Below are 115,343 nucleotides of genomic sequence, written 5' to 3'. Positions count from 1 at the left end.
CCGGCCTGGACCGCCGTGGCTGCGGACCCATCCGCCGATCCCCGGGTCGTTCTGAACTTCTGGGTCCCTCCGCTCAGCGTCTCAAGGGACGACCCCGACCCGGCCCGCGCCCTGTACGACTGGTGCCCCGACCCGGACTCGGTACTGGTCTACCTTGCTGCGCAGCAGGAGCCGCTGCGGGCCGCCGGATACACCCACACCGATGTTCCCGACAGCCGAGTGACCGCCTACAGCTCGCACTCCGCCGGGATCGACGTGATCTGGTCGCGCCGCAGGGCCGACAACACCGAGATCGAGCGCCTCGCAGTGCACTTCGAGGTCCGGCGTCACGACTCCGGTACCTGGCGCATCATCGCCATCGCCTCCCACCCGACCGACGTCGACCGCATCGCCGACACCTTCGTCACCGTGACCCCCTGATCCGCCTCACGCGCGGGGCCTGACGTCGGCGACATGCCCACAATGACCCGTTCACCTCGTACAGCCCCTAATCGGTGACTTCGCCCGGCGTGGCTCTCGCGAACGTGGAGGGGGTGAGTTGATAGCGGCGCTTGAGGCCAGCCTCCGCGCAACGGGAAAGCACCGAAGGAGACCGAACTGCTGCGTGTCTGCATCCGATCCGAATCGTCGCCTATGCGGCGGGCACGCCCCCTTGCCGGTTCAACGGCGGCGCGAGGTATCGCAACACCAGATGCAGCCTGCTTCACCCGCTCAGAGAACAACCGACCACCAGCAACGTTCCATCGCCACGGCTCTCGACCAGTGCGGTTCGAGGATTGTTGCTCTTGTGGGGCGGGCATGGCTTTCCAGCAGGTGACACGATGGGTCTGAGGGGGCGCCGCGGCTCGCAAGAAGTGACCGCTCAGCTTTTGCAGGCCTACCAGGACGCGAAGAAGGCCAAGGCCGCCGAGGAAAAGCGCCTGCAGCAGGAATCGTTCGAAGCGGCCCCGGGCGTGTCGGCGGCCGAACGGGGATCCGGACGTTCACATCGGGCACGCGGGGTCTTCCGTTCACGGTGCTGCAGGACACTACAGGGGGTCCGGGTACGTTCCCGTGCCGCTTCCGGAACGCGCGCGACACCCGAGAGTGGCGGACGGGCCGCAGGCCGGCTCGTGGCCGGAGACTGGCCGGTACGGTGTCACACCGGACGCCTTGGCTCTCGCCACCTGCACGAGCAACGCGTGTGGGCAGGAACAGGGCGCAGGCGGCGGTGGCTGTCCCACCGGCCCAGGAGGAGGAGCAGGCGTGAAGAGCGTCCGGCTGCGCGAGCACCAGGTCGAAGCGAACGCGCGGATCCGGCAGTGGGCGGGGTTCCCCGCACGCTCCCCCGTCCCCGACGACGGGGCGCGGGCCACGCTGGTGTCCGCCACCGGATCGGGGAAGACCATCACCGCCGCATGGGCTGCGCTGGATCTGTTCCGGGACTGCCGGATCCTGGTCATGGTGCCCACCCTCGACCTGCTCGTGCAGACCGCGCAGGCCTGGCGCCAAGTCGGGCACCGCGGGCCCATGGTCGGCATCTGCTCGCTGGAGGGTGACGAGCTGCTGGAGCAGCTGGAGGTGCGGACCACCACGAACCCCATCCAGCTGACGCTGTGGGCCGGTACCGGGCCCGTGGTCGTGCTCGCCACGTACGTCTCCCTGGTGGACCGGGACGACTCCGCACCTCATTCTGAAACGATCAGCAAGGCCCGCCCAGGCGTAGCCGGTCCGAAGCCATGCGGATCCAGCCCTCCAGGAAATGTCAAGCGCGCTTGCGTTTGCGTTATAGGTCAGGCAGGATCGTCCCATGGTGACCTCACCGCGCGTGACCCGCGTCATACTGGATCTCGAGGAAACGGACGAGCTGGACCGTCTCGCCCGCGCCGTCGAGGAGTACACCCTGGCGCTGGAGCAGGCGCGAACGGCACTGAGTGAGGCAGCGGGCAGGATCGCCGCCCGTTATGAACGCGGCGGACCGGCCGCGGTGGCCGCCCGTGTGGGCTGGTCGCGTCAGCACGTCTCCACCTTGGCTGCAGCCCACCGTCGCAACCTCAGCAGTCAAGGAAAGGACGCAGCATGAGCACCGCATCCGAACACCCGGAGCGCCGGAGCGTGCCGCAGCCTTCCTCTACGGCCGAAGAGCTGCGAGCCGCTCTCGCCCGGATCGCGCCGGAGGCGGTGCCCACCTTCGATGCCGAGCGGGCCGCGGCCATGACCCAGGCGCGGAGTGAGGTCAGCTCCGCCCCCGTGCGGCGGTTCCTCGGCCAGTGGGCGCTGCAGGTCGCCATTGAACGCCATCCGGAACAGGCCGCCCGGCTCCGGCACCTCGAAGCCCGGGCCGCCGTCGTCGAGGACCCGGACGAGGCCAGGACGGTCGCCGCCGAGATCGGGTGGATCCTCGACAAGGCCGCCACCGAGGCTGGGCTGCCCCGCAGCGGTCAGTCTTGAGCGGCTGGCGCTGGGAGTACGACCCGGACGCCGAGCATGTCGTCAACGGCCTGCCCGCGCGGGTCGTGGCCGAGGTCGAGCGCCTGGCCGGCGAACTCGTCGTCCTGGCCGATGTGGGCGTCGACGTCACCGACATCGGCGACGGCCCCCGCAAGGGCGTCCCCGGCGGACTGCGCCGCATCCCCCTCCTCGCAGACGGATGGTTCTACGCCCTGCCCCTACCCCGCCTGCAACTCATCGCCGTCGTCCGCGTCATCCCCCCGTACACGGACCAATAAAGGCAACGCGGCACGTCACATCCCCACGGCAACAGACAACAGCCGGCCCCAAAATCCATGCCGCCTGCGCAGGCCGTTGACACGCGGCCCCCGGGAACATGCCATGCGGCTCGGTTCGCCTCGTCCGCACCCGCTGCAGTTTGGCAGCGGTGTACGTGTGCCCGCGGGCTGATGTGTCATCGCCGGCGCCGGGGCCTTCCCCTACCACATCCCGGCGCCCCCGGCCGCCGTGGTGGTCGCAGCGTTAAGGGCGCTCGTCCGCGTTACGCCGCTGGGTGGTCTTCATCGGGGGCTTGCGGATGATGTCTGAATCACCCCGCTCGCGGGGTATGTAGGAAAAGCCGTTCGCCGTGTCCGGGTCGTAGTGGACGACCGTGCCTTGTTCCTCGAGCATGACTCGCCACGATTCCAAACGCTTGGCTCTGTCCTCGTCGAGTGCCAAGCCGGCCCGCCGACGGGCCTCCACCCGCAGCATGATCACCGGATACAGCTGCCAGTGCTCCTTCTTCACCGCCCACGGAATCAGCTCGTCATCACGCGCGATCCTGCGATCAAGCCCCCGCCTGTGCCGAAAATTCCCCCACATCGAGGACACCGTGTCGATGCCGTACTTCCGCCGGTACTCATCAATCATGTCCTGATAGCTCCAGCCATCCTCGAACCACCGGATGACTTCCCCCTCGTCAACAATCTTCCTCTTCGGCACGAATCCCCTCCCTGAACTGCGGCAATGCAAGATACACCGCCCCCTGCAACACGCTACCCAGCTCATCGGAACCACCCGCACGCCCGAACCACCCGGATACCCGCACCGACGAACCGCCCTCCAACCATCACACCCACCCGGGACAGAACTCGGACCTGCCGCGTGACGTTGGCAGCGCCAGGACTGCGGGCAGCTCGAGGTGAACGCGGTGATACAAGGCAGGGCTGCGACGCTCCGCGGCGCCGCGAATGACCCGCGGCCAGCATCCTGCCCGCGCGACCTCCCGCATCCGGCCTTGCCGAACAGGCGACTTGACACTGCGGCCGGCTCGACATGGCCGTGGTCGCCGGACAGGCTCTGTCCTCGCGGCCGCTCCGGCCAGGTCGTTTCAGGCGTGGCCGAGGAGTTCCTCGCGCCGGGCCAGCGCCCACGCGCGCTCTTCCTCGATGTCCGGGATGAAGTTCTGCCGCAGGAATGCCGCCCAGGGGTCCGAGCCGCGCAGGCCGAGGCGCGCTATCCGCTCGGTCTCCTCGCGCTGCAACCGCGCCAGCGCGTCCAGCACGTCGGCTGGGTCCGCGCCGTAGGCGTCGCACAGTAGCCGCAGCCGCCGCGTCAACGGCGCGCCGGCTGCGCCGTAGCCGACCCTGCGCTGACGATCGGGAAGTCGCAGGGGCACGCTGTACCAGGCCAGCTGCGCGAGGTCGTCCAGCGCCTCACCGGGGATGGCCAGGTCCCAGTCGATAACCCCCACCAGGCGGTCGTCCGCCCACACCGAGTTCCAGCTGGTGAGATCGCCGTGGCGCATGATCAGGCCAGGACGCCAGCGCGCATCCGGATCGCACCAGACAGCCTGCGACGAGGGCCGGAAATCGCGTACAGCCTCGTGGTAGTCGCGCAGCCATCGACCGAGCGCACTGACGCCCTCGTCCGCGAGAAGCGCCCGCGGCCACGGGTACAGCCCGACCTCGCCACGCAGCAGCGACACCACCTCGTGACCGTCCACAGGACCGTCACCCAGGGCGCGCGGCGCACCAGCGAAACCCACCTGCTCCAAGTGGCGCAGCAGTTCCCGCACCGCAGGAGTCCACACCCGCCAGGGCCTGAGGATGGTCTCGCCCACACGACGCACCCTCGACAGGCCCCCACGCATTGATTCACCGTCCTGGATCACGGCGGAATCCTAATTAGCGGCGGAATTCTGGGCCCGGGCGCCCTACCGTTCCGGCCAGCTGCGGGCGCGGAAACCCGGGCTGAGTCGAGTAGTTGGCCGCCCGGCAGGCCACCCAACGGCCCCGTCCCACGCTCCAGGGCGCAGGACGGGGCCCCTGCTCTACTGCTCGGAACCGCCGGCAACCGCCACGCGCCCGCGGCCCGCGAGGTGCGCTCCCGGCCCCCAGAGCTGCATCTGCTTCTGGACAGAAGCCAGCGCGCGGCCGAGCAGCCCCTGGTGCCTCCGCTACCGAGCTGAGCCCGTCCCCGGCAACGCAGCGGCCCGGCCACCCACGGGCGGCCAGGCCGCTGATCTCCGGCGGGAATGGTGCGGACCGATCCGCTGTAGGCCTCGAAGTCCTCGTCGCTCTCGCACTCGTCCCTGGTCAGGACCGCCACGGCCAGCAGTGCGTGCTCGTGTTCCCGCATGGTGAGGCGGTCGGCGAGGAGATGACGCTCAGATCCTCGTCCGCTGATACGGCGGCGATCACGTCATCGGCTGTGGCATCAACCCAGACCGGATCGTCGACGATGTGAACATGGGGCTCGTAGTCACCGTCGCCCCACGGCCTCAACGACTCCGCGCACACGGCTCGCCAGACAGTCTCGTCGCTGAAGTCGGTTCTGATGATCACCGCGGCAAACTCACTGCGGCCGGTGACAATGGGAAGCACTTCGGGTTCCGATCTGTTATGTGACACCTACGGCTTGGCTGACGAGGTGATCGGCGATCCGGCCGGGGCTGCGGAGTCCGGCGCCTCCGCGTAGTCGGGCAGCTCGATGCCGTTGATCGCGCGCCCGACCAGGTCGGTGAACCATTCGCCGGCGAAATCGGGGCGCGGCTCGGCGTCGGGCCCGGGGACGTCGCGGCTGCGGGCGTTCAATCGGCCGATCTCCTGGTTGGCCTCGACGAACGAGCGCATCCGGGCTTCGTAGCGGGTGAACCCGGTGTCGGGGTCCCACTCGGCGGCGGCCAGCTCTCCGGCCAGCAGGTAGGCGCCGACCAGTGCCAGCCCGGTGCCCTGCCCGGACATCGGCGACGAGCTGAACGCCGCGTCCCCGAGAAGCCCCACCCGTCCGCTCGACCAGCGGTCCATCACCACCTGGGCGACCTGGTCGAGGTAGAAGTCCGGGGTGTCGTCCAGGTGCGCGAGGATGTCCGGGGCCAGCCAGCCCAGGCCCGCCATCCGCTCACGCAGCAGGCGCTTTTGGGCCGCGACGTCACGGTGGTCGACGTCGAAGTCAGCCGAGGCGAGGTAGAACATGGCCATCGCCCGGGTGGCGTCCTGGATGGGGCGCAGAAGGGCTGAACGCCCGGACTTCTGGTCCTGGTACTCGAGCAGCCAGCGGTCCAGCCCGAACTCGTTGGGCACACTGTAGAAGGCCAGCACGTGCCCGAGGTGGCGGAGGAACCGCTCATGCGGCCCGAAGACCATCGCCCGCAGCTCCGAGTGCAGCCCGTCGGCCCCGACCACCAGGTCGAAGCGCCGCCGGTCCCCGCCCGCGAAGACCACGTCGACCCCATCCGCGTCCTGGGCGAGCTCGGCAATTCGGTCGCCGAAGATGTACTCGACGCCGTCGCGGGTGTCGTCGTAGAGCACCTGGGACAGGTCCCCGCGCAGGATCTCGATGTCCGCGATGAACCCGTCGCCACCGTCGTCATCCGCGCGGAAGGTCTCCAGCACCCGCCCGTCCGTGTCCACGGTGTGCGCGCCAGCGGTATCGGTGCACGCCGCGCGGACCACCGCGTCCAGCCCCATGCCCCCGATGACCTCCCTGGCGACCCCGCGCGCGTCCACCGCCTGCCCGCCGGGACGCAGCTCGCAAGCCCGCTCCACCACGGTCACCTCGGCCCCCCGCCGGCGCAGCCAGTGGGCCAGCGCGGGTCCCGCGATGCTCGCCCCCGCCACCAACACCCTGTGAACGTTCACCCGCGTCCCCTGTTCACCCGTCCGGATTGCGCGCTCCTGCTCGAAGTCGTCGACGCCCAACACTGCCTCCATGTGCTTTCTCCCGCGCTGGAACGTTCCCAGCACGGGCCCACCACTGTCGGTGGATCCAGGGCATGGACCGCGGGTCCGCACAAAACTCATCGGTACGGACGGGGTCTGTACGGCACCAAAGCGCCCGTTCCCGACTATGAGCCGCACCCTGAGCTTGGGTATCACCGGCCCCTGCGGCCTCTCTAAGGAGCCCAGTCTGCTCGTGCATGCCCAGGTGCGATCGCTCTCATCAGCGGCGTTGGCGCGGCTCGGAGAATGCTTTAGCATCATTGTCTAAAGATGGAATTTGAGTCCAGGATGGAGGCAGGCCGTGGAGCATCCCGTGGCCGTCGCTGCGGTCGAGGGCGATGAGCACCTTGTCCGCGAGGCGGAGAAGATCGCTGTGGCGTTGGGCCGCATGTTTCCCGGGCTGTGTGAGGTGGTGCTGCACGACCTGCGGGACCCCCAGCAGGCGATTCGGGTGATCGAGAACAACCTTTCCGGCCGGGAGGTCGGGGATTCGGCCACGGAGCTGGGCCTGGCGCGCATCGCGGATCCGCAGTACCCGAGCGTGATCCAGAACTACCCCAACCAGTTTCCCGACGGTCGGCCGGTGAAGAGCACGTCGATCGGCATCAAGAACGCCGCGGGCCAGTACATCGCGGCCCTGTGCCTGAACCTTGACGTGTCCGTCCTGTCGCCGGTGACGCTGGCGTTGTCGAACCTCGTGGCCACCGATGTCGAGCACCGCGAGCACCCGCTGGAGAATTTGCGGGACCGCAACGTGCGCGAGCTGCGCCGAACTGTGGAGGCGCTGGCCGCGGAGCGCGGTGCCACCCCCCGGTCGCTGAGTCGGGACGACAAGAAGGCGCTCGTGCGGCAGCTGCAGGGCGAGGGCTACTTCGAGGGGCGCGACGCCGCCCAGACCATCGCGGACCTGCTGGGCGTGTCCCGGGCCACGGTCTACAACTACGCCAAGTAAAGGGCAGTACATGACCGACACCGGACCGGCCGCACACACCGCACCTGCTTCTCCGCCCAGTTCCGGCCCGCCGTCGGACACAGGCCGTGGCCTGCTGTTCATCCCGGAGGAACAGACGGCTGCGCTCGTGGACGAGGAACTGGCTCTGGAAGCGGCACGCGCGGCCTTCGCCGCGACGGTGCAAGGCGTGGTCTTCCCTTCCCTGGCCGTGCACGGCTCCGATCCGCGCAACCGGTTCACGCTCAAGCCGTCCGCGTCCGCGACGCATGCCGGGGTGAAGATCGGCACCTACTGGCCGGACAACCTGAGACGTGGGCTCCCACGTCACCACTCCACTTTGCTGCTGCTCGACCAGAGGATCGGCCGGATCGCCGCCGCCCTGGAACTCGGTGCCGCGAACGCCTACCGGACCGCCGCGGCCGACGCGCTCGCCGTCGATCTGCTCGCCCCCACCGGCGCCGCCACCCTTGCGGTCTTCGGCACCGGCCATCAGGCTGCCTATGAGGCGCGGGCCGTCGCCCGGGTCCGGCCGATCGGCGAGATCCTGATCGTGGGACGCGACAAGGCCCGCGCAGCGACCGCGGCTGCCGCACTCACCGCGCAGGGACACACAGCACGTGCGGCCGGTGCCGAGGAAGCCTGCGCGAGCGCCGACGTGATCGTCACCGCCACCACCGCACGGGCCGAAGACCCTCCCCTGTTCGAGGCCGAGTGGGTCCGCCCCGGCACGCACCTGTCCTGCATGGGCGCCGACGCCCCCGGAAAGCGGGAGCTGCCCCCCGCCCTGTTCGCCCACGCCCGGGTCTTCTGCGACCTGCCCGAACAGGCACGCCGCATGGGCGAAAGCCAGCACGCACCCGAGGACACCGTCCTCATCCCCCTCGGCGAAGTCCTCACCCAGCGCGCCCAAGGACGCACCGACCACCGTGACATCACAGTCTTCGACAGTTCCGGGATCGGGCTGCAAGACCTCTACCTGGCTCTGGCCCTCCTGAAGAAGATGGACATCTCCCTGTGACCACCACCCCCGCCCCCGCCGCACAGACCCTGATGGATCCGGACACCCCGTTCGCCGTTGTCGACGTGCACAAGAGCCTGCGCAACATCGAACGCCTGCGGGCCAGGGCCGGCCGGCTCGGGGTCACCCTGCGCCCGCACATGAAGACAGCCAAGAGCCTCGACGTCGCCGCGCTTCTGAACGACGGCGACACGTGTCCCATCACCGTCTCCACTCTCGCCGAGGCCGAGGCGTTCGCCGACGGCGGCTACACCGACATCACCTACGCCGTCGGCATCGATCCCCACAAGCTCCCCCGCGTCATCGCTCTCCTGCGGCGCGGCGTGACCGTGCGAGTCCTGCTGGACAGCATCGAGCAGGCCGTCTTCGTCGCGGAAGCCTCCGGCCAGGCCGGCCTGCCCATCCCGGCCCAGATCGAGATCGACTGCGACGGCCACCGCGGTGGTCTCAAGCCCGACGACCCCGCCCTCACCGAGACCGGCCGCATCCTGCACGACGCGGCCTGCCTCGACGGCGTGCTCACCCACGCAGGCGAGTCGTACTTCGCCTACAGCGCCGAAGAACAGCGCCTGGCCGCACAGAACGAACATGACACCGCGGTTGCCGCAGCCGAACGTCTCCGTGCGGCCGGTATACCCGTGGCCTGCGTCAGCGTCGGCTCCACCCCCACCGCGCACGCGGCCGAGGACCTCACTGGGGTCACCGAACTACGGGCCGGTAACTACATGTTCTTCGATCTGGTGATGGCCGGCCTCGACGTCTGCCAGGTGCAGGACCTCGCCCTGTCGGTGGTCGTCACCGTCATCGGCCACCGCCCCGAGTACGGGTGGATCGTCACCGACGGCGGCTGGATGGCCATGTCCCGCGACCGCGGCACCGCCGCCCAGGCCCAGGACCAGGGCTACGGTCTGGTCACCGACATGGCCGGCCACCTCATCCCGAACCTGGTCATGACGGCCGCGAGCCAGGAACATGGCACCCTCACCGCCCGCGACGGCACCGACTTGCCCGACCTGCCGGTCGGCACCCGGCTGCGCATCCTGCCCAACCACGCCTGCGCCACCGCCGCCCAGCACCACGGCTACCACGTCGTCGACAGCAGCAAGGGCAGGGAGCCCGCCCCGGTGATCCAAGCGCGCTGGCCCCGCATCACCGGCTGGTGACCTGCCCCGGGCAAGGGGGGCGAACCATCCACGCGGTGAGGTAGGTGAAGGCGGCCCCGGGTGAGATTGCAGCGTGCGGCGATCCCGGGGATGCACCCGGGCCGGGTCGACGTGATCGGCGCCAGGGCCCTGGTACTGCTGCGGATCATGGAGCGCACGAGCGCCCGGGAGGCGTGGTCTGCGAGCACGACATCCTCGACGGCATCGCCCACAAAGCGGCAGAGGACGTCGAGCGGGATAAGCGCAAGGGCTGACCTGCGGCAACGCACAGAACAGGGCCCCGCCGGATCGGCAACCGGCGGGGGCCCTGTCGTCTGCCCCGCTCACAGTCGAACGTTCCGAGCGGGGCACGGGGCGGCTCCGGTTCGCCTTCCAGCAACGTGGGCCCGGGACGGTCAGGGTGGTCCGTCCAAAGTGCTCTGCCGGAGATGTTTCGTTTCCGATGAGAGCCCACTCTGACCCAACCGAAAGTCGCGGGGGCTCACCCCGTACGCCGTCTTGAAGACGCGACTGAAGTGGGGTGCGCTGGCGAACCCCCACCGGTGGGCGATGGCCTCGATCGTCATGAACTGATGCACTGGCGAAGCCAGTTCCCTCCTGCACTCTTCGAGGCGCTGCGTCCTAATCCATTCACCAAGGGTGATTCCCGCTCGGGACAGGGTCAGGTAGAGCCAGCGTACGGAAACGTTGTGCTCGGCTGCGATACGCTCGGCAGTCAGATCGAGGTCTGCCAAATGGAGGCGCACATATTCCTGAACACGCTCAAGAAGTGTGCTGTTCAGGAGCGTTCTGGCCAGGTCGTCCCCGTACAGGACCATGGTCACCACAGCCCTGATCAGGTCGACACTGGGCTCCGCGAACAGGGCGGTATCGGCTTTACCGGCAGCGCCCCGAAGACGAGCCAGCCGGGTGAAGAACGCTGCCGTGGCGCCCACGGCCGGTCGCTCCGAACTGAGTGGACCAGCCGTGATCTGATCGAGCAGGGACGGCCGCAGCCCCAGGATGTGCGTGGGAACGCTCACTAGAACTCCACGTACTGGGCCGTGGAACAAAACCTCATAGGGCTTCGCATTGTCGAGCACCATGAGATCCCCGGCTTTTATCAGTCCGTGCCTGCCCGCCTGATGGAACTGGGAGACCCCCGCTTCCCGGATAGAGACGAGAATCTGCGGCACCATCTCCCCGTCCACCGGAGCATCAGTGCGCCGGATGCGGGTCACGTTCCAGCCGATCTCCGAGACTTTCACCGACCCGAGCGCGCTGGTGGTCGCGTGAGCCCGCTGGCGATTCGGATCCGACGGAAAGTCCACCTCTGCGCGGCCGTTGACGACGAACCCCGAGAGTTCACGGATCGCATTCGCTCGATCACCGGGAGCCATCGACGCTACGTCAAGTTCCTCTGCCATGCGGGCTTCCTCCTGAACCCGTCGCGGAGCCTGCATTGGACGGCAGATTCCCACCGTACTGCGGCAAATGATCCGTTCTTAACGGTTTTGCTGAATTTTACGCATGTATTCCGTTAGTACTTTTGCGGACCGGGGGCGGCGTTGCAGAACGCCCCTGAGCCGAACGGCGAGGGGCCGGGCCGTAGCGTGTTGCATCGGGCCGATTGTTCGGTGCCGGGCGGCGGATGGCTGAGCCGTCAGAGCGTCGAGACCGCCCTCGACGCGCCCGACGGCATCGCCTGGAGCATCACCTGAGCAGGGTCTTTCCATCTGAGCGGGATCCGGAGGCGGTCGTGACACACCCGCCCCACGAAGTCGCCTGGCCACTGCCTACGTACCGGGTGCAACGCTCATTGAACACGTGACCGCGAACGGACGGCTGACCGGGGCTAGCCTGTACGCTTTCGCCGCTGTCGTGTCTCAGAAGCCGATGTCGTACCGCTCATGTTGAGCGTGGGTTCGACCGCTGTATCTCGGTCGGGTGATCTTCCGGCTTGCCGGGCATGAAGGCAGGGCCTCCTGCACAACTCGTGGGTGTCGAAGTCCATGAGCAACAGGAGGCCGTGGTGCCGCAGTCTTCCGCGCCGTTGACCGCCGCGTCCAACTCGCATGCCCGGTCGTGTGATTGCCTCGCGCACGCGTACGCCAACGCGGCCGATCGTCCGCAACGCGTTCCATCGGATATGACGGACGCCGAGTGGGCCGTGGTGCGGGAGTTGCTGCCGGTGCCGGGGTGGCTGGAGGGCAGGGGCGGGCAGCCGGAGGCGTACTGCCACCGGCAGATGGTCGACGCGGTCCGCTATCTGGTCCTACGTCGACGGGCCGTCCGGACTGGACATCGACCACGTCGTGCCCCTCGCGGAGGCCCGTCGAGGAGGGATCTTCACTGGTCCAGATGCCGCCGAGCGACGGGAACACAGATGACGCTTCGTAGCGGGTCAGGGAGGCCCGAGGTCGGTGCTGCATCACCCGCCCGAGCAACCCACACGACGATCGACGAAAACGTCGAAAGTCGAGCTGGAGGAACGAGAAACCCATGGTGAGCGCCTTGCACCTGCGGCAAGCGCAGCGCCGGAGGTCGCGCCGACTTCCGAGAGCCGACCCGTCGACAGCGGCTGAATTTGGACTCTGCCAAACGATCGTGTCCACGACATAATGCCGCCTGGTCTTCGAAGTGCCGGCGGGGAACGGGAGCGCCGGAGACGAATCGAGAGGGGAACGCGCATGTCAGCACGTCGGATCCTTGCAACCCTGGCCGCCGCGGTTCTGGCGGCTGGTGGACTCACTGCCATGACCACCACGCCAGCCAGCGCAGCAACCTGCCTGGGTACTGCCAAGAGCTTCAATCCCGTCGACAACGGGAACGAATACGTGTGGCCCACATCCGGATACGCCTACGCCACGTCCAACTGCAACGACATCAACGTCAAGCCGTCCATCGCAGCCGGCGGCGGGTTCGACTTCGTGCCCGTGCGCACCTGCTTCTACCCCACGAGCGGCAGCTCCTACTGCAATGCCTACCGCGACATCACAGTCGGAACCTGGAGTCTGGCAGCCACCGACGTCAAGGACGGCACCAGATTCATAGTGCAATTCGCGTGGAGCACCAAGGGATCGATCGCCTACTGACCTGACTCGTGCTGCTCTCCACGAGAGGCTCCGGCGCATCACACGCGCTGGAGCCCTTCGCCCAAGCTGCCGTCTGCACGACGTTGATACCGGCTTTTCGCCACTCGCGTCACAAGTAACCGGCGGAGGAGGCCAGCGACTTGTCCCTGGTCAAGCCGAGTCCTCCACTGACATCACGGTGGCGATCACGACTATCAACCACGACGCTGTCGCCCCGCGTGACCTCCTCCTCGACCCCGCCTGCCCGGCCGATGTCCACCAGGTCCTTCCCCGCCGCCCGGGCGGCGGGGACGAACCCGCGACGCAGGGAGTGGGAGCGCCACAAGCCTTCGACGTTGGCTGTGTCGGCTGCGGTCTCAATGACGTCGGATGCGGCGTCGGTCGTCATGCGCCCGGTCGGGTCTCCGATCTGCTGGCCCCGGCAGGTAGTAGGCGAGGCGATGCTGCCGTGCCTGTCGACGGGCTTCTCGGGCCCGGACGCACGAAAGCCCCCTCGCCGGCACATCACCCGGCAGGGGGCATCGCTACAGCGCAGTCAGTTGCCGTTACGGATCATGTCCAGTCGCTCGTTCATCGCGTCAACGTGATTCGTGCCGATCTTCAGCTCCGCCGTCATCTGGTTGATCTCATCCACATCCATCGAGACGGCGCCGTTCGTGCAGTGCGTAGCTGCCGAATTGAGATGCTCCAAGGCGAGGCCCCACGATGATGCCGCCTTCGCATCGGGCATGGGCTGACCGCCCTGGATGGTCTCGACATCTGATGTGAGTTTTGCGCACGACTCGGCAAGCTCGTCCAGGTCCGTGGCGCCCATGTGTGAGATTACGTCATCAAGGTCGTCGCTGATCGTGTCGAGATGATCCTGGCCTCCGTCGTCAAACCAGGCGTTCAGCTTCTCGGCCTTGGTGGGCGCGCTGGTGGCGGCTGAAGGGCTGGGTGCGGATGCCTCTGTCGTGGTGCTGCTACCGATGCCGCAGGCGGTGAGCGCGGCGGCAAGCAGGCAGGCGGCGATGGTTGTACCGATGTGGCGCATTGATCCCCCAAGGGCGTGTGGAGGCCCATTTGACCTGATCGTCCGGACTATCGAGGGCCGTGTTGCTGATTTGTGACGAATGCCCTGGTCTCGGGCATGGCTGTGCCCGGCCGCCATGGGGTGTGGCCGGGCATTTTTCGTCAGGCGGTGAATTGTCAATAGATGACGACGCGGCCCCGGACAGGGGCACACTCTTGTGCGCGACGCGGGCCGCTGCGCCTCGCTGCTGTACGTCCCCCGGCACGCGCCGGGCATACAGCTCCGCGGTTGACGTCGACGGCTCCTCCTCGTCCCCGCCCTCCGCAACCTCCTCCTCGTCGTACTCCTCGAGGTCGTCCTCCTCGGCCTCGGACTCGTCGCCCGGGACTCACTCCCACTGGCCCGCGCACCGTTCCGGCGCGCCTCCGCACGCAGTGCCTCGTCCGCCTGATAGCCGGCCAGGGCGCGCTCCACGTACATCTGGGCCGTCGTCCTGTCTGCAGGCCGCTCGGGCGCAGGCTCGGCAGCCCGGGCTTCGCCCTTCGCGCGGAGCCGCTCGGCGTGTATCGCCGCCGAGTCACGGACGGACGGGTCTCGGTGGTTCTTGATCGCGGGGTTGCAGCATGGTGGGTGCCTCCTGGGAGCGGTTGTCTCCGGTGTTCAGCATCCGAGGGTGTTCAGGCTGCAGTGTGGCCGTCATCTTGCTGGGGCGGCAGGGCGCGGGCGGGCGCGGTCGGCTTCCACGAGTGCGCAGGTGGGTGCGCCTACAGGTGCCAGCCGGCCTCCGCGTGGGCACGGTGGATCAGGCGGGAAGCCAGCAGGTTGCCGCGGCCGGCGGCAACCATCGCGGTGTCGTCCAGGACCAGGTGCACGACCTGGTTCACCGGCCGGTGGCCCGGGTCAGGCGGCGGTCGAGTTCGGCGTCCAGGTCGTACTGCTCGGCAGGAGTGGGGGCGTAGCCGTTCCAGGCATTCAGGACGGCCAGGGCCTGCTCGGCGCGCTCGGCCCGCTCGGCGGGGGTCAGCAGCGTGTCGGCCAGGCGGGCCAGGTAGGCCCGCAGCGACAAGCCCTCGGCCGCCGTGATCTCCGCGAGCCGTTCCCGGGCCTCGGCACCTTTTGTGATGGCGCACCCCAGCATGAGGGGTAGGGGTACGTAAAGACCACTCATCCCGTCCGGCGTCTCCGAAACCGGCTCCGGCCTCCAACGCCATAGCCGCCCCTTCACAGACACCTGAGAACCTGCCGCCACCCATCATGGCAATCACCGACCAGCAGCCAACTGCCCGATGCCGCCGCCGGGCGCGAGCAGACAGGCGAACCCAGCGACCGCCTCCGGCGACAGCTTCCGGCACCCACCCGACGGCCGACTGACGGCGACACCGCAGGTGGGCTCCGTCGCCGGTCAGCCCCACGACAGTGGGGAAATTCAGGGAGCAGGTCTGTCCCATCCCCGAGCGAAGGGAGAGGATCTTCAAGGCTCTGGCTGCAGCTTCCCTGACGATCTTGAAGACGCGCGGCATTACCGGAATGCTGACGCGTGTGGGGAGCAATGTTGCACGAAGGTGGGCGTTGGTCCAGGACGCCGTCGGGCGGGTGTTGTCACAACCCGTGTCGCGCCTGGTAGCCGACAAGCCTCGCATCCCTGTTGAGGTTGCCGATCGATGGGACATACCAGAGAGCGACCGAGTTGCCCTGCGCGAGTGGGGTTTGCCACAGATGCAAACCTTCACACCCCACTATGCCGGTACGTTCCCCACTCTCCTGCCCAACCGGGCAGGCAAGCACGAGCGCCGCCTGGTCAAGGACGGACAACAACTCTACGACCTGGGGCATTGGGGGACCGACCCGAGTAGCTGCGTGGCCGGTGTTGTTCCCGGAGAGGGCCGGGTGCTGTGTCTTCTCCCCGCGCCGATCACCGTTGACGATCTGCCGGAGGTTCTTCGGCCGTACAACCTGGGGCTTCGCAAGCCCGCGGTCTCCTTCTTCAGCTCCTCCGTCGCACAGTACGTCGAGACGGCCTGCCGGTGGCATGCGGCCCTACAGATCCTCCAGCAGATCGAGGAGCCTGAGTTCCTGACGGGAGAGGCGGAATACGTACGCCACCACGACCGTCTCTACTCGCTCGTGGAGCTTGTAGTGGATGCGGTAGGACGCATCGATCCAGCGGCGAACGCCGAACACCAAACCTCAGTCTGGATCGAACTGATCCGCCAGAACTCGGTGTGATGACGAACCGCACTCCCCCGAGTCGTGTCTTACTGGCTCGAGGCGCGGCCAACCGCCCCCGCTACGTTCTACTTCTCCTCCGGCTCCCAGGCGCGGAGCAGGTCGAGCAGCCCTGCGTCTCCGTCAACGTGCAAGGAGTCGGCCTGGATCCGGTCGTACAGGTAGAGGACCAGCTCACTGGCCGTACCGTGGACGGAGGCGCCGGCTGCGTCCGAGTCTTCGCCGGTCGCGGCGGTGGGCGCGGGAATGCAGGTGGTGCGTGCACCGTCGCCGTCGACGGTGAGGCGCCAGGAGCGGCCCTCGGCGGCGTGGAAGTCGAAGGCCGTGGGCTTGTGGGGCCAGGCACTCGGCGTTGCGCAGACGGTGAACAGGAACTCCTCCACACCGTCGAGCGCCAGCTCGACCGGCAGCGGCTGCGTGGCGCCCCCGGCGAGCTGGGCATCGTAGGTGTGCACCGCGGTCTCCTGGACCCGGTGTCGGGCAGTGCCGCCGGCGGTCTGCGGTGATTGCGACGCGGGCCACCACGTCCAGCAACCGCTCTCCGGTCCCGCCGCGCGCAAGGCGCCCAGCAGAAGCTGCGTCGACGCGTCCAGCCAGGCCAGCAGGGCCTCACGCTCCTGCGGCACTTCCAGCGCGGCGCGGGCGGCGACGGCCTCGGCCGGGGGAGCGTCGGCAGACCCCGCGTCGACGATGGCAGCCCAGAAACGGTCTCCCCCACCCAGGTGCTTCACCAGATCGAACAGCGTCCACCCGGGGCAGGTCGGCACCTGCGCGTCGAGACCGGGCGCGGCGGCGACCACGGCGCGGAAGGCGGTCGACCGTTCATCGATCAGTTGCAACAGGTCAGGGAACTCAAGATTCTTTGCCACGCCGGATGTCTATCACCGTGCTCCGGTGATCGGACAGCGATTTTCACAGTCGCCGCCGGTTGGCGATTGCGGACGTCCTCGCCTCCCACCGGACGTGTCGTACCCGGCACAGGTAGTGACAGTGCCGCCCACATCAGATCGAGCTGAGGCTGATCTCGAGCGGGAAAGGAACTGCGGTCTTCACGATGTCGGTGAAGACATCGCCGTCGCGGTAGAGCCCGGCGGCTGGATCGATCACGTAGGTATACACCAGGGGTACTCCGTTGGCTGTCTGCTCCACACGCCAGTAATCACAGCCCGATCGCTTACGAGCGAGCCTCGTCCAACTCGCCCAGGACACGCCCCCAGCCGTCCTCGCCCCCATGCTCGGCCTCCACACCAACACCCTGGTGAAGTGGCGCCGCCGCGCCGCCACCGACTGGACCCCCTACCTCGAAGCCCGTAGCACCAGCCGGGCACCGGGAGACGATACGACCGGGCCCTGATGGCCTGGCCGTTGCCCCACTCCGTTCCTTCTCCAGGTCAGGCGCCGTCTTCAAGGGGTCCGGGATTGTCCGTCGCCTCCCTCACTGGAGCACGACGGTGACGCCGTACTCGCGCAGGAGGTTCACGGTCTCCTCGAAGTAGGACGGGCCGCCGAGGTGGTGCAGGATGTGTCCGGCGAGGGCGTGGCGGGCGATGTCGGCGTGGTGCCACACGAGGGTGAACGGCGGGACGACGGAGGGCCCGCCGCACAGGTAGTCCTGCACCGAGTCCAGGTCTCTGCCGTAGTGGGCGCCAGGGCCGAGCAAGGCTTCGCCGAGTGCCAGGAGCAAGCCGGCCCTGTCGGTGACGTGCTGTCCGTCCAGGTGGTACGTCCCGCCGGAGAGGCCCTGCAGCCCGTACGGGCCGACGCGGGTGAGGTCCAGCCACTCGGACCGGCCCTCGGCGTCGAACTGTGCCCACTGGTTGGGCCGTGTGGGAACACCGTCGGACCAGATCTCCCAGACTGCGCGGGCGGCCAGGGTGGGGCGGTCGTCACCGGGGTCGGTGATGGTGACGTCGATCAGGGCTCCGCCGAGGACGGATGGGCGTGCCTCGACGGTGTCCAGGTCGAGGTGGTACCCGGTCATCGTCCGGCCGTGGTGGTCGAGGCACCAGAGCGTGATCGGGTCGCCCTCCTGCGGAAGGGGACGACACAGCAGGGCCAGAAGCGGTGCGGCGGGTTCGCAGCCGATCAGGTGCACGGGCTGGGTGGGTCGCTGCGGGCGCGGGGTGAGCAGGCCGTCAATGGAACGGCAACCGCCCGATGGGCTGTCCCCCCGGATCGAGGGGAACCACAGGTCGAACCGCGGGCTCGAAGGCAGCAGCTTGCCGCCCCAGTAGTCGTCCTCTCTGACGCCGGTGCCCACGACGATGTCCACGCGCCCGGGATCGCCCGCCGTGGGCCACTGGGCCAGGACAGCCGTGTCCTCCAGGTCCCAGTAGCGGGACGGCCCGCCGTTCGAGGGATCCACAGGCTCGATCGAGAGCATTCCGTCCCCCAGCAGCCGCACCGGTTCGGCGCTGTCCGTCACGGCTTGGACCAGCAGGCTCTCGCGCGGGCAGCCGCGCAGTGTCAGGACCTCTCGCGGCAGCGGAGGCGGGTCCATGAACAGGCCCTCGACCTCCGCGCACCGCCCCCACAGCACGCCCTCCTCCTCACCGTCGGTGTCCTCCCGCACCAGGAGATACCGGACCGGGAAGTCCCGCTCCCACCCCACATGGTCCTCAGAGCGCACGCTTCTCCCCTGCTACCAGGCTGTCTTGGCGCGCCAACCCTACGGCTCGCTGACGCCGAAGCCCTCCGAATATCGCTTGCTTGGAATGACGCTCCCCGCCAGTCGGCGCCTCACAGTGGACCGCGGCGCAGCGCCAGGCCTACGCCAACGACCTGGACGAGCCGCGGGCGCTGGTGGGGTCACCGCTCGCAGCAACAGATCCAAGTCGGACAAAGACGTTGCAGAGTGGCTGCCGCCGGCCGCAGCCGCGCGATGCCGGTACCTGCTCGACCGGGTGACCGTGAAGACCCACTGGCACCTGGCGGTCGACGACATCGAACGCGACGCCCTGGTACGCGAAGCCTCAGCGTGCCCGCGTACCCATCGTCACCACACCGACGGACACCCCACAGCCGAGCTGACCTCTACGGCGTGAGGCGGTGGCTGCGCCGGGGGCCGGCGATGGAATCCTGGGCACCGGCCGCCGCGTGCACGCCCGAAGGCAGGCCGGATACGTCCGCAGGCCCTGCCCCCGTGTGGGGCAGGGCCTGGGTTCCCAAGGCAGCGGCACAAGGGCGGACGATCATGCTCTTGCGCCAACCAGTTGGTAGGTACGTGGTCTGTGGTGGGCAATGATCCTAGTCCCGTCGCATTCGCGGGAGTTATTCCAGCGTGCGCCAGAGGTTGTCGAAGGCAGCCTGCTCGATGGCGCGTCGTTGTTGCTCCGCCTCCAGTTCCTCCAGCGCGGTACGGATGGAGGCCAGCACTGTCTGCACCGCGTAATCGGTGATTTCGGTTGATTCTTTAGCCTGGTCGTGGTCGATACCCAGGCTTTCAGCGAGAGCGAGGAGGACGGGCTCGGCATGGGCCCAGCGCGTGGTCGCCCGGTGGCGAAACGGTGAGTTGACCAGAGATCCGTGCCCCTCCCGGAAGAGACGGCCGCGCTCTCGCACGATGGTTCCCTGTGCTTCCAGTGCGACCACGTATGTCTCCGTCAGGGTCTTGCCTCTGCGCCACAGCCAATCACTTACCAGCTCGTACGGCTCGTCCATGACGAATGAGGCGGCAGCCTCGGTCAGGAGGGGATCAGCCGGTTCCCCTAGATGGCCCGGCACGATCCGATCCCCGTCCAGCCGGATAGTCGGGGCCTTGAGAAGGTCGATCAACTCGGCTCCCGCGAGCGCGAGCGACAGCCCACCTGATGCGAGCGGAGGCCCGACTTTCACGTCCAGGACGACGATCAGCAAGTCTTGCGGTGTGGTCATGAAAAGCTCACGTCCAATGGGTCGTAACCCACGACGTCAAGTGCCGCCGGGGATGTGCTCGTTGTGTTGGTTGAGCTGTTGACCTGCCGCATCCGGCCGCTGAGGGCCAGAGCTCGGCCGGGATCCGCATCGCGGGCCTCGTCCTGGCGAACCCTCACACGCAGCAGGCCGCAGAACTCGCTGATCACTTTCTTCCCGCCAGCGACGGCGTCGGAAGAACGCATAGACACCGCCCAGGATGGACAGTCGACGGGTACGGCCCGCCACTTGATGCCGTTGTCGGCGACGGTAGCGGATCGCGTCGTTCATCTGCCGGTGGCAGTATCCCTTCCGCTGCCCGCCCGATCGAAAGACGGACCGGGAAGTCACACTCGTTCTGATACTCACCGTGATCGATGGAGCAGCGGCTTCTCAGGCCGACTTGTCGCCGCCGTTCAGGATGGAGAACAGTTGCAACGCCTCCACGTAGATCCACACCAGGGTCAGTGTGAGTCCGAAGGCCGCCAGCCAGGACTCCTCGCGCGGGGCTCCGTGGGCTATGCCGTCCTCGACCTGCTTGAAGTCCAAGGCCAAAAAGCACGCGCCGAGGATGATGCCGATGACGCCGAAGAGGATGCCAAGGCCACCGCTGCGAAGGCCCAGGCCGTCACCACCGGCGAAGGCGGAAATCAGTAGGTTGGCGACGGTGAGCAGCAAGAAGCCCATCGCGGCTGCCATCGCGAAACCGTAGAAACGTCGGGTGACGCGAATCCAACGTCTCTTGTATGCGATCAGCGTGCCGGCGAGGACCGCCATCGTGCCGAGCACGGTCTGGATCACTACGGCGGGGCTGATGTAGGTGGAAGTGACGCTGGAGATGACTCCGAGGAAGATGCCTTCGAACGCTGCGTACGCCAGGATCAGTGCCGGGACCGGCTTGGCCTTCAATGTTTGGGCGAGCGACAGGCCAAAGGCCAGCAGGGCGGCTCCGATCGCGATGCCGTACGACGTGCCCAGGCTGGCCTCATCGACAGGCAGCAGCACCCACGCAAGGACGGCGGCGAGCACAACCATGCCAAGTGTCATTGCCGTCCGGGCGACGACATCGTCGATGGTCATCGCAGTGCCGCAGACCTGCTGCAGAGCAGCGGGCCCGGCGTCAGGCGCAGCGTCCGCGCTCTGCACGGTCGCGCTCCGGCTGGCCGTGCCCTGCGCGTAGGGGTTGTCCGCGGCAGAGCCATCGGCGTGCGGCTTTTGCTCGTTGAAGCCCGCGCAGGTGTTGCCGCGGTTGAACACCCCTCGCGAGAAGACAGGATTGCTGCTCTTCATCTCACTCATTCCTCTGTGGTTGCACCCCCGGTCCGGTCTCGATATGGATCTGGAGATCCGAGTACTGGTCCTGTGGGATGCCCCAAAACGGCTTTCATCGATGACATGTGTCACAGGTGCCGGCGGCTCACCGTCGCCCGCGGTCGGGTGCCTCAAATCTCCGGAGGGCGCGAGACGACCACATTGGGTTGACGTGCCCTTGTGTTCAATCTCGGCCACCAATCACCCTTCGCCACCCGCTCGAGTGGTGACGACTCATTTCGGGTGATACATCACCCCACCCAGGAGGGTCAGGTCAGATCCATTACGCACTCTTCTCAACCGCCCGGGCGAGCAGCGCGGTGGGCCGGGCGGATGATGGGCGGCGATCTGCCGGGATCTCAGTGGAGAGCCTCCGGCGGCTGATCGGGCCAGGGGCGGAGCTCCGCGGCCGCCTTCGGCCCGGGTGGTTCGTCGCGGTCTCCGGCTGCCTGCAGGGCAGCGGGCGCTCTTCGGTGCCGGAGTCGCACACTGTCGTCGCAGCGTCAGCTCGCCGACCAGATCGTGCACGGGCCGATACGGGCGACCGTGCCGGAGTCGGCCGCGCCGTCCTCCTCCACGATCGCACCTTGTGCCCGTACGGGAAGCATCAGGCCGCGAGCACGTGGAATGTGCTCGGGTCGAGCGTTTCCCGAGGCACCCGCTGAGCATCGCGCGCCGACAAACAGTGCCTTCGCCCGTGTGGTCGAGTACGGCACCCCCAAGCCCGGTCGGCTCCTCGCCGGCGAGGGCTGGTAGTCGGCGTGCAGGATGGACGCGGCGCGCGGTGTGTCCGCGTGCCCTGGGGCGGCTGAGCGATTCGGGGCCGAGTCCCTCAGCCGCCCCGGGGGGCTAGAGCCGGTGCATCAAGTAGGGCACGGCCTGCTAGCGAAGGGACCGGAAGCCCGCGCGGAGCTCGTTCACGAACAGGGCCGGCTGCTCCCAGGCAGCGAAGTGGCCGCCCTCGTCGAGCCTGTTGTAGTGGACGAGGTTCGGGTAGGCCCGCTCGGTCCAGGTCTTCGGGGGCTGGAAAAGCTCGTCGGGGAAGACGCTCACGGCGACCGGGAGCCTGACGCCCTTCGGCGCGAAGAACGGGGAGATCCGGTTCTCGGCGTAGAGACGGGAAGCGGAGATCGCGGTGTTCGTCAGCCAGTAGAGCGTGATGTTGTCCAGGACGTCGTCCCGGGACAGGCCCTCGGTCACCCCGTCGAAGGCCCGGGAGATCATCTCCAGACTGGCCGCGTCGTGGTCGAGCAGGAAGGCCGCCAGACCGACCGGAGAATCCGCCAGCCCGGTCAGCGTCTGCGGGCGGGAGGCCATCATGTAGGCGTAGTAGACGTGCTTGTAGAAGAAGTCCAGCTGCTCGACAGCACGCTTCTCCTCGTCGTTCACCAGAACCACGCCGGGCGGCAGGGGGTTGCCGGCCGACACGGCCTGCTCGATGACGGGCGGGAACACACACGCCAGATTGGTGTGGATACCGACGAGGCCCTCGGGCTCCTGCACGCCCATCATTTCGGTGATGAGCGCACCCCAGTCGCCGCCCTGCGCAACGTACTTGGTGTAGCCCAGGCGCTTCATCAGTTCGGCCCAGGCCTGGGCGATGCGCTCGGGGTCCCAGCCGGTCGAGGTCGGCTTGCCGGAGAAGCCGTAGCCGGGCATCGAGGGGATCACCAGGTGGAAGGCGTCCGAGGCGTCGCCGCCGTGGGCGGTCGGGTTCGTGAGCGGCTCGATGAGCTTCATCTGCTCGATGATCGTGCCCGGCCATCCGTGCGTGATGATCAGCGGCAGGGCGTTCTCGTGCTTCGAGCGGACGTGGATGAAGTGGATGTCCAGGCCGTCGATCTCGGTGATGAAGTGCGGCAGGGCCTTCAGCTTCGCCTCGGCCTTGCTCCAGTCGTACTCCGACGCCCAGTACCGCGCCAGCTCCTGAAGGGTGGCCAGCGGGGTGCCCTGGGACTGGTCGGCGACGGTCTCCTTCTCAGGGAAGCGCGTCGCGGTGATCCGCGCGCGCAGGTCCTCGAGCTCCGCCTCCGGGAACTCGAACGTGAACGGACGGATCGCATCCCGGTCAGGGGTGACGGACATGTTGATCTCCACGATGTCTAAAGTGATTTGCAGAAGGAGGTGGGATTTGACGTCGAGTTCGCAGACGTATCCGCACGTTGTCAATCCCGCTTGCCGGCGCTGCGGGCCGAGGCCTGCTCTGCCTTCCGGCGCACTTCCATGATGGGCCTGGGTTGCCACATCGGTAATCTGGAAAATGACCTAGATTCCGCAGTGGCGGTGATGTTTTTCCTAGGTAACGTGACGTGGTCCCGTCGGTAGGCTTCAGAGCAGTCATGTGACGGAATCCCGCGGTCGCCACCGTGGTGACGGGCCGGCAAGGGAGTTGCCGCTTCATCGCGTGCGGTCACGAAGGGGATCACTTATCGGGGCGGCGCCGGAACTGCCCCGTGTTTCCGGCCCCTGCGCCGGCGCCCGGCGCTATGGACGGGCAGAAATTCTGCGGTCCTCGGCCGCGACCCAATGACTGCTGGCGCCTCTGACAGCCGACGAGACCGTATTCGTACGTCTGTGGGCGCCCGCGCTTCGGCTTGGGAGTCCGTCGGCTGCCAGGCAGCAGAGCGTTGCGAGGGCGTGGTGTTGGGCCGACGGCCGTGAACTGCACAGCCTGGCCCCGGACCTGGACGATGCGCGCAGGCTCCGGGGCGGGTTCCGCTTTCCGTGCCTCCCCTGAGCCCTCCTGCTCTGGTCCGGCCGCACGACGGAAACCGTAGGGCAACCAGGGCAGTTGCACGGCCAGGCGACAAGTACGACGGTGTCTGCACCGGACCCCTTGGCGAAGGGCTTTCAGGCTCGGCGGTGAGCCGCCGACACAGCTTGGCGGCCGCCCACTCCCCCAACGCACCGCCAGCGGACCCAGACCGAACGAGGACAGCGGGCGCAGCTCGGTTGCAACAGCGCCCTTGCAACGCCATGAGGGTCCCTGCCTACTTTCCGGCGGGGACCCTCACGTGGACACGACGCAACCGTCATGCAGTCAGACACTGCCCGGTGCGCCGCAGGGAACTTGGCGAACGCTCGATTCCGACCCGTTGCGTGAAGGGCGGAAATTACGAGCCACTCGGGCCTCCGGGCTTGCGCCCGGTCCACCGGTGCTGAACGGCCTGGTTCGAAATTGTTGCCGGCCATGATGAAGGCCAGCGTCGCGGTGCAGTCGTAGGTGAGTCCGACGGCCTCGCTCAGGGCGAAGGTTTCGGCCCGCACGAAGGCGACATACCCGCGCAGGGGCAACGCGATCTGTGCACCGTCCCGGAGGTGATGGTCTTGCGCTGCGCTGCAAAGAGGATGACCAGCGTGGTCCAGGGCCGTACTTTGAGGTCGAACTTCTCCTCGCGCCTGGGTTCGACCCCGTCCTGTGCTCGCCTACGTGCCGGGGAGGAACCCGGCCACGTCAGCTGGAGGAGTGCGATGCCCGCCGCCCAGGTGGCCCCTGGTGCGGGGCGCCCGCCTCCAACGCGCCGCGGGTGGCGAGGCTTTCATCGAGGCCGAAGAAGCCGCCTCAGGCGCCTGCCCGTTTCGGCAGCCGCCAGTTCGGGCGCGGAAAGTGACAGGTGTAGCCGTCCGGATAGCGTCTCAAGTAATCCTGATGCTCCGGCTCGGCTTCCCAGAATGTGTCGGCCGGCACGACTTCGGTCACCACGTTTCCCGGCCACAGGCCAGATGCCTCGACGTCCGCGATGGTGTCCTCAGCGATCCGCCGCTGCTCGCCGTCGAGATGGAAGATGATCGAGCGGTAACTGGCGCCGACGTCGTTTCCCTGCCGGTTCTTCGTCGTCGGGTCATGGATCTGGAAGAAGTATTCCAGAATGGCGCGGTAGTCGGTGACGGCAGAGTCGAAAGTGATCTCGATCGACTCTGCATGATTTCCATGGTTGAAATAGGTCGGATGGGGCATGTCGCCGCCGCTGTATCCCACCCGAGTACTCACGACGCCGGGGAGCGTCCGGAGCAGATCCTGCATGCCCCAGAAGCAGCCGCCCGCAAGCCATGCCTTTTGCTGGAATTCAGTCATCCCTGTTCGTCCTTCTTCCATGTTCGGGAACACACGCACATACCGGCCGATGTCGGCCCGAGGCAACGGCCCGGATACGTGCTTCTCGGCAACTCACGCGCCCCGGCATCACCGTCCGCGGCGCCCATGACCACGCCAAACGCGTTTCCGGCCACCCGTGGCAGCAGACGCGGCGGCTTGCCGGGGCGCTTCGGGGAACTGTCGGAAGCCGTCCGGGCATCACAAGGACAACACCGATCGGTTTGTCCGGGTGTACCGCAGGCGGCAGGCTCTGCCCACCTTCTCCAGGGCGTCGCATCTGCGCCAGAGCGCCGAGTTCACGAAAAGGACGGGTCCCGCGCTCCGGTCCCCTGCTGTCGGGGCGCGGGGCCGGAGCCGGGGGGTGCGGGACCCGCCGTTTGAGGGGGCCGTATGAGAACCGGCCCGGTACCCGATGTTCAGGCGTTCGCGTTCGGGGTGCTCGTGGACCTGGTGCGTAGCGTGGCCGCGTGGCCCGGGGCGGCCAAGTAGCTCGAAGAGGAGCCACTCGGCCGCCCGGCGGGTTGGGGGTCCGTGCAGTCGTTTGTTGAGACGAATTACCGCAGGGAGCGGAAGCCCGCGCGGACCTCGTTCACGAGCTGCTCAGGCTGCTCCCAGGCGGCGAAGTGGCCGCCCTCTTCGAGCCTGTTGTAGTGGACGAGGTTCGGGTACGCCTGCTCTGCCCAGCTCTTGGGGGCCTGGTAGACCTCGTCGGGGAAGACACTGACGGCGACCGGGAGCTTGACGCCCTTGGCGCCGAGGAACGGGGTCTTGTTCTCCGCGTAGAGACGCGCTGCGGATATGCCCGTGTTCGTCAGCCAGAAGAGCGTGATGTTGTCCAGGACGTCGTCTCGGGTGAGGCCTTCGGTCTGTCCGGCGAAGGCCCGGGAGATCATCTCCAGGCTCGGCGCGTCGTGGTCGAGCAGATAGGCCGCCAGGCCGACGGGCGAATCCGCGAGTGCGGCCAGCGACTGCGGGCGCGACGCCATCATGAGGAACTGGGCGATGTTCTGGTACAGGTGGCCGACCTGCTCGACCGCGCGCTTCTCCTCATCGTTCGCCAGAACGACGTCGCGGGGCAGCGGGTTGCCGACCGCAAGCGCCTGCTCGACAGCGGGCGGAACCGTGCCGGGCAGGTTGACGTGGATGCCCACCAGTCCGTCGGGCTCCTGCACGCCCATGAGGTCCGAGATGATCGCACCCCAGTCGCCGCCCTGCGCGACGTACTTCGTGTAGCCCAGGCGCTTCATCAGCTCTCCCCAGGCACGCGCAATGTGCTCGGCGTCCCAGCCGGCCGAGGTCGGCTTGCCCGAGAATCCGTAGCCGGGCATCGACGGGATCACCAGGTGGAAAGCGTCCGAGGCGTCGCCGCCGTGGGCCGTCGGGTTGGTGAGCGGTTCAATGATCTTCAGCTGCTCGATGATCGAGCCGGGCCATCCGTGGGTGACGATCAGCGGCAGAGCGTTCTCGTGCTTGGAACGGACGTGGATGAAGTGGATGTCCAGGCCGTCGATCTCGGTGATGAAGTTCGGCAGGGCCTTCAGCTTCGCCTCGACCTTGCGCCAGTCGTACTCCGTGGCCCAGTAGCGCGCGAGTTCCTGCATCGTCTCCAGCGGCACGCCCTGCGAATGGTCCGCGACGGTCTCCTTCTCGGGGAAGCGCGTCGCCTCAATGCGTGCACGCAGCGCCTCGAGCTCCGACTCAGGGAACTCGAACGTGAACGGACGGATTGCGTGCTGATCGGGGGTGACGGACATGGTGTCTCCTTGATGTCTGCGTTATTTGCAGGAGAAGGCGGGATTTGACGCCGAGTTCGCATACGTGTCCGCGACTCGTCTCTCTCGCCGGCCGGCGCTGGGACCGTGTGACCAGACCCTGCTTTCCGGCGCACTTCCATGATGGTCACGAGATGCCGCCTCGGTAATCTGGCACGTGACCTAGATTCCGCAAGGGCGGTGTCGTGCTTCCTCGGTAACCTGACGCGGTACATCGTTGGTGTCACGGCCAGTCATTCGACTTACTGAGCACTTTCAGCCTTGCCGCTCCACGGTGAGCACTGCTGCGGCGATTGACGAACATTCCAAGACTTCATACGGGCGACGCCTCGTTCCACCGAGTCCCGGCGCCCCACTGCCGACGACATGGTCGCGCCCAGCGACATACCTCAGACGAACCGCCCCGTCTGACCCGTACGGTCAGCCGGATGGCGAAGGCGCCAACCACCCCTGTCGGCGCGTGAAGTGTGCGACGAACCGGGACGTGACGTCGTTACCGGGCGCAGCAATGGTGCGCCTGCTGTTCCGGGATCGCCACGCTCAGGCAGGCTCTCGGCACCGGTGCCTGGCCTGCGGGGCCCGCAAGCCGTGGGCGGATGCCGAAGGTCGCCGCACATGAGGTGGTCCGGGTGCACGGCGTGTCCGGTAGTTGGTCCCGGCAGTAGATGCCGGGGCAGTTTCCTGGCAGCGGCTATCGCCCGGTGGGCGGCGGGGATGACGTGGCCGTTTCAGCATCAGGTGCTTCGGGGGTGCTCGCCGGACGCCGCCGGTCCAACGCCTTGCGTCGCTTGTCAGCCGAAACGCGCGGTGCGGTGCGGGCGGATCGTGGCGGCGATTGCGTCGGCCAGTGCCGGGACCTCGTCCGCCGTGAGGGGCGAGATGGTGATGCGGATGCCGGGCGGCGAGGAGAGCCGGAAGCGCGCGCCAGGTGCGACCGCCCAGCCTGCCTGCAGCAGTCGGGTCACCACCCCGGTCTCGTCGGGTACCGGGACCCAGACGTTCATGCTGCTGCGACCGTAGGCCGTGATGCCGCGGTCGGCCAGCGCCCGCACGAGACCGTCGCGGCGCGCAGCGTAGGCGGCGGAGACCGCCGCGACGTTCACGGCGTCGGTGCGCCAGAGGTGGGCGACGGCGTGCTGGAGCAGATGGCTGACCCAGCCGGGCCCCAGGCGGTAGCGGCCGCGGAGTCGGCCGAGGGTGAGGGCGTCGCCGGTGAGGACGGCCAGGCGCAGGTCGGGGCCGTATGCCTTGGCGGTCGAGCGGACGAGCATCCAGTGCGGGGTGCTGCCGGCGAGCGGGTGGAGCGGCAGTTCGGTCAGGCCGTGCACGTGGTCGTCGTCGATGACGAGGACCTGCGGGTGGTCCGTAAGGATGGCACGCAGGTCCTGGGCGCGGGCGGCCGAGATCGTGGCGCCGGTGGGGTTCTGGCCGCGGTCGGTGACGATCAGCGCCCGCGCGCCCTGCCGCAGGGCGGCGTCCACGTCGTGCGGCAGCGGGCCGTCGTCGTCCACGCCGACCGGGACCGGCCGCAGCCCGAGGGCGGGGACGAGGTCGAAGACGCTGCCCCAGCCCGGGTCCTCCACCGCCACCGCGTCCCCCGGCCGCAGATGGGCGGTGAGCGCGCGCTCCATGGCGTCGAGCGATCCGGAGCTGAGGCCGACCGGGCCGTCGGGGACGCCGTCGGCGTCGAAGGCGGCGCGGGCCAGACGGCAGAGCTCGTCATCGACTGGGGCCTGGCCGTACAGCATGGGTTGCCGGGCGTTGCGGGCGGCTGCCTCGGCCAGTGCCACGCCGAGTGGGGGGAGCAGCGCGGTGTCCGGGTTGCCGGTGGACAGGTCCCGCACTCCGGGCGGCACCTCCAGGCGGATCTCGTCGTGCGTGGTGATGGAGGGGCGGGGCCTCACCCGGCTGCCGCGGCGGCCCGCGGTCTCGATGACGCCGCGGTCGCGCAGCAGGCGGTAGGCGGCGGCGACGGTGTTGGGGTTGACGCCGAGTTCGGTGGCGAGCTCCCGCAGCGGTGGGAGTACGGTGCCCGGCGCGAGCGTGCCCTGTCCGATGGCCTGCTCGACGCTCGCCGCGATCTCCATCGCGCCCCGACCTGTAAACGTGTACTCTCCTATCACAATATCCATTATGCGCTAGTGCAAAGGACCGCGCTATACCTCCCCCGTCCTCCGCCGGTGATGCCTACGCTGCGACTGACCGCACGGTCCCGACCCGCAGCCGCGAGCGCGCCTCGTACGACCGCGACCTGGTGCACGCGATCCTCGACGCGGACTACCTCTGCCACCTCGGCTTCGTCCGCGACGGGGCACCGGTCGTGCTGCCGACCCTCTACGCCCGCGTCGGCGAGCGGCTCTACGTGCACGGCTCCACCGGCTCCCGTCCGCTGCGCGACGCAAGCGAGGACACCGGGCTCCCGGTCTGCCTGACCGTGACGCACCTGGACGGACTCGTGCTGGCCCGGTCCGCCTTCCACCACTCGATCAACTACCGCTCCGTGGTGGTGCACGGCGTGGCCCGCCAGGTCACCGACCCCGCCGAGCGCTCCGCGGCCCTGGACGCCCTCGTCGACCACATCGTGCCCGGCCGCGCCGCCGACTCCCGCCCCGCCAACGCCAGGGAACTGGCCGCCACCGCCGTCATCGCCCTCGACCTACACGAGGTCTCGGCCAAAGTGCGCACCGGCGGCCCCGGCGACGACCCCGAGGACCTGACGCTCCCCCACTGGACGGGCGTGCTGCCGGTGACCCGCTCCTACGGGACGCCCGAACCCGCCCACGACCTCGACCCTTCGATCGCCGCCCCCGGCTACCTCACGGAACGTTGAAACGAGTCGCACGCATCGCCCCCCGTGACGCGACGCCGCCGTCGAGGACAGCGAATGGCGGGACCGGTTCGCTGCGCACGACGTCACCTGACCGCGCCTCCTACGCCCAACTACTGCAGTTCGTCCACAACGCGCAGCAAGGCAAGGTCGTCACTCGTTCGACCCGCGACCCGCGTGAGAGGGCTGATGTCCCCCATGCGTATGAGGACAAAGCGGCTTGACACGCAGAGGTGTCATCGGGCCGCGCATACCCGTCCGGCCGTGCGGGTTGTGATCCTCCACGACGAGCCGACGGATCTTCGGAATGACAACCCCGGAGAGTTCCAGCCTCGTTGAAAGTCAGACCGGGCGGAGAACCACGACACCATCGCCATCGCCTCGTTGTCCTTGACCTCCCCGACCCCGTCGACGCAGATCGGCAGTGATCGCACGCAATGTCGCGTCGCGATTGTCCGTCGCGGTGACCGGACAGACCCCTTCATCACCGAAGCGGCCGAGAGCCGGGGAAGCGCCACCAGGCAGCAGGACCCGTAGGACTGCACGCAGACGGTTGGTGGTGCGGGTGCGCTCCGCGTCCACAAGGTCGTTGCGCCACTCGGTCGGCAGCCGCAGGACCGTGGACCAGTCCCCAAGATGGCCTTGCGCAAGTCGGCTCGGAACAGCGTGACTTTAGTAACGTGGAGCGCGCCAACGGGATCGGTCTTGCGGTCGCCGCCAGAGGCCGAGACCTCGACCCTGAGGGCACGTCGCTGACGTCCTCGCCGGCCAGGACCAAATGTTGAGCGAGAGTGCGTCCGAGGCCGCCGATGCTCTCGCCGGCGAAAATGCCTGTCCAACACCCCGCCATCCCAGACCACCGCCGAACAGCGGCGCGCGCACCGCATGAGGCTTTGAGGCTCCACATCGTGAACGCCAGTACTCCAGCAGCGTGTGCCCCAGCACCCTGCCGCACAGTTCACGGGGTCACTGGCCGTCAAAACGGCCGGGTCGCTCAGAAGCGAGCCGCTGGGCCGCTGGGCCGCTGCGCCTCCTCAGTCGCGTTGCAGCACCGAGCCGACTGTCGGCACGGTCGGTGACCGCACCCCGGGATGCAGGTGACAGGGGTCACTGCTGCTGTCCCGAACGGCCGGAACACCCCAGATCTGCCGGCTGTTGAACGACGCGTAGGTGTCAGAAGGGACATTTCTCCCCGGCCCAGCCCCTCGGCTTGCGGCGAACCCCACACCTCTCCTTCTTCCCGACTCTGCTGTGAGGATCAACTTCTGTGCCGTATGACATCGAAAAGCCGGACGAGCAGTGGCGCGCCGAACTGACCCCTTCCGAGTACCAGGTCCTGCGCCGCGCCGCCACGGAGATGCCCTTCACCGGCGAGTACACCGACACCAAAACCCAAGGCGTCTACTCCTGCCGCGCCTGCGGCGCTGAACTCTTCACCTCTGCAGAAAAGTTCGACTCCGGCTGTGGCTGGCCCTCCTTCTACGACCCGAAGGACAGCGACGCAGTCGAACTGGCCGAAGATCGGTCCTACGGCATGGTGCAGACCGAGGTCCGCTGTGCTCGCTGCGGCTCGCACCTCGGGCACGTCTTCGAGGGAGAGGGCTTTGCCACTCCGACCGACCAGCGCTACTGCATCAACAGCATCTCGCTGCGCCTGACAACCGACGAGAGCTGATCATCACTTAGTGTGGAATGTCAGCTGCTGTGCACCATGCCTGCCTTCTGCCGTCGACTGTTGAGCAATTCATCCGACACGCGTCACGGGAAGTGCAGTAGCCCGGAGGCGGCCTGCCGCGCTCCGCGGCGCGGCGGCATCCGCCCCGGCTGAGGAGCCCGCAATGCGAGCAATTGTCAAGAGTTGTGGGTCGGCACTGGTGCTGCGCGCTCACCCGAGCATCGGGAAATCGGCGTGGTGCCGCCAGTTCTCGCCGTCGCTGACGAGCAAGCTCACTGACGAGATCGTTGCCGTGACGGGTAGTCGTTGGGCCAGTTCCGCCTCCACCTCGTCGAAGACGCGGGGCTGCTGCCCATAGGCGACGGTCAGGTGCGGGATGACCTCGGTGAACTGTCCCCCGCAGGGCGGCGCCTCCGGCCATCGCGCGGCTACGGTCTCGGTCAGCAGGCGAAGCGGCTGGTGCGGCGTCGGAGCAAGGTAAAGCACGTCGGGGAAGCGGCGGCACTCGTCGAAGCGGACCGTGAAGGGGCTGTGCTTGCCGATCAGGACCTTGAGGTCACTGATGACCGCAGTGGTGATGAGATCGACGTCGAGGAACGGGAAGAGCACCGTCACGTGGACGGGAATCCCGGCCGATGCGGAGGCGTCGAATCGGCGTCGCCAGTGCCCGACCAGTGGCTCGGCCTCTGCCACGGTTGCCAGCAAGGCGGTCTGACCTGCTCGAGGCTTGTCATGCGACACTTCGAACCCTGCACCGGAGCGGACCAGGGCGGCGAGGTGGGGCTCCAGTGACCGCCCGCCGGCGGTCCTGAGCCGACTCGACGAGCTTGAACACCATCGCGCAATGCGGCGGCCGGGCTGTCGGCGCCGTGGGTGACCTTCGTGCCGAGCTTGACCGTGGAGAACGTTGACCACCTTCAGCCGAAGGTCCCCCTCCTCGATCACCCTGCCCCTGTCGTCAACGAGGGCGAGCACGTCACCGCTGAACAGGGAAAGCACCTTCGTTCCATCCCTGCCCACCTGCGCCCAATCGGCGGACCCGCCTACCCGGCGGCTACAGCGATCGGCTGAGCCCGTCCCCCCAGGCCGGCCCGGCGGGCGGACACATCAAGGTGCTGTTCGCGATCCGGGCTTTCAGCGGGGGCGTAACAGGCCACCTGTCGACTGAGCTGTAGTAGGCGCTGGCGCCGAATCGGCCCCACAGAAGGGGCCCAAGTGACGCCAGGGATCAGTATGCGCGGTCACATCAGGACGTGGGGAATGCTGCGCCGCAAAGGAACGTAACCACTGCGACTTGCAGAAACTCTGGGAATTGGCCGCCCGGCGAAGCGCTTTTCGATCAAGAAAATACCTTTGGCAATCGTTAAATTTGCAAGCGTTACTTGCCTCAAAGCTAAATGGCGGGTACCTTTCCCGGTGTGGGTCGGAGCCGACTGCAATCGGCTGACTCCCTGCCCGATCGCATGTGCCCGTTGTGGCCGCCCGGGCGGTACGCGCTGCTGTGCGGCGCCCTCACATAGATGAACCGCGGCGCACTGAGTGTTGCCCTTTCACCAGTCAAGAATTCACTATCTGAAAGGCGTCTCCATGGACTTGAAGCTCGAAGTGATCGTGCTCCCCGTCTCCGGCATCGGCCGGGCAAGGCCTTCTTCGAGAAGGCCGGCTTCCGTCTCGACGTCGACTACACGGCCAGGGACGACTTCCGGGTGGTGCACCTGACCCCGCCCGGCTCCGAGTGCTCGATCATCTTCGGCAAGGGGATGACCGACATCCCTGCGGGCGCGTTCCAGGGCCTGTACCTCATCGTGTCCGACATCAACGAGGCGCACGCAGAGCTCGCGGCTCGCGGCATCGACGTCAGCGAGATCTTCCACGACGAAGGTGGTCTCCTCCACCACGGCCACGGGGGCGGCAGGTGCGTCCACGACGGCGAAGGGCAGCGACGCATCACCGGTATGCACCCCGAGCGCGCCTCCTACGGCTCCTACCTCACCTTCAGCGACCCGGACGGCAACGGTTGGGTGCTCCAGGAAGTGAAGAAGCGGTTCCCTGGCCGCTGACGTCGCCCCCGTCCACCACCCGCCACCCGCCACCCGGCGACGGACTATGCGGTCAGCAGCCGGTCCCGCTTGATGCAGCACGCGCACAGCCTGACGGGAACGGTGCACGGCCCCGGCCCCTGGCTCTCCGGGCAGGCACCGGATGCCTGCGGGGCACGGCTTTGGCTGCACCACCTCCGGCACGCCCCCCACACGCACCCCCGGCAGCCGGCACGGAAGTCCGGCGACGGGCGCCCGCTTGGCCTTTCCACTGCAGGCGCCCGTGAGCAGGCTGGCAGCAATCCGCACCTGCAATTCCTGACTTGATCCCCCCACCACCGGTACGGAGCAGTGATGAACGAGACCACCCGCACTTACGACGTGATCGTCATCGGCGCAGGGCCGGTGGGCGAGAACGTGGCCGAACGCGCTCGTGCCGCCGGGCTGAGCGCCGTGATCGTGGAGCGTGAACTGCTGGGCGGCGAGTGCTCGTTCTGGGCCTGCGACCCCAGCAAGGCGCTGCTGCGCCCGGTGGTGGTGCAGGCTGACGCGCGCCGGGTGCCCGGGCTTGGTCGGGCGGTCGCCGGGCCGCTGGACGCCGGGGCGGTCCTGGCTCACCGCGACAAGATGGCCTCCTACTGGAAGGACGAGGACCAGGTCGGCTGGCTGGAGTCGGTCGGCGTCGATCTGGTCCGCGGCCACGGCCGGCTCGACGGCCCCCGAACGGTCCGCGTCGAGACTGCCGACAGGGACACGGTCACGCTCTCGGCGCGGCATGCCGTGGCCGTGGCCACCGGCACCTACGCGGCTGTGCCCGCGCTTCCCGGCTTGGACACCGTCCGTGCGTGGACCAGCCGTGAGGCGACCAGTGCCGGCAAGGTCCCCGGACGCCTGGCCATCGTCGGCGGCGGTGTGGTGGCCGTCGAGATGGCCACGGCCTGGCAGGCGCTCGGCTCTGAGGTGACCCTGCTGGTTGCCGGGGACGGGCTGCTGCAGCGGATGGAATCCTTCGCCGGCCGGCTGGTGACGGACGGCCTGCGTGAGGCCGGCGTCGACGTCCGGTTCACGACCTCCGTGGCCCGCCTGGCGCGTGAGAACGGCGAGGTCCAGATCGCCCTCGCCGACGGCGGGCACCTGGTGGCGGACGAGATCCTGTTCGCCACCGGCCGGGCCCCCAACACCTGGGACCTGGGGCTGGAGACGATAGGTCTCACCCCGGGCGACTGGCTGAAGGTGGACGACACCTTCCGGGTGACCGGCGTCGCCGACGGCTGGTTGTACGCCGTCGGCGACGTCAACCACCGCGCCCTGCTGACCCACCAGGGCAAGTACCAGGCCCGCATCGCCGGGGCCGTCATCGGGGCGCGTGCGGGCGGCGAGGTGGTCGACGACACCCTGTGGGGTGCGCATGTGGCCACCGCCGACCACATGGCCGTTCCGCAGGTGGTCTTCACGCATCCGGAGGTCGCCTCCGTCGGTATGACCACTCACGACGCCGTGGGTTTCGGGCACCGGATCAGGGTGGTCGACTACGACCTGGCGCACGTGGCGGGTGCCCACCAGTACGCCGAGGGGTACCGGGGTCAGGCCCGCATGCTCGTCGACCTCGACCGTGGCACCGTGGCCGGCGTGACGTTCGCCGGGCCCGGCGTGGCAGAACTCGTGCACTCGGCCACTGTCGCTGTCGCCGGCGAGGTGCCGATCGACCGGCTCTGGCATGCCGTGCCCGCCTTCCCCACGATCAGCGAGATCTGGCTGAGGCTGCTGGAGACCCACCGGGGCTGAGGCGCCAGGGCCGCACATGGGGCCCAGCGCTTCCGGCGTTCGCCGCCGACCGTTGCCCCTTACTGGTCCCCCTGCAGTAGACACCTCCTAGATCGTTTCGCTCACCCGTTGTGAGACTCTTGCCTCCCCGATTCGCCCTGCTGGGCGACAGTTTGGCAATGAGAGCACCGCTGCCGGCAGGTCTTGGGTCACATGACTGTCATGACTCCGGTGCGCCGGTACCGCGTCACGTTACCTAGGAACAACGCCACCGCTGCTATGGAATCTAGGTCACGTTCCGGATTACCGGGCTTACGGCCCGCGCCCATTATTGAGGTACGCCGGAAAGCGGAAGCGGGCCACACGGGGCGGCCGGGCGACTCGACACCGATTAGCCCGGCCGCCCCATGCAGGGCGGCCCCGGGCCGTGGAGTCCCGCCAACGCCGCGGACGCCGGACAGTGCATCCCTGCACCTGATCACTGCGCCTGACCACCACGACGGTGATAGCAACCGCCCATCCCCTTCTGCCAAGAAGGGGTTCCTCATCAGTTTGGAGAAACACGTGTCTTCAGTAATAGAGGTGCCGGTTGACACCTCACGCCTGCCAGTCATCACGGACTACGCGAAAGGCCGGCATCGGGGGAAAGCGGCATCCGAACGTCTGCGAGACCTGTGGCTGAGCGGACAAGGGCGGCATCGCCGTGCCGCAGCGCCCGTCTCCATTCGAGAACAGACATGAACCGGTCGCTCTCCCGCACCGAGCCCGTACACCCGATCAGGCACATGGGCGAGATGGATGGTGGCAGCGGTCTGATCCAGTGGACGGTCTGCGGGGAGACCGTGCTCGCGCGGTTCGAGCGGCAGACCATGCCCTTCCTCGGCCGGCTGTACGCAGCCGCAACGCAGATGGCATGTGACGCCGACCCCGACGACCTGGTTCAGCAGACGTATCTGCAGGCCTTCGAAGCTTTCGAGATGCTCCCCGAGGGAGTCAACCTGAAAGTCTGGTTGTTCCAGATCCTCACCCACACCGCGCTCGACGCTTTCGGCGAGCGGAACCGGCCCGGGGATTGTGCCCCCCAGCCCACAGCAGAAGGCCTGCAAGAGGTCTCCGGTGAGCAGGTTCCGGTATCCGGTGAACACGCGGCTCGTGTCACACAGGCGCTGGGCCTGCTACCCGAGGAGGATGTGTCCGCTGCGCTGCAGCGCCTGCCGGCCGAGGTACGAATCGTGGTGTACCTGGCCGACGTTGAAGACTTCACTCCCGCCGACGTCGCGGAGACCCTGGGCATCTTTCCAGGCACTGTGCGATCGAGGCTCCGCCACGGGCGGGATCTTCTCCTTGAAACGCTCACTGCCGCCGCCCATCAGCGCGGGCTGCTCAACTGACTGCACCATCGCGTCCGTGACGACGGACACCCCGCCCAGGAAGTTACTGGCTTGCGGTGACGTTGGCCGTCAGCCGCTCCAGGAGAGCCTTGACGTTCCCCGCCTCCGTCGCGGTCAGGCCTGCAACCTGCCCGATCGTGGCCGGAACGACCCACGCACGCTTCCGCAGTTCGGCACCCTGTTCGGTGAGGCTGATCTGCACCGAACGCTCGTCGCTTGCCTGGCGCTCGCGCCGGACCAGCCCGTGAGCCTGCAGGCGCTTGAGCAGTGGCGTCAGGGTGCCGTAGTCGAGTTGCAGGAGCTTGCCCAGCGACTTGATGGGCAGCGCACCGTGCTCCCACAACACCAGCATCACCAGATACTGCGGATAGGTCAGGTCGAACTCTTCCAGCAGAGGCCGATAGCGGTTGGTCAAGGCCCGCTGCGCCGCGTACAGGGCGAAACACATCTGGTCGTCGAGGAGCAGGCTGACCTCATCGGCCTCCGCCGTTGGCCGCTGGGCGGCGGGCTGGTTCTCACTCATCGCAACTCCCCTCCGCATAATACTTGCGCACTAAACTGTACTTCTCACAACTTCCACGCAGGCCATTATATTGCGCACACTTAAAATTGCACACCGCGTCGCGGAACCGGTGCGTGAAGTTGCGCGATGCCACCACTGGAGTCCTCTCGCCTCGCGGGTCCGATCGGCAGGAATTCCGGTACTGCGCTGCTTATTGGTGGTGGAGAGGGCCATGTGAATCCTGTGCTTCCTGTTGCCCCGCCCGTCGACCCATGTCGCCGAATGCTCAGCAGGTGAGCCCCGGCCATCGCTGAGGGCCGTTGCCTTGTTGCCGTGGCGGCACTGCCGGGGCTCTGCCGTCACCAGGTGCGGCAACGGCACCCGAGGCGGCCCGCTTCCCCGGCGGCGCACGGCCGCATCGAGGGTCAGAGTCACATTACCGATGCCGCAAGGCACGCTTTCGAGGTTGGATCGCAGGCAGCATCTGTGCGCAGCCCGGACCCGGGAGCCGGCAGCGGACGCGGCCGGTCAGAGGCCCCGATTTCCCCCAACCTGAGCACGGATCTGCCCTCCCCCCACCAGGAGTACGTGATGCCTGACTACCTCCCCTCACAGCAACCGGTACTTGAGCCGGCTGCTCGCCAGTTCGTCGAAGCCACTGCCGCCCCGCCGTTCCCGTTCGATCTGGGACCGGCGGCAGGCCGCAGGACGCTGGAGAAGGTGCAGGCGCAGGCCTTGGAGCACCGCGATCCCGAGGTGGAGGACAGCTGGGTCGCGGTTTCCGGCGGGCCGAAGGGAAGCGTCGCGGTGCGCCTTGTGCGCCCGAGTCAGGCCGACGGGCCGCTGCCCGCCGTCTTGTACCTCCACGGCGGCGGCTGGGTCTTCGGGGGCACGCGCACCCACGACCGCCTGGTACGTGAACTGGCCGTCGGCGCACGGGCTGCCGTGGTCTTCCCCGAGTACAGCCTTTCTCCCGAGGCCCGCTACCCCCAGGCGCTGGAAGAGTGCTACGCGGTCGCCCGATGGGTGACCCGCCACGGGAGTGAGCACGGCATCGACCCCACACGACTGGTCGTGGCCGGCGACTCGACGGGCGGCAACCTCAGCGCGGCCCTGACGTTGCTGGCCAAGGAACGCGGTGATGTCTCCTTCCGCCATCAGGTGTTGTTCTATCCCGTCACCGACGCGGACTTCGACACGCGCTCCTACCACCGGTTCGCCGAGGGCTACTTCCTGCGCCGCGATGTCATGCAGTGGTTCTGGGACCAGTACACAACCGACGAAGGGCAACGCGCACAGATCACGGCCAGCCCGCTGCGCGCCACCGAGCAGGAGCTCGCCGGCCTGCCCCCGGCCCTGGTCATCACCGCGGAAGCCGACGTCCTGAGGGACGAAGGCGAGGCCTACGCCGAGAAGCTGCGCGCTGCCGGAGTTCCCGTGACCGCGACCCGCTACGAGGCGACCATCCACGACTTCGTCATGCTCAACGCGCTGTCGGCGACACAGGCGGCCCGCGAGGCGGTCGCCCAGGCCGTGGCCACCCTCCGAAAGGCATTTGGCACCGAGATCTGACGACCCGGGTGAGCCTGCGGCACCGCCACGCTGTGCCACAGCACGAAACGGCGCCGCCCTGCAGAACACCACCTCGGCCAGTCACGGCACTGCCCGCTCGGTGAGACCCAGCACCACGGCAAGCAGGGGAAGCCGCAGGCCGGCCTCCGGGATCGCGCAGCCGGGGTACCGGCCGGAATGTGTACAACCCAAGCCGCCCAAGGCTGTCCTCAGCGGTGCGCGCGGCAACAGCGTCGGCCAAGGCCGGAACCTCCTCCGCCATGCCGGCAGGACGGTGATGCGGATATGTCCGGCAGGAAGTCCGGGGGAAAGGCGCCGGGCGCCGCAATCCAGTAGCTGGACAATCGCCCCGATCCCGTCGGGCACCAGGCAGGACCCAGACCTTCATGCCGCTGCGGCAGCGCGCCGCGACGCCCGAGCCGGTAATGACCGCGGACCCGGTCGACATGACTTGATCACCGATGAGGACGGCCGACCTGCAGGTCGGAACCGTAACCCTCGATGGCGGAGCCACCTGGTCCTGCGCGGCAGGATGTCCCGTAAGGATGTATTCTCCTAGCGCAAACAACATTTTGAACTAGCGCAAAGGGTTTCCGTCATTTCTGTCTCGCTCTCCACAGCCGCGGCCGCCACCCGCACCGTGCCGACTCGGGACCGAGGACGAACCTTGTACGACCACGACCCAGCGCCCTCGATCTCCGGCACGGACCACCTTCGCCGCGTTGACCCCGTCCGCGACGGGGGGCCCGCCGCGCCGCCGGTCTTCCACGCCGGCGCCGGCGAACGGCTCTGCGTGCACAGCCCCAGCAGTCCTCGGCTGCCGAGCATCGGCAGGCTCCCCCGCCGGCCGGGCCCGCCGGCCGCGGACAGCACTCATCGGACACCCGACATTGCCGACAACCTCGACACGTCGATCACCGGCCCCGGCTGCCTCGCCGGGGGCTGACCGGAGTCTGCACACAGGCCCTACCCCTGGCCGCCGCCCAGCCGGCGACCGCCCGCCGGCCGCACACGGCTTCGGCCGGCACGGTCGACCAGCCTCGCCGATGCCTGTTTGTCCAGGCGCTGCAGGTCGCCTCCTGCGCCAGACGCCGCTGTGCGGCTCTGCTCCATGCCCATCCCCCGGCTCGCAAAAGAAACGGAAGCAAGCAGTGATCGGTAGTGACTCTTCCCAGCGCGATACGGCCCGTGCGCTGATCGGTCGGGACCGCGATCTGCACACGATCCGCGAGCTCGCGGGCCTGGGCGCCGAAGGCGGAGCACTGCTGGTCTCGGGGGACGCCGGGGTCGGGAAGACAGCAGTGCTGGACGCCGTCGCGGCGGGTGCCCACGCCGAGGGCACCCGGGTGCTGCGAGCCGCCGGTGTGGAGTTCGAGGCGAGCTGCAGCTACTCGGGTCTCAACCAGGTCCTGTTTCCCTTCCAGCGTGAGCTCGAGGATCTGGAGGTGCCCTTCCGTAAGGCCCTGCGCGTGGCACTCGGCTTCGAAAGCGGCTCGCCGCCCCAAACGCTGATGGTCTCCAACGCCGTGCTGCTCCTGCTGCAGACGGTCGCGGCCGGAGACCCACTTCTGCTGGTGATCGACGACCTGCCCTGGCTGGACCAGGCCAGTGCGGCCGTCCTGGGTTTCGTAGCGCGCCGGGCGGCCGGCATCCGTGTGAGCTTTCTCGCCGCGTCACGATCCGTATCACACAGCCCGAACGGCTGCGGCGTCCTGCCCGAGTACCGGCTGCAGCCGCTGGACGAGAAGTCAGCTGCCGATCTGGTCGCCCGCACCTCACCAAACCTGGTCCCCAGCGCCCACCACCGCCTGCTGACCGTCGCCTGCGGCAACCCGCTCGCCCTGCTGGAACTGCCGTCCGCCATGCCGGCCACCCCAGGACCAACAAGCGGCAACATCCCGGCCGTACTGCCGCTCAGCCATCGCCTGGAAACCGTCTTCGGCTCCCGCATCACCAGCCTGCCCCAGTCCTCCCAGCGCCTGCTGCTGCTCGCCGCGCTGGAAGGCGTCGGGGATCTCGGCGTCCTGCAGGCCGCCTCACGGCAGACCAACGACGGCTACGACCTGGAAGACCTGGGACCCGCCGAACGCGAGCACCTGGTCCACATCGACGAGGGTGCACGACGGCTGAGGTTCCGCCATCCCCTCATCCGCTCCGCCGTCGTGAACAACGCCACCAGCAGCCAGCGGCGGGCCGTCCACACGGCGCTGGCCCAGGTCCTGGTGGACCAGCCCGAACGCCGGGCCTGGCACCTGGGCGAGGCCACCTTGGAACCCGACGAGAGCGTGGCCGCCCTCCTGGAGACCGCGGCCCGCATCACCTTGCACCGCGGTGATGCCATCGGCGGCATGCGCACCCTGATCCGAGCCGCGGACCTCACGCCGCCCGGCCCCGGACGCAGCCGCCGCCTCGCCACCGCCGCCTACATCGGCGCCGAGGCCACCGGGGCACTGCCCAGCGCCCAAAAACTCCTGGACGACGCACGGCACACCCACACCGATCCCGAAAGCTCCCTGCACGCCGCCGCGGCCGCCGCCGTCCTCATCCTCAACAGCAACAGCAACAGCAACATCGACGCCGCACACACCCTGCTCGTCGACGCCATCGAAACCGGAACCCACGGCTACCACGCCGACAACAAAGCACTCATCGACGCCCTGCACACCCTCGCCCTGGTGTGCTTCTTCGCTGCCCGGCCCGAACCGTGGCAGCCCTACCACCGTGCGCTGGACAAGCTCACACCCGCAGCCCCGCCAGTGCTGTCCGCGCTGGGCAAGACCTTCTCCGACCCGGCCCGCACCGGGGCCGCGGCCATCAAGGAACTCGACGAACTGGTCGCCGAACCACCCGAGACGACCGACCCGGCCCAGCTCCAGCGCATCGGCTCGGCGGCCCTGTATGTCGACCGCCTCGCAGACCTCCGAGAAGCACAATGGCGCATGGTCCGCATGGGGCGAGACGGCGGGCCGGCCCGCCGGCACATGGCCGGGCTGATCCACCTCATCCTGGACGACTACCTCACCGGGATGTGGGACGAAGCCGCGCACCTTGCCGACGAGGGCATCCAGCTGTGCGAGACCCACCGCTACACAGGTTTCGCCTGGTACTTCCACTACGCCAAAGCCCTCCTCGCCGCCGCCACCGGCGACGCCGACGCCGCGGACGCGACCGCCGAGAGAGTCATCCACTGGGCAACACGCCGCAAGGCATTGGGCGCCGCACACTACGCCCACCACGCCGCAGGGCTGGCAGCCCTGGGACGCGGAGACTTCGCCGGCGCCTACGAACACGCCACCGCCATCAGCCCCGCCGGCCACCTCGCCTCACACGCCCCCCACGCACTGTGGGCGACGATGGACCTGGTCGAAGCCGCCATACGCACCAACCGGCACCAGGAGGCCGCCGCCCACGCCCACGCCATGCGCGAAGCCGGCATCACCGGACTCTCCTCACGGCACGCCCTGCTCACCCACGCCTGTACCGCCCTGACCGCTACCGACGACAACCAGGCCCTCGACCAGTTCGCCCACGCCCTCGCCGTACCCGGCGCGCAGCGGTGGACCTTCGACTACGCCCGCGTCCAGCTCGCCTACGGCGAACGACTACGACGCAGCAGGGCCACCACCGAATCCAGGGGGCCGCTGGCAGCAGCACTGTCCGCCTTCCAGCACCTGGGAGCCGCTCCCTGGACGGAGCGCGCCGAGACCGAACTACGCGCCGCAGGCACAGCCAAACGGCGACCCGGCACCACCACACCGCATACCCTCACCCCCCAGGAACTGGAGATAGCCCGGCTGGCGGCCTCGGGCCTGACCAACAAACAGATAGCCGAGCGCCTGTTCCTCTCCCACCGCACCGTGGGCGCCCACCTCTACCAGATCTACCCCAAGCTGGGCATCACCACCCGAGGCATGCTCCGCGACGCCCTCGAAGCCTGACCCCCCGTCATCTACCTCCTCACACCACCCGAGCAGCAAGAGGCCGGGCCCTGCCACTTCACCTCAGAAAGACCCAGCACGTGAGCACACTCCCCACCCTCGTCCTGGTCCACGGCGCCTGGCATGGCACCTGGTGCTGGCAGCCACTGGTCGAGCAGCTCCCCGACCTCGACGTACGTACCGTCGCCCTGCCCAGCAGCGGGCAAGACCCGGCAGTCCTGGGTGGCCTGTACGACGATGCGGAAGCCGTGGCCAAGGCCATCGCGGCCGTCGGCGGACCGACCGTGGTGGTCGGCCACTCCTACGGGGGATGCCCTGTCACCGAAGCCGCCGCGGCAGCCGGCAACGTCGAGCGCGTCATCTACCTCAGCGCCCTGATGCAGGACGCCGGCGACTCGGTCCTGTCCCTGGTCGGCGGCGTCTATCCGCCGTTCTGGGACGTCCACGAGGAACCCCAGGGCCACGCCGACCACGGCTACTTCGAAGCGGCCCAGGCTACGCACGCGTTGTACAACGACGTCGAACCACACCTGGCACAACAAGCAGCCGCCAAACTCGGCCGCCAATCCCTGGCATCGGTCACCCAACCCCTCACCCAGACCGCCTGGCGCACCATCCCCAGCACCTACATCCTGTGCGAGCAGGACCTCGCCATCCCGCTACCCCTCCAGGAAGCCATGGCCACCCGCGCCCAGCGAACCGTCCGCCTGCACTCCGGCCACAGCCCGTTCCTCTCCCAGCCCGCCGAACTGGCCCGCATCCTCCGCCACGAACTCACCCTCCAGCCACCGCAGCGGTAGCCACCTGCGATCCGGCAGACGCCGGTCGCCGACCCGGCGATTCACTGCGCGCCGCCCACCTCAATTCCCCACCGCGCAACCGAACGACGAGCCGTGAGCGAAGCACTCCCACCTCCCACTCCCGCCCCAGGGGAACACGACCGACGTAAAACCGTTCCCTCCCACCACCGTCACAGCCGCCGAGCTCCACACACCGCGCAACGCCCGGACCGGGCAGCAACCAAGGACGCGAACACACCAGACCTCATAGGAAAGGTGAGAACCGAGCACCGGACCCATGACTCACAGCCGGCCGCGAGGAAGACCTCGAAGCCCGGCTCTGACGCGTGCACGCGCACAGAGGCCAACGCCTACAAGCGTCACCCCTGTCATTTCCCCCGTGCTCTCGCGCCGTCCCGCTCCCCATATAAGCCATGCGCCTGGTCGGGTTACCGATGCCCAGCCGGCGTCCTCCGGGCCACAGTAGAGGAGTTCCCACCATTCGAAAGAGGCCGGTCCGTGCCCAACCAGCAACCAGACTTCCCGACACGCAAGCGCCCCGTACGCCGCATCCGGCCGCTACGCCTACGCGCCGACAGGATCCTCATCCCTTCACTCCGCATCCCTCACGACGCCGAGTTCTGCTACGACGAGGCCGATCCCCTCGTTGTTTCCCTGGCCCTGCACACACCCGAAGACTCCGTCGTCCGCTGGACGATCTCGCGTGACGTGCTCCTTCAAGGAACGGGAGAACCCAGCGGAATCGGGGATGTACGGTTGTGGCCCTCACGTGTCCGTGGCCGCCAGGTGGTACTCCTGCGACTCGAGGTACACGACATGTCAAGCCTCTTCGAGATGAACCTGGTCCAGTTGCAGAAATGGCTCGAAGAGACATACCGGCTGGTCCCACCCGGCACAGAATTCGATCACGTCAACTGGTCCACCGCCCTCGCCACCCTCATGCGAGAGAGCTGACCTTTTGACCGGACGGGGCTCCGTCTCGGTGGCCACGACGCCAGCGACGAGACCTACACACCAGGCGATGCCGCCCGGCGCGGGTGCTTCGAAAGGACACCCTGAACAAGGTCGACTTTGCTGCCGTGCTCGAGCAAGGACGGCCGGGACCCTCCCGTGGCCGAAGATGGTAGCCACGGCTGTCCGTCGCCGGTCGCTCCACGGTGCCCTGCTCGACCTTCGACAGCGCCGCCACCGTCGCCGGCGCGGAGCCGCGCCGCTCCGCTCCGCCAGCACAGATACCTGCGCCAGCCAGCCGTCCGGCCACGCCGTTTCGGTGTCGTAGGGAGCCCAGCGACGCCGCATCCGCTCGGCCTCGATGCCCTGCAAGGCCGCCCACCGGCAGTACGCGTGCCAGACCACCGACGCCGGATGGCAGATGCCCTTGTGCTTGCCGCGGACCATCGCACGGATGGTGCCCTCCGCAGTGAAGCAAGCCAACTGGGTACTCACGCCGGCCCGCAACGGCCCGCCGGCCGGCAGCTTGCTGCCAGCGGCCCCCAGCGTCTCCCCCACCGCCAGACCAAGGAGCATTCCCCGTACTCGAGACTCCGCCCTGTTCCGCAGGAACTTCCTCCGGTGCTCCCGCTCCTTCTCTTCTTTCGCACGCTCCTGCTCGGGGGTGAGGACGAGAGGCGGGTTCCACACGATGCCGCCCTGGTGGTAGGGCTGGTATCGCTCGTCATCCCCCTCCACCCCGTCCTGGCACCGAGTCCCTATCGAACCCGGAACGGTTCAGATACCACCTCGTCCGCAGCTCAGGACCGGCAAGAGCAAGACCGTCGCGTTGTGCCAGATAACGGCTGGGGGCTGCACTATGACCATCACAGGGACGAACCGCTAGAACTGCACACCAGCCAAACAATCTGAGCATCCCCGAAGCCACGACACGACAGGCCCAACTGAACAGCAGCAGTGAACAATCACATCACCGCACCACCAGCCAAGGAACCAGCCTCGGAACAGAACCAGAGCAGTCGATCAAAGTGAACAACCACTGGTCACAACGCTCCCCCATGAACAGCTTTTCCAGGCGGTGACAAAACAGGTGATGCCCCCTCGGGGGATCTCTTCTATTTCTGTCTTGGAGCGAGGGGAAATTTTGTGGGGGTGTCAGTAGCCTATCCGGTCTTCCGGACCTTGGATGCGAGACGGGCTCTGGCGGTGGCTTCGGCTTTGCTGCGTTGCGGGGAGTGGGACGGGCATGTGTTCGTGGACGCCGAACTGGGGGATGTTGCGGATGCTCTGAAAGCCCGTGAGCTCTTTCCCGGCGCGTTGTGCTCTTTGGGTGGCTCCCGTTTGCTGGCGGGTGAGCTGCCCAAGGATCCGGAGGCAGTCGCGCGGCTGCTGCCTGGGGAGCTCAGTGCGGAGGAGGTCGTCGGGGAGGACGTCCTGGGGCGCTTCCTTCCTCTTGTCGCGTCTGGAGCACGCGGGCAGCTGGCGTGGATGGGGCTGAGCTGGCCGGCTGTGCCGGAGCTGGGGCTGGATGTGGAGTATGCGCGGACGGGGGTGCAGATGTGCATCAACTCCACCGCTGAGCATGAACCGGCGGTGGGGCATACGGTGTACGTCCATGTCCGCCGCGGTGAGGACGAGCGGGCTCATCATCTCGCCCATCAGGTAGGGCAGGCTGTTATCGGCCCGGGGGAAGAGGGGTGGTGAGGGCATCCTGGATCGCGGGCGCATCCGAACCCAGGTACGGGATTTCCCCGCTCCCGGCTGTTTCCAGGCGATCCAGAGCCGTCTTGGCAGGGACCCGGCTGCGGAGCAGTTTCCACGTCTCGACCCCGCACCCCACCAGTGACCCGAGGCTCATGAGGAGAACTGCCACGCGCCATGGCAGCCACCACTGCTCACGGGCCAGCGCGAAGCCTGCCATGACCAGGCCCATGAGTAGCGGGCCGCCGGCCTTGCGCAGCCACAGTTCGATCCCGTCCCACATGAGCTCTCTCCCTGCCCCTGCCCCTGCCCCTGCCCCTGCCCCTGCCTCATGATTCGAGGCCGGGCTGAGCATACGTGGACATGACGAGGGGCGTCCGGCATCAGGCTGCCCCCGCTCTGGGGTGGTGCCGGTTTGTCAGTCCGGTACCCCGGGGCGTAGCCGTGGTGCGGGATGATCTGGTTGCTCGCTCGCAGCGGCATGATCTCTCTGGCAGGCTGCAGGAAACGCGGCAGGAGAAACCCGAGAATGCCTGGGCTTGCGCTTCGGGAGCACCAGGTGGAGGCGAATGCGCGTATCCGGCAGTGGGTGGGATTGCCTGCACGCTCTGCCGTGCTGTGCAGGGGCGCGGGCCGCGTTGGCGTCCTGAACGGGGGGCGGGGAAGAAGATCACCGCTGTGCAGGCGGCACTGGATCTGTTCCGGGAGGGCCGGATCCTGGTCATGGTCCCCTACCTTGGATCTGCCGGTGCAGACCGCGCAGGCATGACGCAGGGTCAGGCACGGCGGTCGGTGGTCGGTGGTCGCAGTGTCCACGCTGGACGGCGACAAGGTCCTGGAGCAGCTCAGGGTGCAGGCGACGACAAATCCGGTCCCGCTCGCACTGCGGGCCGGAGTCCCGACCAGTGGTGGTGCCCGCCACATACGCCTCGCCAGCGGACCACGACGACATCGAGAACGCAGAGCCGCCTGGGGCGAGTGCGCGGCCCCACTGCAGACCGCTCTGACGGGCAGGAAGCACCTCTACAGCCAGCAGATGGACAGCTCCGACCCCGGCCGTATCTGACAAAAATTGATCTCTACAAAGCTGAGGTGTCCGAGGCTGACGGAGAGGTCATGGGGATCGAGCTTGAGCTTCACTCGGGGCGGCCCGCCCGAAAAGGGTCCTCCCGAGCCACGTTGCTGCGGGGGTCTTACCACCATGGTGAAGCGCTGGCGCGGGCGCTGGGCAGGCTTGATCGTCATGGCTCGGGCAAGCTCGGCTGGGTAGATCCGTACGGCGACACGCTGCTCAACGAGCAAGAGGCTCAAGTTGCCAGCGCAGACGTTGCCGAGCTGGCGAAGGACTGCGGCGACGAGCAGCAGAAGGCAGCTCTCCTCGACCTCGCCAAGCTCCTCGAAGCCTGTGTGGCAACGCCGGGCAGCTATCTGTGGTTCATGGGCGACTAGCCATAGTCGATCATTGATTCGGCGGCCTCCAGCTCGCCGCACTCATCCTCTGGCTCAGCGAGCCCACCAGATGATCTTTGTCAGACACGGCCTAGTCCCGCTGCCGCCTCGGCGCCGTGCTGAAGGAACGGTCCGTGCCATGCGTCAGTGCATGGCACGGACTTTCGGCGGACGACCCGAGGCTGCTCGGCGCGGCAATGGTCAGCGCGGTACTCCCCTGGCGATGCGTTCCTCGCATGCAGCGATGGCAGCCCTGATGATGACGGTGAGCTGGCCCCATTCCGCCTGCGCGGCCTGCGGCTCGGCGGGGCTGGGGTGGGGGATGCTGAGGGCTTCTCGCCGGCCGTACGCCGGCGGAGCGAACGACGGGTCGGCTTCCTGGTCCTTGAGGCGATCGTGGAGGTAGCCCAGCAGCTGGCTGTCGGGCCAGCCGAGTGTGGTGCGCGGGCTGCCGATGCGATGCATTTTCGCGTCCCGCGGGCAGAGTGCCCTCTCGGCCGCCTGCTGCTCTTTGACGTCCCTCATCAGCGGTCAAGCGGTGCCCCGAGGCCAGGCGCCCCGTTTCGGGGCCATGCGAAAGGTAACGGGGTGCGACCCTGAGAGCGTCGCCGCCCACCCCCGGCCCTTGGGAGTGGGCGGCGGTCATGAGGCTGCCGAACGCGTTACCTGTTGGCTGCTCCACCGGACGTGCCGGGGCCCTTAGGGGGTCAGAAACCGCACCACTTGTACGAGCCGCCGTTGGGCAGCAGGGTGTCCTTCACCCACCCGATCGTCTTGTCGTGGATGTTGGACAGATACGTCCAGGTCCCGTTCTCGCTGTTCGTGTAGCACCAGTACTCGAGACCGTCACGGTTGTCGGCCCATCCCGCGACGGCGCAGCCCGTGCTGGAGCCGCTGCGCATGTTGGCGCTGACGCCACTCGTCATCGTCACACGGGTGCCGTCCTTGTACAGCCCCCCCTTGCCGCAGGGGGCGCTTGCTGAGGCCGGTCCCGCGGTGGTCACGGCCAGACCTGCCGACACGGCCAGTACCCCTGCCGTCAGCGCGGCCAACTTCGCACGGTGTGCTGCTCGCACGGTCCACCCCTCCCCGAAGAGCCCACGCCTTTGGCGTGGACATGAGCGAAGTGTGGGTGGGGTGCTGTTGGGCCTGAAAGGCGTTTTTGAGCCAATGCGGCCGGTGTTCCGTGTATGCGGCCATGAGTGCCCCGAGAACAGGGCCAACTGAGCCGCGGCCGGTTTGGCGAACCTTGTGGGTTCACTCCTCGAGGAGGGGCCGCAGGCCTGCCACGGCGTCTTCTCGCCACATCCGGCGGCGCCCGTTGCGGGTGCGGTCCTCGATGAGCACGGCGGTTCGGGCGAACCACTCCTGCGCGGTGTGGACGGCTTCCCCTTCCCGGCACAGCACGCACACTGGTGCCCCTGCGGGCCCGGCGTACCAGGAAACGGCCCCCCACCAGCCGTGCGCGACGGATTGGGCGCAGGCATTGCCGGGGCCGGGGCCGGGGGCAAGCAATAGTGCAAGGGATCGTGCGCCAGCCGTTCCACCGGTCCGAGGCGGCCGTGGCGCTGACCGCGAGGTCGCGGCGCTCCGGGGTGGGCCAGGCCGTGTCGCGGTGATGAGCGGTGGCCCGGGTCGGCTCGCGGGCGAGGGCCAGGGGCTGCGGGCAAGTCGAGGTCGACGACGGTGATGCCGGGCAGGGCTGCGATGTGCTCGGCGGTCCCGGGGCGGGCGCCGTACACGCTGCGCCCGCCGGGCCCGAAGCGGCCGATGTCGGTGCGCAGCGGGGCACCGCTGATGAGGGTTCGTGAAAATTCCGCAGGGACGCTCTTCATTCCCCGCGTCGGTGACTCGTCATCGAGGGGTCGGAGCCGCCCGTCTTCGAATGGTCCGGCCCGCTCCTCGCGGTGCCGACGAGCGTCACGTAACGGGCGACCCGAACGCGGCCTCGACTGGTGGGTCGGCGTACTCGCGCATATCCCCTCCGCCCCTCGTCATGGGTCACACCGCGTCAGGCCGTGGACTGACCACCGACGCGGTACTCCTCGGAGGGCATCGAATCCCATTCGGTATTCGCGCCGTCGCGCGTCACCATGAACAACGGACGCGATCGCAGGACCGGCCCGACCAGTTGACCGCGCAAGACGACCCCGGGAACATCCGGTCCCGCGTAGCCCTCCGGCGTGTAGCGAACGTGCGCGTCCATTGCCTCGGCATACGCGATTGCGTCGCGCTCCAGCTCCGACAGGTCTCTCCCGACCAGCGGGATACCGTCGTAGGCGACCTGGGGACCGTACACGGCGTCGGCACCGATGCAGAACAGCCCCACAGCTTGGCTCACTTAAGTGGTGACGGCAGGTGGAGACGGAGCCACCCCCCGACGGTTGACCTCGACCTTCCACGTCGGCGAGAAGACCGCGTGGTCCCGTGCACAATCGCTGACCTTCGTCTGGCCGAGGACCTCAGCCGCCTCGACCACTTCGCCGACGGTCATCCCGAACCGGAACGGGCCGACGCCGACAGCCGGCGCATAGGACCACTCATCCCGTTCGGCGGCTCCGAAATCGGCTTCGGTGGTGAACGCCATAGTCGCCCCTTCAGAGGCACCTGAGAACCTGCTGGCACCCATCATGGCAATCACCGACCAGCAGCGGACTGCCCGGTGCCGCAGGGCGCGAGCAGACAGACGAACTCAGCGACCGCTGCCGGCGACAACTGCCGGGACCCACGCGACGGCCTACTGTCGGGTCCGGCCGGTGGCTTTCGGGAATTGGTGGTCTATTGAAGGGGGAGGCCGTCGCTGAAGGACGCCAGCGCCGCACGTGCCGCAGGGTAGACGTCGGCTGGGAAGCACCGGTCGGACAACAGCGTGGCTTCCAGCACAGGTGCAGCGGCGGAGGCGGGGGCACCGATGTGGGCGATGTATCGGACCGCCGCGCGGCAGGGCTCGTCGGCATCACCCGACCTGAGAGGTTCCAGCGCCGCCAGCAGTACCGGGACAGCGGCGTCGGTGTCGCCGGTGATCCGCCACCAAGCGTAGGCGGCCTGGACACGGGTCCACGGGCCGGGGGACGCCAGCAACGGCCGGACCGCGGTCATGCATCGCGCCGCTATGGGCCCCAACTCCGCCAAGCGGCCAAGGTCGGCATACCCCAAGCCCTGGGATGCCGCGTCCTGCGCGAAAGCCAGGAAGACCTTTGATTCACCGGTGATCCGCCAATGAGCCCACGCTGCGTTCTGTGCGCCGTGCCATCTTCGTATGCCGTTCGGCAACAGGGTGCTGCCGTCGTGGCGCGGTGGTTGCGTGACGCCACGGACGAAGCCCTCGAGGGTGTTCGCCGCGGGCGCCGCCGCCGGGCCGATACTGCCGAGCACGTCGCAGGCCCATCGGACGTTGCGGGTGGCGAGTGTCGACACAAGTTCTGGCACCGCCTCGCTCGCGGCGGAGCCCCAAGCGGCCAGGGCCGTGAGGACCGGACGCAAGCCCTCCTCGTCGGCCGAGTCGACGAGCATGCGACGGATTGCGGGGAGCAACTCGGGGGCACATCCGACCAGCGGCTGCAGGACCTGCCCGAGCGACGTCACCTGGAAGAACGGAAGTCTGCTGCTTGACGCCAGCCACCGGTGCACCGAGTCCAGAACTGCCGGATGGTCGAGACGGGCAAGAGCCCATGCCGCCGGCCCGGCAACCCGGTCGTAGGAATCATCGGCGGCTACGATCAGGGCGGGAACGGCCGACGTGATGTCCTGCGTGGAGTCCGCCGACACCAGCCGCCCCAGCACCATCGCCGCGTCGCCTCTGGCATGAGAATGACGGGATTCCAGGCAGCGCACCAGGCCGGCCACCAGCTCCGGCCGGGGCGCACGCCACCGCCGCAGAATGTCCGAGGCGAGAGTGACCGCGCCCTCGACCAGCTCGGAGCGCTCGGAGTCGAAACCGCTCAGCACAAGCGCGACTGCACGGTCCACCTGCTCGTACGCGTCCAGCCGCAGATCGTCAGGATCCACACCGGCTTCTACCAGCAACTTACGCGCGTAGAAGCCGTGTACCGTCCCAGTCCCAAGCGCCATGACTCGCAGGCTACAACTGCCGGACTTGGCGCAGATCACCACGGGTCCGCATCCCGCCTGAACCAACGTCGCCCAGGACAGGCACCGCGCATGCACCCGCCGGACGGCTCAAGACGCCCGAACGCAATCCTGTGCGGTCGAACAGTCCGAACGGCAGATCGAAACGGCGTATGCCGAGCCGGTCCTGCACGCCCCTACTCGTTCACCAGCCACCGGGCAGCACTACACAAAGGGCGGCCGGGCTATTCGGGCTGGGTCACCGTCAGGGCCCACCGAATGTTCTCATCCGATGCGTCAACCCCCACCGAGAAGGATCCCGACCCCACCACACCAGCATCCATCGTCACCGAACCCACCCCCGGGGCGCCTGCCGGACAGTCCACCGAGAACTCGGCTACCTGCTCCCCCTGCCAGCTCATCGTCACCGCCACACTGCCCCCGCCCTCGCAAGCAACCGTGAGCACCGTCGGCAGTGTGTCCCACGCTCCCCCGGATACCACTCCCCCATCGCCCCGCCATTCCTCGACCCACACCAGACCCTCCGGACCCGGACGCGGAAGAAGACCCCCAGCCGCCACGGACGTCGCCACAGCGCCGGCACCGGTCGTGCCGGCCGCTCCAGCAGCCACCGCCATCGCCGGGCCCGCCCCAGCCATCACAAAGGCTGCCAGCACCGCGGCCACCGTGGCCCTCCTCGTGCTCTTCACGCCTGCCCCTCCCTGATCGTCTGTCATGACACGAACATCCTTGCCCCCACCACTGACAGCCCAGCACCGGCCGCACACCCACGCGCATCCCCAGGGGATACATGAAGGTGCACCTGGCCCTGCGGCCTCAGCCCACGGGAGGCCGAGCCCGGGGCGCAGCCCAGGCCCGTTCGGTTTTCTGCCGGCAGGACAGCTCCCAGCGTTGGTGCGAGGGGGTCGCTGCCGAGGGGTGCGCGAGGCCTGGGGTTGTCAGGTGTCTAAGGTCGCGGCCATGACGAGGACCACGCCGCCGCGCCCTGTCGTTGTCGAGGCGCTCTTCCCGGAACTGGGCGCTTTGCGGGGGACGACAACCCGGCTTCATCCACGGCCGGGCACGCCCGGTCTGTCAGCCAGTTCCGTGGGCGGTCCCATGCTGTGGCCGGCGGACGAGCCGTGGCCGGTGTGCGACGAGGCCCACGGGCGCGGGCGGGGGCGACGACCAGCCGACATCCACCGCTACCGGCAGATCCTGGCCTCTGCATGGACCCGCGAACAGGCCACCGGCCCTACAGACGAAGAACGGGAGCTCCTGCATGAACTGCACCGCGAACACCGGATCCCCGGGGCATCCGAGGCTGACCCGCTGCCGATGATCGGCCTCGCGCAGCTGTACCGGCGGGATGTCCCCGACCTGTCGGCGGGGCCGGGCAACTGCGATCTACTCCAGGTGTTCTGGTGCCCCTTCAACGCACACGGCCCAAGCCGGTACGACCTCAACGTGCATCTGCGCTGGCGGCAGTCACGGGAGGTCGGCAAGGTACTGACCGCGCCGCCACAGCCGCTGGTTGTCGGGGCCGACGGCTTCGTGCCCGAGCCCTGCGTGCTCCACCCGGAGCAGGTGGACACCTACCCCTATGCCGGCCTGCTGCCCGAGGAACTGCTCGCCCGGATCGACACCTGGGAAGATGCCCTTGAACAGGAGGTCGAGCAATCGGCAGGCGAGGGCACACAAGAGCAGCTCGCCTACCAGTACGACCTGTCCATCCCGCCCGGCTGGCGCGTGGGGGGCTTCGCCTCATGGCACGCGACCGACCCGTACCCCATGGACTGCCTGACCTGCAGGACACCGATGCACCTGCTGCTGACCATCGACAGCTCCGAATGGGACGGCGGCAGCCGCAACTGGCGGCCCCTGGAAGAGGACCAGGTACAACCCGTACACCGGTCTGCCACTCCCACCCAGATCACCGTGGGCCGTTGGGGCGAACTCAACATCTTCACCTGCCCCGATAACCCCGAACACCCACACCGCTGCACCATCCAATAGAGCACGACCTCGGCCGATGGCCAGCCGCGGTCCCTGCGGTGCTCTTGGCATCTCTAGCACTGGGATGCGGTGTGACCTGCTGTCTGCCGCGTCCCAACGGGTGCTGCGACGGATGGGCGTCGGGAGTCAGGCGACGGTCATGGTCGACGTTGGCCTCCTTCCTCCACGCCTTCGTGGAAGCTGTACGCGGCCGACGGATCGACTGCCGCAGAGACCGTCCTGCTTGACACGCCGCACGTTTGCAAGGCGTGCGGTTTCGGACCCTGGGGGTCAGGTGAGGTCGAGGGTCCTGACGGGCTGATCGGCCCACTGGTCCGGCGCGGCGGTGGCGATGACCGCGCCGTCGGGGCGTTCCGGGGTGGGCTGGGCGGCGTGGCGGGTGTGGGCGGCGACCCAGGTGGTCTCTTGGGCGAGGGCCAGGGCGGTGGGCAGGTCGAGCTCGACGACGGTGCTGCCGGGCAGGGCTGCGATGTGCTCGGCGGTGCCCGGGCGGGCGCGGTCGGCTTCGACCAGGGCGCAGGCGGGTGCGTACAGGTGCCAGCCGGGTTCGGCGTGGGCGCGGTGGATGAGGCGGGAGGCGAGGAGGTTGCCGTGGCCGGCGGCGACCATGGCGGTGTCGTCTGGATGACGTGCACGGTCTGGTTCACCGGGTGGTCGTGGCCTGGGTCAGGCGGCGGTCGAGTTCGGCGTCCAGGTCGTCCTGCTCGGTGGGGGTGGGGGCGTAGCCGTTCCAGGCATTGAGGTCGGCACGGGCGGCTTCGGCGCGCTCGGCCCGCTCGGCGGGGGTGAGGAGGGTCTCGGCCAGGCGGGTCAGGTAGGCGCACAGCGACAGGCCCTCGGCGGCGGCGATCTGCGCCAGCCGGTCCCGGGCTTCGGCAGGGATACGGACGTTCACAACGGACACGTGCGGTCTCCTTTCGTCGTGGCGCACCACAGCATGAGGGGTACGGGTACGTACCCGTGTGCCTTCTGCGGCTGAAAGCAGCACCGACAAGCGCAGCACCGCGGGGGTCCCGGGGCTTGCGGATACTCCCCTCCGCTCGTACGCGGGAGAACTTCGCCGGCCCTCAATTCCCCTGCACCTGCGCGGGTACCCCGGGGCAGCACCCGCCTGCGTCCCGGCACGGCCTCCCGCCCCGTGCACACTTATGTAAGGTGGTGTGCATGACGGAGACGACGTACTCGATCGTGGAAGCCCGGGCTCGCCTCGGTGCCATCGCCCGCGAGGTCAGCGCCACCCGCGAACCGGTCGCCATCACCGACCACGGCCAGACCGTCGCCATACTCGTCAGCCCTGCCGACGCCCTGGAACTGCAGGAACTGCGGGCCCTGGCTTCTTACCGGGCGCGCCAGGCCCGGGGTGAGGACGCCGGCGTTTCGCACGAGGAGGCCTACCGGCGGATCTTCGGCGAGGGCAAGGCGTGAGCTACGAGGTCATTTGGGAGCCCGAGGCCCTCGCCCAGGCAGAACGCTTCGCCAAGGACGACCCCGACGGTGTACGCCAGGTGTTCGCCGCCGTCGACCACCTCGCCGTAGACCCACGCCCCGACGGCGCGTTCGGCCAAGCCGACGTGCTGCGCATCCACATCGGCGCGTACCGCGTGATGTACGAGATCAGCGAGCAGCAGATCCGCGTCAGCGTCATCCATCTCGGACGCGTGCGCTGAGCGACTACGGCCGCTGCTCCAGTGCCTCACGTACCGCCTCCAGCATGATCTCCTTGTCTGCACCGAGCTCCCCCGCCTCGGTGACGAACCGCCGAGCCAGTTCGGCCAGTGCGGCCGGGTCCGGAGCGGTGGCGGACAAGGGGAGCGATGCCACCCGTGTCCCCGCCCCGCGGCGGCTGGTGATCAGGGACGCGGCTTCCAGTTCACGGTAGGCCCTGGCCACCGTTCCAGGCGCCAGGCCCAGATCGGCCGCCAGCTGCCGTACCGTCGGCAGACGCTCACCCTCCGGGAGACGGAGCGAGGTGATCAGGGCGGCGAGTTGCGCGCGGATCTGCTCGTACGGCGGGACATGGCTCGAGGTGTCGATCCGGATGACGGGGCCGCTCACCGGTGCCCCCGGGCCTTGGGTGAGATGACCGTGAACAGGCACCACGGCACGGTGACGAGGGCAATCAGGGCCGTCGGCCACAGCGCCCAGTTCCCGACCCGGCCGCCGGTGCCGTCACAGGTGATGCCAAGCAGTGCGCCCGAGGCAGTGGACGCGGCGCCGAGCAGAGGTACCGAGACCAGCAGACCCCACGCGGCGACGATCGCCAACGCGCGGTTGCGACGGGTCGCCTCGTCGCCGGGACGGCGGGCGATCCTGGTCAGCGACCACAGGCAAACGGCCGTCGACACGGCAAGCGACGCAAGGATGGGCAAGCCGTAGAACAAACCCGGCCAAGGACCCGTGCTCACCGTGCTCCCATCCGGACACGTGACGGCAAGGGAACGGCCGGCGCGACCCCCGTCGGCCGGTGAAGCGAGCACGGCCGCCACCACCAGGAGGACGACAAGCAAGCCAGCCTCGGCGACCAGCAGCACAGTCATCCACGGTGGCACGTAGTCGCGTACCCGACGAGGTGCCAGTCCCGCTGTGCGGACCGGGCCGTGAGGACGAGCAGTGAGAACGTCCGCCACCAGCACTCCCGCAACGGCACACAACCCGAAAACGGGGATCGCGTACAAGACACCGGCCTCCCCGTCATCTACTGCGTGCCCGACCACCCGGGCGGCAACTACCCCAACAACCAGACCTGCCCAGCGAAGGTAGCGGTCGGCTGCCGAACCGGCCGGCACCGCGTCAAGTACACGCACAACAAGCTCCTGAATGACATGCGAAACCTGGCCCAACACCGCTTGTATCAAGCGGTAAGTACAAGATGCAGCGCCGCCCGATCTTGTGTCAAGCCGTTGACACAAGGGTGACCGGCGCATTCCGGACGATCACGCACCAGGGATCACGTGCACATCACTCCGCATACGGAAAGACCGCAGCTCAAAGAACATCGCCCACGCCGGCTGCGAAACCCGGGCCAGGACCCCCCGGCGCACGCCGCACGGTCGCAGGCGACGGCCGATCGGACCCTGAGGCATGACTATGGGCCCCGTGGCCGTCCCGGACGGCGACAGTGCCCCAGGTCGTCACGGTCGATGTCATGACCGGGCGTGCCGGCCCGCCTCGTCCCCGCCGCTGTCGCACTCGCTCACCAAGCCCGTCCAGCACCTCGAGGCGCAGCCCGATGAGGACTTCGGCACCATCCCCAAGCCCGACCACGAGCTTGCGGCCGAGCTCGTGGACCGTGCGGCTTCACGATGAGCGCCTACGTCTTCAGCGCAGCGGCGGGAGGCCTCCGGAACCCGCCTGTGATGAGCGGCGGGCCGGGCTCGCGGATCACCCGGGCGCCTTCCACCGCCAGGAGGCCTGCAAGGAAGCGGCCGAAACCTGGCGTTGGGCAAAGCGCATGGTCTGTCCGGCGGGTTCAACCGCGAAGCCAACCGAACAGTCCGTTGCCACGCCGCTCTCGTTCCCACTCCGCTTCCGCCTCGGCCCTCTCCCGGTCACGGCGCTCACGCTGGCTGCGGCAGGACGGGCACTCGGCTCCGCGCGCCAGGCCGTCGCTCTGCCCGTCGTTGTAGTCGTCGGGATGGACGTCGGTGCCGCAGGCCGGGCAGGGCCACATTGCTGCCTGGCGGCGGCGTTGTTCTCGTTTCCAGCGGGCCTCCTCGGCGGCGAGGCGGGCTTGTTCGGCGGCCTGGCGGGCGGCGCGCCGCTGCTCGTCGCGCCGGCTGTAGGCGCGGTGGTCGTCCGGGTTGGCCAGGGCGGCGATCAGCGCCTCGTGGACGCTGTGGCCGAAGCGCCACCACACCGGGCCGTGCGGGCCGTCAGCGGCCAACTGGTCCAAGGTGGTGGTGACCACGGGCACCGTGAAGTCGTAGGTGCGCCAGCCGTCTGGCTTGCCCGAAGCGTCGGTGTAGGGGCCGGTGTGCCAGGTGCCCTGCCAGTACGGGGCCGAGAGGCGGGCCACTTCGCTGATGCGGCGCTGCAGGACTTGGGGGTTGACGCGTTTGGTGAAGACGATCGCCAGCGGCGGGTAGCCGCCGCGGCCGGAGTCGTCCCATCGTGTCGACCACAGCGGGACGTCGTCCCCTACGCGGTGGCCGTTGACGGTGCGCTGGAAGAAGCGGTGGTAGCGGGCGATCTTGTCCGCCAGCACGGCTGCCGGTTCGGTGTGGTTGTCGACCTCCACGAACAGCACCGGCAGCTGGTCCTGTGGTGCCGTCAGCACCGCGTCGGCCCGCAGGCTGCCCCTGCCGGGCGTGGTGAAGGTTCCGGTGACCGGGAGGATCACTTCCGTCGTCCAGCCGCGCAGGGTGCCCAGGCCGCGAGGCCGGGCGGATACCGGCCGTGACCCCGGCTGGACTGCAGGGGCGGGCTGGGTGCCGGTGGCAGGCCCGGCGCTTTGGGCGGGGGTTTCCGTTGGGGCGGGCCCGGCGCTTACGGGCCTGGCTTCGTCAGCACGGCGAGGGCTGCGGCGGGGGATGGGGTGGGTGGGTTGCGGCGGTGACTGGCAGAACGCGTCGATGGTGTCGGTCACCTTCAGCGCGTGCGCGGCACCGGCCTTCGCCGCCTCCCGCGCCGTGCCGCCCATCTCCTTCGGCGGGCGGCCGAGTTCGCCGGCGGCCGCCGCCAGCCCCGCCGTAGTCAGGTTCCACACCTGCTCCGCCACCGGCCTGCCCGACCGGCCGGGCCGGTTGGCCGAGCCCACCGACTCCACCAGCCCCGCCGCCTTCAGGTCCTTGCATGCATTGCGGACCGTCTGCACATCCGCCGTCCCCGGCAGCACCAGCTGCCGCAGCTGCCCGGCCGTGGCGACCTTCACCACCCCCAGCGCCAGCAGCACCAGACCCCGCACCCGGGCCGTCGACCCATACGGCCACCGCCTGCTCCCCGTCACCCCACACCTCGCCTCCCCCGCCGCCGCTCCATATCCCAACCGGCCCCCCTGGGGGGCCACACCGGCTCCCCGGCTGCGGGGCGCGGCCGGCGGGCCGCGCACGCACACCCCCGGGGCTGGGCGGGCACCCCGGGCCCCACCGCAAGCCCCACCACGACCACTCCACCACCCACCACTGACACACAAGCGCGGGAGTAAAGGGCTGTCGGCACCGCCGCCACCCACGCACAGGCCCGCTGACCTGCACGAATGCAACACCGGGCACGGGAGGTCACCGTAGGGGACCGCATAGGGGGAACTGTAGGGAGCACTGCAGGGGCGACAGACACCCCGCCACGCCGCCCACAACCACTCCGAGCAGCCATCCATTGACGCGATAATTGCGTCACGGCATCTTCCTTTCATGCTGTACCCCACGCCTTCCCTCAGCCGTGACGACGAGCGTGTCCTCGCCTCCATCGACGAGATGCGCTCGGCCCTGCGTGACCAGGTGCGTTCCATGCCGTCCCGGCAGGTCCAGCGCCTGCGTACGTTTCTGACCGCCGATGCTGTGGCGGCGTCCAACTCCATCGAGGGTTTCAAGGTCGCCACCGTGGACGTGGAAGACCTGATAGAGGGCGAGCGGGACGTGGAGGTCTCCGAGGAGAACCGGGAGGAGACCCTCGCTCTGCACCGGATGATGACCTACATCCACACGCTGCACGACTCGGCCGACTTCACCTACAGCAAGAGCTTTCTCAACGCCCTGCACTGGATGCTCCAAGGGCACCGCCACACCCCACGCAAACCTGCCGGACAGTGGCGTCGCGGCCCCGTCTACGTCACCGACGCCCGCGACCCGAGTATCGCCGCCTACACCGCCCCCGACGCCGAAGCAGTCCCCGCGCTCATGCAGGAACTGGTCGACTGGCTGGGCACCGATGACGCCACCCACTCCCTGGTCCGGGCCGCCATGGCGCACCTGCATCTGGTGTCCATTCACCCGTGGGCCGACGGCAACGGCCGGATGTCCCGCTCGCTGCAAACCTTGTTGATCGCGCGGGAAGGGGTCTTGGCTCCGGAGTTCTCCTCCATCGAGGCGTGGCTCGGACGGCCGGGCAATACCTGGGAGTACTACCGGGAACTCGCCCGCCGCGGCCCCCAGTACCTGCCCGACCAGGACGTCGCCGGCTGGATCCGCTTCAACCTGACCGCCTATCACCAGCAGGCCCAGACAGTACAGGGCCGGCTGACCCGGGCCGGAAAGGTCTGGGAGGAACTCGCCGACTTCGCCCAGCACGCCGGCCTCGACGAACGCACCATCACCGCCCTCCACCACGTCGCCATGGCGGGACGAGTACGCCGCTCCCGCTACGAAAGCGCCGAAGGCCTCAGCCTGCAACAGGCCCAGCGCGACCTGCGCGACCTGGTCACCGCCCAGGTCCTCACCCCCGTCGGCCGCACCCGAGCCCGCTACTACACCGCCGGCGACCGCTTCCCGCAACAGGCACTGGACATCTCCGCCACCCCCATGACCCTCACCGACCCCTACACCCCCACCGGCTGAACCGCCGCGCCGGGAACCCGCCCCACCGATCGGGCTCCCTCAACCGCGGCAAGCCCACACGGCGGCGACACAGCAACGCCGGCCGGCCTTGAGGGTGCCGGCCCTGCTGTCGCGCGGGCGTGTTTCGGGCGTTCCTGGCGTGCGCGTGCGCCGATAGCGGCATGCGCTGCTCTACGGTCGGCCAGTGCTGGTTGCTTACCGCTTCACCAGGTGGGCGGGGTCGATGTCCAGGGGGAACGGCTCGGTGACCGCCGTGGTCTGGCCGGCTGGGACCAGCCGGTCGGCGTAGGCGCCGTGCTCAAGGTGCCCGAGGTACAGCCGCGGAGCGGGCTCCAGTTCCAGGCGCCAGTAGTGCTCGATACCCGCTGCCGCATACAGAGCGGGCTTCATCTTCCGGTCCGCGACGCGGGTGGAGGGAGAGGCGATCTCCACGACGGCGATGACGTCCTGGGCATGCACGGTCACACCGGACAGGTCCACGCCCTCGTCCACGACGGCCAGGTCCGGGATCATCAGGCCGTCCGGTACGAGAACGTTGATGGCGTCGAAGACCAGCACCGGCGCTTTCGCGGTCTCAGCGGCCTGTTCCAGCAGCACGTGAAGGCGGTGGGAGGCCCACTGATGCGCAAGGCCTGGCGCGGGGCTCATCATCAGCGCGCCCCCGACCAGCTCGATCCGGTTCCGCGGGTCCTCGGGCAGGGCCAGGACATCGTCCACGGTCCACGGCCCGTAATGGTCAGCGGCGGCAACGCTCACGCTCCCCTTCACCTCCTCGGCTTGCCGTGCCCTCAGTGTGGCCCAGCACGAAGGCGGCGGTCGAGCCGCCCGCGCGCAGGGAGCCCGGGCGGCTGAGCCGGGCAGGAGGTTCACGGGGCCGCCTGGCGAGCCGCTTGGTAGGCGTCCCACAACGGCCGCACGACCGTGCACCCGCGGGCGCCCCCATCCCGGCAGGTGGGGCATGAGGTGGCATGGTCCAGCCACGCCCGGTATGCCGCCTGGACCGCCTGGTTCACCCGGGTCACACGGACCCGGACCACAGCGCCGGGCCCCGAGCCGGTGTCCAGCCAGCGCTCGGTGAAGCCGGACTCCCCCATGACCAGCCCCCTCCACCTCTCCGGGTCCCGCAGCCGGGCTGCCACGGCGACACCACCATTTGTTCAATTAACTGTAGCACTCTGGTATCGATACGTCTCGCAACATATCTCAAACTGCCGCGTCATCTGGACATCTCTACCGTCTTGACCATGGAGTTTGGTCCTGACGATGAGATCGACGCCGACGGCCCGGTAACCCCCTACCGGCAACTGGCCGGGATCCTCACGGCCCGCATCGCCCGCGGCGACTGGGAACCCAACCGCGCCATCCCCTCCGAGCAACGCCTGGTACAGGAGTACGGACTCGCCCGCTCCACCGTGCGCCGCGCCATCGCCGTCCTGGCAGCCGACGGACTGGTCTTCACCGTGCCCCAACGCGGCACCTTCGTCACCCCACCGCAGTAACCACAGCGAATACCCCCGTCTCGCTGCCCCTGTCCCGCGACCCCACCCAAGACCGGGTCCGCGAGACCTGGGCGCATGCCCATGCACCGCGCTTGCCGCCCGGCCTCCAGCACAGGCCTACCGTCCGGGACCGCGCGCAGCGGCACACGGGGCGCCGGCTGCAGCGTCCCGCTCTCACCAGTCCGGGCATCGGGGGGTCCGTCGGCGGACGACGGGGGTCAGAGCCTGAGCCTGCCTGCTCCCCGGACGGCGCGCGTCGCCTTTCGGCGCGGGAATCTCTTCCTCTCCGCCATCGTGCAGCCTCGCACGCAGCAACCGCGACCCGTCATGGCGTCAGAATCAGAGTCAGGGACAGCCAGTGGAGCGGTGAGGTTCCAAAAGTGCTGGCGACCTGCGGTGGTGAGCAGATTCGTGCTCCTCACCGGTGACATGTCGTCACTCACCGACTGCAGGTGATGCCGGATTGTGATCTTTCACCCCCCTTTTCGGTGAGCAAATCGGTGAGTGCCACCGGGCTTCATGGATGACATCACCCACGTCCACCAAGCCCGGGAGCCCACATGACCACCGCTGTGCATCCGCCTGCCACCGTCACCGAAGCCGGCACCACTGGGCCGGGCATGCCCGGCCCCCCGTACCGAGGGCAGCCGGACCACGCCCTGCGGCCCGCGTTCAGCCCGGACACCGGCCCCAGCCCCACCCGCGCCCCACGCCTGGGGCCACCGCGAGACAGACGCCCGTCGGCCGACGGCTCGTGGGAGCCTGGCCCCTCCCCCCTGCGGGACAGGCCCAGGCCGACTGGCAATGCCCGGCCGGCACAGACCCCCACGGCCCGGCATACCGCGGCCCCCACCCGCCTCGAGCAGCGCGAGCAGACAGGCCCCGCAGCCACCACGGGGCACCACGTCACGGGCACAGCCGCACCGGCACCCGACGCCGGCACAGCCGGCCGGACGGCCACACATCACCGCGCCCCTGGGCGTGCAGCACAGCCGCTGCCCCCGCCGGGTGCGGACGCCGCTGCTACCGGTCCGGCCACACCCGCAGGGCCAGGTGACGGCCAGTGAGGAAGCTACCCACCCGGCCTCCACGGTTCGTCGCCGTGGACAACCGCGCCGTCGACGACCAGCGCCTGAGCGTCCTGGACATCGGACTACTCACCATGGCGCTGCGCCTGCCCGACGGCGCGGACTTCACCATCGCCGCCCTGGCCCAGACCCGCAAACCCGGCCGCGAAGCTCTCACCAAAGCCATGCGGAACCTCGTGGCATACGGCTACATCGTCAAACTCAAGATCCAGGACGCCGCCGACGGCACCTGGCGCACCGAATTCTCCGTCGCCGGACTCCCCCACCGCCAAGAAAACATCCACCACCTCCTGGCCCAAGTCGCCGGGACACGCGCCGTGCGCGTCGAGCCGGCCTGGCTCGACCCCCGCAACCACCACACCCCAGCCCCCACCCCACCCGAGCCGACGCCGCCGCAACCAGCCCCCGCAGACTCCCCCGCCGCACAGACCGCCACCCACCCGATCACGACAGGCTTCCCCGTCCCGGTCACAACGGGGTCTCCTGACCCGGACGCCACCAGCGACAACACCGAAGACGCGCAGGCCGGACCGAGTGACGGGTTCCCGACAGTCGGTAAACCGGCAGTCGGCGACCCGACGATCGGTGAACCGGCCGCCGGTCAGCCGACCACCGGAAACCCGTCGGCTAAAGAACCAAGACTGAACAAGCAAGACGGAAAGAACTCCTCTCTCTCCTCCCCGCCCATCACACCCCAACCTCCGACCGCCCCGGCACCGAAGAGAGAGACCACCACCCCAACCGGACAAGCACCCCCAGCCGACCCACCGGGACAGGCACCCCCGACCGGCCCACCGCCCGCAACGCCCCCACCTCCACGCCCCACCGGCGACGACCCACGCAATGCCGGCACCAGTGCGCCCGCACCAGCACGACCGGCACCCGGCAGCCCGCAACCAGCCCCTCCCGCCCCACACAGTCACACCCCCGGCACCGCCAACCCCGCCACGCCCGCACCAACAAGACCAACACCGGCCGGCCCGCAAACAGCCCCTCCCGCCCGGCACGGTCACACCCCCGGCACCGCCAACCCCGCCGCGCCCGCACCAACAAGACCAACACCGGCCGGCCCGCAAACAGCCGCTCCCGCCCGGCACGGTCACACCCCCGGCACCGCCAACCCCGCCGCGCCCGCAGGGTCACCGCCGGGCGGTCCGCGAGCAGTCGCTGCCGCCCGGATCGCCGACGCCTGGACCACCGCCCGCCACCACCACGGCCACCCCGTCCCCGCTCTGGCCCCAGGCCGCATCGCCCACACCGCCGAAGCACTCCTGGCCACCGGCATCCAAGAACAGCACCTGACCCAGGCAGCCATCGCCATGGCCCGCAAACCCACCTGGTACGACCTCAAACGCCACCTTCAACACTGGACACCCCCCACCACCCCACACCCCGCCACACGACCCGCACACCCCACCTACTGCGGACAATGCGACCACGGCTGGACCACCGACCCCGACGGCCGCGCCCGCAAATGCCCCTGCCGCACCCAAGCACAACCATGACCCACCAACACCCACGCACCCCCGCCACCGGCAAACCCCCGCCAGCGCCGAACCCCACCCCTCACCACAGACCAACAACCGCCGTCCAGGCACTCCCGCTTGCCGACGCGGCGCCTCGGCCCGAGCTCAAGCAGAACCGCTACACCGCCAACGACCCCGCCCCTGCGCAAAACGCACCCAACCCCTTGCGCAACACCGCCAAGAAGGACGCCATGCGCAACCCCGACGACCCCGGCTCCCCCGCCCATTGCGCATCCCAGGACCCACCCCTACACCCCAATGCGCAACCCCAACCCGACCCGCCACCCACCCCCATGCGCAACGGCACCCAGCCACCCTCGAAACCGACCTCATCGTTGCGCCCGCGCGATCACCTGGCCCTGCGACTGCCGGCGCGGCCGGAACGAGCAGTGCCACACCGGCCGGGCTGGTCACGCCCCGGCCAGGGCCGCTGCGGCATCCAGCGCCCGGTGCCAGGGATAGTCGGCGGGCTTTCCGGTTCCGGGCTGGTTCGGGACGAAGCCGCCGTCGCCGTAGAGCACGGTCACGCCCATCGCCCGCAGCTTCGCGACGCTTTCCTCGAACTGGTGGTGCTGCACATAGGCCGCGTTCACACAGGGCATCGCCACGATCGGGATGCCCTTGCCGATGCCTTCGGCGGCCACCCCCACCACGAAGTGATGCGTGAGCCCCAGTGCCCAGGAGTTCACCGAGTTGAACGTGGCCGGCGCGAAGATAATGACGTCGGCCGACGGCCAGACATCCGGCTCGCCGGGCCGCTTGTACCGCGACCGCACGGGATGCCCGGTCAGCGCCGCCAGCCCTTCCAGACTGTCCTCCAGCCAGTCCGCCGCGGTCGGCGTGAGCCCCAGGCACACGTCCCAGCCACGCCGCTGCGCGTCATCGATCACCCCGGCGATGTCGAAAACCGGCGGCGCAGCGCTGGCGAACAGGTACATGGTGCGCGTCATACCCCCACCCAACCCCTGGTGATCCATTACGCGCAACCGATCCTGCCCGCAGCGGGTGTCGGGGCGATCGCCGATGCCATGGCGGATGCGGCGGGTACTGTTCCAGATGGCTGCAGGGTACGGAGGTCAAAGATGCCCAGAGGTGACCACGAGCACACCGGTACGCGCATTGCCGCCGCCCGAAAGCTCGCCGGTCTAACCCAGCGAGGTCTCGCCCAGACCATCGGTTACTCCTACAGCCTCGTTCACCAGGTCGAGTCCGGTCACAAGCCCGCAAGCCCTGACCTCGTCGCGGCGGTCGCCCGTGCGCTCCGTCTCGATGTCACTGCCCTGACCGGGCAGCCCTACGTGACGGAATTGCAGCAGGACCGGCTCGAGGGGCTCATCCGGCCGATCCGCGAGGCCTTGGATCTGTACGACCTGGGGGCGGACCCTGACCTGCCCGTGCGGCCTGCCGGTCAGCTGGTCGCCGCTGCTGACGACCTGTGCCGCCTGGTCCGCGCCGCGCGCCTCAACGCTGCGGCGACGCTGTTGCCGGCCGTCATCGCCGAGCTCACCACCGCGGCGTACCGCATGCCGTCGACCACGCTGTGGCGCGCGCTCGGATCGACCTATCGCACCGCCCACGACATCACCGTCAAGCTCGGCTACTTCGACCTGTCGACGATCGCCCTGGACCGCATGGCCTGGGCCGCCGACCGTGCCTGTGATCCCCTGCTGGCGGCGGTCCGCCAGTACATGCGCGCACTGGTCTACCACCGCGAAGGCGAGCACCGCATCGGGCTACGCCTCATCGCCTCCGGGCACGGCCTGGCCGCCGACGCCGAACCAACTCCCGACGCTGTAGCCGTCACCGGTCAGCTGCACTTGGGGGCCAGCGTGATTGCCGCCCGCGCCCGAGACGCCGCCCTCGTCGAGGACCATCTGGACCAGGCGAAGGCCTGCGCGAACCGCACCGGTGAGAGCACCACCCACTGGCTGTCGTTCGGCCCGACGAACGTCGCCTGCCATGCAGTGTCCGCCCAGGTCGAACTCCACCACTACGACACGGCCCTCGCTCTGGCGGCAGGCATCGAACTCCCCCACAGCTGGGCGCCCTCCAGGCAGGCCCACTTCCACATCGACCGGGGCCGCTGCCAGATGGAGACCGGCCGCACCGACGCCGCCCTGGAATCGATCACCACCGCACGCCGTCTTGCCCCGCAGCAGACCCGCTACCACCCCGGCGCCCGCGAGACGATCAAAGGCCTGGTCTACATGCGGCGCACCACCCCCGACACGCTGGACAACCTTGCCGCATGGATCGGCCTGTAAGCCCGGCTCCATTCGGTGGAACAACCTGCACAGCCGAGTGTCACGCGACGGTGACACTTAGCCACCACCGGTGTCCGCATTCTGGAAGCACCTGAACCAGACACCAATGCCGGGGGCAACCGACATGAATGCCGCAGGAAGGCCAAGCGCTTTCGTCGACGACCGTCTCGTGTCACGCCAGGCGGAGCCCCCCATCGGCCGCCTCGCACAGGGCGCGACCCACACCCGCAACCCCGAGAGGCCGCACCCGCAGCGGTGGGCCGGCGGGGAAGGAGACGCTCACAGCGCGGACCGGCCCCCACTCCTCGCAGCCGGTGCCCCTGTGGCGGACATGGGCGACCTTGCGGCTGCAATCCGCCGGCTGGTGGGCAATGCCTACACCGGCTGCGTCCAGGCCTTGTGCGGCGCGGACTTCGACGTCGTGCTCACCACCTACGGCACCCCCGGTGACCGGATGCTGCGCTGGATGGACCACTACCAGACCGGCGGGTGCGGGCCGGTCATCGCCAACGTCGAACGTGACGCCCTGATGTGGCTCGTGCCGCCCGGCACCGTCCACGCATGGGAGCACCCACACGCCTTGTGTTTCGGCGGCCCTTTCATCATCCTCATGCCGCCGGCCGGAGCCCGCACCGCTCCAGGGCCGCACTGGCGCAAGCCCCAACGTCTTGGCCACCTGGTCGATACCGACTGCCTGCACCACGCCCTTGGCCGGTTCCGCCCGGACCCGCCGCACCCGGTGATGCGCCTGGCCGGCACGCCCGCACTCCCCGGCACACCACCCATGCCACTGCTGCCCTCATGAACCCCGCCCCAGATACAAGCCCGGCCCTGCCCGAACTGACCAGCACCGAGCAGGAGTTACTGAACGGCCGCCCATGGACCACCGGGGCGTGTCTGCTGTGCGGAGCCACACAGCTGCCAGTGACGCCCATCGTGACCGTCTACCCACCCGGACCCCCTGCGGCCCTGGCCAAGTGCCGCACCTGCATGGTGGCCGGTCTGATCACGCAACGCGCCACCGCAGCCGCTCTCCAGCGCCCCTACACCCCCACGCTCCCCCAATCCCCGAAGGACACCCCATGCCGCCAGCGGCCGCCTTACCCACCGTCCCCCACCAGGCCAGCCACCAGACCGCACGGCCGACCACCCGCCAGGCCACCCGACCCTCACCGAGCGGGCGACCACCCGGCCTGCGCCACACCGGCTCGGCGTCCTCGGCCTGGTCTGGATCCTCGGCAACAGCGCCGCCCTCCCCCTGCTGTGGGCACAAGTCACCACCGCACAACACAACAGTCCCCCGGTCGCCGTCAACGCCCTCGACACCAGGCTCGAAGCGGCATGACGCCCGACTCCTCCCCCTTACCGCGGGGAGGCCGCCCCCGGGCCCCCCGACCGGGGGTGAACGACCCGCCGATGAAGAAGGACCGGGTCGAGCACCACCCCGCCGCGCGCACCGGCAAGCCTGCCCGGATCATCACCCGGAGCGCGCGGCGGGCCCCCTTCCGTCACAACGCCAACCACCCCACGAGAAGAACTCCCCGGCAACCGGGTGCAACGTGCCCGTCCCGGCGAGGGGGCCTACGGCAGGCGCGGGCACCAGCGCTCTGTGTCGCAGAGGGCCGCACGCGTGGCGCGACGGACACCTCCACGTGGGGTGCGGGCGTGCGTCCTGCCGAACCGGTGCCCCGCCGGCCGCAGGCGGTGCCGGATGTTAGGAGACCTCGATGCCGTGCTCCTGCACCAGGGCTTCCAGGCCGCCGGGGTATCCCTTGCCTCCGATGACGAAGTCCCAGTCGCCACTGGCGCGGCGGCGGAAGGACCCGAGGACCAGGGCTGTTTCTCCGCAGCGGCCGTCGGAGACCTCCAGGCGGCCGAGTTCCTCACCCAAGGGGCCCAGGATCCGGATGAAGCGTCGGTGAATCCGGAAAGGTCTGCCTCGGGGTTGATGACGGGGTCGACGGCCGCAGCCAGGACAAGCCGGTCCGCCCGCTCCGGCAGCGCCTCGAAGGCCACGCGGAGGGCGGCCTTGTCCGGGGCAGTGGCGGTCACCGACCGCACGCTTCCCTCCGGGGTCCGGGGGTTGTTGAAGAACACGAAGTGGTCGTCGCTCAGCACGAGCGATCCCTCGCACACCAGGGCGCACACGTCCAGGGCGACGCTGCCCGACCACGACATGCCCAGCACGTTGTGGTCCTGCGCGGGGCCGGCGTCAGCCTCATCGAGGGCAGGCCGCTGCTGCGGGACACCGGCCTGGATGTCGCCGAGCCTGCCCCGCAGTCCGTGACGGTGCAGGAGGTCCACCAGTTCGGTGCCCGCGATCAGTTCCAGCGGCTTTCCGCCTGCGAACGTGTGCGACCCGGGGCCGAACCCCGAGGTGGTGACGAGCACGCCCTTGTTGGCGCCGGCGTTCTGCACGGTGCCATACAGGTCACGTACCGCGCTGGGCGGCACCATGTTCCGGTACCGCTTGACCTGGACGACAATCTTCCCGCCGCGGATCGGGGCCGGATCCTCGGCCTCCACATCCACGCCACCGTCACCTGAGCGCTGAGTCGTCACCGCATCCATGCCCATGGCCCGAAACAGGTCAGCCACCAGCGCCTCGAAGGCGATCGGATCCATCTCGAACAGATCCGGCTCCTCCTGCCCTCCGTGACTGACCACGCCCGTCCCGCCCACATCGCCCGGCAGCCGGTGCGGCCGTATCGCGGTGCGGCATACGTCGCCTCGCACGACGCGCCCAACCGGACGGATGCGGACGGCGCCTCCTCACCCGTACCGCGCGCGCCCACACCTGCCAGGGTCTCTTCCAGCGCCTCCAGACCGAGCCGGCCACCTGCCCCTACGGCCGCTACATCATCGCCTGGCGGAAGACCGACGACGACGCATCCATAGAGACCTACCGTGAGGCCACGTCGATTGAGTCCTGCGCAATCTATTTTAGGAGGACCGCCTCATTACTCGGGTTCCTTTCCCCAGTAACCGCAGAGGACTCGCCATACTTTTTGGTCTTCCTGGGCTTGGATTCCGAGCGCAAGCCGCTCCTGTCCCGTGACAGCGCACCTTGAGCGGGTGCCGACGAAGTCTGAGCGGCTCTGGTCGAGCGCCTGGGCGCTGGTTCTCTCCGGTTGCCGTTGGGGTGTGCTCAGCGCTTTCTAGAAGAGCGGGTGGAACGGCCCGCCCTTCCAGGAGGAGCGCACCATGGCGCAACCGGTAAGTCGGCCAACGATCAGCGCTGAGCAGTTCAGCCGAGTGTGTGACGAGATTAGGAGCACGGCGGCGCCCGAGAAACACGCTCAGTCCATCCGGGACTGTGCTTTGCGCATCCTGCAGATCCTGGGCCTGGCGCTCTCCACGGATGACCCGAGCAGGCTCCTCGCCGAACTCATGGCCCCTAGGGTGGCCCCACCCCCAGAGAGTCCTCGGTACACCCGAGAGGCCATCCTGGACATGCCTGACGAACAGCCAGGAGAAGATGAGGGCCCGGTCAGGTAGACCGAGCCGTCACGCCCGATTACATCTCAGCTCGCGGGAGAGCTTCTGGTCCCCACTACTCAATCTTCGATGGCAAGCGGTCAAGGTTCGCTGGCACAGGACACCGGCGGGCGGGGGCTTGGTTGCCGCTCCCCCACCTCGCAGTCGACCGTGCGTACGATTTTGATACCACTGAGTGCTCCGGCGTCGGCTGGAACCTCCTGGCCCCCGCCCACGCGGAGCGCAGTCCGTAAGCCCGCCCAGCTGCCCGCCCGGTCTTTTGTAGCACGGGGCTGGCCGGGCCGGACTCGCAGACGCGGCCCCGCCGAACCCTGACCCGCCTGCCATGGCGGGACCGCCACGGCCGCCAGAGGGGCGGCGTGGCAGGCTGGTGGGCATGTGTGGCCGCTATGTCTCCACCCGACGCCCCGAGAACCTGGTGCAGCAGTTCCGGGTCACCGAATGGAATCCGCAAGCCCTCATCGCGCCCAACTGGAACGTTGCCCCGACCAACCAAGTGTGGAGTGTCATCGAGGGCGTCGATCGGGACACAGGCGCGCTGGAGCGAGAGCTGCGGCCCCTGCGGTGGGGCTGATCCCGTCCTGGGACAAGGACCCGGCGATCGGCTCCAAGATGATCAACGCCCGGATGGAGACGGTCCACGAGAAGTCCGCATACCGCCGCGCCTTCACCAAGCGCCGCTGCCTGCTGCCGGCTATTACGAGTGGGTCGCCGGCCCCGCCACCGAGGACAGGAAAGCGCACAAGCAGCCCTACTTCATCAGCGCAGAGGGCAGTAAGCAGGGCATGGACTTCGCCGGCCTGTACGAATGGTGGCGAAACAAGGAGATCGCGGGCGATGACGACCCTGGCGCTTGGCTGGCGACCTGCACGATCATCACTACCGAGGCGACCGATGTCGCCGGACGGGTCCATCCCCGTAGGCCGCTGACCATCGCGGCTGCCGACTACGACGCGTGGCTCGACCCAGAACACCAGGACGTCGACGAACTTCGTGCCCTCCTGACGGCCCCGGCTGATGGCCACCTCTCGGTCCGGCCGGTGTCTTTGAAGGTCAACAGCGTGCGCAACAACGGACCTGAGCTCCTGGACGCAGTTGAGCCCGAGGGCTGATCAGCCGCCAGGTGAGCGCTGGCGGTGCCTACGGCCTGACGGCGAGCTGAGCGAGGCGGCTGGATGAGGCGCAGCACCAGGCGCTTGCTGTCTTCATCGACCTCCACGACCCCGACCCCGCTTCCACCGGGCCCCTCCGCGGCAACAAGATCAGCCTCAGCACCAGCGCCTCGTCGGCCCTGCACGGCGGATGGTCACAGCAGATCGTCCGCCACTGAATCCCCCGACCACCACGGGCGAACTCGTGTGGGAAGACGTCGGCAACGCCTACTTCATCCGTTCAGCCGGCACCGCCCGGCAGATGCTCGCCGGATACGGGGCCATCCCCGTCGGTGACGGCCGGGCACCCTGTGGGCTGGTGATCGGGTCGGACGGCGGAGGCCTGAGCTACATCACCGACCCCGACGGGCCTGTCTACCGTACGCGGACGGCGACCCTGGACGAACCCGAACTCGACGTGGTGGCACAGGACCTGCAGCACTTCCTAGAACTGCTGGAACTGTCCCTGACACGGTTCATCGCCATGGGGAACCGGGATACCTGTAGAACGGGGGCGTACCCCGCCACTCCGGGGCCGATGCCGTTGAGGACGCGATGAAAGCCTGCACTGACGACGAATACTGCCTCTACGTGAACGCCAGGGAAGGATCCACCCTGTGGTCGATCCTGGCAGACCGCACGAGAAGCGAAGACGAGAAGCTCTGGGCCGCGTACATCCCGGCGTTCGCCCGGCTCATCGTGCGCTGGCAGCGCCTGGGATTCATCACCGTCCGCCGAGGAACGACCTGGGACACCGCCACCGTAGGCACAGAGGTCCGGCCGATCAGGTCACCACCCTCGTACGAGACCCGGCCGTCTGGCGGTACGAGGAGCACCCGACCGTCTCCATCACCGTAGTGCTCGGGGACCGGGACATCACCGAGCTGGAGGAAGGCACCGGCGAGTAACCGGCACGGCCGAGCGGCGGAATGCAGCGACGCCCTGGAGGCCATCCACACGTGGCGTCCGTCGTGGCCCGTGCCCTGGCAGCGCAGCCACCGCTTGCACGGCAAAGCTCATCGAGAACCGCCAACTCCTGGCCACTACGCCCGGCCGGAACGTGCAAGGGCCTCGGCGCCTGGGAGTCCAGCCGTCCGACTTGTGCTACCGACGAAATGCGGCTCGTGAGGTGACGTAATGCCGGTCGTCGGCTCAGGCGCAGTGCGTGAACCTCCCGCCCCTGATTCCCTCACCGATGGCGGGCCGGTGTCGGAGAGTGGTGGCACAGTATCCGAGACTGATCGATAGGAAGTGGACACGATGGGTGACTTCTTTGAGCGTATCGTCGATGTCGAGGCGACCGGTGAGGAGGCCGGGCCGCTTGCGGAGCGGATGGTCGCCTGGATGGTCACCGAGGGCCTGATCACACGTGAGCTGTCCAGCGACGGGGTGTACAGCCTGACCGTTGACGAGGGTTATGTGCCAGGTCCCAACTGGGCACGAGCCGTTGCCGACTCATCGGACCCGCACTGGCTGCCGGGCCCGGTGGCCGTCATCGTCGGGCGCGACTACCACGTCGGCGGTCAGGGAGCTGACGATGCGGAGTACGCCGTCTGCCCACGGTGCGAGGCCAAGACCGTGATCATCAACTATCCCGAGGAGTTCGAGGCGGACGAGGAAGTCTGGCAGCCGTTCAAGGACGGCATCGCCGCCTGGAAGGAAACTGGTGAAGGGAGCGCCACCTGCTCCACCTGCGGTGCCTCGGTCTCGGTCACTGAGTGGCGGTGGGAGTCCAATTTCGCGGTGGGCGCCCTCGCCTTCGACTTCTGGGGGTGGCCGCCGCTCTCCGCCAGCTTCTGCGCGATGTTCAGCCAGCAGCTGGGGCACCGCACGGTCGAGCATATGGGCAAGTTTTGACGGGAACGCTCACCCTCAGCGTGGGAAATCCGCCCAACGCGAGCCAGGTCCTTGCAGGTCAAGGAATTTCGTCGGTAGCTGTTGCCCGACGTTGAATGTGCCCATGGTGGCGACGCTGTGGCCGCCGACGGGTAGGCGTGTTGAGGTCCCGCTGGCGGGGTGCCGGGCGGGGCCGTGATGGGGATGGTCAGTCTGTCGCGAGGTATTCGTTGACGGCGATGCGGGCGGAGGCTTCGTCGACGAGGGACTTTTCGGCGGTGAAGGCTGCGATCAGGGACTGCGGGGCGAGGTTGTTGACGGCGCGGGGCAGGCCGCGGCCGGCGGAGCGGCTCTGGGCGTGCTGTCAGTGGTTCCCGCGCTGTAATGCGTACAGCGTGGCGCCATGTTGGTTTTGCAGTGTCTTTCCGCCGGGGCCCGGGAACGGCAGGGCCAGGACGTAGAGCGTGCGGCCGTCCGGGCACGCCACGGCTTCGCCGTTGGCGGTGAGGGGGTGGTGCCAGCGAGTGGTGCCGGAGGCGGGGTCCAGGAAGGTGAGCGTGCCGCGGTCGGTGTATTTCGTGGCGCGGGTGGCCACGCAGATCGTGCCGCCGGTCGGGACGGGGCCCTGTGAACTGATCTGGGTTCCCATGTCACGGGTCCAGCGGCGATGGCCGGTGGCGGCGTCGAAGACCTGGACGAGGTAGGAGCCGGTCAGTTCGGGGAACTTCCTTCCCCCGGCCAGGACGCTGTCGCCAAAGACGAGGAGGGGGGTCCTCACCATGTCGATGTCGGTGTCCGCCTGCCAGCGCGCACGTCCGGTCGAGGTGTCTATGGCGACGAGGGTGCTGCGGTACTGGTCCCCGTAACGACGAACCGCCGTGTACAGCGTGCCGCCTGCCAGCTGCATGCTCAACTCGGTTCCGACCGGCAGATTTCCCGCCCGCCGCAGGACCTTCCCCGAAACGGCGTCGAGCGTGATGAGCGCGTTGTGCCCCTGGTCGGCGCTCCCGCTACTCGGGCTGGCGGTGATGTGGAGTTCACCTCCGGCCAGGACCGGGGTTCCCAGGAAGCCTTCGGAAGGGAACTTCCAGCGCAGTGCGCCGGTCGCCAGGTCCAATGCCCACGCCATCGACCCCGCGTTGAACACCCCGGTGGTCAGGTACACCAGGCCGTTTTCCGTCACCAGTGCCGACGGTCCCAACGTCACCGCGGGCAGTCGGGTACGCCACCTGGTCCTGCCGGACCCGGCGTCCAGCGCGTGCAGGACGGTCTCCGAGGCCACGGAGCTCTTTCCGATCACCACGATCATGACGTCCCCGACCGGTGCCGGGGCGTGCTGGGTCAGACCGTCGAGTTCGCGTTCCCACAGCACGCGGCCCGAGGACTTCTCCAGGCCGTTCACCACCGTCCGTCCGCCCGTGCGGACCCCGGTGATACAGACGACGCCGGCGCCGAACACCGGGACGGACTGGCTCTCAAGCCCCGACAGCGCCTGCCACCGCTTGCCGCCGCGGGACTGCTCCACCGCAGCCACCCCGCCGAAACCCGACAAGTACAGGACCCCGGCGTGCGCGTTCAGCGCCGACGGATACAACCCGCCCAGCGGCATGGACCACCCCTGCTTCCACGGCCACTGCCTCACGCCACTATCGAAGAGCCGCCAGACGCCCACCCCACCGGCCGCAGCAGCCAGGCCACCCGCGCCCAGAACCATCAACCGCCGCCGCCCCGCGAACAAGCCTGACACCGCCCCGTCAGTTGCCGTCATCCCGTCAACCGCCCCTGCCCCACACCGCCGCACCAACCCACCCGATCAACCATTCTCGCTCAACTGTTGCTGTGAACACCTGAGTTCGCCGGGTTCCAGGCTGCGATGACGAGGAGAGCTCCGCCCCAGCAGATGCCCTACTTTCTGGTTCCTGGGTTCGAACTGGTCATTCGTAGGATCAGCTGGACCCAGGGGTTCTGGGTATGGCTGTCAGCGGACCGCCGTGAGATGGCTGGAACCGATCCGATGCACCAGGAACCGGTACCTCGGGTGGAGTCCAGGCTCCCCACCGCACGGGTTGGGAGCCTGGACGGGCAACGCTACGAACACCCTCAGGCACAAGGTGCCCCACGACGGCACAACCGCCCCGCCGTCATGCTCCGGGCATCGCCGCCCCCCGCGCAGAGGTCAGGCCGGTCTCTTCCCGTACCTCGCGGGCGACGGTGTCGCGGAAGTCCTCGCCCGCTTTGGCGTAGCCGGTGGGCAGGCCCCACTGGCGGTCTTCGGGCCACATGCGGTGGCGCAACAGGAGCACGCGGCCCTCGGCGTCGCGGACAATGCCCGTGACGCCGACGATGTATTTGCTGTGCACGAGCCACAGGACCCGCCACTGCATGGGTCCTGCGATGAGCCGCCAGACTCGGGCGATGATGCGCTTCATGCCATGCCTCTCGGGAGTTGGGCCGACCGTGCGTCCCGCGCAAGGGCCACGATCGCGCATCAAAGGGTGACCTTCCAAACACGCCGAGTGAACGGATTCGGAGGTCCGCCGCACGCGCCGGCTGAAGAATCCGGGCAGGTTCACCGTTAGGCGCGGCAGGTTGATGCTCGGCCTGCGGTGGATCGCGCGGACCGCCCTCCAACGGCGGGACGCGGGGGTTCTCCTTCCCGGGATGGGAAGGAGTCTCGCTCGTCAGAGGGCGTGGAAGCCCGGCGTGGCAGCGAACTACTCGCGCGGACTCGGTGTCCGCAGGAAACGGTCGAGGAGACCGCGGAGCAGAATCGGGGGCACGAGGCGGTCACCGACGGGCGGCAGCCAGTACAGGCCGGGGGTACCTCTTGGGCCGGCGGGGGCAGAGTCAGGATGTTCGGGCGCCGACACACACGCCGTAGGGGTGCGGCTCCCACCGGACGGTCGTCCCCGGCGGCACGAGCCACTGCAGAGGTAGTGACAGCGCCGCCCACATCAGATCGAGCTGAGGCCGATCTCGAGCGGGAAAGGAACTGCGGTCTTCACGACGTCGGTGAAGACATCGCCGTCGCGATAGAGCCCGACTGCTGGATCGAGCACGTAGGTATACACCAGAGGTACCCCGTTGGCTGTCTGCTCCACACGCCAGTAGAAGGAGATCCCAGCCTTGGCGTACTGCTCCATCTTCACGATCCGGTCGGTTGTCTCCGAGCCGGGCGAGACCACCTCCACAACCAGAAGCACATGCCCCGGCCTCGTGGGGGTGATGTCGATCGTGTCTGCCCGGTACACCACGACGTCCGGACGGCGGTTCGTCAGCGGAACATCCTGCAGCCGGACATCAAAGTCCGTGTCCGCGTTCCATTCCGGCGACGCCGCAGAATCCAGGGCATTAGCCAGAAATCGGGCCAGGCGATTGTGGCGTTTGGACTGCGGGTGTACCAGCCGCCCCCGTGAGCTGGTGGGGCCATGCCGCGGCCACGGGCGCGCCGCCCTGCGGCTGGGCTGCCGGGCGGGTGTGGCGATGGCAGGGGGGTATACCAGGTCCCTGCGATGGCAGGGGGCCTGGTGTGGCGGGCGGGCCGGATTTCCTGCAAGAGGGGTCCTGTGGTCCTGCTGGGGGTGACCTCGCCGAAGGCGGTAACAACTGTTACCATCCGGGTATGGCTAAGACACAACTCGGAGCGCGCGTCGACGACGAGGTCGCGGAGATCGCCCGGAAGCGAGCGGCGGACCGTGGGCTGTCGATCGGTGACTACCTGTCCCAGCTCGTCCTGGAGGACGCGAGCGGACTGCGGGCACGCGCTATGGGCGCGGCCGAGCGGTTCCTCGCCGAGCACCAGGAGCTCTTCGACGAGGCTGAGCAGGGCCAGGACGGGGCGGGGGCGGACGCCGCCTAATGGAACTGCACATCGACGTCCCCTGGATCCTGCAGGTGGCCGAGCTTGCTGGAGCCGGCGATCCGGCGCCCGACGACTACGGCGTGCCGGTCGCGGCGTGCGCGCGGCATCAGGCCGAGTTGCTGGAGCAGCCGGTCTACGACGGGCCGTACGCGCGGGCTGCGGCACTGGTGCACACCCTGGGCCGATGCCGGTGGCTGGAGCGGTCCAACCTCGCCGTCGCCGCCGCCACAGGAGTCATGTACCTCGAAACGTCAGGGATCTCCGTCAAACCGTCCCGCCAGGACGCCATCGCCCTACGCGACCTTCTCCTGGACCCTGCCTGCACCGCGGCCAGGATTGCCGCCGTGCTGCGGACCTGGCCGTCAACCTGATCGTCTTGGTTGGGCGTGGTGCCGCCTTTCGGGCGGCACCACGCGTTTGGTCATGACGCACCCTGCCCCGAAGAACGCGCGAGACGCCTGGAACAGGCACGGTCCGCCAGGGCGCCAATGCCGATTGCAACGGCGGTGGCGATCGTCGGCAGCGCGTAGGGGACCGGGGCCACCTCGCAGTCCTCCACTCCCGCCACAGCACGAAGGGACTCCAGACCAGGACGGCCAGGGCGGCGCCCCATCCCCTGTACGGGATCCTGCGGCGCGCCTGGCTGGTGGACGGGGTCGGTGTGCTCAAGGGGTGGTACTCCCTCCGGGTGAGTGGGACCGAGTACGGGACCGCCCGTCGACCGGAACGTCGGCCACCGTCCGCCAGTGATAGCCGTGCACCCGACCCGACGAGGCCCGGCACACCTGGCAGACCGCGGTGTCCAACGGCGTCCGGGCCCGCACCACGATCCGCTCACCCTCGCCGGCCACATCCTCCATGACCAGCGGGGCGGACCCGAAAACACCATCTGCACAAGCTCGTTGACATCCACCACATAAAGGCCAACGACCCTCACAACTCTCCGCCACCACCGAATGCGAGACAGGTCCGAAGACCGTACAGACCCACACCCAACAGCGATTGCCACGTTGTAGCCCGTACACCTGAAAGATGCGTGACACTGCTGTCGGGAAGGGCAGTTGACTCGCACAGCGATCGGTGGCTGGGAGGACCGCGATGGCACGGTGGGAGACCAAGGCCGACCAGCAATTCTGGATGGGCCTAGCGGCGCAGCGGTCGGGGCGGATTACGGAGGCGCTTTCCGCGCACCGGCGGGCCGTGGGGATACTGCGAGGCCGGCTCCGTCGGCATCCGGGTGCTGCCGCGGTGCACGAGAAGCTCGCCGCCGTGCTGTATTCCCTGGGCTCCTCTCTCGTCGCCAGTGGAGAGCCGGACGAGGCGGCCAAGGTGCTGGAGGACAGTGAGCACCACTACGTCATGTCCGCGGCACCGGAGGTGGACCTGCTCGTTGCTGACGTCCAGGCGCGCAGGACCGGTGCCCACGGCCTCGCTGGGCACCCTGTATCGGCGCTGACGGACATCGACCGGGCCCTGACCGCGTACGCCCGGCGGGGTGTCCATGCGGAGGGGCCGCCGCGATCCCTCGACCTGGCGCGGGTCCTGAGCCAGGCCGCGGTCGTCCACCGGATCCACGGCGACACCGACCAGGCGCTGGCCTGCGCCGGACAGGCCCTGGCCCGATACAACGAGGGCTTCGCTGCCGTGAACACCGACCCGTCCGCCCACCTCGGATACATGATCGACATGGCCGCGGACACCGCCTCCGCGTTGGAAGCGGCCAAGGGGAACTGGCCCTCGGCACTGGCCGTCGACGACATGGTGCTCCACGTCGTCGAGCAGGGCTGGGGCGACCCCGCGAAGGCGCTGGCCCGCAAGGGCGTGCATCTGCGCGCGGCCGGACGCACCGCACAGGCCCAGCCCTTCCTGGCCCACGCCGCCGAGCTGTCTGCGACGGCCGTGGAGCGGGAGCAGCGCACCCTCACGCAGCCGCACCCCCGCTCCCTGGACGAGGTGCTCCGCACAGCGGGCGCGGCGACCGGAGTGGTCGGCGTTGCCGTGCTGCGCCGGGTGCTGACCCGACAGGAGTCTTACTCCGCCTCCGCCCGCATGTCTGACCAGGCGACCGCTCCCGCGCACGCCCGGTCCCTCTCCGTCCTCGCCGCGGCCGTCGACCCCGAGACCGACGGCGACGCCGCCTGGCGACTGTCCCTCGAGAGCCACCTGCTCTACCACGCGCTCCTGCGCAACCGCCCCGCTTCCTCCCGCGCCTGGCTCAGCACTCAGGCAGACACCTGGGCGACCGCACTGCGCGTCATGGTCCGGGTCAGCCGCCTGATCGGCAGTGAGGCCATGCAAAACGACGTGCGGGCCACCGTGGCCCGCTTCACTGAAGAGACCGCCTTCCCGGTGGATGACCCACGTGAGGTTTCCCCAAGGCCGGGTAGTTAACGTTTCCGCAGGTCACGCAAGACAGTTGAAGGTGTGCCCGGCGTAGAGCAACGGAGCTCGGATCGAGCCGCCCGTACCGTCACACGGGACAGCGCGGCACCGTCGCGACCGTCCCCTCCCTGTTTGCGGGTGCGACCCTGCCTCTGTCGGAGTCGCCCGATACGGTCACCGACGTCAGCACGCACCAGGCCTTCGGTGCCGACCGGCGCCTCGCATGCCGCGATCCACGAGCATCTGGCAGGGCAACCGCATGAACATCGTTCCCGCACGTGACGCCGCCCGGCCGAGACCCGCCTCGCGCCAGGCCGAAGAACTCCAACGTGCGCCATGGGCAGCCGTCGTGCGCGGACTACGGCTGCCGCCTGCTCGTATGCCGGCAAGCGGCGCGACGAGCGCGCCCCCAGTGAGACGCGGAGCTGCGCAAGCGGGGCAGCGCCCGGGTGGCTCCCGGGCCGACAATCGCGTGGGCGCAGCGACTACGGGCGCAGGGCACGTCAGCCCAGGACATCGCCGACCGTTCCGGGGTCTCGGTGACCTTGGTCCGTCGTCTGCTGCGCGGGGTCAGCCGGCCGATCGCCCGTACCACCGCCGACGCCGTGCTGGGGGTGGCCATGCCGCCGCGGCACCTGCCGGCCACGCCCGGCCTGACCAGCGCCGGCGAGGCGTCACGGCTGCTGGCCGATCTGGACAGGTTTGGGGACCTGGCGGGCGAGCGCCCATTCCTCGGCCCCGCGGCGGCAGGTGATGCGGAGCCGGACCGGGTGGCCCCGGTACTCCTCCTGCCGCTGGTCGCGGGTCCGCGTGCCCATCCAGTGGCCGGGGTCTGTGCGCACCATCGCGAACGGCCGGCCGCGGCCCACGGTGAGCGCGAAGGAGGCGACCGACCGGCCGTGCGCGTCGGCACCGTCCGCACCATGCACGAACTTGAACGGGCCCCACACGTGGGCGTCGATCTCGGCTTGCGTGACGTCGACTTCGTGCGTGAGCTGGCGTTCCTTATCGTCGTTGTCCACGACGACGCTGATGTGGTCCAGGTGGCCGAGGTTGTCGGGGGCCGGCGAGGTGGACGTTGAGTTTTGCGCGGTCGCCGCCCGTGTCTTCGAGGGTCACGTCGAGCTGGGGGGTCAGGTCGGCATGTCAGCGGTCACGCTCGATACGGGCAAACCGTCGTCGCGGTTTCGTTCGCACGCCGTGAGGCAACCCAGGCAAAACGGCGGTGATGGCGCTGCCGATGGCTGCTGCGGTGCTGCTTCATGGCTCACGTGGGCTGGGGACCAGCGGGCCGCCAGCGCTTACACGATCGGCACCAGCAAGGTCGAGACCAGCCCGGACCAGCATCACACGGGCGGAGTTCTTGTCCCTGGGCGAGATCACTCCGCACACGGTGCAGGTGTAGGTACGTTCGGAAAGAGGAAGTGCGTGCTTGGTTCTCGCTCCGCACGACGCGCAGTCCATGGTGGTGTGCGCGGGATGCACCAGGCGGACGTCCCGCCCGTGCTTGCGGCCCATCTCGATCAGAGCCGCCTTCGTGGCGCCGATCGCCGTGTCCGCCGCCTTGCGCGCCATGGTGGTCTTCGCGAGGAACTTCGGCTGGAAGTCCTCCACCGCGATCGCGTCATGGTCGCGCACGACGCGCTTGGCCCACTTGCGGGCGGTGTCCTGCCGCCGGCGGGCGATCTTCTTGGACACCTTCGCGGCGGCCTGACGGGCCGTGCGGCAACCGCCGGTGTCGGGCCTGTTCCTCAGCGTACGCCGACGGGCCAGCATCTTCTGGTACCGCGCGAGGCGCTGCGGCGCGGGTCAGGTTTCCCGCACCTCATACGTTGGATCGGGCCGTTGGCGGGCCGCCAGGTTGTTCTCCACCCGTTCGAGGCCATGGAGTAGCACCAGGCGCTCGTCCTGCGTCATGTCGCCAGTGGTTACGTCCTCCAGGTCGGCCCAGAGCTCCTCGACCTGGCGGCGAAGCGCCATGCCCGCAGGGGTGGTCTCGACGAGGGTGGCCCGCCCGTCGCTGGGGTCGGGTCGGCGGCGGACGAAACCGGCTCGTTCCAGGCGCTGGACTGTCCGGTTCATCGAGGCCGAGTCGGTATCGAAAGCCGCTGCGAGGTCGGACTGCCGCAGTGGCCCCGTATCCCACAAGTGCATCATCAGCAGTTCGTGACCGGGGTGCAGGCCCAGGTCCCGGAACAGGTGGCGGGCCCGCATCACGTGCAGCCGCGTCACTCGGATGAGGGCGTTACTGATGGGGCCGCTGGCCGCAGCGGTGGGCGACGATACGCGCCCTCTGACCTCCCACGCCGATGCCATCTTCGCATAATAGCTGTTCCAGACAGGGACACGCCACCTCGATGGCGCAGCGCTGCGACAACTTCGGTCCTCGCGCCCGCCCCCATCCCTTTCATGGCTGGCTCTCGGAGTCGTCCGCGAGATTCGCGGGGATCGCTGTCTGCGACAGGTGGGCAGAAAAGTATCTGCTGCGCCTGGGAATGGATGGGGGCCGCTCAGAAGTTGTCTGTCTCGAACAGCTAAAAAGCAGGGAAGCGATCGAGATGAGTGTTCTGACACGAACCACCGGTTTCGGCGGCGGCCGCCCCGTACTGCGGGTGCTGCCGGAGCACGGGCACATGGTCGTAGCCGTCGTACCCAACGCCGAGTCGGCTGCGAAAGCCGACGGAGCTGGGACCGAGCCGGTCACCGGCGATATCCGGAACCCTTCGCGCGCTCGACGACCTGCGTCGCAGTACCGGCCCAACCATGAAGGTCCTCGCCGACTCGAGCACAGACCCGGTTGCCGTCCCAACCCGGCTCGACCAGGGCCGGTCGCCACTACCTGTGCCCAGGCCCTCTAGCAGGACGCCGGTCACCCACCCCAACTGGAGTACATGATGAAAGCCATTCAAATGACCGCACAAGGCGGCCCGGAGGTCCTGCGCCTGGTGGACCTGCCCGATCCTCAACCGGGTCCGGGACAGATCCTGATCCGTGTCGAGGCTGCCGCGGTGAACTTCTCCGATGTCATGCGCCGGCGCGGCGACGACTACCCCGTTCCCACGCCGTCGCCGTTCGTCCCCGGCGCGGAGGTGGCCGGCACCGTCGTGGCCCTGGGAGAGAGCGTCGACGGTCCCGCCGTGGGCACGCCCGTATTCGCGATGGTCGGCGCGGACGCGTCCGGAGGATACGCGGAACTCGCCGTCGCCTTCGCTCCCAATGTGATCCCCATCCCCCCGGGGCTTGAGCCCAACGCGGCGGCGGGCATCGTGGTGGCCGGGCTCGCCGCGACCGTGATGCTCACCGAGACCCTCGGCATCAAGGAGGGCCAGAGCGTGTTCATCCCGGCCGCGGCCGGCGGCGTGGGTGGATATGCGGTGCAGATCGCCAAACTCCTGGGCGCCGGCAACGTCATCGCAGGAGCGAGCACGGAGGCGAAGCGGCAGATCGCCCTCGACTTCGGCGCCGACCACGCCATCGACTACAGCGATCCCCACTGGGTGAAGACGGTCAGGGACCTCACCGGCGGCACGGGCGTCGACGCCGCTCTCGAGATGTCCGGCGGTGACCGGCTGAGCGAGTCCCTCGGGCTCCTCGCGCCCTTCGGCAGCCTGGTCGTATTCGGGTCGGTCAGCGGCACCCCCGGCCGGCTGGACGAGACCGCCATCCTGCCGTGGCTCTACGACCCGGCCCCCAACCAGTCGGTGGTGGGCTTCAACCTCGGCCCGTGGTTCGAGCTGCGGCTGCCCACCGCGATCGCGGCCCTGCAGCAGCTCATCGGGTGGGTCGGCTCGGGACAGGTCCGCGTACCGGCCACACACGCCTTCCCCCTGGCCGAGGCCGCCGAGGCGCACCGTCTCCTGGAAAGCGGGGCCACCACGGGCAAGCTGATCCTCAAGCCCTGAGCCAGTACGCATCACGATTCCGCTGCGCGACGCCGCCCAGCCGCCCCCTCCTTCGGGCAACCGAAGGAGGGGGACTTAGACCGTGTCCTCCGGGGTCAGCAGCGGCACGACGTGGCGCCAGTACGACATGGTCTTCGGCACGCCGTGCAGCAAGAACACCAGGTCGCCGGCGCCGCCGATCGCGTAGTGGATCTCCACGCCGTTGACCTTGGGCTTGCCGTGTGTGAGCCGGACTCCGGCGTGGTCAGTGAGGTGCATCCCGGCGAACTCCTTCTTCTCTTCGGCCGTGCAGACGCCGACCGGGTGGTGGCTCCCCGTGGCCGCAGCGGCCGCCCGGCCGGCGTCCACGGTCGGCATGGACGTTTCGACCGGCACAACCGCGCCTCCGTGGCCGCCGATGTCGCCTGCGTCGCACCTGTCTCAGATGGAGTCCATCTGACGATCAGATGGTCGCGGCATGAGCGCACCGGCAGCCACGCCACTTCCGAGTCGACAGGACTGCGTCGGCTGACAGGCGTCGGTCAGCTGCCCGCGGGGTGGATGCGCAGCAGTTGATCGGCGAACCGCTGTGCTGCCGGACTGGTCTCGCCCACCGAGGGCAGCATCAGGTAGATGTGCCTTTCCAGACGCACTCCCTCAACCGCGATGAGCCGCAGAACGCTGTCTGGTGCGGTCAGCACCGGGTACCGCAGGCCGACTGGAGCGAAGCCGATACCGACGCCCGCGCTGACCAGCTCGAGGAACAGTTCCCAGTCGCCGACCTCACAGACGACGCGGCGCTGTATTCCTTCGGCGACGAACGCGGCGTCACTCAGCAGGCGAGCCGTCCACCCTGGGGGTACGTCGACGAACCGCTCGTCGGCGAGTTGTCTCACGTTGACCTCGGCCCGCTCCGCCAGGCGGTGATCAGCACGGCAGACGAGGTGCAGCGGCTCTCGCGCCAGGCGAGTCATCCGGACGCCCGGGACCTGGCTGACCGCGGGTCCGATGACGCAATCCAGTTCTCCCGCCTCGACCATCGAGATCATCGTCAACGCGGGCGCGTACTGCAGGCGCAGGTCGATGCCGGGATGATCGCGAGTGAACTCGCCGAGATACGAAGCGAACGGCACCAGATGCTGAGCGGAGAGCGAGACGCCAAGGCGCAGTGTGCCGATGAGCACGTCACGGGTGTGGCGTACGGCCTCTTCCGCCTGGGCAGCGCTGGTCACGGTCCGGCGAGCCGGTCCCACCAAAGCCTCGCCGGCCGCGGTGAGCCGGACGGGCCTGGTTCCGCGGACATAGAGGGCCGCACCGAGTTCGCGTTCGAGTGCCTGGAGCGAGTTCGACAAGCCTGACTGCACAATGAGCTCGCGCTTGGCGGCGCGAGTGACGCTGCGTTCCTCGACCAACGCCAGGAAGTGACGTAGCTGTCTGAGTTCCATCGGCCACCGCCTCCTGGCCTGAATTGCAGCGCATCTGGACACTTCCATCTGCCAGACAGATGGAGTCTATCTCTGCGCGCTGCCGCCGGACCGCCATCGAAGTTCCCACGGGCGTGGTTGACGCCGACGAACCAGTCAGGAACACCGCCAGGACAGGGGATTCGCCCATGGCAGACCACTCGACGAATGACGCCACGCCTCGGCCTGCTGCGGGCGGCTCGCAGCGGACCGCGTTTGTCATCTCGCTGATCTGCGCCGCCCAGTTCGTGCTGCAACTGGACTTCAGCATCGTGAACGTGGCGCTGCCGTCGATCCAGCGGGAACTGGGCATGCCCGCAGCGGAGTTGCAGTGGATCGTTACCGGGTACGCGCTCGCGTTCGGCTCGCTGCTACTGGCGGGCGGCCGCCTGGCGGACCTGCTTGGCCGGCGGCAGGTCCTGGCCGTCGGCCTAGCCCTGTTCGGGATCGCGTCGCTGGCCTGCGGGCTCGCCCAGTGGCCGATCATGCTGATCACCGCCCGGATCGTGCAGGGCGCGGCCGGGGCGATGGCCTCCCCGGCCGCACTGTCGCTGCTGACGACGACCAACGCAGAAGGGGGCGCCCGCAACCGGGCGCTGGCGATCTGGCAAGCCACCACCGCGGCGGGCGCGACCGCCGGGATCGTGGCCGGCGGGCTGCTCACCCAGTACTTCGGCTGGCGGGCGGTGTTCCTGATCAACCCGCCGGTCATCGCCATCATGCTCGCGCTGGTACCGCGACTGCCGGCCGCAAAGCGGTCCGGCAGCGGCGGCAGCGCCGATGTCCGCGGGGCACTGCTGGCGACCACCGGCATCGCGGCGCTGATCTTCGGGCTCAGCAGCGGGCAGCAGCACGGCTTCACCGCGCCCGCCACCCTCGTCGCTCTCGCCCTGGCAGTGCTTCTGACCACGGGCTTTGTGTTCGCCGAGAAGCGGTCGGCGGCCCCCATGCTGCCCCTGTCGATCCTGGCGGAGCCGGCCCGGCGGGCCGCGATCGTGGCAATGCTGCTGATCGGCGCCATCCTGGCCGGCTACGTCTACTTCGCCTCGCTCTACCTGCAGAAGGTGCTGGGGTTCAGCCCGGTGGCGACCGGCCTGGCGCTGGTCCCGTCGACCGTCACCGTCGTATTCGTCTCCACCCTCGGCACCCGCCGGCTGCTGGCCCGGTTCAGCATCAGGGGCCTCCTGCTTGCCGGGCTGGCCAGCATGGGCGCCGGGCAGCTGTGGCTTGCCCAGATCACTGCTGGGGCCGGCTACCCCGCAGCGGTGCTGCCCGGCCTGGTGCTGACCGCGGCCGGGGTCGGGCTGGCCCTGCCGGCCGCGTCGATCGCGATCACCAGCGGAGTCCGGGCCGGCGACCAGGGACTGGCCGGGGCCCTGTTCACTACCAGCCAGCAGACCGGTGCTGCGGTCGGCCTCGCGATACTCGCCACCGCCGCTGCGGCCACCTCCGGCCACAGCAGCTCTCCGGTGGACGGCTACCGCCTGTCGTTCCTCATCGCGACCGGTCTCGCAGTCCTCGCCGCAATCATCGTCGCGCTCCAGCTCAACACGGAATCCCACCGCGTCGAACCCGGGCACCAGCAGGCCAGCATCCTCAGGCAAGACCCAACGACGCCGTCGCAACCGCAGCGGTGATCGCCAGGCCCAGGCGGCGCGGGCGTAGGGCAGGACGCGGCATGCGAGCTCGGCGTGCAGGTCCTCGGTGTCCAGGCCGCGTAGCGGGGGCACGTGGTGGCGGTCGATGACGGGGTCGGCGGAGTGGCAGAAGCGGGTCACGGTGCGCTGGGCCGTGGAGGTCAGCGTGGCCGGCCATACGGTTCGGTCGCCGATGCGCATGGGCTTGGTGATGCCCAGAGCTTCGGCGGTGTGCCTGCCCGGCAGGCGGGGGCCGTTCAGGCGGGCCTGGTAGCGGTGACCGATCGCGGCATACGCCAGGGCATGGGCAGTCCGCGTCCACGCGCTGCTTCCAATAGTGCTCAAATGGGTGCAACCACTCGCTCACCATGGCCAGGCGGGCCGGTTGGAGGTGGTAGAAGCGGTGCCGGCCACGTGGCTCCTCGCGCACCAGTCCGGCGGTACGGAGCACCGCCAGGTGCTCGGAAACCGCGGGCCTCCCAAGCTCGAACATCCCGGCCAGCTCACTCGTGGAGCGAGGCCCTTCACGCAGCCTCTCGAGCAGTCTGCGACGAACCCAGAGGGCCGGCGCTTGTGGCGAGCGCCGACCTTCGTCGTAGCCTGAAGTTGTCCGTCCGGCCGGATCAGGCCCGACGGGGCCGATTAGGGCCGGGCGGCCCCATCACCACGCCTCGGGGCCGCCGCCGCGCCATTCCACCGTCTTCGGATCGGTCAGGCTGATGCGGTCGCAGTCGACGCCAGCACAGCGCAGGATGTCGAGGAGGTCGGCCATGCGGTGGGCGCACCCGGCGTAGCAGCCGCGGACAGTCACGTTCCGGCGGCTGTCGATGGGCGGGTGCACGACCACGAGAGGCGGCTCGGCGGCGGGCATACGTCCAGCATGGCAGCGCGCTCGCGTCGGCCGCATGCTGGCCCTGCGTCCCGGTCCCGCGCTTGTCAACGATGCCCTCAGGGCGGGGTCGCGCGACACGTAGCGTTCGCTGCCGCTGGCCGGGCGGTAGCGATCCGCCGTTGCGATAAGGTCGCAGCGCTTGAGCGCCCGTCTACCCCCCAGACGCGGTACTCGCACGCGAGACAGGCCCCTCCGAGGCGACGAGGAGGGGCCTGCTCTATGGCCGCCGCGCCCAGTAGTCCCGGAAGCCTTAGCCTCCAGGGCGTTTGCCCGATCCACGGACGCGCCGGCTACCGCTCGTCGGAGGCGGTTGGACGACCACTCGACTCGCTCCATCAGGCTGCCTCGACTGTTGCCTGGACGCATCCTGAGAGGGGGGCCCCGCCTGGCTTCCCCTTGGCTCTGGCCGGGCGGGGCCGCTCAGACGCCCGCCTGACCGTGCGGGGCCCAAGCTGCGGCCAGGCGGGCCCCACGGACGCGGCTTCGCCCCCGGACCTCCCCTGCTGCCGTGGGCGGGACCGCTCGTCACTCTCGTGAGCTGCCCGGCTGGCGCCCGCGTGCGGCCGGGGCAACGCTGGGCTTAGTGCTTGAGGTCCGTCAATCCCCCACCCGTCGAGGTCCTTGCACGTGGCTCGCCCCTGCCCCGATGCTGTGGCGGGGGCTGCCTCATGCCCGGACATGACGAGACCCCCACCGCGGCAGCGAATGCAGTGGGGGCCTCAGCCGTCGGCCTCCCGTGGTGCTTGCCGTCGGAAGCCCGGCGGCTCACGGCCTGCTCGTCCCGCTCGGCGACCCGTCGTCCGGGGACCTGCGGGCTGAAGCCGAGCCGGTGCATCAGCCTCGTCGCACCCGGGGACGCTGTAGGAGACGTGGAACTTCCGGCCGATCAGCGTGGCCACCCTCGCCGCGGTCCACACCTGGTCCTCCACCCAGCCATGCGCAGCCGGGCCCTGTTCCAGATACGCGACCAGCTTCTCGAGACAGCGTCGGGACAAACGGCATCGAGACCCGCTCGGGCCACGAGAAGCCGAGCCTGCGCACCGCCATCCCGCTACAACTGGTGCCATTGATAAGCCGACTGCGTACTCACCCGCAGATGCCGTGCCACTTCCGACGGCTTGATGCCCTGCTCGAACAGCTCGGCTGCCTGCATCCGCACAGACTCACGGCGCTGACCTCCCACCGCGGTCATGCCGCCCCGATCCGCATATCTCACACACCCCGGGATACAGACACCACACCGGGGCTATCAGGCGCATCACCGAAGTTCACCCCAACGAGCCGATGTCAGTATCTGCGCCACAGCCCGGCCCGTCCGGTCCGCAGGTGCCGTTCGGCTTCGGCCTCGAGCTTGCGTTTGCGGCCGGTGCGCTTGAGCGCGCTCTGGATCTGCGCGCGGGTCAGCCGGGCCACCTCGCTGGGGGCGGGCGCGACCGTCACCGTGCGGTGCTGTTCCTCCCGCCCACCACCAGCCACGTCACACTAGCCGTCAAGGTCCCTTGAGGCCTCGAACGCTGTCATGCGACTGCCAGGACGATAGCCGTGTAGTGCGCGGTGAACGCGGCGATGGTAAAGGCGTGGAACACCTCGTGGAAGCCGAACCAGGCCGGTGAAGGGTCAGGGCGCTTGAGTCCGTACACGACGGCGCCCGCGGTGTAGAGCAGGCCACCGGCGATGACGAGTACGACCACCGCGCTGCCGCCGGTGCGCGCGAAGTCGGGCAGGTAGAAGACGGCCACCCAGCCCAGCACGAGGTAACACGGGGTGTACAGCCACCGGGGAGCCCCGATCCACAGCATGCGGAAGGCGATGCCGGCCAAGGCGCCTGCCCACACCACGGCCAGCAGCACCAGCTGCTGGGCTGCGGGCAGCAGCAGTACCGCCAACGGGGTGTACGTGCCGGCGATGATCAGGAAGATGTTCGCGTGGTCCAGCCGGCGCAGGACCGCCTCCCCACGCGGACCCCAGGTTCCGCGGTGGTAGACCGCGCTGGTACCGAACAGCAGGCAGGCCGACAGCGCGTACACCGAGCAAGCCGCCACCGCCGCAGCCGAACGCGAAACGGCGACCAGGACGATGCCGCCGACCAGAGCGAGGGGGAACACGCCGGCGTGCAGCCAGCCGCGCATCCTCGGCTTCAGCGCAGCCGCCGCGCGCTCCACCCCGCCTTCCAGACCCGCGGCGCTCTGCCCGGCAGTCAGCCGGCCGGTTGCGCCAACAGGAGCATCAACCGCCGGGGTGTGGAGGGCTTCTGGCGTGGTGCCGGGGCGGGGCTGGGGCTCCCGCCCGTGTGCCGGCGGCTGCGTCTCTTCGGCGATCATGCGCTCATATTCTGGAGTCGGCGGAAGAATGCGCGGCCCGGCAGGTCCTGCCGGACTGCGGGGCCAGCGGCCCAGGGCGGCTTCGCCAGGCGCCCTGGGGCGGGCACATCGAAGGCATCAAGGCCTTGATGACCTGGAACGAATCTATTTGCGCGTCAGCGGTCGGACGCCTGCCGGGATGCGGCGCGGCGGTACTCGGCGTTGATGCGCTGCGCCTCTGCGAGCTGGTCTTCGAGGATGACGATGCGGCAGGCGGCCTCGATGGGGGTCCCGTGGTCAACGAGCTCCCGGGCGCGGGCGGCGATGCGCAGCTGGTAGCGGGAGTAGCGGCGATGGCCGCCCTCGGAGCGGAGCGGGGTGATCAGGCGGGCTTCGCCGATGGCGCGGAGGAAGCCCTGGGTGGTGCCGAGTATCTCGGCGGCCCGGCCCATCGTGTAGGCGGGGTAATCGTCGTCGTCAAGCCGGCTGAACGAGTCGTCTGCTGTCATTGCACCTCTCTGCGAAAGCGCGCGGAGGGGCCCTGGTGCCGTGTGGCACCAGGGCCCCGAAGGAACTGCTACACCATCTGCCGGCCCTGGTACTGCGCCGGCCTTCTGTTTCCGCCCACCCGACCGGAATGCTGCCGGGGGTGCGGGGATCGCATTTGCTTGACCGGAGACCACCTCACTATCGATGTCCTGCGGTACCCAGGCTCAAGATGTCCGCCCGGGCGATCCTGATGGCGCTCGGCTCCTCCGTTCTTCCCTCGGTGATCAACTGCTTGCCAAACAGGGGGCACTGCATACTGCTGGTACTGCTGGTACTGCGTACTACTGGTGATGCGAACTGCTCAGTGGCCTGCGACAGCGCCACTCTCCGGCAGCAAGCCCCGTCGCCCGTGGCCCCTGTTCTGGCCTAGAACCAAACTGCCGAACTTCCCGGTGCGCGCGTCCGCAGCCCGACGCCTTCACCGAGGTACTGCCCACTCACTTCACTGCTGGGTACTGCGAACTGCACTTGCAGGTACTGCTCACGGCGACCCCTGATCACTGCGGGCCACCCGGTCCGGTCGTCAGTCCCGTCGCCGCCCTGCAACGACCGTGGCTTCGGAACTCCACCACCGCACCGTCCTGCACACTGCAACTAGCTGTACTGCGGATACTGCTGACCGGCAGTTCGTCTCTGCCAGGCCCTCTGGTCCCTCTGGGCTACGAGAGAAACCATAACCACACCACCGTCCAATGTCTACTTCAGCCAACACAGATTTCTGCGTGTTCGACACTGAGGTAATCGGCTGCGAACGGGGACAACCGCGGGGCCGCCAGCGCCGGGTTGACGGGCCGCGGGCCTGGGCACCAGCACCCGGCAGGGCACGACCGGGCATCGACGATCCTGAGACCCGGGGGGAGAAACGCAATGAGCGTCAAGTCGTAACCGCCCGCTCCACGACATCCGCCGTCCGGCGCACGCGATAGCCCCCCCGAGGCGACGACACATGCGCAGGTCCATTCCGGCAGGCGCGCCGGGAGCTGGGCGCAACTGCTGCTTGTCCACGGAACGGGAGCCTCTCTCCGCTATCTGGCGGTGCGCCGTGCGCACTCGTGTGCGCCCCGATTCCCCGAACTACGTTCTCTGCCGCTCAGGTAGGCGGACACCGTGGGGCCTGCGATAGCCACCCGGCACCAGCTCCTAGTCCAGATCGGCCCGTACCGCCAGGACGGGAGTGGGCGGGGTCGAACGAAACCCATCGGCCCCGGGGCACGGATGCCTCCTCGGCTCGGCGCGCAGGCGACGGGGCCCATCTCCCCGTAGGAACGCTGCACCCACTGCCAGGGTTGCCTCGAGGTGCTGCAGCGACGGACCTCAATTCAGATGGAGCCTCAACCCGTAGCAGCGCGCTCGCTAGCGAGGGGCAGCGACGCCTGAGCAGCAAAGGGCAAGCGCCGACCGCGACGGGGGACTGCGCGGTCGGCACCTGCTGGCACAGCTTAACTCCTTGACGCGTCAATGAGTAACCGCTTCATGGCTCTGCGCCGAGGGGACTCGACCCCGCTTCGCGATGAGCTCGACCGAGCACAAGTTTGCTTGACGCGTCAAGTAATGCTTTCATGGCGTGCGGGAGGGTTCGGCCCTCGGAGTGGGTCGCTCTGCCACGTATTGAAGAGGTTGGGCGCCGCATCACGAGTCGGACCAGTCCTGCCGAACCCGGGCCAGACAGAACCGAACCTTTCCGTGCTCCCCTTGATCGTCGATCGCCTGCGCGTGTTCAAGGAGTCGGTGCCGCCAGGTCTGTCTTACCGACAAGCACAGACTGCTTGTCGACCGACGCAAAGTTCACCGGAGCGCATCACAAGGCATGCCACGCCGTCGTGTGGACCCGTCGTCACGTGCTCTTTTCGACTAGGAATCATTGTGTACATAGCCGCTGTCATCCTCAGTGTTCTGCTTGCTCTCGTCTTCCTCGCCGCCGGCGCTCCCAAGGTGCAGCTCAAGGGCGCCGTCCCAGACGGCCTCATCCAGAAGGGGCTCAGCTCCGGCTTCGTCCGCTTCGTAGGGCTCTCGGAGGTCGCCGCGGCTGTCGGGTTGAGTGTCGGCATCTGGTGGCAGCCGCTGGGTATCGCAGCCGCTGCCGGCGCGGTAGTGGTACTCATCGGCGCGATCAGCTTCCACGCGAAGAAGGGCGAGTACAGCGACAGCGCCACCCGCAATGCAGCGATCACCCCCATCGCGCTGCTGCCCGTGGCCGCGGCCGCGGCTCTCACGCTGGCCGCGTCACTGTAGGAGCTGCCCTCACCCGGCTCCAAGGTGAGTCGCTCCCACTGCGGAATTCAACCGCATCGGCTCGCCGACCTCGCCGTGGGCATCGGCGACAACCTCGCCCACCGTCCGCGCAGGCCGACGCCAGCGGGTGCACAGCCAGCCCCGGTTCTCACCGCTGGCCCCATGGCTTCGGGGACCTGGCCCTACGTCGTTCCCGCCCCTTTAGCCAGCAAGGGGGACTGGGTGCGCGGCGGAATCGGGGGCCCTTCGCCAATGCCACCGCCGAGGGGGCGGTGATGGAGCGGTGCGTGCTGGCCTCGGTGCGGGTGGTGGGTGAGGGCGTGGACACCAAGAACTGTGATGCGGTGGTCTTCGCGGACGTCCTGGGGTCCACGGTCGACATCGTCCAGGCCGTCGGCCGGGCCCTGCGTATGCAGCCCGGCGAAGGCAAGACGGCCTCCCTGGTCGTCCCGGTCTTCCTCAGCCCCGGCGAGTAGCCCGACGACATGCTCTCTTCCCGCTCCTACGAGGGCCTGACCAAGGCCCTGAGCGCACTGCGCGCACATGACACCGAGGCCGTCGAGCAGCTGGCCACCCCGCAGGCGGCATCCCGGCGGCGGTCCGCCCCATCTGGGGCTGCCGGTGGAGGGCATGGCGCGGTGGGAGGCGTCAGTGCGCCGGCGAGTGGGCTGCTGTCGTTCTCCGCGCCGCGGGACCTTGCGCAGCTGGCGGCGTTCATCAGCCTGCGGGTGTTGCAGCCGGAGTCCGAGTTCTGGCGGCGCGGCCTGCAGGCAGCCCTCGCCCACCACGGCGACCACGGCGACCACGGCGACCACGGCGACCTGCGCGTCCCTTACGGACACCGCACTCCCGACGGCTTCCCCCTCGGTGTGTGGATCACCCGCCAGCGCCAAGCCCACACCCGCAGCCTTCTCGACGCCGAACGGGTTCAGCAGTCGACGAGCTCGGCATGATCTGGAGCCACGGGGAGCTCGCCTTCACCGAGGGCCTGGCCGCTGCACGCGGCTGGGCCGCCGAACACGGCCATCTCCTCGCCCCCACCGACGCCACCTGGCAGGGCTACGCCATCGGCCAATGGCTGAAGAACCAGCGCGCAGCAGCCCGCCGCAGCAGTGCAGCTGGTAGCCGGAAGGCCGCAGGGCTGGACCGCGACCGGCGGCAGGCACTCGAAGACATCGACCCCGCCTGGTGCCCCACCTGGCCTGTGGTGTGGCAACGCTGCTTCCACCTCGCCCGCACCTACCACACCGCCGGCGGCACACTCACTGACCGGGACGCCCAGCTCGTCATCCGGGACGCTGCACGATCGGGTGACATCTTGACCTGACCCACCTCTCAGGTTCCAGTTTTGGTGGCTAACTGACAGCCCTTCACGGAAGGCTGGCAGCCATGCCTCGTCCCTATCCTCCGGAGTTCGCGCGCCATCGCGCTCATCCGCGCCGGCAAGCAGGCCAAACAGACGGCGGTGGAGCTCGGCATCCATCCCGTCACGTTGTCGAAGTGGTTGCGGCAAGACGACATCGACAACGGGCGGCGACCGGGAACGCCGTCGAGCGAGTCTGCTGAGTTGCGGGCCGCTCGCCGGCGGATCCATGAGCTGGAAACCGAGCTGGCGATCGTCCGGCAGACGGCGAAGTTCCTCGGCGAGGACAAGCCGGCCCCAAAAGGCTCTACCCGGTGATCGACCGACTCGTCGATGCCGGGGCCCCGGTCAACAGGTGCTGCCGGATCCTTGGCGTCGCCCGGCAGAACTACTACAAGCACAAGCGCACACCGACCACTCCACGGCAGCTACGGCGAGACTGGCTGACCGGGCTGATCCGAGAGGTTCACGTCGCCTCCCGCGGCACTTACGGCTACCGCCGCATCCACGCCAAGCTCACCCTGGGCATGGGTATCCGGGTCTGCACCAGGACCGTGTCGGTGCTCATGACACAGGCCGGGATCCACGGCCTGCCCGGACCGGTGCGCATCAAGCGCCTGCGGGGTGTCGTCACCGCCGAGGACCTGGTCAATCGCAAGTTCCATCGCTTGCGCCCCGAAGAGCTGTGGGTCACCGACATCACGCAGCACCGCACCAGGGAAGGGTGGGTGTACTGCGCGGCAGTCCTGGACGCGTTCAGCCGCAGGATTGTGGGCTGGTCCATCGACTCACGGCAGGACTCCACCCTTGTGGTCAACGCGTTGGACATGGCCATCCGCAACCGCCGCCCCGAGCCGGGCGGGATAGTGCACGCCGATCACGGCACCCAGTTCACCTCCTGGGTCTTCGGCGAACGGATCCGCTCCGCTGGCCTCCTGCCGTCGTTCGGCACCGTCGGGGACGGCCTGGACAACGCGATGATGGAGTCGTTCTGGTCCTCCATGCAGATCGAGCTGCTCAACCGCAAGCGCTGGAAGACCCGGGTCGAACTGGCCAACGCGATCTTCGAGTACATCGAGAGACCCCGTTGCCCAATTACCTATGCGGCAAGGTCGAGCTTGGCAAGGTGTGATGTCCGGGTTGGGGCGAGGGGTTGTCCCGTCCACCAGGCGTCGAGGCGAATGAGATTGAGCGCAGTGGCGGCGAGGACGTGTGCGAGGGCGGTCTTCCGTAGGCCTGCGTAGCGGGTCCGACGCGCACCGGTGGCTTTGACTGCCTGGTGGATCGTGCCTTCCACGCCCGAGCGGATTGCGTAGACGGCCTTCCACTCCTCAGTTGCCTGCTCGGCGCGGACGCGTTCGAGGACGGCGTCTTGTTCCTGTGGGCGGACGGTGAGCTGTCTGCCGTACCGCCTGGAGCTGGTGCACTGGGCGCGAGCGGGGCAGGGTGCGCAGGTCTCGGTGGCGAAACGGATACGGATCGCGGGCCGCTGGTTGTTGTCGAGTCCTTCGGTCCAGTAACGGCTGGTGGCGCCGTTGGGGCAGGTGGCCTGTCGAGTGTCCCAGTCGATGATGAAGGATGTCTTGCCGTAACCTGCGGCTTGGACGGTGCGGCGGGTGTTGGGTCGGACCGGGCCGATGACACGGACACCGCGGTCGCTGGGCGCGGTGAGTAGCAACTCCGCGGAGATATAGCCGGCGTCCATGAGGTGTTCGCTGGGCAGTAGGTGCTTGACCTCGAGCCTGTCGTGGATCTCGTCGACGACCAGGGGGTCGCCGACCGTGGCATCGGTGGTAACCACGTGGGTGATCAGGTGCGGGCGGCCGGATTCTGGGGGGTCGCAGGTCTCGCTGAAGTGAACCTTGTAACCGTCCCAGGCCGAGCCGCGCTTGACTGCGCTGCGCGAATCCGGATCGTAGGGTGAGGTGATCCGTGCCCTGCTGGGAGGGAGTTCGTCTCTACCCCGCCATGTCACTTCCTGTCTCTCATCGGTGATCGTTCGCTGGAACTGCTGCAGCCATACCGTCCGAAGGATGCAGATTGCCGGAACCTGTCGTAGCCAGCCTGGAGCAGTGGCGGCAAAGGCCGCGTTGAGCAGGAAGTAACCGTCGGCCGCAATACGCCAGGTGAGCTGCATCCGCTCGTTTTCGTCGCTCGGCAGGCGGTAGGAGTCCATTCGGGCCTCGTACTGTTCTTGCCAGGTCGCGGGCATCCAGGAGGCGAGCCACTCGGGTGCCGTGACGGCGACCGATTCCAGCGCGGCACGCAGTGTCTCGCCCACGAACTCGAGGCGGTTGAGGTTCCTGACCGCGGCGAGCACGTGTGTGGAATCAGTGCGCTGGCGGCCGCGGCCGGCCACTAGGACTTGTCCGGCCGATCATGTGCGGAGCCAGATGACGAGGGCTGCTGCGGTGGTTGTGCCGAGGTAGACGTAGCCGCGTTTGTCGTAGCGGGTGGCCACGGCCCGGTGCTGCTTGAGCCGGTTGATGGCTCGTTCGATGGTGTTGCGTTTCTTGTATCGGTCTTCGTCGAAGCCGGGTGGCCGTCCACCGTGTGAGCCTTTGCGCAGGCGGACGGCCTGGCTGTCGGCCTTCTCTGGGATGGTGTGCCGGATGCCGCGACGTCGCAGGTACTCGCGGATGGGTCTGTTGCTGTAGGCCTTGTCCGCCGAGACGCTGTCGGGTTTCTTGCGGGGCCTGCCGGGGCCGAGCTTGGGAATGCGGATCTTGTCCAGCACCTGCTTGAATTGGGTGCAGTCGGCCCGCTGGCCTGGTGTGACGATCAGGGACAGCGGGCGGCAGCGGCCGTCGGCGCTCAGGTGGAGTTTGCTGGTGAAGCCGCCCCGCGAGCGGCCCAGGCCCTCACTTCCCGCACCGCCTCCACCAGGCGGGCGTGCAGGCTCTGCCACGCCGTTTCGCCCTGGTGTTCTTCCTGCTCGGCCCCCTTTGACGCCGGGGCCGGTGGTGGATCGGTGCGGGCGCCGGCCGAGTGCTGATGCGCGCGGACAATGGTGGAGTCCACCGAGACATCCCAGTCGATCTCGCCCGCGGCGTCGGCCGCGGCCTGGACCTGCTGCAGCAGACGTTCCCACGTTCCGTCCGCTGACCACAGCCGGTGCCGTTCATAGACCGTTTTCCACGGCCCGAAGCGTTCCGGCAGGTCACGCCACTGCACACCGGTCCGGACCCGGTGCAAAATCCCGTCGATCACCTGCCGGTGATCCCGCCACCGGCCGCACCGCCGGTTGCTGACCGGCAGGAACGGCCGCAGCCGTTCCCACTCGGCATCACTCAAGTCACCCCGCCCCATGTCCACATCAACGACACGGACGGCGAGTAGTCACATGATCGGCCGGACAAGTCCTAGCCCAAGCTCCGTCAGCCGTTCCAGCAGCAGGTCCAGAACCTTCTCCTCCAATCCGTGGGCAACGAGCCGGTCGCGGAACCCCGTCAGTACGGTGAAGTCGAAGCCGGCATCTTCAAGGTCAAGGCCAAGCAGGTATTTCCAGTCGATCCTCGCCCGCACCGCGTGAGCGGCCTGCCGATCGGTCAGGTTCTCCGCGAACTGCAGCACGCTGACCAGCGCCAGCTGGCCTGGAGCGACGCCTGGACGTCCACGCACACCGAACGCGGACCTGAAGACCTCGTCGTCGAACAGTGGACCAAGCGCGTCCCGCACCCGCATGGCCAAACACCCCTTGGGAAACGCTGCCCAGGCCACCATCCGCGTCCTCTCGGGGACCTCCCGACCCGAGACTGCCCGCATGGACACCCAACCCCTCCGTCCGGTCGACGAACGGCAGGCCCGCAATCAAGCCCCCGGCCTTCAGGCTCCACCCCTCGGTCACCCGCCAAGGTCAAGATCAGAGGCATTCACCCAATTGGGCAACGGGGTCATCGAGATCTTCTACAACCGCCAGAGACGACATTCAGCACTGGGCTACCGCACCCCAATCGAGTACGAGCTACTCTCCGCACGAGACACCGTCCCCGCCGCCAGTTAGCCACCGCAGCTGGAACCCAAACCGTGGGGCAGGTCAACCTCACCCAAACCTGCAGCAGACCCGATTGCAATGTCGTGACCGTAGCTCTCTGCCATTGTGAGTGGCGTGCGCCCGGCGGGATCTTCCAACTCCGGATCTGCACCGAAGGCGAGAAGGATGGCCGTCGTGTGCACCGTCAGGGGTTGTCCGCTCTGCAGCGCACCGTCGCCCTCGACATCGATCGCGTGAGTGAGGAGCGTCATGCCTTCGTGTACCTCGTCAGGATCGGCTCCCGCACCGAGGAGACGGGCCAGTGTCTCCGCGTCCTCCATCTCGACCGCCTGGTGAGCGGGCGTCCTGGTGTTCTCTATCTCAATCACGATCAGAGTGAATCGATGCCTGTTCGCCGGTGCAAGCCGGTACAGCAGCGAAGTACAGCAACGTGACCGATCGACAGCGACCTACCGAGGCCAGCACCACCGTGCTGGCCACCCCAGCAGACCTCAGTGACCGCCATGCCCATAGTTCGCATCGAGGGGCAGACGACGCTCTAGGCGTACTCGGCCAGGAACTGGGGCCGGTACTGCTGCCGATAGTGGTCCAGTGCCTGCCGGAGCATGGTGGCGCCCCGAGGTACGCAGTCGCTGAACTGGTCCCAGCCGACGAAGCGCAGATGATCTGGGATCCGAACCAATCCGGTGATCGCATCCCAGAAAGCGTCCCAGTTCATGCCGTAGAAGCTGGGGAAGTGCAATGCCTCAGCGAGCACGGCATGAAGCCCGCGCTCATCTACCAACGCACTGATGTCGATGGTGACCACAGTGACGATCCTTGCAGACGCGGTGTGACGCGCCAGGCACAGCAGACCCCCTAGCAGCAGCGTCGACGCCTCCAACAACAGTCGGCCAGTCACCGGACAAGCCATCCGCCGTGCCCCTTGCGTGCCCGATCGCACGGGAAACCACGGGGAAGCACGGTGTCGGCGGGCATGAAGAAGGGGCGCCCCCGTGTCTTGGGGCACCCCTTCTGTCCAGCGCCTTAGCTGGCCTACTGCGGAGAGTGTGGGATTTGAACCCACGGTGACATCGCTGCCACGACGGTTTTCAAGACCGCACGCTTTCACGACCGGCCAGCGGCCTGACCTGCGGCAGAGTCGGCTAATGGGATGCTAAGCGTGGCTGCCTGGCCGCAGGTTGGCCGCGATGCTCCTGGAGACACTCCTAGAGGCGGCCAGAGCCTCACTCAGTGGCTGCGGGCGGACGGGTCAGCTGGCGTATTCGAGCTTCCACTCCGAGCAGGATGCGAGATCGACCGACTCGGTGCCGTATTCACCCAGGCAGACCTCGTACTCGACCCAACCGGACTCCGGGAGGTTCATGTTGATGTCCAGCTTGGTTAGGGAGCCGTAGTGGTTCCAGTCCTTGTGCACCGCGCCGCCGTCGTCGGACCGGATGTACTTGACCACCACCGAGTGGCCGTCATAGTCGTTGTCCCAGACCAGCAGGTGGTCGCCGTCCTTGACGAACGACGCGGACCCGGCACAGAAGGGGGTGACGCACAGGTCGCCGGCGTGATAATCGGAGGGGGAGACGGTGTAAGTGGAGGCGGAGGCGGGGGTGGCCAGCGCGAGTATGGCCAGCAGGCCCGCGGTGGCGGCACCAAGGATCTTGGAACGCTTCTTCATCCTGGTCATCCTTGTATTGACGGTTTTCCACCTGTGACCGGCATGCCCAACAGGGCTGGCATCAGGGGTCTTGATCGCGACCGAACACTAGAGGATAAGTCGATCTTCAGCTAGAGGTGAGGGCTGGTCTCTAGCCTCGCGCTTTCAGGAGTGCGGGTGTCCGAGGCTTGATCAAATAAGCGAGGAGTGCTGCTGACCTGGGACGATGGGACTTGTCTAGGGTCCTGTTCGTCGTCAGGAAAGCTGCACTCCTCAGGTGAAGAAGAGTATCGGGTCCTACCCGCATGTCCGTGTCGAGGGCGGCGGTCGTGGGGTGGCCTCCCAAGCGGGTGGTGTGTTGCTCGTCGAAACGCTCCGCAAGACCGGTCTCGACCGGGCGATATCGACAGCGTTGACGCCGTGGCGCAAGCCGCGGGCGGTGCACAACCCGGGCAAGATCCTGCTCGACGTAGCGCTCGCGGTCGCGCTGGGCGGGGACTGCCTGGCCGACGTCGGCATGCTGCGGGCCGAGCCCGCGGTGTTCGGGTCGGTTGCCTCCGACCCGACCGTGTCCCGGCTGATCGACACCCTTGCCGCAGGCGGCGAACGCGCTCTGGCCGCGATCCGCACAGCCCGTGCCCGAGTGCGCGAGCACGTCTGGCAGGTGGCCGGCCCCGCGGCACCGGACGCGGGCGGGCAGGTGACCGTGGACCTGGACGGGGTGCTGGTCATCGCGCACTCCGACAAGCAGGACGCCGCCGCGACGTGGAAGAAGACCTTCGGGCACCACCCGCTGATGGCCTTCGTCGACCACGGCCCGGGCGGATCCGGCGAGCCGGTCGCAGGTCTGCTGCGGCCGGGGAACGCGGGCTCCAACACCGCCGCCGACCACATCGAAGCCGCCCGACTCGCCCTGGCCCAGCTCCCGAAGCGGTTCCGGCGCGGACGGCAGACCCTGATCCGCACCGACTCCGGCGGCGGCACCCACGCGTTCCTGGCCTGGCTCGCCCAGCCGGGCCGGTGGCTGTCGTACTCGGTCGGCATGACCATCACCGAGCAGATTCACCAGGCCGTCCTCAAGGTGCCCGCCTCGGCCTGGACACCGGCCATAGAACCGGGCGGCGAGATCCGCGACGGCGCCTGGATCGCCGAACTCACCGGGAACATCCTCACCGGCTGGCCGAAGGGGATGCGGCTGGTCGTCCGCAAAGAACGACCCCACCCCGGAGCGCAGTTGCGCATCACCGACGCCGACGGCATGCGGCTCACCTGCTTCGCCACCAACACCCCCGACGTCCCGATCGCCGAACTGGAGCTGCGGCACCGCCGACGGGCACGCGCCGAAGACCGCATCCGTGCCGCACGCGCCACCGGCCTACGGAACCTCCCCCTCCACGACACCGCCCAGAACCAGATCTGGCTGGAGATCGTCCAGATCGCCCTGGACCTGCTCGCCTGGATGCCGATGCTCGCCCTCACCGGCCCCGCCCGTTGCTGGGAACCCCGCCGGCTGCGGCTCCGGCTGTTCTCCACCGCCGCCCAACTCGTCACCACCGGACGGCGCCGCATCCTCCGCCTCGCCGCCCACTGACCCTGGACCGACCTGATCACCCAAGCCCTGCACCGCCTCGCAGCCCTGCCGAACCCAGGCTGACCAGCAAACTTCCCACCCCTACGAACGCACCACCCCGACCGGAGCCGTGGAACCCGGCGCCCACCCGACGCGACAGCCGGGCCCACCGCCTGCCCACCACCAGCCCGAACACCGAAACGGCCCGCCAGAAGAAACCGACGGACCGTCACGAAACATCGAGGCTAGTCGGCCCTCACCGCCAACCCCTCGCCCTTTGTTGCCCGACGTTGAACCCGCCCATGGTGGCGACCTGTGGTTGCCGACGTTCGATGACACGGCGCCTGACGGCAACGGATGACGGCAACGGAGCCGAACGTACGCAGACCTTGGCGGTTGCCGAGGGCCCGCTTTGGGCTCCTGTCGTAGCAACGTGGCAGCGCCACTGCAGCTATGAACGAACTCCTAAAGCGGGTGTCGCAGGTTCGAATCCTGCCTGGGGCACAAGGGAAAAGGCTCCGGACCGATCAAGGTCCGGGGCCTTTGACATCCACTTTCGACATCAACGGCAGCGGTCGACGGCAGCCATCGCGCTGGTCTGCCGCCTCCGGATGTGGTCTCTCCGCCTGCCGTGTCGGGCCCCATAACCGCTTGCGGCCGAGCGCTACTGACGTGACACGATGCCGGTCCGGCGTGGTCGACAAGGGGGTGCAGACGTGACCGAAGACGAGGCTGTCAGGCAGCTGAAGATGCTCGCGCGGTCGCGTGCGTTCGAACGGCCCGTAGGCTCTGATCGGCTCATGGCAGCGGCTCTCGACGCCCTCCTGGCCGACGTGGAAACGCCGTCGCTGCCACTGCTCGCCGGACTCGGCGGCGCGAGGAACCCGAAGCGTCCGAGCTGTTCGATCAGGTGATGGAAGAGCTCGGATTCGTCTTCGAACCACAGGCGGATCCGACTGCGACCAAGCTGGCCTTGGCCTATTGGCTGGCCGAGCAAATCGCCGACGGGTCACTCGACCCCGCGACCGGCGCGGACATGATCTGGACCGAGGCAGCCATGGAACTCCGGTATCCACCCGTGTTGGAACCCGTCGTCACGTGCGCCATCCAGCTCGACGACTGGAACGAGGACTGGACGATCTCCCGGGACGAGATCACCAGCAACGTCGTCCGCGCGGTTCACGAGCTGCTCCAGAAGCGTTCATCGTCAACTCCAAGGGGCTGAGCTTGCACGGCAAGGAGACCCCGAACTGCGCCCGAAGAGGTCGCAGAGCGCATGTCCGGAGTCTTCGCGGTCCGACTCCTGGACGCTCTGGACGGTTCCGGCCCACAGGTGTGCAGCCACGACCGCAAGCGCCTGGCCTCACCTCAGTGAAGATCAATCACGGCCGGAGAATGAGCCGACGAGACGGCACCCATGGCGTACAAGCCCGTTGCCCTGAGGCCAAGTTCATCGACTAACGGCGCGCAACGAAGGCATGTCACCGTCCTCGGCGTCGCACCCACCAAGGTCGACGCCTCTGATTCATCCTGACCGACGCACGTCCCCCAGCGCCATGGACAGCCCAACGGCTCCAACTGTCAGCCGAGTCAGGACACAGACGATCACCCGGGGGCGCGGTAAGACTTTCTCCACCTCATCAAGGCACCCGGCGTCGCTCACGCTCCGCCGGGCGCGCGGCCCGCGTCCGGCCGCGCCCACGCTCCTGCCTCCGTCCCGCTCGGCGCGCCGGCCGCCGCCGCGCGCCAGCAAGGGTAGTCCGAGGAATGAGGTCAGAACCATCGTGGCCGGGGCCGGTCGACTCCGAGACTTTAGGCAGCCACCATGGGGCGAGCCTCGAAGATCGGGGCCCACATCGGGCTATTGCGGGCAGGTCCACAGACTGCCCGATTCGCGGTCAGCGTACGGGCCCCGATCTCTCGCCCCATGGCAGCTCCAGCCCAAAGTCTCTCCGCCAACCTTGGTGGAGTTCGAGACCAGGTAGGCACTCACCGGAGAAAATCAGGTCATGGGGATCGACCTGCAGCTGCACGGCAGCCGCCCGCACTGGCCCAGCCGACGCTCGAAGCGCAAGCCGACTTTGATCCGGCAGTCACACGAGCACGGGGAAGCGCTGGCTCAGCTGATCGCCGAACTTCCGGCCAACACATCGGGCAAGCTCTGGATGGTCGACCCGTACAACGACACGACCTTCAACGAGCAGGAGGCCGAGGCCGCACTCGGCGAGATCCCGGAACTTCTGGACCGCTGCACCAACGACTCACAAGCTGAAGCGGTTCGCGACCTCGCCGCCTACTTGGAGGACTGCGCCACCACTCCCGGCAGCTACCTGGTATTCGTCGGAGACTAGCCCGGGCCGTCTCCGGGCCGTCCGAGGCAAGCCAACGTTGACAGACGATGACAGCTGACCACGGCGTCGTCGCAGCTCAGCAGCCAGGCGCGGCGCTCCGGCCCAGGTGGGAGGCGTCCTCACCACTTCCAGAAGAACTAACCGTTGCCGGGAGGAGATGAACGGCCATGAGTGACGTGACGCTGGCCGGAAGACGCTTTGCCGTAACTCGATTCACCAACATCATCGATGACTGCTGGACCATGGAGTATGCGGAGCTGGGTGGCGATCTAGCGATTGCTGTATCGCGCTCATTCGAAGCACCTGATGACCAACTAGAGGTCTGGGCGTCCGCAGAACTGTCTCCGGCCCTCACGGCAGCTGCACTTGAGGACGCACGATCCTGGCTCTCTGATTCCGACTGACTGCCGCCAGTCCGGCGATTGAAGCCCAGCTCACAGCCATCGCAGCTCAGCTCAGCTCATGTACAGCAGCGAAGTACAGCAACCACCGCGCCCGCGACCGACCACCACCAACCCCAGACGACCGGCCGAGGTGCCCGGCAGACCTCAGACCGCGTTTGAGATCTCTGTCGACCGTGCACGAGCGAGTGTCCTACCCTCTGCGGGTGGACGAGAGTTTTCCTGTGGTCGGGAACTTCAGAGAGCTTGGACGCGGCTGGTCAGACGGGCCGTCCCTCCAAGCCGCCGTCCGCGACCAAGCGCCGGCACACGCCGGCGAGCTGGTCGAGTACCTGCGCAACGGCACGGTCCTGGTCTCCGCGACCACATTCGTGCACGACGTCCTCAGCCCCACCAATGCTGTGATCGGGGGGTGGCAACTGCTGACGGACGGGCGCTGGCACTGGCACTCCGACCTGGCCTACTACGTCGAGCGCTATCACGTGGCGCTCGACCCGCGGTTCCTCGCTCATGCGCAGGGCAACGACTGGACTGTTCCGCAGCTCACCGAAGCGGAGATGCTCGCGCTTGAGGCGGTGCTTCTCGGGGATGTCACCGACTGAGTCAATTCGCTGACAGCGGCCCCTCCTCTGTCACCCGGCACGGATCCGTGTGAGCGGTCGAGGCCCTGGTCGTGAGGCTGTTCCACTGCGTGTGAGGCGGCGAACCATGATGCTGATCATGGCCCAGCGGATCATGGTCTCGGCGTGCGCGGGGTGGTGTTCGTAGTCGCGTGCCAGGCGTCGGTGTGCAGTGAGCCACGCATACGTTCGCTCGACGGCCCATCTCTTGGGCTGGACCTGGAAGCCTCGCTGGCCTGGTTCCTTGCGGACGATCTCCACGGTGCGTTTCAAGGCGGTGGCGGCCCAGTCCACCAGGCGGCCGGCGAAGCCCTGGTCGGCCCAGATCTTCTGCACGGTGGGGTGATCGAGTCGGGTCCACAGAAGCGACCGTCGGGCGCCGTCGCGGTCCTGGACGCTGGCGGCCATGACATGCACAGTCAGCAGCAGGCCGAGGGTGTCGGTGACGATGAACCGCTTACGGCCCTTGACCCTCTTCCCCGCGTCGAAGCCGCGGGTGTCGGCCGGGACGGTGTCGGCGGTGCGTATCGACTGCGAGTCGATCAGCCCCGCGGTCGGCTCGGCGCTGCGGCCCTCGGCTTTGCGGACCTGGTCGCGCAGGGCATCGTGGATCCGGGCGACGGTGCCCTCGTCATGCCAGCGCACGAAGTACCAGTACACCGTCTGCCAGGGCGGGAAGTCGTGCGGCAACTGCCGCCAGGCACACCCGGTCCGAACCACGTACATGATCGCGTCCACTGTCCGCCGCCGCGGATGCTTCTCCCGCCGTCCGCCCTTCGGACCCGTCCGCGGCGCCGGCAGCAATGGCTCCACCAAAGCCCACTGCTCATCCGTCAGATCGGACGGATAACCCTCCCCAGCACTGCTCACACCCGCATCAACGAGCTGCTGCCGTCACCGACACGCCAGATCTCAAACACGCTCTCAGCGACCGTGGTGCCCATAGTTCGCATCGAGATGGTCAGTCCCTCATTCGTGATCCGTTGGCTTGACTGAGTCATTGAGACTCCACCGGCCTGGCGCGTCAGTCCCCTGCAGTTTGGCTGGCCGATACAAGACGTATCAGCAGTGGTCCTCGACATAGAGCATGCGTCGCCCTGGCTCGGCGCGGAACTCATGAGCCAGATAACGGCCGGCCGACCAGGCTCCGCCGGGGCCCATGTACTCGTCTTTGACCCGGCCCCATAGCGCAGGGCGTTCGGCTTCCGTCGTGAGCCGGGGAGCTATACCACCCATATCGCCCCATATCACAGGCGTGTTGCCATCCCTGATGAGCCGCCGGACGACACGCAGATCCAAACGTTTGCGGTGGAGCACCCAATGGGTTCCTTGCTCGTCGAGAAGCGTCACGGGGTCGTTCAGACTGTCTGGGTTCGCGGGGAAACGCTGCATACACGAAGCCTCTCAGAAGAACACGCAACGTCATGTGCTCTCGATAGACGGGGACGACGACTGCTTCCCCGACCGGATGCCCGCGCCACAGCAAAGGCCGCCCCGTCCATAGATCGCATCGAGAGGATCGGGCGTGCCACAGCCGTGCCAGGTGAGGCGGTGCCGAACGGGGAGCCACGGGGAACAGCGGTGTCAGCGCCGCATTGCCGCAGGTGAGCGTCTGCCCAGGTGAGGGATGGTCCGCAGCCTCAGTCTTCCATACTGGTGCATCACCGTTCAGGAGTAGAAGTCCCGGCCGTACTCCTCGGGCCCGACAGTGACACCCGCTGGCGGCGGGGTTCGACGGCCACGGCATCATGGCGGCGAAGCACGATCGGGAAGGCAGCACATGATGGAGTTCATCGTTCACGACGAGCCGGTCGGTCGAGCCCAGAGCAATTACATCGCTCACGCCGACCTGGCACCGTTCGGACTCGACGGACAACTGGAACAGTTGTGGTTGAAGCCCCTCGAAGACGACACCTTCTCCATCGCCTGCATTCCGTTTCGCACATACGGGCAGGCTCTCGGCGACCGAGTACGTCTGTCGGAAGATGACCAGGTCAGCGACGTAGTGAGCTTTTCCCGGCACCGTGTCTTGCGGATGCTTCTCATGCCCAGTCCGGACCCGGAACGGCTTGCCGAAGCAATTGCCCGGATCAAGGTGGAAATCGACGCCGCCGGCTTGCTCAGTGAATGGAGCGGTACCCGTCACGTTGCGGTCGATGTCCCACCCCAGGCGAACCCGTCGAAGTTGTTCGCAGTCATGGAACGTGAGGTATCCGAGGCTGGCGCGTTCTGTGAGTGGGCTGACGTAATGCCGTTCAGCACACACGGCTAGCCGGTCAAGAATCACCTGTGCGATGCCGTGCCACTTCCGTGCCAGAACGGGCGGGGAGCCAGGGGGAATCGCGGTGTGTAGGGGGACGCGCCGCCCACTCCATCGAAGGTGGGGAATCCACAGCTCAGGCCGCTGACCGCCCCACCTCGCTCCTAAAGCGGGTGTCGCCCCAACGCGCGCATGGCTCGCCAGTCACGGCAACGTCGCCCGATCGCGCATCACACCCCTGCGCTACGCGGCCGCACCTCTTCCCGCACGCAGCCCACCGGCAACTGCTCCTGCCCGCAGCCACGTTACAGCGGGCGTACCGACGTTGATCACTAGCGGTTTTTGAGCGTGTTCAAATATGGTGTCCCAGGAGTGTGAGGTCCGGAGTGGCGGATCGCGTGGGGAGGGGTGGCGTGGGTCGGTGGGTTTGGGGTTGGGGTTGGGGTGCTGGCATGGCGGCCGCGGGCATGCTCACGACGTCATGCATGAGTGGATTGGCCGCGGGGGTGTGGGCTGCGGAGATACGGGCGGATCAGCTCACGGGGCGGTGGACCAGCGGGTCGGGTACATCGCTGACGTTCCGCGAGGACCACACGTTCGCCAGCGTCAGGCCTGCCGGTATGCCAGCGGCGTCGCATTGTGATGATCCGTCGGTGCTGGCATCGGGCCGATGGGCGTTTGAAGTCTTTCCTGAGGAGGGCGGCTTCGGCGCTCCCGACGAGGACGTCACGCGCGGAAGCGTGCTCTCGCTGCGGTCTGCCAACGGCGACTGTGAGGTGGAGGCCTATCTGTTCGGTGACGAGGACGACCCTGTGCTCTGCCCGACCGACGACACTGATGTCGGCTGCCCTGATGAGGACTACCTGAAGCGTGGGCAGGCACCAGGGCATGGATATGGCAGGAATTCAATCATCATTGCGGAAGCGAGGTAGGTCGTCCGATGGGGGTCAGCTTTACAAATCTCCAGAGAATTCCGGAAGAGCAGCTAGTGCTAAAGGAAATCCGATACTTGGCGCTGGTGCAAGTTGATCTCATCGCGTTGTACCGCCATTGGGGCCGCCCCGACGTCGCAGTGGACGATCTGGCCGAATGGTTGTGCTTCGCGTTCTCGTTGCCCAACGGGGAAAAGTTCGCCCTGCAGCGGGAGGCTCAATATCCGCCTACGCCCGGATTTCTCCTTAGTGCGAGCAGTGGACTTTTCTCTGCGGAGGCGGCGGAAGGGCTAATTGGAGCGCTCGGCATTCCAGGGGTATCCGTGGTTGAGTTGAGTGCCGAGGTGATCAACTAGACATCCTTTTTGTGGCGGCTCGTCAGCACCTGGCGATACTACGGCTCCACCGGCGCTAATCCAGTTTTCCTTATCCCTCCGTCCCCCCTTGTCCCTGAGCCTCGATTACTTGGGCGTGCCCTTTGCCGCATATTGGACGGACCAGGCAGCTGGCACGTCATTCTACGAATCACACGCACGCGGGTTAGTACGACACCTGCGGCGGACAGGCGCTGTCTGTCGCGAAGAGGTACCCGCCGGCTTCACCTCTCCGGGGCTGTATGGGTATCTTCGAAGCCCCCTGCCTTCGCGGCTGACATCACCAGGTGACATCAACGTCGGGGGACGACGGCGGAGTGAGGCGGCCGAGGACCAACCAGAGACCACCCGTGTAGGCGCCTTCGCGCAGGCTGTGCTGACATGGGCACGAACTTACAAGGCAGGTGTCGGCGGCTGGCGTCCAGCTGCACCGCTGGCCCGCCCCCGTGGGTTCGCGCGCAGCAGAGCTGGGTTCTATGAACGGGCCCAGCCCGCGGTGTTGGAGTAGGACTCATAGGAGTAGCGCGTCCGGCGGCCCCACTCCTCGCCGGTGAGGTGCTCGTACGCCCGATCTGGAACGTAGAGCAAGCTTTCGGCCCAGACGTTGCCAGTGGCGAAGGGCTCGAACGCTGCCGCATCCCGAAGGACGCGGTCGTACGTGCCCCGGCCGGCAGCAACGACAGCGGCCCGGGTGTACAGGAAGGCGTCGCCCGACAGGCTGTGCCCATACTCCCTGGAATCCAGTCGGTACAGCGCCCATGACAACTGTTCTGCGAACTGTTTGACTGTCGCCAAGGGACCCTCGACCAGGCGCGACGTCAGAGCCGCCACGAGTTGCTCCGCGTCCGGGTCCGGCGTCCCTGGCTTGCAGTCCTCGATCAACTGCCAGAAGGCGTTCTCATCCACGATCCAGAGCATGACGGATGGGTCTGACAGAAGGGCGGCGTGCCACAGCCGTGCCACATCAGGCGGTCAGCCACGGGCAACGTGTTCGTCGCGGTCGAGATTGCTGACTGAGCTGGGGTCTCTTCACGGCCGCTCTGACCTGCGAACCCTCGACGACCCTGACCACCAGGCTTACAAAGCAGATGTCTCCAGTCACAACGAGCCCAAGCGGGCCCGTTCCATCAGGTCAATGACGTAGTGGACCAGCTCTACAGGTGCCGTGGTCCCCGCGAAGATTCGCCGGTCGACGCCCCTCTCGGGCGCAAATCTCCCCGTGTAGATCAACACAGGTACGTCGATGTTGTACTGTTCGAGAACTCGTAGCATCTTGATGCCCGCTTCCCGGTCCCCGTCGCGGCTGAAGTCGCTAATGATCACGTCATAGGGCTTGCGCCGGAACAGAGGGACCGCCTCATCCGTCGACAAGGCAAGATCAACTTGCATGCCGACGCTACGGAAGAGCTCAACGAGCGGGACGTTTCCCTCCGGGCGGTCGTCTACCCATAACACCTTGCCGCCCCTAAGCAGGTCCGCAGCGTGTTCCAGTCTTCCCAGTGCCATGCGTCTAGCAGTGGCAGTAACGGTCGTCTGGCTCTCGTCCTGGGCACGGTCGAGCAGCTCGCCGGCAAGCTCAATCTCAACACCGAGGGCTCGCAGTGAGGTTAGCCGCGGAACCATACGCTGAATGATCGTTCCCCGCAGTGTGAAGTAGACAGTAGCGGCGAAAGCGACCCAGAGGACTGCGGGTACGGTGCCAACTACTTTGATCCATATGGAATCAGGCATGCGAACATGATGGCCGATGCCGCCCGACTGTGCTGCCGAACGCCCAACGCGTACAGGAGCGGCACGACTGACATCACCAGATGACATCAACGTCGACAGATGACTGCGGAACCGTGCAACCAGCGACCGACCGTTGGCCGCTCCAGTAGGCGCCTTCCGACAGGTCTCACGGAGCCTGGCCCGAACATGTAAGGCGGTGCTCTAGTAGTGCTTGGTCAGGTCGGCTGAGTCTGTGCGTGTCCTTGTGGGGTGGTCGGGCGTTGGGAGGGTGTGAGTCCGGACGAAGTTGCTGTGGTGCGTGATGAGTTGGAGGCGTTCGCGGCGGAGGTGTTCGAGCCGTTCGCGCGCAAGGATCAGCGCCGGTGGGGGCAGGTGTATCTGCGTGGTCTGATGACGGACGCGCGGCGCAAGTCGGTCGAGCCGATGGCCGCTCGGTTGGGAGAGGACGGCAACCGGCAGGCGCTGGCCCACTTCATCACCACCAGTCCGTGGGATCCGTCCCATCTGCGGGCCCGTCTGGCGTGGAAGATGGAATCGGTGATCCGGCCCACCGCTCTGGTCTTCGACGACACCGGGTTCCTGAAGGACGGCAACGCCTCGGCGTGTGTGTCACGGCAGTACACCGGCACCGCGGGCAAGGTCACCAACTGCCAGGTGGGTGTCTCGCTCCATCTGGCCCGTGACCATGCCTCGGCGGCCGTGAACTGGCGCCTGTTCCTGCCCGAGGGCTGGGATCCGTCCTCGCCGAAAGCGGACCCGGACAAGGTTGCACGCCGTGCGGCCTGCGCGATCCCCGAGGACGTCGGCCATGTCGAGAAGTGGCAGCTGGCGCTGGACATGGCCGATGAGACCCGCTCGTGGGGGATCGATGTGCCGCTGGCGATCGCGGACGCCGGATACGGCGACGCGGCGGCCTTCCGGCTCGGCCTGAACGCGCGGGGCATGCACTACGTGGTGGGTATTTCCAGCACGCTGTCGGCCCAGCCCGGCGATGCGGCACCGGTCGCCGAACCGTACTGCGGGACCGGCCGGCCGCCGGTGCCGAAATACCCAGAGCCTGCCCGCTCGGTGAAGGAACTGGTCATCGAGGCGGGCCGGAGCGCGGCACGGCCGGTGCAGTGGCGCGAGGGATCCCGGCCGGGCACCGGCCGCTCAGGGGTCAAGCGGATCTACTCCAGGTTCGTCGTCTTGCGGATCCGGCCCGCCGGACGTGAGATCCGGCAGGCCACCGATGGCGTGGAACTGCCGGCGTGCTGGCTGCTGGCCGAGTGGCCCGCGGGTGAGAAGGAGCCGGTCCAGTTCTGGCTGTCCGACCTGCCCGAGACCACCGCGCTGACCACCTTGGTCCGTCTCGCCAAACTCCGCTGGCGCATCGAGCACGACTACCGGGAGATGAAGCAGGCCCTGGGCCTGGCCCACTTCGAGGGCCGGACCTGGAACGGCTGGCACCACCACGTCACCCTCGTCTCCATCGCCCATGCCTTCTGCACCCTGCAGCGACTGACCCGAGCCCCAAAAGACGCGGCGCCGGTCTGAGCCTCTACCAGGTCGTGCGTGACCTGCAGATCCTCCTCGCGACCTGGACCGGCGCCTGCCCCACCTGCCACCGCGACATACCCACCCCAATACCGACCTGACCAAGCACTACTAGAGGCCAGTCAGATTGGGCTCTTGGCGCAGCTCGGAGCCCGTTACTGAGGTCGGCTCTTCGGGGTGACGACTCGTTGGTTTACTGATGGCTGGTCGCCTCCGGTTGTAGCAGCGGCTGCCGGCAGGACGTCAGCATCGCGGCCCGACGTAGCCACTGGTCCCGGAGCGCGCCGCTCCGAGGCTGGTCCCTTGTACGAATCGCAGGCTCCGCCGTACGGAGGTTTTCCGCGACCTTCCCGTGTCACTGCCCCGGCCTCGGCGTTCTTCAAAGTGCGGCCCCTGGTCGAGGGGGCCGTGTCATCACAGGAGGAACAGCTCTATGAACAGCGCCAAGAAGGCCGCCCTTGTCATCGCCGCCGCCGGTGCGGTCGCCGCCGGTTCAACCGGCACGGCGCTCGCCAACTCCAACGCGGGTGCCGCGGCCGTCGGGTCGCCCGGCGTTCTCTCCGGCAACGCGATTCAGATCCCGATCAACATCCCGATCAACATCTGCGGCAACACCATCAACGCTGCCGCCCTGCTCAACCCCGCGTTCGGCAACGTCTGCCTCAACCGGTGACGTCTGCGGAAGCCCCCCGAGGGCAGCGTGGGTCCGCGGGGCCTTCCCGGTCCCGGGAGGGAGCCGCTCATCCGCGGCGCCGCTTGGTCTCCTCGACGCACGCGCTGCATGACGTCTCCTGGCGCCGGCGCCTCTCGGCCGTCAGCCCGCCCCCATCCGCGTATCGCACACACCACGGCTTTCAACCGGCGGCAGCCGTCAGCTAACCCAACGAACCGTCACACCACGGAGCCGAGGTCAGCAGCGCGCGATGGGGCCTCGCACTCTCCCGAGGACTGGAGCATCCTGGGAGTGCGGCCCTGTCCTTAGCTTGTCGAAGCTGCACCCCGGAGCATGGCCGCACATCTGCCCGCCGGCCATGCGAGTGGTCCACCGCGGCTGGCCGAACGGGCTCGGAGACGCGGTCCCGTCGAAGGTCCTTCCCCTAGGTTCGCGGCGGGGCCGCTCACGCTCCCTCATCACGCGCCCGCGGGACCGCCCGAGAAATGAGGGAGGCCCCCACCGGTTGTGGGCTGCGCGGCGGGGCCTCACCGTTGTCCGCTGCCCGACTGGCTCTGCAGATCCTGACGGCAGCAGATGACGGCAACAGAGCCGTACCCACGAGGACCCTAGCGGTAGCGGGCGACCTACCCTGGCCCTTTGTAGTAGCGACGCGGCAGCCCGCGCGTAGCCGTGAACGAACTCCTAAAGCGGGTGTCGCAGGTTCGAATCCTGCCTGGGGCACAAGGGAAAAGGCTCCGGACCGATCAAGGTCCGGGGCCTTTGACATCCACTTTCGACATCAACGGCAGCGGTCGACGGCAGCCATCGCGCTGGTCTGCCGCCTCCGGATGTGGTCTCTCCGCCTGCCGTGTCGGGCCCCATAACCGCTTGCGGCCGAGCGCTACTGACGTGACACGATGCCGGTCCGGCGTGGTCGACAAGGGGGTGCAGACGTGACCGAAGACGAGGCTGTCAGGCAGCTGAAGATGCTCGCGCGGTCGCGTGCGTTCGAACGGCCCGTAGGCTCTGATCGGCTCATTGCAGCGGCTCTCGACGCCCTCCTGGCCGACGTGGAAACGCCGTCGCTGCCACTGCTCGCCGGACTCGGGCGGCGCGAGGAACCCGAAGCGTCCGAGCTGTTCGATCAGGTGATGGAAGAGCTCGGATTCGTCTTCGAACCACAGGCGGATCCGACTGCGACCAAGCTGGCCTTGGCCTATTGGCTGGCCGAGCAAATCGCCGACGGGTCACTCGACCCCGCGACCGGCGCGGACATGATCTGGACCGAGGCAGCCATGGAACTCCGGTATCCACCCGTGTTGGAGCCCGTCGTCACGTGCGCCATCCAGCTCGACGACTGGAACGAGGACTGGACGATCTCCCGGGACGAGATCACCAGCAACGTCGTCCGCGCGGTTCACGAGCTGCTCCAGAAGCGTTCATCGTCAACTCCAAGGGGCTGAGCTTGCACGGCAAGGAGACCCCGAACTGCGCCCGAAGAGGTCGCAGAGCGCATGTCCGGAGTCTTCGCGGTCCGACTCCTGGACGCTCTGGACGGTTCCGGCCCACAGGTGTGCAGCCACGACCGCAAGCGCCTGGCCTCACCTCAGTGAAGATCAATCACGGCCGGAGAATGAGCCGACGAGACGGCACCCATGGCGTACAAGCCCGTTGCCCTGAGGCCAAGTTCATCGACTAACGGCGCGCAACGAAGGCATGTCACCGTCCTCGGCGTCGCACCCACCAAGGTCGACGCCTCTGATTCATCCTGACCGACGCACGTCCCCCAGCGCCATGGACAGCCCAACGGCTCCAACTGTCAGCCGAGTCAGGACACAGACGATCACCCGGGGGCGCGGTAAGACTTTCTCCACCTCATCAAGACGCTCCCTCCGCGCAGAGCGCGGCAGCCCGCGGCCTGGCGCCTCGGGCCGCCGCTCCTGCCTTCGTCCCGCTCCGGCCCGGCCGCCGGCCGCCCGCCAGACGGCGAGGGGTTGGCTGAGGGGAAACCCGCTGTGGCTGGGACGGGCGGTTCCGCGGCTTTACGCAGCCACCATGGGGCGAGCCTCGAAGATCGGGGAGCAATAGTCAAGACTTGTGGATCGGCAGTTGCTCAGCTTCGAGTTGATCGGAGCCTGGTGAGTCCTCCGACCGCCGAGAGCTCGTCGCTGAGAGGCTCGGCGACGGCCGGCGAGGTGATGAGCAGGAGTATCGACACGTCGGGGTGCTCGTCGTCGTAGAGATCGTCTTCCCCGTCGTCTCCGGGAATGGCGTTCGGCTGGATCTGGAGGCGGGTCGTGTCGGCGAGGGTGGCCAGGAGGTAGACACCGAGGTAGTCGCTCTCGCGTTCGATGAAGGTCACGTCTAGTCGGTCGGCGAGCAGGCTGGCCAACTCCTTGGCCGTGTAGGAGTTCGTGCCGTAGGTGTCGGAGACGGTCATCTGGGCATTCTCCTCAGGCCGCGTGGCTTTCGGTGCGTTCGACCAGCAGGCCGTTCTCGAACCGGGCCCCGGCCCGGACGAGTGGGACCAGGTGGGCTCCGGTGATCGCCCGCCAGCGGGCCTGGGCGGATTCGACGAGCTTGAACACCATGGCCAGGGCCGCGGCCGGGCTGCCGGCGCCTCGGGTGACCTTGGTCCGAAGCTTGACGGTGGAGAAGGTCGATTCGATGGGATTCGTGGTCCGCAGGTGGACCCAGTGCTCGGCCGGGAAGTCGTAGAACGCAAGCAACTCGTCCCGGTCGTCGGTGATCTTCGCGACGGCCTTGGGCCACTTCGTGCCGTAAGTGCGGGAGAACGCCTCGATCGCCTTCTCGGCGTGGGTACTGTCCTCTGCGTTGTAGATCTCCTGCATTGCCTTCGTCGCGCCCGGCTGTGCGGACTTCGGAAGACAGTTCGTCACATTACGGGCTTTATGGACCCAGCAGCGCTGGTGCCGAGCGGTCGGGAACACCTCGATCAGGGCTCTCCACAGGCCCATCGCGCCGTCGCCGACGACGAGTTCGGGATCGCGCATGCCGCGACGGCGGCAGTCACGCAGCAGGTCGGCCCACGACTCGCTGGACTCCCGCAGTCCCTCGGCCAGCGCGATCAGCTCCTTGGTGCCGTCCAGGCGGACGCCGAGGAGGACCAGCACGCACGAGTGCGCCTGGCCGAGCCGCACCTTCGGGTGGACCCCGTCGGCCCATACGTAGACGAAGTCGCGGTCGGACAGATCCCGGTCTTGGAAGGCGGCGTGGTCATCGCTCCACTGCTTCGTCAGCCGAGTCACCGTCGCGGCCGACAGTCCGGCCGTACCGCCGAGGAACTGCTCCAGCGCAGGCACGAAGTCTCCGGACGACAGTCCGTGCAGGTAGAGCAGCGGCAGCACCTCCGAGATCTTCGGTGACTTGCGGCACCACGGCGCAAGGATCTTGGAGGAGAACCGCTTGCGCTCGCCGGTGGCCTCGTCGACGCGGCGGTCATTGACACGCGGCGCGGTGACCTCGACCGGCCCGGCCGCGGTGACGACTG

General features: G+C 68.2%; 103 protein-coding genes and 18 pseudogenes (2 of these 121 cut by a window edge). 56 read left to right on the top strand and 65 right to left on the bottom strand.

All coding sequences use genetic code 11. The features are described from left to right. The 5 genes and pseudogenes from OG937_45580 to OG937_45560 form a co-directional block, all read left to right on the top strand. On the top strand, positions 1 to 420 hold the 3' portion of the coding sequence (locus OG937_45580) for a hypothetical protein (GenBank protein ID WUD79102.1). Its footprint begins 78 nt before the window's first position; 420 of the gene's 498 nt are visible here — the last part of the coding sequence; its start codon lies off the left edge, out of view; its stop codon occupies positions 418 to 420. An 825-nt stretch (positions 421 to 1,245) separates the two neighbouring features. After that, a pseudogene (locus tag OG937_45575) lies at positions 1,246 to 1,659 on the top strand (DEAD/DEAH box helicase family protein). 130 nt (positions 1,660 to 1,789) lie between these two features. Next, positions 1,790 to 2,062, top strand: coding sequence for a hypothetical protein (locus tag OG937_45570; protein ID WUD78461.1), 273 nt, complete (start codon positions 1,790 to 1,792; stop codon positions 2,060 to 2,062). Beyond that, entirely contained in the window at positions 2,059 to 2,430 is a 372-nt protein-coding gene (locus tag OG937_45565; GenBank protein ID WUD78460.1) for a hypothetical protein, read from the top strand. Before OG937_45570 ends, OG937_45565 begins: the two co-directional genes overlap by 4 nt. Continuing rightward, positions 2,427 to 2,708: a hypothetical protein gene (locus OG937_45560; protein ID WUD78459.1), complete on the top strand. Its 282-nt coding sequence runs from the start codon at positions 2,427 to 2,429 to the stop codon at positions 2,706 to 2,708. Before OG937_45565 ends, OG937_45560 begins: the two co-directional genes overlap by 4 nt. Before the next feature lie 244 nt (positions 2,709 to 2,952). On the opposite strand, the gene OG937_45555 is transcribed toward OG937_45560, so the two are convergent. The 4 genes from OG937_45555 to OG937_45540 form a co-directional block, all read right to left on the bottom strand. Further along, complete coding sequence (locus tag OG937_45555) at positions 2,953 to 3,414, bottom strand: hypothetical protein (protein ID WUD78458.1); 462 nt, start codon at positions 3,412 to 3,414, stop codon at positions 2,953 to 2,955. Between the two features lie 388 nt (positions 3,415 to 3,802). Beyond that, complete coding sequence (locus OG937_45550) at positions 3,803 to 4,534, bottom strand: aminoglycoside phosphotransferase family protein (protein ID WUD78457.1); 732 nt, start codon at positions 4,532 to 4,534, stop codon at positions 3,803 to 3,805. A gap of 475 nt (positions 4,535 to 5,009) precedes the next feature. After that, positions 5,010 to 5,297: a hypothetical protein gene (locus OG937_45545; protein ID WUD78456.1), complete on the bottom strand. Its 288-nt coding sequence runs from the start codon at positions 5,295 to 5,297 to the stop codon at positions 5,010 to 5,012. 27 nt (positions 5,298 to 5,324) lie between these two features. Then, a complete protein-coding gene (locus OG937_45540; protein WUD78455.1) occupies positions 5,325 to 6,626 on the bottom strand; it encodes an FAD-dependent monooxygenase in 1,302 nt (433 codons plus the stop codon). A 310-nt stretch (positions 6,627 to 6,936) separates the two neighbouring features. On the opposite strand from OG937_45540, the gene OG937_45535 reads away from it, so the two are divergent. From OG937_45535 to OG937_45520, 4 genes and pseudogenes are all read left to right on the top strand, one after another. Beyond that, positions 6,937 to 7,587, top strand: coding sequence for a PAS domain-containing protein (locus OG937_45535; GenBank protein WUD78454.1), 651 nt, complete (start codon positions 6,937 to 6,939; stop codon positions 7,585 to 7,587). A 10-nt stretch (positions 7,588 to 7,597) separates the two neighbouring features. Next, a complete protein-coding gene (locus OG937_45530) occupies positions 7,598 to 8,605 on the top strand; it encodes an ornithine cyclodeaminase family protein (GenBank protein WUD78453.1) in 1,008 nt (335 codons plus the stop codon). A 32-nt stretch (positions 8,606 to 8,637) separates the two neighbouring features. Next, the gene (locus tag OG937_45525) at positions 8,638 to 9,768 is read left to right on the top strand and encodes a DSD1 family PLP-dependent enzyme (protein WUD79084.1); all 1,131 of its coding nucleotides are present in this window, start codon (positions 8,638 to 8,640) and stop codon (positions 9,766 to 9,768) included. A 69-nt stretch (positions 9,769 to 9,837) separates the two neighbouring features. Continuing rightward, a pseudogene (locus tag OG937_45520) lies at positions 9,838 to 10,022 on the top strand (exopolyphosphatase). Positions 10,023 to 10,163: 141 nt separating this feature from the next. Here OG937_45520 and OG937_45515 read toward each other — a convergent pair. Continuing rightward, positions 10,164 to 11,174, bottom strand: a complete 1,011-nt coding sequence (locus tag OG937_45515; protein WUD78452.1) for a helix-turn-helix domain-containing protein — start codon at positions 11,172 to 11,174, stop codon at positions 10,164 to 10,166. 1,263 nt (positions 11,175 to 12,437) lie between these two features. Here OG937_45515 and OG937_45510 point away from each other — a divergent pair. Continuing rightward, a complete protein-coding gene (locus tag OG937_45510; protein ID WUD78451.1) occupies positions 12,438 to 12,842 on the top strand; it encodes a hypothetical protein in 405 nt (134 codons plus the stop codon). A gap of 109 nt (positions 12,843 to 12,951) precedes the next feature. Here the strand turns inward: OG937_45510 and OG937_45505 are convergent, their stop codons facing one another. From OG937_45505 to OG937_45495, 3 genes are all read right to left on the bottom strand, one after another. Further along, a complete protein-coding gene (locus OG937_45505) occupies positions 12,952 to 13,230 on the bottom strand; it encodes a hypothetical protein (GenBank protein ID WUD78450.1) in 279 nt (92 codons plus the stop codon). 147 nt (positions 13,231 to 13,377) lie between these two features. Beyond that, positions 13,378 to 13,875, bottom strand: coding sequence for a hypothetical protein (locus OG937_45500; GenBank protein ID WUD78449.1), 498 nt, complete (start codon positions 13,873 to 13,875; stop codon positions 13,378 to 13,380). Between the two features lie 859 nt (positions 13,876 to 14,734). Continuing rightward, entirely contained in the window at positions 14,735 to 14,992 is a 258-nt protein-coding gene (locus OG937_45495; protein ID WUD78448.1) for a hypothetical protein, read from the bottom strand. A gap of 365 nt (positions 14,993 to 15,357) precedes the next feature. On the opposite strand from OG937_45495, the gene OG937_45490 reads away from it, so the two are divergent. Beyond that, positions 15,358 to 16,080 carry an SUKH-4 family immunity protein gene (locus OG937_45490; protein WUD78447.1) on the top strand — a complete coding sequence of 241 codons (723 nt, stop codon included), beginning with the start codon at positions 15,358 to 15,360 and terminating at the stop codon, positions 16,078 to 16,080. Positions 16,081 to 16,148: 68 nt separating this feature from the next. Here the strand turns inward: OG937_45490 and OG937_45485 are convergent, their stop codons facing one another. Next, on the bottom strand, positions 16,149 to 16,949 hold the full coding sequence (locus tag OG937_45485; protein WUD78446.1) for a maleylpyruvate isomerase family mycothiol-dependent enzyme: 801 nt from the start codon (positions 16,947 to 16,949) through the stop codon (positions 16,149 to 16,151). Positions 16,950 to 17,311: 362 nt separating this feature from the next. Here OG937_45485 and OG937_45480 point away from each other — a divergent pair, with 362 nt between their 5' ends. Further along, positions 17,312 to 17,434: a hypothetical protein gene (locus tag OG937_45480; protein WUD78445.1), complete on the top strand. Its 123-nt coding sequence runs from the start codon at positions 17,312 to 17,314 to the stop codon at positions 17,432 to 17,434. A gap of 81 nt (positions 17,435 to 17,515) precedes the next feature. On the opposite strand, the gene OG937_45475 is transcribed toward OG937_45480, so the two are convergent. Next, positions 17,516 to 18,709: a barstar family protein gene (locus OG937_45475; protein ID WUD78444.1), complete on the bottom strand. Its 1,194-nt coding sequence runs from the start codon at positions 18,707 to 18,709 to the stop codon at positions 17,516 to 17,518. A 104-nt stretch (positions 18,710 to 18,813) separates the two neighbouring features. Between OG937_45475 and OG937_45470 the strand changes: the two are divergent. Further along, positions 18,814 to 19,124, top strand: a pseudogene (locus OG937_45470) (hypothetical protein). Between the two features lie 226 nt (positions 19,125 to 19,350). On the opposite strand, the gene OG937_45465 reads toward OG937_45470, so the two are convergent. The 7 genes and pseudogenes from OG937_45465 to OG937_45435 form a co-directional block, all read right to left on the bottom strand. Then, positions 19,351 to 19,953: a GPP34 family phosphoprotein gene (locus OG937_45465; protein WUD78443.1), complete on the bottom strand. Its 603-nt coding sequence runs from the start codon at positions 19,951 to 19,953 to the stop codon at positions 19,351 to 19,353. Positions 19,954 to 20,364: 411 nt separating this feature from the next. Then, positions 20,365 to 21,261: a Bax inhibitor-1/YccA family protein gene (locus OG937_45460; protein ID WUD78442.1), complete on the bottom strand. Its 897-nt coding sequence runs from the start codon at positions 21,259 to 21,261 to the stop codon at positions 20,365 to 20,367. A 903-nt stretch (positions 21,262 to 22,164) separates the two neighbouring features. Beyond that, on the bottom strand, positions 22,165 to 23,367 hold the full coding sequence (locus tag OG937_45455) for an epoxide hydrolase (protein ID WUD78441.1): 1,203 nt from the start codon (positions 23,365 to 23,367) through the stop codon (positions 22,165 to 22,167). 1,086 nt (positions 23,368 to 24,453) lie between these two features. Further along, positions 24,454 to 24,641 (bottom strand): annotated as a pseudogene (locus OG937_45450) (arsenical-resistance protein). Between the two features lie 203 nt (positions 24,642 to 24,844). Then, positions 24,845 to 25,357, bottom strand: coding sequence for a peptide-methionine (S)-S-oxide reductase MsrA (gene msrA / locus OG937_45445; GenBank protein ID WUD78440.1), 513 nt, complete (start codon positions 25,355 to 25,357; stop codon positions 24,845 to 24,847). 575 nt (positions 25,358 to 25,932) lie between these two features. Next, on the bottom strand, positions 25,933 to 27,132 hold the full coding sequence (locus OG937_45440; GenBank protein ID WUD78439.1) for an epoxide hydrolase: 1,200 nt from the start codon (positions 27,130 to 27,132) through the stop codon (positions 25,933 to 25,935). A gap of 809 nt (positions 27,133 to 27,941) precedes the next feature. Next, positions 27,942 to 29,273, bottom strand: coding sequence for an aminotransferase class I/II-fold pyridoxal phosphate-dependent enzyme (locus OG937_45435; protein WUD79083.1), 1,332 nt, complete (start codon positions 29,271 to 29,273; stop codon positions 27,942 to 27,944). 35 nt (positions 29,274 to 29,308) lie between these two features. Between OG937_45435 and OG937_45430 the strand changes: the two genes are divergently transcribed. Both OG937_45430 and msrB read left to right on the top strand, forming a co-directional pair. Then, positions 29,309 to 29,980, top strand: a complete 672-nt coding sequence (locus OG937_45430; GenBank protein ID WUD79082.1) for a pyridoxamine 5'-phosphate oxidase family protein — start codon at positions 29,309 to 29,311, stop codon at positions 29,978 to 29,980. A 1,264-nt stretch (positions 29,981 to 31,244) separates the two neighbouring features. Beyond that, positions 31,245 to 31,652, top strand: coding sequence for a peptide-methionine (R)-S-oxide reductase MsrB (gene msrB / locus OG937_45425; GenBank protein WUD78438.1), 408 nt, complete (start codon positions 31,245 to 31,247; stop codon positions 31,650 to 31,652). Positions 31,653 to 31,862: 210 nt separating this feature from the next. Here the strand turns inward: msrB and OG937_45420 are convergent, their stop codons facing one another. Next, entirely contained in the window at positions 31,863 to 32,651 is a 789-nt protein-coding gene (locus OG937_45420; protein ID WUD78437.1) for a 2'-5' RNA ligase family protein, read from the bottom strand. A gap of 588 nt (positions 32,652 to 33,239) precedes the next feature. Between OG937_45420 and OG937_45415 the strand changes: the two are divergent. The 3 genes and pseudogenes from OG937_45415 to OG937_45405 all read left to right on the top strand — a co-directional run bounded on the left by OG937_45415 (position 33,240) and on the right by OG937_45405 (position 36,846). Next, positions 33,240 to 33,712: pseudogene (locus OG937_45415) on the top strand (glyoxalase). Between the two features lie 333 nt (positions 33,713 to 34,045). Next, positions 34,046 to 35,476 carry an NAD(P)/FAD-dependent oxidoreductase gene (locus OG937_45410; protein WUD78436.1) on the top strand — a complete coding sequence of 477 codons (1,431 nt, stop codon included), beginning with the start codon at positions 34,046 to 34,048 and terminating at the stop codon, positions 35,474 to 35,476. 764 nt (positions 35,477 to 36,240) lie between these two features. Then, positions 36,241 to 36,846 (top strand): sigma-70 family RNA polymerase sigma factor, encoded by a 606-nt coding sequence (locus tag OG937_45405; GenBank protein WUD78435.1) that lies wholly within the window; start codon positions 36,241 to 36,243, stop codon positions 36,844 to 36,846. 43 nt (positions 36,847 to 36,889) lie between these two features. On the opposite strand, the gene OG937_45400 is transcribed toward OG937_45405, so the two are convergent. After that, complete coding sequence (locus tag OG937_45400; GenBank protein ID WUD78434.1) at positions 36,890 to 37,369, bottom strand: MarR family transcriptional regulator; 480 nt, start codon at positions 37,367 to 37,369, stop codon at positions 36,890 to 36,892. Positions 37,370 to 37,939: 570 nt separating this feature from the next. Between OG937_45400 and OG937_45395 the strand changes: the two genes are divergently transcribed. The 5 genes from OG937_45395 to OG937_45375 all read left to right on the top strand — a co-directional run bounded on the left by OG937_45395 (position 37,940) and on the right by OG937_45375 (position 46,313). Beyond that, positions 37,940 to 38,920, top strand: coding sequence for an alpha/beta hydrolase (locus OG937_45395; GenBank protein WUD78433.1), 981 nt, complete (start codon positions 37,940 to 37,942; stop codon positions 38,918 to 38,920). Between the two features lie 1,151 nt (positions 38,921 to 40,071). Next, positions 40,072 to 42,858, top strand: coding sequence for an AAA family ATPase (locus tag OG937_45390; protein WUD78432.1), 2,787 nt, complete (start codon positions 40,072 to 40,074; stop codon positions 42,856 to 42,858). 80 nt (positions 42,859 to 42,938) lie between these two features. After that, on the top strand, positions 42,939 to 43,658 hold the full coding sequence (locus tag OG937_45385) for an alpha/beta hydrolase (GenBank protein ID WUD78431.1): 720 nt from the start codon (positions 42,939 to 42,941) through the stop codon (positions 43,656 to 43,658). A gap of 498 nt (positions 43,659 to 44,156) precedes the next feature. Continuing rightward, positions 44,157 to 44,612, top strand: a complete 456-nt coding sequence (locus OG937_45380; protein WUD78430.1) for an SsgA family sporulation/cell division regulator — start codon at positions 44,157 to 44,159, stop codon at positions 44,610 to 44,612. 1,251 nt (positions 44,613 to 45,863) lie between these two features. After that, the gene (locus OG937_45375) at positions 45,864 to 46,313 is read left to right on the top strand and encodes a hypothetical protein (protein ID WUD78429.1); all 450 of its coding nucleotides are present in this window, start codon (positions 45,864 to 45,866) and stop codon (positions 46,311 to 46,313) included. Here the strand turns inward: OG937_45375 and OG937_45370 are convergent. Beyond that, positions 46,285 to 46,593, bottom strand: coding sequence for a hypothetical protein (locus OG937_45370; protein ID WUD78428.1), 309 nt, complete (start codon positions 46,591 to 46,593; stop codon positions 46,285 to 46,287). The two genes, OG937_45375 and OG937_45370, sit on opposite strands and share 29 nt — an antisense overlap. Before the next feature lie 525 nt (positions 46,594 to 47,118). Between OG937_45370 and OG937_45365 the strand changes: the two genes are divergently transcribed. Then, the gene (locus OG937_45365) at positions 47,119 to 47,376 is read left to right on the top strand and encodes a hypothetical protein (protein WUD78427.1); all 258 of its coding nucleotides are present in this window, start codon (positions 47,119 to 47,121) and stop codon (positions 47,374 to 47,376) included. Positions 47,377 to 47,426: 50 nt separating this feature from the next. Further along, positions 47,427 to 47,759, top strand: coding sequence for a hypothetical protein (locus tag OG937_45360; GenBank protein WUD78426.1), 333 nt, complete (start codon positions 47,427 to 47,429; stop codon positions 47,757 to 47,759). A 201-nt stretch (positions 47,760 to 47,960) separates the two neighbouring features. On the opposite strand, the gene OG937_45355 is transcribed toward OG937_45360, so the two are convergent. From OG937_45355 to OG937_45330, 6 genes are all read right to left on the bottom strand, one after another. Then, on the bottom strand, positions 47,961 to 48,284 hold the full coding sequence (locus OG937_45355; protein ID WUD78425.1) for a hypothetical protein: 324 nt from the start codon (positions 48,282 to 48,284) through the stop codon (positions 47,961 to 47,963). Between the two features lie 182 nt (positions 48,285 to 48,466). Beyond that, complete coding sequence (locus OG937_45350) at positions 48,467 to 48,691, bottom strand: hypothetical protein (GenBank protein WUD78424.1); 225 nt, start codon at positions 48,689 to 48,691, stop codon at positions 48,467 to 48,469. 325 nt (positions 48,692 to 49,016) lie between these two features. Further along, positions 49,017 to 49,166: a hypothetical protein gene (locus tag OG937_45345; protein ID WUD78423.1), complete on the bottom strand. Its 150-nt coding sequence runs from the start codon at positions 49,164 to 49,166 to the stop codon at positions 49,017 to 49,019. A gap of 604 nt (positions 49,167 to 49,770) precedes the next feature. Beyond that, positions 49,771 to 50,088, bottom strand: a complete 318-nt coding sequence (locus OG937_45340; protein WUD78422.1) for a hypothetical protein — start codon at positions 50,086 to 50,088, stop codon at positions 49,771 to 49,773. 12 nt (positions 50,089 to 50,100) lie between these two features. After that, complete coding sequence (locus tag OG937_45335) at positions 50,101 to 50,346, bottom strand: hypothetical protein (GenBank protein WUD78421.1); 246 nt, start codon at positions 50,344 to 50,346, stop codon at positions 50,101 to 50,103. 191 nt (positions 50,347 to 50,537) lie between these two features. Next, positions 50,538 to 51,830, bottom strand: a complete 1,293-nt coding sequence (locus tag OG937_45330; protein ID WUD78420.1) for a hypothetical protein — start codon at positions 51,828 to 51,830, stop codon at positions 50,538 to 50,540. A 978-nt stretch (positions 51,831 to 52,808) separates the two neighbouring features. On the opposite strand from OG937_45330, the gene OG937_45325 reads away from it, so the two are divergent. Further along, on the top strand, positions 52,809 to 53,843 hold the full coding sequence (locus OG937_45325) for a hypothetical protein (protein ID WUD78419.1): 1,035 nt from the start codon (positions 52,809 to 52,811) through the stop codon (positions 53,841 to 53,843). A 270-nt stretch (positions 53,844 to 54,113) separates the two neighbouring features. Here the strand turns inward: OG937_45325 and OG937_45320 are convergent, their stop codons facing one another. Beyond that, complete coding sequence (locus tag OG937_45320; GenBank protein ID WUD78418.1) at positions 54,114 to 54,452, bottom strand: hypothetical protein; 339 nt, start codon at positions 54,450 to 54,452, stop codon at positions 54,114 to 54,116. A 34-nt stretch (positions 54,453 to 54,486) separates the two neighbouring features. After that, positions 54,487 to 54,747 carry a hypothetical protein gene (locus OG937_45315; GenBank protein ID WUD78417.1) on the bottom strand — a complete coding sequence of 87 codons (261 nt, stop codon included), beginning with the start codon at positions 54,745 to 54,747 and terminating at the stop codon, positions 54,487 to 54,489. Between the two features lie 260 nt (positions 54,748 to 55,007). Here OG937_45315 and OG937_45310 point away from each other — a divergent pair, with 260 nt between their 5' ends. Together OG937_45310 and OG937_45305 are read left to right on the top strand one after the other, a co-directional pair. Beyond that, positions 55,008 to 55,268, top strand: a complete 261-nt coding sequence (locus OG937_45310; protein ID WUD78416.1) for a type II toxin-antitoxin system Phd/YefM family antitoxin — start codon at positions 55,008 to 55,010, stop codon at positions 55,266 to 55,268. Beyond that, positions 55,265 to 55,510 carry a type II toxin-antitoxin system RelE/ParE family toxin gene (locus OG937_45305; protein ID WUD78415.1) on the top strand — a complete coding sequence of 82 codons (246 nt, stop codon included), beginning with the start codon at positions 55,265 to 55,267 and terminating at the stop codon, positions 55,508 to 55,510. The genes OG937_45310 and OG937_45305 overlap by 4 nt, the downstream gene beginning before the upstream one ends. A gap of 4 nt (positions 55,511 to 55,514) precedes the next feature. Here the strand turns inward: OG937_45305 and OG937_45300 are convergent, their stop codons facing one another. Both OG937_45300 and OG937_45295 read right to left on the bottom strand, forming a co-directional pair. Continuing rightward, positions 55,515 to 55,898: a GntR family transcriptional regulator gene (locus OG937_45300; GenBank protein WUD78414.1), complete on the bottom strand. Its 384-nt coding sequence runs from the start codon at positions 55,896 to 55,898 to the stop codon at positions 55,515 to 55,517. After that, positions 55,895 to 56,374 (bottom strand): hypothetical protein, encoded by a 480-nt coding sequence (locus tag OG937_45295; GenBank protein WUD78413.1) that lies wholly within the window; start codon positions 56,372 to 56,374, stop codon positions 55,895 to 55,897. Before OG937_45295 ends, OG937_45300 begins: the two co-directional genes overlap by 4 nt. Positions 56,375 to 56,924: 550 nt before the next feature. Between OG937_45295 and OG937_45290 the strand changes: the two genes are divergently transcribed. After that, on the top strand, positions 56,925 to 57,149 hold the full coding sequence (locus OG937_45290; GenBank protein ID WUD78412.1) for a hypothetical protein: 225 nt from the start codon (positions 56,925 to 56,927) through the stop codon (positions 57,147 to 57,149). A 163-nt stretch (positions 57,150 to 57,312) separates the two neighbouring features. Here the strand turns inward: OG937_45290 and OG937_45285 are convergent, their stop codons facing one another. Then, complete coding sequence (locus OG937_45285) at positions 57,313 to 58,788, bottom strand: replication-relaxation family protein (GenBank protein WUD78411.1); 1,476 nt, start codon at positions 58,786 to 58,788, stop codon at positions 57,313 to 57,315. A gap of 403 nt (positions 58,789 to 59,191) precedes the next feature. On the opposite strand from OG937_45285, the gene OG937_45280 reads away from it, so the two are divergent. Further along, positions 59,192 to 60,334, top strand: a complete 1,143-nt coding sequence (locus OG937_45280) for a Fic family protein (GenBank protein WUD78410.1) — start codon at positions 59,192 to 59,194, stop codon at positions 60,332 to 60,334. A gap of 195 nt (positions 60,335 to 60,529) precedes the next feature. Here OG937_45280 and OG937_45275 read toward each other — a convergent pair whose 3' ends face one another. Then, positions 60,530 to 61,090, bottom strand: a complete 561-nt coding sequence (locus tag OG937_45275) for a Uma2 family endonuclease (protein WUD78409.1) — start codon at positions 61,088 to 61,090, stop codon at positions 60,530 to 60,532. 488 nt (positions 61,091 to 61,578) lie between these two features. Between OG937_45275 and OG937_45270 the strand changes: the two genes are divergently transcribed. Continuing rightward, positions 61,579 to 61,833, top strand: coding sequence for a winged helix-turn-helix domain-containing protein (locus tag OG937_45270; protein ID WUD78408.1), 255 nt, complete (start codon positions 61,579 to 61,581; stop codon positions 61,831 to 61,833). A gap of 1,153 nt (positions 61,834 to 62,986) precedes the next feature. On the opposite strand, the gene OG937_45265 is transcribed toward OG937_45270, so the two are convergent. The 3 genes from OG937_45265 to OG937_45255 all read right to left on the bottom strand — a co-directional run bounded on the left by OG937_45265 (position 62,987) and on the right by OG937_45255 (position 65,397). Continuing rightward, on the bottom strand, positions 62,987 to 63,205 hold the full coding sequence (locus OG937_45265; GenBank protein WUD78407.1) for a hypothetical protein: 219 nt from the start codon (positions 63,203 to 63,205) through the stop codon (positions 62,987 to 62,989). 855 nt (positions 63,206 to 64,060) lie between these two features. Next, complete coding sequence (locus tag OG937_45260) at positions 64,061 to 64,219, bottom strand: hypothetical protein (protein WUD78406.1); 159 nt, start codon at positions 64,217 to 64,219, stop codon at positions 64,061 to 64,063. A 638-nt stretch (positions 64,220 to 64,857) separates the two neighbouring features. Continuing rightward, positions 64,858 to 65,397 carry a hypothetical protein gene (locus OG937_45255; protein WUD78405.1) on the bottom strand — a complete coding sequence of 180 codons (540 nt, stop codon included), beginning with the start codon at positions 65,395 to 65,397 and terminating at the stop codon, positions 64,858 to 64,860. A gap of 132 nt (positions 65,398 to 65,529) precedes the next feature. Here OG937_45255 and OG937_45250 point away from each other — a divergent pair, with 132 nt between their 5' ends. Continuing rightward, complete coding sequence (locus tag OG937_45250) at positions 65,530 to 66,711, top strand: helix-turn-helix domain-containing protein (protein WUD78404.1); 1,182 nt, start codon at positions 65,530 to 65,532, stop codon at positions 66,709 to 66,711. Between the two features lie 331 nt (positions 66,712 to 67,042). Beyond that, positions 67,043 to 67,516 carry a hypothetical protein gene (locus tag OG937_45245; protein ID WUD78403.1) on the top strand — a complete coding sequence of 158 codons (474 nt, stop codon included), beginning with the start codon at positions 67,043 to 67,045 and terminating at the stop codon, positions 67,514 to 67,516. Positions 67,517 to 68,425: 909 nt separating this feature from the next. Here the strand turns inward: OG937_45245 and OG937_45240 are convergent. Further along, positions 68,426 to 69,426: pseudogene (locus OG937_45240) on the bottom strand (restriction endonuclease). A gap of 1,159 nt (positions 69,427 to 70,585) precedes the next feature. Here OG937_45240 and OG937_45235 point away from each other — a divergent pair. The 3 genes and pseudogenes from OG937_45235 (at position 70,586) to OG937_45225 (ending at position 73,217) form a co-directional block, all read left to right on the top strand. Next, positions 70,586 to 71,321 (top strand): annotated as a pseudogene (locus OG937_45235) (SOS response-associated peptidase). A 244-nt stretch (positions 71,322 to 71,565) separates the two neighbouring features. Next, a complete protein-coding gene (locus tag OG937_45230; protein ID WUD78402.1) occupies positions 71,566 to 71,919 on the top strand; it encodes a hypothetical protein in 354 nt (117 codons plus the stop codon). A 701-nt stretch (positions 71,920 to 72,620) separates the two neighbouring features. Beyond that, the gene (locus tag OG937_45225) at positions 72,621 to 73,217 is read left to right on the top strand and encodes a hypothetical protein (GenBank protein WUD78401.1); all 597 of its coding nucleotides are present in this window, start codon (positions 72,621 to 72,623) and stop codon (positions 73,215 to 73,217) included. A 343-nt stretch (positions 73,218 to 73,560) separates the two neighbouring features. On the opposite strand, the gene OG937_45220 is transcribed toward OG937_45225, so the two are convergent. The 3 genes and pseudogenes from OG937_45220 to OG937_45210 form a co-directional block, all read right to left on the bottom strand. Continuing rightward, positions 73,561 to 74,838: a PQQ-like beta-propeller repeat protein gene (locus tag OG937_45220; protein ID WUD78400.1), complete on the bottom strand. Its 1,278-nt coding sequence runs from the start codon at positions 74,836 to 74,838 to the stop codon at positions 73,561 to 73,563. 535 nt (positions 74,839 to 75,373) lie between these two features. After that, a pseudogene (locus OG937_45215) lies at positions 75,374 to 75,625 on the bottom strand (NUDIX domain-containing protein). A gap of 525 nt (positions 75,626 to 76,150) precedes the next feature. Then, a pseudogene (locus tag OG937_45210) lies at positions 76,151 to 76,600 on the bottom strand (Uma2 family endonuclease). 218 nt (positions 76,601 to 76,818) lie between these two features. Here OG937_45210 and OG937_45205 point away from each other — a divergent pair. Further along, entirely contained in the window at positions 76,819 to 77,055 is a 237-nt protein-coding gene (locus tag OG937_45205) for a hypothetical protein (GenBank protein WUD78399.1), read from the top strand. Beyond that, entirely contained in the window at positions 77,055 to 77,429 is a 375-nt protein-coding gene (locus OG937_45200) for a fic family toxin-antitoxin system, toxin component (protein WUD78398.1), read from the top strand. Before OG937_45205 ends, OG937_45200 begins: the two co-directional genes overlap by 1 nt. A gap of 339 nt (positions 77,430 to 77,768) precedes the next feature. Here the strand turns inward: OG937_45200 and OG937_45195 are convergent. After that, positions 77,769 to 77,947 (bottom strand): annotated as a pseudogene (locus OG937_45195) (ISL3 family transposase). Positions 77,948 to 78,306: 359 nt separating this feature from the next. Between OG937_45195 and OG937_45190 the strand changes: the two are divergent. After that, on the top strand, positions 78,307 to 79,449 hold the full coding sequence (locus tag OG937_45190) for a hypothetical protein (GenBank protein WUD78397.1): 1,143 nt from the start codon (positions 78,307 to 78,309) through the stop codon (positions 79,447 to 79,449). Between the two features lie 665 nt (positions 79,450 to 80,114). Here OG937_45190 and OG937_45185 read toward each other — a convergent pair. From OG937_45185 to OG937_45175, 3 genes and pseudogenes are all read right to left on the bottom strand, one after another. Continuing rightward, a complete protein-coding gene (locus OG937_45185; protein WUD78396.1) occupies positions 80,115 to 80,462 on the bottom strand; it encodes a hypothetical protein in 348 nt (115 codons plus the stop codon). Positions 80,463 to 80,700: 238 nt separating this feature from the next. Further along, positions 80,701 to 81,246, bottom strand: a pseudogene (locus OG937_45180) (transposase). A 3-nt stretch (positions 81,247 to 81,249) separates the two neighbouring features. Further along, on the bottom strand, positions 81,250 to 81,756 hold the full coding sequence (locus OG937_45175; GenBank protein WUD78395.1) for a MarR family winged helix-turn-helix transcriptional regulator: 507 nt from the start codon (positions 81,754 to 81,756) through the stop codon (positions 81,250 to 81,252). 593 nt (positions 81,757 to 82,349) lie between these two features. On the opposite strand from OG937_45175, the gene OG937_45170 reads away from it, so the two are divergent. Continuing rightward, positions 82,350 to 83,342 (top strand): zinc-binding dehydrogenase, encoded by a 993-nt coding sequence (locus OG937_45170; protein ID WUD78394.1) that lies wholly within the window; start codon positions 82,350 to 82,352, stop codon positions 83,340 to 83,342. Positions 83,343 to 83,417: 75 nt separating this feature from the next. Here the strand turns inward: OG937_45170 and OG937_45165 are convergent, their stop codons facing one another. Both OG937_45165 and OG937_45160 read right to left on the bottom strand, forming a co-directional pair. Next, a complete protein-coding gene (locus OG937_45165) occupies positions 83,418 to 83,717 on the bottom strand; it encodes a hypothetical protein (GenBank protein WUD78393.1) in 300 nt (99 codons plus the stop codon). 146 nt (positions 83,718 to 83,863) lie between these two features. Beyond that, positions 83,864 to 84,766, bottom strand: a complete 903-nt coding sequence (locus tag OG937_45160; protein ID WUD78392.1) for a LysR family transcriptional regulator — start codon at positions 84,764 to 84,766, stop codon at positions 83,864 to 83,866. A 167-nt stretch (positions 84,767 to 84,933) separates the two neighbouring features. Between OG937_45160 and OG937_45155 the strand changes: the two genes are divergently transcribed. Next, positions 84,934 to 86,421 (top strand): MFS transporter, encoded by a 1,488-nt coding sequence (locus OG937_45155; protein ID WUD78391.1) that lies wholly within the window; start codon positions 84,934 to 84,936, stop codon positions 86,419 to 86,421. On the opposite strand, the gene OG937_45150 is transcribed toward OG937_45155, so the two are convergent. The 8 genes and pseudogenes from OG937_45150 to OG937_45115 form a co-directional block, all read right to left on the bottom strand. Further along, on the bottom strand, positions 86,381 to 86,965 hold the full coding sequence (locus OG937_45150) for a metalloregulator ArsR/SmtB family transcription factor (GenBank protein WUD79081.1): 585 nt from the start codon (positions 86,963 to 86,965) through the stop codon (positions 86,381 to 86,383). The two genes, OG937_45155 and OG937_45150, sit on opposite strands and share 41 nt — an antisense overlap. Before the next feature lie 117 nt (positions 86,966 to 87,082). Next, positions 87,083 to 87,292 (bottom strand): hypothetical protein, encoded by a 210-nt coding sequence (locus OG937_45145; protein WUD78390.1) that lies wholly within the window; start codon positions 87,290 to 87,292, stop codon positions 87,083 to 87,085. Between the two features lie 601 nt (positions 87,293 to 87,893). Then, positions 87,894 to 88,157: pseudogene (locus OG937_45140) on the bottom strand (winged helix-turn-helix domain-containing protein). Positions 88,158 to 88,201: 44 nt separating this feature from the next. After that, positions 88,202 to 88,380: pseudogene (locus OG937_45135) on the bottom strand (DNA-binding protein). After that, positions 88,365 to 88,505: a helix-turn-helix domain-containing protein gene (locus tag OG937_45130; GenBank protein ID WUD78389.1), complete on the bottom strand. Its 141-nt coding sequence runs from the start codon at positions 88,503 to 88,505 to the stop codon at positions 88,365 to 88,367. Before OG937_45130 ends, OG937_45135 begins: the two are co-directional and overlap by 16 nt. 95 nt (positions 88,506 to 88,600) lie before the next feature. Then, positions 88,601 to 88,753 carry a hypothetical protein gene (locus tag OG937_45125; GenBank protein ID WUD78388.1) on the bottom strand — a complete coding sequence of 51 codons (153 nt, stop codon included), beginning with the start codon at positions 88,751 to 88,753 and terminating at the stop codon, positions 88,601 to 88,603. 77 nt (positions 88,754 to 88,830) lie between these two features. Next, entirely contained in the window at positions 88,831 to 89,634 is an 804-nt protein-coding gene (locus OG937_45120; protein WUD78387.1) for a hemolysin III family protein, read from the bottom strand. A gap of 155 nt (positions 89,635 to 89,789) precedes the next feature. Further along, complete coding sequence (locus tag OG937_45115) at positions 89,790 to 90,122, bottom strand: helix-turn-helix domain-containing protein (protein WUD78386.1); 333 nt, start codon at positions 90,120 to 90,122, stop codon at positions 89,790 to 89,792. Between the two features lie 1,903 nt (positions 90,123 to 92,025). On the opposite strand from OG937_45115, the gene OG937_45110 reads away from it, so the two are divergent. The 3 genes and pseudogenes from OG937_45110 to OG937_45100 all read left to right on the top strand — a co-directional run bounded on the left by OG937_45110 (position 92,026) and on the right by OG937_45100 (position 94,836). After that, positions 92,026 to 92,394 carry a DoxX family protein gene (locus OG937_45110; GenBank protein WUD79080.1) on the top strand — a complete coding sequence of 123 codons (369 nt, stop codon included), beginning with the start codon at positions 92,026 to 92,028 and terminating at the stop codon, positions 92,392 to 92,394. A 260-nt stretch (positions 92,395 to 92,654) separates the two neighbouring features. Next, positions 92,655 to 93,649, top strand: a pseudogene (locus OG937_45105) (Helicase associated domain protein). Between the two features lie 134 nt (positions 93,650 to 93,783). Further along, positions 93,784 to 94,836, top strand: a pseudogene (locus tag OG937_45100) (IS3 family transposase). Between the two features lie 20 nt (positions 94,837 to 94,856). Here the strand turns inward: OG937_45100 and OG937_45095 are convergent. From OG937_45095 to OG937_45070, 6 genes and pseudogenes are all read right to left on the bottom strand, one after another. Continuing rightward, a complete protein-coding gene (locus OG937_45095) occupies positions 94,857 to 96,077 on the bottom strand; it encodes a transposase (GenBank protein ID WUD78385.1) in 1,221 nt (406 codons plus the stop codon). Between the two features lie 57 nt (positions 96,078 to 96,134). Beyond that, positions 96,135 to 97,066 (bottom strand): annotated as a pseudogene (locus tag OG937_45090) (IS5 family transposase). Positions 97,067 to 97,129: 63 nt separating this feature from the next. Further along, a pseudogene (locus OG937_45085) lies at positions 97,130 to 97,522 on the bottom strand (transposase). Positions 97,523 to 97,756: 234 nt separating this feature from the next. After that, a complete protein-coding gene (locus tag OG937_45080; GenBank protein ID WUD79079.1) occupies positions 97,757 to 98,110 on the bottom strand; it encodes an ankyrin repeat domain-containing protein in 354 nt (117 codons plus the stop codon). A 179-nt stretch (positions 98,111 to 98,289) separates the two neighbouring features. Continuing rightward, on the bottom strand, positions 98,290 to 98,559 hold the full coding sequence (locus tag OG937_45075; GenBank protein ID WUD78384.1) for a barstar family protein: 270 nt from the start codon (positions 98,557 to 98,559) through the stop codon (positions 98,290 to 98,292). A 444-nt stretch (positions 98,560 to 99,003) separates the two neighbouring features. Further along, the gene (locus OG937_45070; GenBank protein ID WUD78383.1) at positions 99,004 to 99,423 is read right to left on the bottom strand and encodes a hypothetical protein; all 420 of its coding nucleotides are present in this window, start codon (positions 99,421 to 99,423) and stop codon (positions 99,004 to 99,006) included. A gap of 256 nt (positions 99,424 to 99,679) precedes the next feature. Here OG937_45070 and OG937_45065 point away from each other — a divergent pair. The 6 genes and pseudogenes from OG937_45065 (at position 99,680) to OG937_45040 (ending at position 104,326) form a co-directional block, all read left to right on the top strand. Beyond that, positions 99,680 to 101,056 (top strand): annotated as a pseudogene (locus OG937_45065) (IS1380 family transposase). 632 nt (positions 101,057 to 101,688) lie between these two features. Further along, positions 101,689 to 101,886 (top strand): hypothetical protein, encoded by a 198-nt coding sequence (locus OG937_45060; GenBank protein ID WUD78382.1) that lies wholly within the window; start codon positions 101,689 to 101,691, stop codon positions 101,884 to 101,886. Further along, positions 101,886 to 102,197: a hypothetical protein gene (locus tag OG937_45055; protein ID WUD78381.1), complete on the top strand. Its 312-nt coding sequence runs from the start codon at positions 101,886 to 101,888 to the stop codon at positions 102,195 to 102,197. The genes OG937_45060 and OG937_45055 overlap by 1 nt, the downstream gene beginning before the upstream one ends. 784 nt (positions 102,198 to 102,981) lie before the next feature. Further along, complete coding sequence (locus OG937_45050) at positions 102,982 to 103,323, top strand: hypothetical protein (GenBank protein ID WUD78380.1); 342 nt, start codon at positions 102,982 to 102,984, stop codon at positions 103,321 to 103,323. 167 nt (positions 103,324 to 103,490) lie between these two features. Next, complete coding sequence (locus OG937_45045; GenBank protein ID WUD78379.1) at positions 103,491 to 103,727, top strand: hypothetical protein; 237 nt, start codon at positions 103,491 to 103,493, stop codon at positions 103,725 to 103,727. Positions 103,728 to 103,930: 203 nt separating this feature from the next. Next, positions 103,931 to 104,326 (top strand): hypothetical protein, encoded by a 396-nt coding sequence (locus OG937_45040; protein WUD78378.1) that lies wholly within the window; start codon positions 103,931 to 103,933, stop codon positions 104,324 to 104,326. 30 nt (positions 104,327 to 104,356) lie between these two features. Here the strand turns inward: OG937_45040 and OG937_45035 are convergent, their stop codons facing one another. Further along, on the bottom strand, positions 104,357 to 105,214 hold the full coding sequence (locus OG937_45035) for an IS5 family transposase (protein ID WUD78377.1): 858 nt from the start codon (positions 105,212 to 105,214) through the stop codon (positions 104,357 to 104,359). 192 nt (positions 105,215 to 105,406) lie between these two features. Further along, positions 105,407 to 105,736: a hypothetical protein gene (locus tag OG937_45030; protein WUD78376.1), complete on the bottom strand. Its 330-nt coding sequence runs from the start codon at positions 105,734 to 105,736 to the stop codon at positions 105,407 to 105,409. A gap of 388 nt (positions 105,737 to 106,124) precedes the next feature. On the opposite strand from OG937_45030, the gene OG937_45025 reads away from it, so the two are divergent. From OG937_45025 to OG937_45015, 3 genes are all read left to right on the top strand, one after another. Then, positions 106,125 to 106,616: a DUF4265 domain-containing protein gene (locus OG937_45025; protein ID WUD78375.1), complete on the top strand. Its 492-nt coding sequence runs from the start codon at positions 106,125 to 106,127 to the stop codon at positions 106,614 to 106,616. Between the two features lie 473 nt (positions 106,617 to 107,089). Beyond that, the gene (locus tag OG937_45020) at positions 107,090 to 107,536 is read left to right on the top strand and encodes a hypothetical protein (protein WUD78374.1); all 447 of its coding nucleotides are present in this window, start codon (positions 107,090 to 107,092) and stop codon (positions 107,534 to 107,536) included. A gap of 86 nt (positions 107,537 to 107,622) precedes the next feature. After that, on the top strand, positions 107,623 to 107,892 hold the full coding sequence (locus OG937_45015) for a hypothetical protein (GenBank protein ID WUD79078.1): 270 nt from the start codon (positions 107,623 to 107,625) through the stop codon (positions 107,890 to 107,892). Between the two features lie 492 nt (positions 107,893 to 108,384). Here OG937_45015 and OG937_45010 read toward each other — a convergent pair whose 3' ends face one another. Then, positions 108,385 to 108,816 (bottom strand): DUF4240 domain-containing protein, encoded by a 432-nt coding sequence (locus OG937_45010; GenBank protein ID WUD78373.1) that lies wholly within the window; start codon positions 108,814 to 108,816, stop codon positions 108,385 to 108,387. Between the two features lie 192 nt (positions 108,817 to 109,008). After that, complete coding sequence (locus OG937_45005; protein ID WUD78372.1) at positions 109,009 to 109,641, bottom strand: response regulator; 633 nt, start codon at positions 109,639 to 109,641, stop codon at positions 109,009 to 109,011. Between the two features lie 270 nt (positions 109,642 to 109,911). Between OG937_45005 and OG937_45000 the strand changes: the two genes are divergently transcribed. The 3 genes from OG937_45000 to OG937_44990 all read left to right on the top strand — a co-directional run bounded on the left by OG937_45000 (position 109,912) and on the right by OG937_44990 (position 113,295). After that, a complete protein-coding gene (locus OG937_45000; protein ID WUD78371.1) occupies positions 109,912 to 111,177 on the top strand; it encodes an IS701 family transposase in 1,266 nt (421 codons plus the stop codon). Positions 111,178 to 111,610: 433 nt separating this feature from the next. Continuing rightward, positions 111,611 to 111,850 carry a chaplin gene (locus OG937_44995; GenBank protein WUD78370.1) on the top strand — a complete coding sequence of 80 codons (240 nt, stop codon included), beginning with the start codon at positions 111,611 to 111,613 and terminating at the stop codon, positions 111,848 to 111,850. A 935-nt stretch (positions 111,851 to 112,785) separates the two neighbouring features. Continuing rightward, positions 112,786 to 113,295, top strand: a complete 510-nt coding sequence (locus OG937_44990; GenBank protein WUD78369.1) for a hypothetical protein — start codon at positions 112,786 to 112,788, stop codon at positions 113,293 to 113,295. Positions 113,296 to 113,945: 650 nt separating this feature from the next. Here the strand turns inward: OG937_44990 and OG937_44985 are convergent. Then, positions 113,946 to 114,272 carry a hypothetical protein gene (locus OG937_44985; GenBank protein WUD78368.1) on the bottom strand — a complete coding sequence of 109 codons (327 nt, stop codon included), beginning with the start codon at positions 114,270 to 114,272 and terminating at the stop codon, positions 113,946 to 113,948. Between the two features lie 13 nt (positions 114,273 to 114,285). Next, positions 114,286 to 115,343 carry the 3' portion of an IS256 family transposase gene (locus tag OG937_44980; protein WUD78367.1) on the bottom strand. Its footprint extends 196 nt past the window's final position, so only the last 1,058 of its 1,254 coding nucleotides appear in the window; its start codon lies off the right edge, out of view; the stop codon is at positions 114,286 to 114,288.

Source organism: Streptomyces sp. NBC_00510, assembly GCA_036013505.1.
Taxonomy (GTDB): Bacteria; Actinomycetota; Actinomycetes; order Streptomycetales; family Streptomycetaceae; genus Actinacidiphila.
Note: the sequence above shows the minus strand (reverse complement) of the source record. Positions and strands in the feature narration are given on the sequence as shown.

What these genes read in the sequence shown, in the direction of transcription:
- OG937_45570 (WUD78461.1), top strand. Translation starts at nt 1,790, where the DNA reads ATGGTGACCTCACCGCGCGTGACCCGCGTCATACTGGATCTCGAGGAA.
- OG937_45565 (WUD78460.1), top strand. Translation starts at nt 2,059, where the DNA reads ATGAGCACCGCATCCGAACACCCGGAGCGCCGGAGCGTGCCGCAGCCT.
- OG937_45540 (WUD78455.1), bottom strand. Translation starts at nt 6,626, where the DNA reads ATGGAGGCAGTGTTGGGCGTCGACGACTTCGAGCAGGAGCGCGCAATC.
- OG937_45530 (WUD78453.1), top strand. Translation starts at nt 7,598, where the DNA reads ATGACCGACACCGGACCGGCCGCACACACCGCACCTGCTTCTCCGCCC.
- OG937_45525 (WUD79084.1), top strand. Translation starts at nt 8,638, where the DNA reads ATGGATCCGGACACCCCGTTCGCCGTTGTCGACGTGCACAAGAGCCTG.
- OG937_45515 (WUD78452.1), bottom strand. Translation starts at nt 11,174, where the DNA reads ATGGCAGAGGAACTTGACGTAGCGTCGATGGCTCCCGGTGATCGAGCG.
- OG937_45510 (WUD78451.1), top strand. Translation starts at nt 12,438, where the DNA reads ATGTCAGCACGTCGGATCCTTGCAACCCTGGCCGCCGCGGTTCTGGCG.
- OG937_45505 (WUD78450.1), bottom strand. Translation starts at nt 13,230, where the DNA reads ATGACGACCGACGCCGCATCCGACGTCATTGAGACCGCAGCCGACACA.
- OG937_45500 (WUD78449.1), bottom strand. Translation starts at nt 13,875, where the DNA reads ATGCGCCACATCGGTACAACCATCGCCGCCTGCCTGCTTGCCGCCGCG.
- OG937_45495 (WUD78448.1), bottom strand. Translation starts at nt 14,992, where the DNA reads ATGCTGGGGTGCGCCATCACAAAAGGTGCCGAGGCCCGGGAACGGCTC.
- OG937_45480 (WUD78445.1), top strand. Translation starts at nt 17,312, where the DNA reads ATGCTCGGCCTCCACACCAACACCCTGGTGAAGTGGCGCCGCCGCGCC.
- OG937_45465 (WUD78443.1), bottom strand. Translation starts at nt 19,953, where the DNA reads ATGACCACACCGCAAGACTTGCTGATCGTCGTCCTGGACGTGAAAGTC.
- OG937_45460 (WUD78442.1), bottom strand. Translation starts at nt 21,261, where the DNA reads ATGAAGAGCAGCAATCCTGTCTTCTCGCGAGGGGTGTTCAACCGCGGC.
- OG937_45455 (WUD78441.1), bottom strand. Translation starts at nt 23,367, where the DNA reads ATGTCCGTCACCCCTGACCGGGATGCGATCCGTCCGTTCACGTTCGAG.
- msrA (WUD78440.1), bottom strand. Translation starts at nt 25,357, where the DNA reads ATGACTGAATTCCAGCAAAAGGCATGGCTTGCGGGCGGCTGCTTCTGG.
- OG937_45440 (WUD78439.1), bottom strand. Translation starts at nt 27,132, where the DNA reads ATGTCCGTCACCCCCGATCAGCACGCAATCCGTCCGTTCACGTTCGAG.
- OG937_45410 (WUD78436.1), top strand. Translation starts at nt 34,046, where the DNA reads ATGAACGAGACCACCCGCACTTACGACGTGATCGTCATCGGCGCAGGG.
- OG937_45405 (WUD78435.1), top strand. Translation starts at nt 36,241, where the DNA reads ATGGGCGAGATGGATGGTGGCAGCGGTCTGATCCAGTGGACGGTCTGC.
- OG937_45400 (WUD78434.1), bottom strand. Translation starts at nt 37,369, where the DNA reads ATGAGTGAGAACCAGCCCGCCGCCCAGCGGCCAACGGCGGAGGCCGAT.
- OG937_45395 (WUD78433.1), top strand. Translation starts at nt 37,940, where the DNA reads ATGCCTGACTACCTCCCCTCACAGCAACCGGTACTTGAGCCGGCTGCT.
- OG937_45370 (WUD78428.1), bottom strand. Translation starts at nt 46,593, where the DNA reads ATGTGGGACGGGATCGAACTGTGGCTGCGCAAGGCCGGCGGCCCGCTA.
- OG937_45360 (WUD78426.1), top strand. Translation starts at nt 47,427, where the DNA reads ATGGGGATCGAGCTTGAGCTTCACTCGGGGCGGCCCGCCCGAAAAGGG.
- OG937_45355 (WUD78425.1), bottom strand. Translation starts at nt 48,284, where the DNA reads ATGAGGGACGTCAAAGAGCAGCAGGCGGCCGAGAGGGCACTCTGCCCG.
- OG937_45335 (WUD78421.1), bottom strand. Translation starts at nt 50,346, where the DNA reads ATGGCGTTCACCACCGAAGCCGATTTCGGAGCCGCCGAACGGGATGAG.
- OG937_45330 (WUD78420.1), bottom strand. Translation starts at nt 51,830, where the DNA reads ATGGCGCTTGGGACTGGGACGGTACACGGCTTCTACGCGCGTAAGTTG.
- OG937_45325 (WUD78419.1), top strand. Translation starts at nt 52,809, where the DNA reads ATGACGAGGACCACGCCGCCGCGCCCTGTCGTTGTCGAGGCGCTCTTC.
- OG937_45320 (WUD78418.1), bottom strand. Translation starts at nt 54,452, where the DNA reads ATGGTCGCCGCCGGCCACGGCAACCTCCTCGCCTCCCGCCTCATCCAC.
- OG937_45310 (WUD78416.1), top strand. Translation starts at nt 55,008, where the DNA reads ATGACGGAGACGACGTACTCGATCGTGGAAGCCCGGGCTCGCCTCGGT.
- OG937_45290 (WUD78412.1), top strand. Translation starts at nt 56,925, where the DNA reads ATGACTATGGGCCCCGTGGCCGTCCCGGACGGCGACAGTGCCCCAGGT.
- OG937_45280 (WUD78410.1), top strand. Translation starts at nt 59,192, where the DNA reads ATGCTGTACCCCACGCCTTCCCTCAGCCGTGACGACGAGCGTGTCCTC.
- OG937_45270 (WUD78408.1), top strand. Translation starts at nt 61,579, where the DNA reads ATGGAGTTTGGTCCTGACGATGAGATCGACGCCGACGGCCCGGTAACC.
- OG937_45255 (WUD78405.1), bottom strand. Translation starts at nt 65,397, where the DNA reads ATGACGCGCACCATGTACCTGTTCGCCAGCGCTGCGCCGCCGGTTTTC.
- OG937_45250 (WUD78404.1), top strand. Translation starts at nt 65,530, where the DNA reads ATGCCCAGAGGTGACCACGAGCACACCGGTACGCGCATTGCCGCCGCC.
- OG937_45245 (WUD78403.1), top strand. Translation starts at nt 67,043, where the DNA reads ATGGGCGACCTTGCGGCTGCAATCCGCCGGCTGGTGGGCAATGCCTAC.
- OG937_45225 (WUD78401.1), top strand. Translation starts at nt 72,621, where the DNA reads ATGGGTGACTTCTTTGAGCGTATCGTCGATGTCGAGGCGACCGGTGAG.
- OG937_45205 (WUD78399.1), top strand. Translation starts at nt 76,819, where the DNA reads ATGGCTAAGACACAACTCGGAGCGCGCGTCGACGACGAGGTCGCGGAG.
- OG937_45200 (WUD78398.1), top strand. Translation starts at nt 77,055, where the DNA reads ATGGAACTGCACATCGACGTCCCCTGGATCCTGCAGGTGGCCGAGCTT.
- OG937_45175 (WUD78395.1), bottom strand. Translation starts at nt 81,756, where the DNA reads ATGGCATCGGCGTGGGAGGTCAGAGGGCGCGTATCGTCGCCCACCGCT.
- OG937_45170 (WUD78394.1), top strand. Translation starts at nt 82,350, where the DNA reads ATGACCGCACAAGGCGGCCCGGAGGTCCTGCGCCTGGTGGACCTGCCC.
- OG937_45160 (WUD78392.1), bottom strand. Translation starts at nt 84,766, where the DNA reads ATGGAACTCAGACAGCTACGTCACTTCCTGGCGTTGGTCGAGGAACGC.
- OG937_45155 (WUD78391.1), top strand. Translation starts at nt 84,934, where the DNA reads ATGGCAGACCACTCGACGAATGACGCCACGCCTCGGCCTGCTGCGGGC.
- OG937_45145 (WUD78390.1), bottom strand. Translation starts at nt 87,292, where the DNA reads ATGCCCGCCGCCGAGCCGCCTCTCGTGGTCGTGCACCCGCCCATCGAC.
- OG937_45130 (WUD78389.1), bottom strand. Translation starts at nt 88,505, where the DNA reads ATGACCGCGGTGGGAGGTCAGCGCCGTGAGTCTGTGCGGATGCAGGCA.
- OG937_45120 (WUD78387.1), bottom strand. Translation starts at nt 89,634, where the DNA reads ATGATCGCCGAAGAGACGCAGCCGCCGGCACACGGGCGGGAGCCCCAG.
- OG937_45115 (WUD78386.1), bottom strand. Translation starts at nt 90,122, where the DNA reads ATGACAGCAGACGACTCGTTCAGCCGGCTTGACGACGACGATTACCCC.
- OG937_45070 (WUD78383.1), bottom strand. Translation starts at nt 99,423, where the DNA reads ATGAAGAAGCGTTCCAAGATCCTTGGTGCCGCCACCGCGGGCCTGCTG.
- OG937_45055 (WUD78381.1), top strand. Translation starts at nt 101,886, where the DNA reads ATGGAAGAGCTCGGATTCGTCTTCGAACCACAGGCGGATCCGACTGCG.
- OG937_45050 (WUD78380.1), top strand. Translation starts at nt 102,982, where the DNA reads ATGGGGATCGACCTGCAGCTGCACGGCAGCCGCCCGCACTGGCCCAGC.
- OG937_45045 (WUD78379.1), top strand. Translation starts at nt 103,491, where the DNA reads ATGAGTGACGTGACGCTGGCCGGAAGACGCTTTGCCGTAACTCGATTC.
- OG937_45030 (WUD78376.1), bottom strand. Translation starts at nt 105,736, where the DNA reads ATGCAGCGTTTCCCCGCGAACCCAGACAGTCTGAACGACCCCGTGACG.
- OG937_45025 (WUD78375.1), top strand. Translation starts at nt 106,125, where the DNA reads ATGATGGAGTTCATCGTTCACGACGAGCCGGTCGGTCGAGCCCAGAGC.
- OG937_45020 (WUD78374.1), top strand. Translation starts at nt 107,090, where the DNA reads ATGAGTGGATTGGCCGCGGGGGTGTGGGCTGCGGAGATACGGGCGGAT.
- OG937_45005 (WUD78372.1), bottom strand. Translation starts at nt 109,641, where the DNA reads ATGCCTGATTCCATATGGATCAAAGTAGTTGGCACCGTACCCGCAGTC.
- OG937_44995 (WUD78370.1), top strand. Translation starts at nt 111,611, where the DNA reads ATGAACAGCGCCAAGAAGGCCGCCCTTGTCATCGCCGCCGCCGGTGCG.
- OG937_44985 (WUD78368.1), bottom strand. Translation starts at nt 114,272, where the DNA reads ATGACCGTCTCCGACACCTACGGCACGAACTCCTACACGGCCAAGGAG.